The organism is Actinoallomurus sp. CA-142502 (genome assembly GCF_050936355.1).
Classification (GTDB): domain Bacteria; phylum Actinomycetota; class Actinomycetes; order Streptosporangiales; family Streptosporangiaceae; genus Actinoallomurus; species Actinoallomurus iriomotensis.
This window is the reverse complement of sequence record NZ_JBNJMY010000001.1, coordinates 5,749,239-5,861,137: the sequence shown is the minus strand read 5'-3', so window position 1 is coordinate 5,861,137 and position 111,899 is coordinate 5,749,239. Positions and strand designations below refer to the sequence as shown.

At 72.1% G+C, this 111,899-nt stretch carries 108 protein-coding genes, 1 pseudogene and 2 riboswitches (2 of these 111 cut by a window edge); of the genes and pseudogenes, 59 read left to right on the top strand and 50 right to left on the bottom strand.

What is annotated here, in order from left to right:
• Positions 1–751: the start of an ATP-binding protein gene (locus ACQEV1_RS27950; RefSeq protein WP_433397210.1), read on the bottom strand. It extends 1,034 nt beyond the left edge of the window; the window shows 751 of its 1,785 coding nt (coding positions 1–751); its start codon is at positions 749–751; its stop codon lies off the left edge, out of view.
• Between the two features lie 235 nt (positions 752–986).
• Here ACQEV1_RS27950 and ACQEV1_RS27945 point away from each other — a divergent pair, with 235 nt between their 5' ends.
• The 10 genes from ACQEV1_RS27945 (at position 987) to ACQEV1_RS27900 (ending at position 12,186) form a co-directional block, all read left to right on the top strand.
• Positions 987–2,207, top strand: a complete 1,221-nt coding sequence (locus tag ACQEV1_RS27945) for a threonine synthase (RefSeq protein ID WP_433397208.1) — start codon at positions 987–989, stop codon at positions 2,205–2,207.
• Between the two features lie 20 nt (positions 2,208–2,227).
• Positions 2,228–3,751 (top strand): ABC transporter substrate-binding protein, encoded by a 1,524-nt coding sequence (locus tag ACQEV1_RS27940; RefSeq protein WP_433397206.1) that lies wholly within the window; start codon positions 2,228–2,230, stop codon positions 3,749–3,751.
• A 2-nt stretch (positions 3,752–3,753) separates the two neighbouring features.
• Positions 3,754–4,728 (top strand): ABC transporter permease, encoded by a 975-nt coding sequence (locus ACQEV1_RS27935; RefSeq protein WP_285623642.1) that lies wholly within the window; start codon positions 3,754–3,756, stop codon positions 4,726–4,728.
• Positions 4,725–5,588 (top strand): ABC transporter permease, encoded by an 864-nt coding sequence (locus ACQEV1_RS27930; RefSeq protein WP_285623644.1) that lies wholly within the window; start codon positions 4,725–4,727, stop codon positions 5,586–5,588. The genes ACQEV1_RS27935 and ACQEV1_RS27930 overlap by 4 nt, the downstream gene beginning before the upstream one ends.
• Positions 5,589–5,678: 90 nt before the next feature.
• A complete protein-coding gene (locus tag ACQEV1_RS27925) occupies positions 5,679–6,467 on the top strand; it encodes an SDR family NAD(P)-dependent oxidoreductase (RefSeq protein WP_433397203.1) in 789 nt (262 codons plus the stop codon).
• Entirely contained in the window at positions 6,464–7,309 is an 846-nt protein-coding gene (locus tag ACQEV1_RS27920; protein WP_433397201.1) for a polysaccharide deacetylase family protein, read from the top strand. The genes ACQEV1_RS27925 and ACQEV1_RS27920 overlap by 4 nt, the downstream gene beginning before the upstream one ends.
• Positions 7,302–8,276, top strand: coding sequence for an ABC transporter ATP-binding protein (locus ACQEV1_RS27915; RefSeq protein ID WP_285623651.1), 975 nt, complete (start codon positions 7,302–7,304; stop codon positions 8,274–8,276). The genes ACQEV1_RS27920 and ACQEV1_RS27915 overlap by 8 nt, the downstream gene beginning before the upstream one ends.
• A 40-nt stretch (positions 8,277–8,316) precedes the next feature.
• The gene (locus ACQEV1_RS27910) at positions 8,317–9,288 is read left to right on the top strand and encodes an ABC transporter ATP-binding protein (RefSeq protein ID WP_285623653.1); all 972 of its coding nucleotides are present in this window, start codon (positions 8,317–8,319) and stop codon (positions 9,286–9,288) included.
• On the top strand, positions 9,285–11,519 hold the full coding sequence (locus ACQEV1_RS27905) for a penicillin acylase family protein (RefSeq protein ID WP_433397198.1): 2,235 nt from the start codon (positions 9,285–9,287) through the stop codon (positions 11,517–11,519). The genes ACQEV1_RS27910 and ACQEV1_RS27905 overlap by 4 nt, the downstream gene beginning before the upstream one ends.
• Positions 11,512–12,186 (top strand): GntR family transcriptional regulator, encoded by a 675-nt coding sequence (locus tag ACQEV1_RS27900; protein ID WP_433397196.1) that lies wholly within the window; start codon positions 11,512–11,514, stop codon positions 12,184–12,186. The genes ACQEV1_RS27905 and ACQEV1_RS27900 overlap by 8 nt, the downstream gene beginning before the upstream one ends.
• Positions 12,187–12,295: 109 nt before the next feature.
• On the opposite strand, the gene ACQEV1_RS27895 is transcribed toward ACQEV1_RS27900, so the two are convergent.
• Entirely contained in the window at positions 12,296–13,285 is a 990-nt protein-coding gene (locus ACQEV1_RS27895) for an aldo/keto reductase (protein ID WP_285576161.1), read from the bottom strand.
• A gap of 98 nt (positions 13,286–13,383) precedes the next feature.
• Here ACQEV1_RS27895 and ACQEV1_RS27890 point away from each other — a divergent pair, with 98 nt between their 5' ends.
• Both ACQEV1_RS27890 and ACQEV1_RS27885 read left to right on the top strand, forming a co-directional pair.
• Positions 13,384–14,037, top strand: a complete 654-nt coding sequence (locus tag ACQEV1_RS27890) for a TetR/AcrR family transcriptional regulator (RefSeq protein WP_433397193.1) — start codon at positions 13,384–13,386, stop codon at positions 14,035–14,037.
• Positions 14,025–14,342, top strand: a complete 318-nt coding sequence (locus ACQEV1_RS27885) for a DUF6204 family protein (RefSeq protein ID WP_433397191.1) — start codon at positions 14,025–14,027, stop codon at positions 14,340–14,342. Before ACQEV1_RS27890 ends, ACQEV1_RS27885 begins: the two co-directional genes overlap by 13 nt.
• A 28-nt stretch (positions 14,343–14,370) precedes the next feature.
• On the opposite strand, the gene ACQEV1_RS27880 is transcribed toward ACQEV1_RS27885, so the two are convergent.
• Positions 14,371–14,832: an N-acetyltransferase family protein gene (locus ACQEV1_RS27880; protein WP_433397190.1), complete on the bottom strand. Its 462-nt coding sequence runs from the start codon at positions 14,830–14,832 to the stop codon at positions 14,371–14,373.
• 42 nt (positions 14,833–14,874) lie between these two features.
• A complete protein-coding gene (locus ACQEV1_RS27875; protein ID WP_285576153.1) occupies positions 14,875–15,285 on the bottom strand; it encodes a VOC family protein in 411 nt (136 codons plus the stop codon).
• A 115-nt stretch (positions 15,286–15,400) separates the two neighbouring features.
• Between ACQEV1_RS27875 and ACQEV1_RS27870 the strand changes: the two genes are divergently transcribed.
• Positions 15,401–15,991, top strand: a complete 591-nt coding sequence (locus ACQEV1_RS27870; RefSeq protein ID WP_433397188.1) for a dienelactone hydrolase family protein — start codon at positions 15,401–15,403, stop codon at positions 15,989–15,991.
• A gap of 16 nt (positions 15,992–16,007) precedes the next feature.
• Here the strand turns inward: ACQEV1_RS27870 and ligD are convergent, their stop codons facing one another.
• Together ligD and ACQEV1_RS27860 are read right to left on the bottom strand one after the other, a co-directional pair.
• Positions 16,008–16,964 (bottom strand): non-homologous end-joining DNA ligase, encoded by a 957-nt coding sequence (gene ligD / locus ACQEV1_RS27865; protein ID WP_433397186.1) that lies wholly within the window; start codon positions 16,962–16,964, stop codon positions 16,008–16,010.
• 133 nt (positions 16,965–17,097) lie between these two features.
• A complete protein-coding gene (locus tag ACQEV1_RS27860) occupies positions 17,098–17,571 on the bottom strand; it encodes an RrF2 family transcriptional regulator (RefSeq protein ID WP_285623669.1) in 474 nt (157 codons plus the stop codon).
• 85 nt (positions 17,572–17,656) lie between these two features.
• Here ACQEV1_RS27860 and ACQEV1_RS27855 point away from each other — a divergent pair, with 85 nt between their 5' ends.
• Positions 17,657–18,397 carry an SDR family oxidoreductase gene (locus ACQEV1_RS27855; RefSeq protein ID WP_285623671.1) on the top strand — a complete coding sequence of 247 codons (741 nt, stop codon included), beginning with the start codon at positions 17,657–17,659 and terminating at the stop codon, positions 18,395–18,397.
• Positions 18,398–18,632: 235 nt separating this feature from the next.
• Here ACQEV1_RS27855 and ACQEV1_RS27850 read toward each other — a convergent pair whose 3' ends face one another.
• Positions 18,633–19,391 (bottom strand): DeoR/GlpR family DNA-binding transcription regulator, encoded by a 759-nt coding sequence (locus ACQEV1_RS27850; RefSeq protein WP_285623674.1) that lies wholly within the window; start codon positions 19,389–19,391, stop codon positions 18,633–18,635.
• 73 nt (positions 19,392–19,464) lie between these two features.
• Here ACQEV1_RS27850 and ACQEV1_RS27845 point away from each other — a divergent pair, with 73 nt between their 5' ends.
• The gene (locus tag ACQEV1_RS27845; RefSeq protein WP_433397182.1) at positions 19,465–20,652 is read left to right on the top strand and encodes an MFS transporter; all 1,188 of its coding nucleotides are present in this window, start codon (positions 19,465–19,467) and stop codon (positions 20,650–20,652) included.
• Between the two features lie 291 nt (positions 20,653–20,943).
• Positions 20,944–21,102, top strand: coding sequence for a hypothetical protein (locus tag ACQEV1_RS27840; protein ID WP_433397180.1), 159 nt, complete (start codon positions 20,944–20,946; stop codon positions 21,100–21,102).
• A gap of 25 nt (positions 21,103–21,127) precedes the next feature.
• Here ACQEV1_RS27840 and ACQEV1_RS27835 read toward each other — a convergent pair whose 3' ends face one another.
• Positions 21,128–21,916, bottom strand: coding sequence for a putative protein N(5)-glutamine methyltransferase (locus ACQEV1_RS27835; RefSeq protein WP_433397178.1), 789 nt, complete (start codon positions 21,914–21,916; stop codon positions 21,128–21,130).
• A 269-nt stretch (positions 21,917–22,185) separates the two neighbouring features.
• Here ACQEV1_RS27835 and ACQEV1_RS27830 point away from each other — a divergent pair, with 269 nt between their 5' ends.
• A complete protein-coding gene (locus ACQEV1_RS27830) occupies positions 22,186–22,977 on the top strand; it encodes an SAM-dependent methyltransferase (RefSeq protein ID WP_433397176.1) in 792 nt (263 codons plus the stop codon).
• Between the two features lie 60 nt (positions 22,978–23,037).
• Here ACQEV1_RS27830 and ACQEV1_RS27825 read toward each other — a convergent pair whose 3' ends face one another.
• Positions 23,038–25,071, bottom strand: coding sequence for a phosphocholine-specific phospholipase C (locus ACQEV1_RS27825; RefSeq protein ID WP_433397174.1), 2,034 nt, complete (start codon positions 25,069–25,071; stop codon positions 23,038–23,040).
• A 137-nt stretch (positions 25,072–25,208) separates the two neighbouring features.
• On the opposite strand from ACQEV1_RS27825, the gene ACQEV1_RS27820 reads away from it, so the two are divergent.
• Entirely contained in the window at positions 25,209–26,225 is a 1,017-nt protein-coding gene (locus ACQEV1_RS27820) for a class I mannose-6-phosphate isomerase (RefSeq protein ID WP_285623690.1), read from the top strand.
• Between the two features lie 7 nt (positions 26,226–26,232).
• Here the strand turns inward: ACQEV1_RS27820 and ACQEV1_RS27815 are convergent, their stop codons facing one another.
• Together ACQEV1_RS27815 and ACQEV1_RS27810 are read right to left on the bottom strand one after the other, a co-directional pair.
• Positions 26,233–27,798 carry an ArnT family glycosyltransferase gene (locus ACQEV1_RS27815; protein ID WP_433397171.1) on the bottom strand — a complete coding sequence of 522 codons (1,566 nt, stop codon included), beginning with the start codon at positions 27,796–27,798 and terminating at the stop codon, positions 26,233–26,235.
• Entirely contained in the window at positions 27,798–30,458 is a 2,661-nt protein-coding gene (locus tag ACQEV1_RS27810; protein WP_433397169.1) for a methyltransferase domain-containing protein, read from the bottom strand. Before ACQEV1_RS27810 ends, ACQEV1_RS27815 begins: the two co-directional genes overlap by 1 nt.
• 169 nt (positions 30,459–30,627) lie before the next feature.
• Here ACQEV1_RS27810 and ACQEV1_RS27805 point away from each other — a divergent pair, with 169 nt between their 5' ends.
• Positions 30,628–31,512, top strand: coding sequence for a phosphotransferase family protein (locus tag ACQEV1_RS27805; protein WP_285623695.1), 885 nt, complete (start codon positions 30,628–30,630; stop codon positions 31,510–31,512).
• Between the two features lie 11 nt (positions 31,513–31,523).
• On the opposite strand, the gene ACQEV1_RS27800 is transcribed toward ACQEV1_RS27805, so the two are convergent.
• The gene (locus ACQEV1_RS27800; protein WP_285623697.1) at positions 31,524–32,210 is read right to left on the bottom strand and encodes a dienelactone hydrolase family protein; all 687 of its coding nucleotides are present in this window, start codon (positions 32,208–32,210) and stop codon (positions 31,524–31,526) included.
• Positions 32,211–32,338: 128 nt separating this feature from the next.
• Entirely contained in the window at positions 32,339–33,256 is a 918-nt protein-coding gene (locus ACQEV1_RS27795; protein ID WP_433397166.1) for an NAD(P)H-binding protein, read from the bottom strand.
• A gap of 263 nt (positions 33,257–33,519) precedes the next feature.
• On the opposite strand from ACQEV1_RS27795, the gene ACQEV1_RS27790 reads away from it, so the two are divergent.
• From ACQEV1_RS27790 to ACQEV1_RS27770, 5 genes are all read left to right on the top strand, one after another.
• Positions 33,520–35,163, top strand: a complete 1,644-nt coding sequence (locus tag ACQEV1_RS27790) for a beta-N-acetylhexosaminidase (RefSeq protein ID WP_433397164.1) — start codon at positions 33,520–33,522, stop codon at positions 35,161–35,163.
• A gap of 521 nt (positions 35,164–35,684) precedes the next feature.
• Positions 35,685–35,855, top strand: coding sequence for a DUF397 domain-containing protein (locus tag ACQEV1_RS27785; protein ID WP_432705582.1), 171 nt, complete (start codon positions 35,685–35,687; stop codon positions 35,853–35,855).
• A gap of 227 nt (positions 35,856–36,082) precedes the next feature.
• The gene (locus tag ACQEV1_RS27780; RefSeq protein WP_349497979.1) at positions 36,083–36,676 is read left to right on the top strand and encodes a CDP-alcohol phosphatidyltransferase family protein; all 594 of its coding nucleotides are present in this window, start codon (positions 36,083–36,085) and stop codon (positions 36,674–36,676) included.
• 31 nt (positions 36,677–36,707) lie between these two features.
• Entirely contained in the window at positions 36,708–39,206 is a 2,499-nt protein-coding gene (locus ACQEV1_RS27775; RefSeq protein WP_285576116.1) for a mannose-1-phosphate guanyltransferase, read from the top strand.
• The gene (locus ACQEV1_RS27770) at positions 39,203–40,216 is read left to right on the top strand and encodes an alpha/beta fold hydrolase (protein ID WP_433397161.1); all 1,014 of its coding nucleotides are present in this window, start codon (positions 39,203–39,205) and stop codon (positions 40,214–40,216) included. Before ACQEV1_RS27775 ends, ACQEV1_RS27770 begins: the two co-directional genes overlap by 4 nt.
• A 7-nt stretch (positions 40,217–40,223) precedes the next feature.
• Here ACQEV1_RS27770 and ACQEV1_RS27765 read toward each other — a convergent pair whose 3' ends face one another.
• Complete coding sequence (locus tag ACQEV1_RS27765) at positions 40,224–40,634, bottom strand: hypothetical protein (protein ID WP_433406190.1); 411 nt, start codon at positions 40,632–40,634, stop codon at positions 40,224–40,226.
• Positions 40,635–40,801: 167 nt separating this feature from the next.
• A pseudogene (locus ACQEV1_RS27760) lies at positions 40,802–41,266 on the bottom strand (2'-5' RNA ligase family protein); the annotation flags it as partial.
• Positions 41,267–41,374: 108 nt separating this feature from the next.
• Between ACQEV1_RS27760 and ACQEV1_RS27755 the strand changes: the two are divergent.
• The 7 genes from ACQEV1_RS27755 to ACQEV1_RS27725 all read left to right on the top strand — a co-directional run bounded on the left by ACQEV1_RS27755 (position 41,375) and on the right by ACQEV1_RS27725 (position 47,814).
• Positions 41,375–42,235, top strand: coding sequence for a DUF881 domain-containing protein (locus ACQEV1_RS27755; protein ID WP_433397159.1), 861 nt, complete (start codon positions 41,375–41,377; stop codon positions 42,233–42,235).
• Entirely contained in the window at positions 42,232–42,564 is a 333-nt protein-coding gene (locus tag ACQEV1_RS27750) for a small basic family protein (RefSeq protein ID WP_285576105.1), read from the top strand. Before ACQEV1_RS27755 ends, ACQEV1_RS27750 begins: the two co-directional genes overlap by 4 nt.
• Positions 42,561–43,262, top strand: a complete 702-nt coding sequence (locus ACQEV1_RS27745; RefSeq protein ID WP_285623716.1) for a DUF881 domain-containing protein — start codon at positions 42,561–42,563, stop codon at positions 43,260–43,262. Before ACQEV1_RS27750 ends, ACQEV1_RS27745 begins: the two co-directional genes overlap by 4 nt.
• 322 nt (positions 43,263–43,584) lie before the next feature.
• On the top strand, positions 43,585–44,136 hold the full coding sequence (locus ACQEV1_RS27740; RefSeq protein WP_285576100.1) for an FHA domain-containing protein: 552 nt from the start codon (positions 43,585–43,587) through the stop codon (positions 44,134–44,136).
• A gap of 73 nt (positions 44,137–44,209) precedes the next feature.
• Positions 44,210–44,920, top strand: a complete 711-nt coding sequence (gene ftsR, locus ACQEV1_RS27735) for a transcriptional regulator FtsR (RefSeq protein WP_433397156.1) — start codon at positions 44,210–44,212, stop codon at positions 44,918–44,920.
• Between the two features lie 270 nt (positions 44,921–45,190).
• Positions 45,191–45,661 (top strand): bifunctional nuclease family protein, encoded by a 471-nt coding sequence (locus ACQEV1_RS27730; RefSeq protein WP_285576096.1) that lies wholly within the window; start codon positions 45,191–45,193, stop codon positions 45,659–45,661.
• A gap of 1,559 nt (positions 45,662–47,220) precedes the next feature.
• The gene (locus ACQEV1_RS27725; protein ID WP_285576094.1) at positions 47,221–47,814 is read left to right on the top strand and encodes a MerR family transcriptional regulator; all 594 of its coding nucleotides are present in this window, start codon (positions 47,221–47,223) and stop codon (positions 47,812–47,814) included.
• A 30-nt stretch (positions 47,815–47,844) separates the two neighbouring features.
• Here the strand turns inward: ACQEV1_RS27725 and ACQEV1_RS27720 are convergent, their stop codons facing one another.
• Together ACQEV1_RS27720 and ACQEV1_RS27715 are read right to left on the bottom strand one after the other, a co-directional pair.
• Positions 47,845–50,220 carry a lysylphosphatidylglycerol synthase transmembrane domain-containing protein gene (locus ACQEV1_RS27720; protein ID WP_349497980.1) on the bottom strand — a complete coding sequence of 792 codons (2,376 nt, stop codon included), beginning with the start codon at positions 50,218–50,220 and terminating at the stop codon, positions 47,845–47,847.
• A 179-nt stretch (positions 50,221–50,399) separates the two neighbouring features.
• The gene (locus tag ACQEV1_RS27715; RefSeq protein WP_285623722.1) at positions 50,400–51,194 is read right to left on the bottom strand and encodes a TetR/AcrR family transcriptional regulator; all 795 of its coding nucleotides are present in this window, start codon (positions 51,192–51,194) and stop codon (positions 50,400–50,402) included.
• Between the two features lie 109 nt (positions 51,195–51,303).
• Between ACQEV1_RS27715 and ACQEV1_RS27710 the strand changes: the two genes are divergently transcribed.
• The 3 genes from ACQEV1_RS27710 to gcvP all read left to right on the top strand — a co-directional run bounded on the left by ACQEV1_RS27710 (position 51,304) and on the right by gcvP (position 56,276).
• Positions 51,304–52,266: an ATP-binding cassette domain-containing protein gene (locus ACQEV1_RS27710; RefSeq protein WP_433397152.1), complete on the top strand. Its 963-nt coding sequence runs from the start codon at positions 51,304–51,306 to the stop codon at positions 52,264–52,266.
• Complete coding sequence (locus ACQEV1_RS27705) at positions 52,266–53,099, top strand: ABC transporter permease (RefSeq protein WP_433397150.1); 834 nt, start codon at positions 52,266–52,268, stop codon at positions 53,097–53,099. The genes ACQEV1_RS27710 and ACQEV1_RS27705 overlap by 1 nt, the downstream gene beginning before the upstream one ends.
• A 69-nt stretch (positions 53,100–53,168) precedes the next feature.
• Positions 53,169–53,266: riboswitch (glycine riboswitch) on the top strand.
• Between the two features lies 1 nt (position 53,267).
• Positions 53,268–53,378: riboswitch (glycine riboswitch) on the top strand.
• 57 nt (positions 53,379–53,435) lie between these two features.
• Entirely contained in the window at positions 53,436–56,276 is a 2,841-nt protein-coding gene (gcvP, locus tag ACQEV1_RS27700; RefSeq protein WP_433397148.1) for an aminomethyl-transferring glycine dehydrogenase, read from the top strand.
• 38 nt (positions 56,277–56,314) lie between these two features.
• Here the strand turns inward: gcvP and ACQEV1_RS27695 are convergent, their stop codons facing one another.
• Positions 56,315–56,500, bottom strand: coding sequence for a transcriptional regulator (locus tag ACQEV1_RS27695; protein ID WP_433405984.1), 186 nt, complete (start codon positions 56,498–56,500; stop codon positions 56,315–56,317).
• A 156-nt stretch (positions 56,501–56,656) separates the two neighbouring features.
• Between ACQEV1_RS27695 and ACQEV1_RS27690 the strand changes: the two genes are divergently transcribed.
• Positions 56,657–57,790 (top strand): tetratricopeptide repeat protein, encoded by a 1,134-nt coding sequence (locus tag ACQEV1_RS27690; protein WP_433397146.1) that lies wholly within the window; start codon positions 56,657–56,659, stop codon positions 57,788–57,790.
• A 121-nt stretch (positions 57,791–57,911) separates the two neighbouring features.
• Here the strand turns inward: ACQEV1_RS27690 and ACQEV1_RS27685 are convergent, their stop codons facing one another.
• Complete coding sequence (locus tag ACQEV1_RS27685) at positions 57,912–58,340, bottom strand: PPOX class F420-dependent oxidoreductase (protein WP_285623734.1); 429 nt, start codon at positions 58,338–58,340, stop codon at positions 57,912–57,914.
• 75 nt (positions 58,341–58,415) lie between these two features.
• On the opposite strand from ACQEV1_RS27685, the gene ACQEV1_RS27680 reads away from it, so the two are divergent.
• Complete coding sequence (locus tag ACQEV1_RS27680; protein ID WP_285623737.1) at positions 58,416–59,027, top strand: alpha/beta hydrolase family protein; 612 nt, start codon at positions 58,416–58,418, stop codon at positions 59,025–59,027.
• 53 nt (positions 59,028–59,080) lie between these two features.
• Here the strand turns inward: ACQEV1_RS27680 and ACQEV1_RS27675 are convergent, their stop codons facing one another.
• Positions 59,081–59,284, bottom strand: coding sequence for a DUF5999 family protein (locus ACQEV1_RS27675; RefSeq protein ID WP_285623739.1), 204 nt, complete (start codon positions 59,282–59,284; stop codon positions 59,081–59,083).
• 311 nt (positions 59,285–59,595) lie between these two features.
• On the opposite strand from ACQEV1_RS27675, the gene ACQEV1_RS27670 reads away from it, so the two are divergent.
• The 5 genes from ACQEV1_RS27670 to ACQEV1_RS27650 all read left to right on the top strand — a co-directional run bounded on the left by ACQEV1_RS27670 (position 59,596) and on the right by ACQEV1_RS27650 (position 65,381).
• Positions 59,596–60,348, top strand: coding sequence for a (Fe-S)-binding protein (locus tag ACQEV1_RS27670; RefSeq protein ID WP_433397143.1), 753 nt, complete (start codon positions 59,596–59,598; stop codon positions 60,346–60,348).
• Positions 60,345–61,493: a 4Fe-4S dicluster domain-containing protein gene (locus ACQEV1_RS27665; RefSeq protein ID WP_433397141.1), complete on the top strand. Its 1,149-nt coding sequence runs from the start codon at positions 60,345–60,347 to the stop codon at positions 61,491–61,493. Before ACQEV1_RS27670 ends, ACQEV1_RS27665 begins: the two co-directional genes overlap by 4 nt.
• Before the next feature lie 288 nt (positions 61,494–61,781).
• Positions 61,782–62,372 carry a LutC/YkgG family protein gene (locus tag ACQEV1_RS27660; protein WP_433397139.1) on the top strand — a complete coding sequence of 197 codons (591 nt, stop codon included), beginning with the start codon at positions 61,782–61,784 and terminating at the stop codon, positions 62,370–62,372.
• 268 nt (positions 62,373–62,640) lie between these two features.
• Positions 62,641–64,647 (top strand): zinc ribbon domain-containing protein, encoded by a 2,007-nt coding sequence (locus ACQEV1_RS27655; RefSeq protein ID WP_433397137.1) that lies wholly within the window; start codon positions 62,641–62,643, stop codon positions 64,645–64,647.
• A 74-nt stretch (positions 64,648–64,721) separates the two neighbouring features.
• Entirely contained in the window at positions 64,722–65,381 is a 660-nt protein-coding gene (locus ACQEV1_RS27650; protein ID WP_432705587.1) for a DNA alkylation repair protein, read from the top strand.
• Between the two features lie 7 nt (positions 65,382–65,388).
• On the opposite strand, the gene ACQEV1_RS27645 is transcribed toward ACQEV1_RS27650, so the two are convergent.
• Both ACQEV1_RS27645 and ACQEV1_RS27640 read right to left on the bottom strand, forming a co-directional pair.
• Positions 65,389–66,255: an oxygenase MpaB family protein gene (locus tag ACQEV1_RS27645; RefSeq protein ID WP_285576066.1), complete on the bottom strand. Its 867-nt coding sequence runs from the start codon at positions 66,253–66,255 to the stop codon at positions 65,389–65,391.
• A gap of 126 nt (positions 66,256–66,381) precedes the next feature.
• Positions 66,382–66,918 carry a TetR/AcrR family transcriptional regulator gene (locus ACQEV1_RS27640; protein WP_285576064.1) on the bottom strand — a complete coding sequence of 179 codons (537 nt, stop codon included), beginning with the start codon at positions 66,916–66,918 and terminating at the stop codon, positions 66,382–66,384.
• A 179-nt stretch (positions 66,919–67,097) separates the two neighbouring features.
• Here ACQEV1_RS27640 and ACQEV1_RS27635 point away from each other — a divergent pair, with 179 nt between their 5' ends.
• The 4 genes from ACQEV1_RS27635 to ACQEV1_RS27620 all read left to right on the top strand — a co-directional run bounded on the left by ACQEV1_RS27635 (position 67,098) and on the right by ACQEV1_RS27620 (position 71,163).
• On the top strand, positions 67,098–67,508 hold the full coding sequence (locus ACQEV1_RS27635) for a plectin (protein ID WP_285623753.1): 411 nt from the start codon (positions 67,098–67,100) through the stop codon (positions 67,506–67,508).
• A gap of 331 nt (positions 67,509–67,839) precedes the next feature.
• Positions 67,840–68,466, top strand: a complete 627-nt coding sequence (locus tag ACQEV1_RS27630; RefSeq protein ID WP_285576060.1) for a maleylpyruvate isomerase N-terminal domain-containing protein — start codon at positions 67,840–67,842, stop codon at positions 68,464–68,466.
• A gap of 102 nt (positions 68,467–68,568) precedes the next feature.
• Positions 68,569–69,714 (top strand): FAD-dependent monooxygenase, encoded by a 1,146-nt coding sequence (locus ACQEV1_RS27625; protein ID WP_433397133.1) that lies wholly within the window; start codon positions 68,569–68,571, stop codon positions 69,712–69,714.
• An 801-nt stretch (positions 69,715–70,515) separates the two neighbouring features.
• On the top strand, positions 70,516–71,163 hold the full coding sequence (locus ACQEV1_RS27620) for a lysophospholipid acyltransferase family protein (protein ID WP_285576049.1): 648 nt from the start codon (positions 70,516–70,518) through the stop codon (positions 71,161–71,163).
• On the opposite strand, the gene ACQEV1_RS27615 is transcribed toward ACQEV1_RS27620, so the two are convergent.
• Complete coding sequence (locus tag ACQEV1_RS27615; RefSeq protein WP_285623756.1) at positions 71,150–71,797, bottom strand: response regulator transcription factor; 648 nt, start codon at positions 71,795–71,797, stop codon at positions 71,150–71,152. The genes ACQEV1_RS27620 and ACQEV1_RS27615 overlap by 14 nt on opposite strands.
• On the bottom strand, positions 71,794–73,092 hold the full coding sequence (locus ACQEV1_RS27610; protein ID WP_433397131.1) for a sensor histidine kinase: 1,299 nt from the start codon (positions 73,090–73,092) through the stop codon (positions 71,794–71,796). Before ACQEV1_RS27610 ends, ACQEV1_RS27615 begins: the two co-directional genes overlap by 4 nt.
• A 322-nt stretch (positions 73,093–73,414) precedes the next feature.
• Here ACQEV1_RS27610 and rho point away from each other — a divergent pair, with 322 nt between their 5' ends.
• Positions 73,415–74,614, top strand: a complete 1,200-nt coding sequence (gene rho, locus ACQEV1_RS27605) for a transcription termination factor Rho (RefSeq protein ID WP_433405982.1) — start codon at positions 73,415–73,417, stop codon at positions 74,612–74,614.
• Positions 74,615–74,620: 6 nt separating this feature from the next.
• Here rho and ACQEV1_RS27600 read toward each other — a convergent pair whose 3' ends face one another.
• From ACQEV1_RS27600 to ACQEV1_RS27570, 7 genes are all read right to left on the bottom strand, one after another.
• The gene (locus tag ACQEV1_RS27600) at positions 74,621–75,418 is read right to left on the bottom strand and encodes a hypothetical protein (protein ID WP_285623759.1); all 798 of its coding nucleotides are present in this window, start codon (positions 75,416–75,418) and stop codon (positions 74,621–74,623) included.
• 213 nt (positions 75,419–75,631) lie between these two features.
• A complete protein-coding gene (gene glmS / locus ACQEV1_RS27595; protein ID WP_433397129.1) occupies positions 75,632–77,434 on the bottom strand; it encodes a glutamine--fructose-6-phosphate transaminase (isomerizing) in 1,803 nt (600 codons plus the stop codon).
• 12 nt (positions 77,435–77,446) lie between these two features.
• On the bottom strand, positions 77,447–77,716 hold the full coding sequence (locus tag ACQEV1_RS27590; RefSeq protein ID WP_285623763.1) for a hypothetical protein: 270 nt from the start codon (positions 77,714–77,716) through the stop codon (positions 77,447–77,449).
• Positions 77,717–77,819: 103 nt separating this feature from the next.
• Positions 77,820–78,572, bottom strand: a complete 753-nt coding sequence (locus ACQEV1_RS27585; RefSeq protein ID WP_433397127.1) for an SDR family NAD(P)-dependent oxidoreductase — start codon at positions 78,570–78,572, stop codon at positions 77,820–77,822.
• Entirely contained in the window at positions 78,569–79,240 is a 672-nt protein-coding gene (locus ACQEV1_RS27580) for a hypothetical protein (protein WP_433397125.1), read from the bottom strand. The genes ACQEV1_RS27585 and ACQEV1_RS27580 overlap by 4 nt, the downstream gene beginning before the upstream one ends.
• 14 nt (positions 79,241–79,254) lie before the next feature.
• Complete coding sequence (locus ACQEV1_RS27575) at positions 79,255–79,836, bottom strand: TetR/AcrR family transcriptional regulator (protein WP_433397123.1); 582 nt, start codon at positions 79,834–79,836, stop codon at positions 79,255–79,257.
• 33 nt (positions 79,837–79,869) lie between these two features.
• Entirely contained in the window at positions 79,870–81,126 is a 1,257-nt protein-coding gene (locus ACQEV1_RS27570; RefSeq protein WP_433397121.1) for an MFS transporter, read from the bottom strand.
• Between the two features lie 70 nt (positions 81,127–81,196).
• Between ACQEV1_RS27570 and ACQEV1_RS27565 the strand changes: the two genes are divergently transcribed.
• Positions 81,197–81,700, top strand: coding sequence for a MarR family winged helix-turn-helix transcriptional regulator (locus ACQEV1_RS27565; protein ID WP_285576019.1), 504 nt, complete (start codon positions 81,197–81,199; stop codon positions 81,698–81,700).
• A gap of 20 nt (positions 81,701–81,720) precedes the next feature.
• Here the strand turns inward: ACQEV1_RS27565 and ACQEV1_RS27560 are convergent, their stop codons facing one another.
• A complete protein-coding gene (locus tag ACQEV1_RS27560) occupies positions 81,721–82,164 on the bottom strand; it encodes a VOC family protein (protein WP_433397118.1) in 444 nt (147 codons plus the stop codon).
• A 34-nt stretch (positions 82,165–82,198) separates the two neighbouring features.
• Here ACQEV1_RS27560 and ACQEV1_RS27555 point away from each other — a divergent pair, with 34 nt between their 5' ends.
• Entirely contained in the window at positions 82,199–82,978 is a 780-nt protein-coding gene (locus ACQEV1_RS27555) for a helix-turn-helix domain-containing protein (protein WP_433397116.1), read from the top strand.
• 29 nt (positions 82,979–83,007) lie between these two features.
• On the opposite strand, the gene ACQEV1_RS27550 is transcribed toward ACQEV1_RS27555, so the two are convergent.
• Complete coding sequence (locus ACQEV1_RS27550; RefSeq protein ID WP_433397114.1) at positions 83,008–84,504, bottom strand: MFS transporter; 1,497 nt, start codon at positions 84,502–84,504, stop codon at positions 83,008–83,010.
• Positions 84,505–84,590: 86 nt separating this feature from the next.
• Between ACQEV1_RS27550 and ACQEV1_RS27545 the strand changes: the two genes are divergently transcribed.
• Positions 84,591–84,998 carry a MarR family winged helix-turn-helix transcriptional regulator gene (locus ACQEV1_RS27545; RefSeq protein ID WP_285576011.1) on the top strand — a complete coding sequence of 136 codons (408 nt, stop codon included), beginning with the start codon at positions 84,591–84,593 and terminating at the stop codon, positions 84,996–84,998.
• Between the two features lie 96 nt (positions 84,999–85,094).
• Here the strand turns inward: ACQEV1_RS27545 and ACQEV1_RS27540 are convergent, their stop codons facing one another.
• Complete coding sequence (locus tag ACQEV1_RS27540) at positions 85,095–85,577, bottom strand: MarR family winged helix-turn-helix transcriptional regulator (RefSeq protein ID WP_433397112.1); 483 nt, start codon at positions 85,575–85,577, stop codon at positions 85,095–85,097.
• Between the two features lie 113 nt (positions 85,578–85,690).
• On the opposite strand from ACQEV1_RS27540, the gene ACQEV1_RS27535 reads away from it, so the two are divergent.
• On the top strand, positions 85,691–86,014 hold the full coding sequence (locus ACQEV1_RS27535; RefSeq protein ID WP_433397110.1) for a cupin domain-containing protein: 324 nt from the start codon (positions 85,691–85,693) through the stop codon (positions 86,012–86,014).
• 217 nt (positions 86,015–86,231) lie between these two features.
• On the opposite strand, the gene ACQEV1_RS27530 is transcribed toward ACQEV1_RS27535, so the two are convergent.
• Positions 86,232–87,118 (bottom strand): IS5 family transposase gene (locus ACQEV1_RS27530; RefSeq protein WP_433395192.1). Its coding sequence is split into 2 segments (ribosomal slippage): positions 86,232–86,749 and positions 86,749–87,118, totalling 888 coding nucleotides; the frame shifts between segments, so codons are not numbered across the junction.
• A 48-nt stretch (positions 87,119–87,166) separates the two neighbouring features.
• Positions 87,167–88,291 carry an FAD-dependent oxidoreductase gene (locus ACQEV1_RS27525; RefSeq protein WP_433397108.1) on the bottom strand — a complete coding sequence of 375 codons (1,125 nt, stop codon included), beginning with the start codon at positions 88,289–88,291 and terminating at the stop codon, positions 87,167–87,169.
• A 97-nt stretch (positions 88,292–88,388) separates the two neighbouring features.
• On the opposite strand from ACQEV1_RS27525, the gene ACQEV1_RS27520 reads away from it, so the two are divergent.
• Positions 88,389–89,120, top strand: a complete 732-nt coding sequence (locus ACQEV1_RS27520; RefSeq protein WP_433397106.1) for a TetR/AcrR family transcriptional regulator — start codon at positions 88,389–88,391, stop codon at positions 89,118–89,120.
• Between the two features lie 325 nt (positions 89,121–89,445).
• The gene (locus ACQEV1_RS27515; RefSeq protein ID WP_433405980.1) at positions 89,446–90,645 is read left to right on the top strand and encodes a uroporphyrinogen-III synthase; all 1,200 of its coding nucleotides are present in this window, start codon (positions 89,446–89,448) and stop codon (positions 90,643–90,645) included.
• 53 nt (positions 90,646–90,698) lie between these two features.
• Here the strand turns inward: ACQEV1_RS27515 and ACQEV1_RS27510 are convergent, their stop codons facing one another.
• Positions 90,699–90,896, bottom strand: a complete 198-nt coding sequence (locus ACQEV1_RS27510) for a hypothetical protein (protein WP_433397104.1) — start codon at positions 90,894–90,896, stop codon at positions 90,699–90,701.
• 31 nt (positions 90,897–90,927) lie between these two features.
• Here ACQEV1_RS27510 and ACQEV1_RS27505 point away from each other — a divergent pair, with 31 nt between their 5' ends.
• Positions 90,928–91,164 carry a hypothetical protein gene (locus ACQEV1_RS27505; protein WP_433397103.1) on the top strand — a complete coding sequence of 79 codons (237 nt, stop codon included), beginning with the start codon at positions 90,928–90,930 and terminating at the stop codon, positions 91,162–91,164.
• Positions 91,165–92,119: 955 nt separating this feature from the next.
• Here the strand turns inward: ACQEV1_RS27505 and ACQEV1_RS27500 are convergent.
• The 4 genes from ACQEV1_RS27500 to ACQEV1_RS27485 form a co-directional block, all read right to left on the bottom strand.
• Positions 92,120–92,383, bottom strand: a complete 264-nt coding sequence (locus ACQEV1_RS27500) for a hypothetical protein (RefSeq protein ID WP_433397101.1) — start codon at positions 92,381–92,383, stop codon at positions 92,120–92,122.
• Between the two features lie 78 nt (positions 92,384–92,461).
• On the bottom strand, positions 92,462–93,307 hold the full coding sequence (locus ACQEV1_RS27495) for a DUF899 family protein (RefSeq protein WP_433397099.1): 846 nt from the start codon (positions 93,305–93,307) through the stop codon (positions 92,462–92,464).
• A gap of 100 nt (positions 93,308–93,407) precedes the next feature.
• The gene (locus ACQEV1_RS27490; RefSeq protein WP_433397097.1) at positions 93,408–94,019 is read right to left on the bottom strand and encodes a dihydrofolate reductase family protein; all 612 of its coding nucleotides are present in this window, start codon (positions 94,017–94,019) and stop codon (positions 93,408–93,410) included.
• Positions 94,016–94,888, bottom strand: a complete 873-nt coding sequence (locus ACQEV1_RS27485; RefSeq protein ID WP_433397095.1) for an NmrA family NAD(P)-binding protein — start codon at positions 94,886–94,888, stop codon at positions 94,016–94,018. The genes ACQEV1_RS27490 and ACQEV1_RS27485 overlap by 4 nt, the downstream gene beginning before the upstream one ends.
• A gap of 137 nt (positions 94,889–95,025) precedes the next feature.
• On the opposite strand from ACQEV1_RS27485, the gene ACQEV1_RS27480 reads away from it, so the two are divergent.
• The gene (locus ACQEV1_RS27480; RefSeq protein WP_433397093.1) at positions 95,026–95,898 is read left to right on the top strand and encodes a LysR family transcriptional regulator; all 873 of its coding nucleotides are present in this window, start codon (positions 95,026–95,028) and stop codon (positions 95,896–95,898) included.
• A 313-nt stretch (positions 95,899–96,211) separates the two neighbouring features.
• On the opposite strand, the gene ACQEV1_RS27475 is transcribed toward ACQEV1_RS27480, so the two are convergent.
• On the bottom strand, positions 96,212–96,994 hold the full coding sequence (locus ACQEV1_RS27475; RefSeq protein ID WP_433397091.1) for an SDR family NAD(P)-dependent oxidoreductase: 783 nt from the start codon (positions 96,992–96,994) through the stop codon (positions 96,212–96,214).
• An 87-nt stretch (positions 96,995–97,081) separates the two neighbouring features.
• Here ACQEV1_RS27475 and ACQEV1_RS27470 point away from each other — a divergent pair, with 87 nt between their 5' ends.
• Positions 97,082–97,933 (top strand): helix-turn-helix transcriptional regulator, encoded by an 852-nt coding sequence (locus ACQEV1_RS27470; protein WP_433397089.1) that lies wholly within the window; start codon positions 97,082–97,084, stop codon positions 97,931–97,933.
• A gap of 372 nt (positions 97,934–98,305) precedes the next feature.
• Here ACQEV1_RS27470 and ACQEV1_RS27465 read toward each other — a convergent pair whose 3' ends face one another.
• On the bottom strand, positions 98,306–98,686 hold the full coding sequence (locus ACQEV1_RS27465) for a hypothetical protein (RefSeq protein ID WP_433397087.1): 381 nt from the start codon (positions 98,684–98,686) through the stop codon (positions 98,306–98,308).
• A 434-nt stretch (positions 98,687–99,120) separates the two neighbouring features.
• On the opposite strand from ACQEV1_RS27465, the gene ACQEV1_RS27460 reads away from it, so the two are divergent.
• The gene (locus ACQEV1_RS27460) at positions 99,121–100,548 is read left to right on the top strand and encodes an MFS transporter (RefSeq protein ID WP_433397085.1); all 1,428 of its coding nucleotides are present in this window, start codon (positions 99,121–99,123) and stop codon (positions 100,546–100,548) included.
• A gap of 63 nt (positions 100,549–100,611) precedes the next feature.
• On the opposite strand, the gene ACQEV1_RS27455 is transcribed toward ACQEV1_RS27460, so the two are convergent.
• The 5 genes from ACQEV1_RS27455 to ACQEV1_RS27435 all read right to left on the bottom strand — a co-directional run bounded on the left by ACQEV1_RS27455 (position 100,612) and on the right by ACQEV1_RS27435 (position 106,157).
• On the bottom strand, positions 100,612–101,931 hold the full coding sequence (locus ACQEV1_RS27455) for a PQQ-binding-like beta-propeller repeat protein (RefSeq protein WP_433397083.1): 1,320 nt from the start codon (positions 101,929–101,931) through the stop codon (positions 100,612–100,614).
• A 57-nt stretch (positions 101,932–101,988) separates the two neighbouring features.
• Entirely contained in the window at positions 101,989–102,747 is a 759-nt protein-coding gene (locus ACQEV1_RS27450; RefSeq protein WP_285623809.1) for an SDR family oxidoreductase, read from the bottom strand.
• Between the two features lie 140 nt (positions 102,748–102,887).
• A complete protein-coding gene (locus ACQEV1_RS27445) occupies positions 102,888–104,309 on the bottom strand; it encodes an RNA polymerase sigma factor (RefSeq protein WP_433397080.1) in 1,422 nt (473 codons plus the stop codon).
• A gap of 310 nt (positions 104,310–104,619) precedes the next feature.
• Complete coding sequence (locus tag ACQEV1_RS27440; protein ID WP_285623816.1) at positions 104,620–105,012, bottom strand: hypothetical protein; 393 nt, start codon at positions 105,010–105,012, stop codon at positions 104,620–104,622.
• A 14-nt stretch (positions 105,013–105,026) separates the two neighbouring features.
• Entirely contained in the window at positions 105,027–106,157 is a 1,131-nt protein-coding gene (locus ACQEV1_RS27435; RefSeq protein WP_285623819.1) for an AMP-binding protein, read from the bottom strand.
• Between the two features lie 179 nt (positions 106,158–106,336).
• On the opposite strand from ACQEV1_RS27435, the gene ACQEV1_RS27430 reads away from it, so the two are divergent.
• The 3 genes from ACQEV1_RS27430 to menD all read left to right on the top strand — a co-directional run bounded on the left by ACQEV1_RS27430 (position 106,337) and on the right by menD (position 109,910).
• Positions 106,337–107,236 (top strand): 1,4-dihydroxy-2-naphthoyl-CoA synthase, encoded by a 900-nt coding sequence (locus tag ACQEV1_RS27430; RefSeq protein WP_285623822.1) that lies wholly within the window; start codon positions 106,337–106,339, stop codon positions 107,234–107,236.
• 77 nt (positions 107,237–107,313) lie between these two features.
• A complete protein-coding gene (locus tag ACQEV1_RS27425) occupies positions 107,314–108,252 on the top strand; it encodes an o-succinylbenzoate synthase (protein WP_433397077.1) in 939 nt (312 codons plus the stop codon).
• The gene (gene menD, locus ACQEV1_RS27420) at positions 108,249–109,910 is read left to right on the top strand and encodes a 2-succinyl-5-enolpyruvyl-6-hydroxy-3-cyclohexene-1-carboxylic-acid synthase (RefSeq protein WP_285623828.1); all 1,662 of its coding nucleotides are present in this window, start codon (positions 108,249–108,251) and stop codon (positions 109,908–109,910) included. The genes ACQEV1_RS27425 and menD overlap by 4 nt, the downstream gene beginning before the upstream one ends.
• Before the next feature lie 68 nt (positions 109,911–109,978).
• Here menD and ACQEV1_RS27415 read toward each other — a convergent pair whose 3' ends face one another.
• Positions 109,979–110,773 (bottom strand): tyrosine-protein phosphatase, encoded by a 795-nt coding sequence (locus ACQEV1_RS27415; protein WP_433397075.1) that lies wholly within the window; start codon positions 110,771–110,773, stop codon positions 109,979–109,981.
• 157 nt (positions 110,774–110,930) lie between these two features.
• Positions 110,931–111,899, bottom strand: the 3' portion of a protein-coding gene (gene rdmE / locus ACQEV1_RS27410) for an aklavinone 12-hydroxylase RdmE (RefSeq protein WP_433405979.1). 624 nt of this gene lie beyond the right edge of the window; 969 of the gene's 1,593 nt are visible here — the last part of the coding sequence; the start codon falls outside the window, past its right edge — the gene reads right to left on this strand; it ends in the stop codon at positions 110,931–110,933.

Sequence of the window (111,899 nt, the reverse complement as noted above, 5' to 3'; positions counted from 1 at the left end):
CGAAGACCTCCGTCGGCGGGGCGCCGCGCGCCACGAGGGTGGCCAGATGTCGCAGTGAGGTCTGCTCGTCGACGATCCGCTGGAGCTGGTCCCGGCTGACGCGGAGCGCGTCCGCCGCGCGTTCACGCTCGTGCGCGGCCTCCAGGAGCAACTCCAGCGAGGGCACCGCGCGGTCGCGCAGCCGCCGGAGCGTGGGCCTGGTGAGGTCCGCGGGGACGACGAGGGTGGCGAGCGTCCCGTCGCCGCGGAGCGGGAACGTCGTGTGCCCCTCCCGGGGGCGTACGGGGCCGGGCTCGATCGAGGCGGACGGCAGCCCCAGCGTGCGGGCCAGTCCTCGGGCCGCCGTGGGCATCGCGGCCCGCGGGTCGGGGGTCCGCAACAGCAGCCGGGCCAGCGTGGCGGACAGATCGGCGTCGACCCGCGCGTCCACCTCGCCCGCCAGCAGCCGGGTCAGGCCGCAGACGGAGTAGGCCAGCAACGCCACCACGCAGTAGGCCACGAAGTTCGCGAGGAACGCCATCCACATGCCGGGTAGGGGCGGCGTGGACGCGGCGACGTACAGGCCGAAGGTCATGGCGCTGACCGCCGCCGTCACCAGCCCCAGCCGCAGTCCCCAGATCGAGGAGATGAGCACCACGCCGAACAGGTAGATCGCGTCCAGCGACAGGACCGGTGTGACGTCACTGAGCAGGGCCACGACCGCGGTCTCCGCCAGGACGCACACGACCAGCAGCAGAACGCCGACCAGCACTGATGGGTGCGTCCGGCGTCGCGGAAGCGCGAGTGGGCTCCAACGCATAACACATGTTATCGGTCGTACAAAACGCATGGTTACGGACGGCTGATGCCGGGGACGCGGGCCGGCCCGGCGATGATTCACCACAATCCCTGCCGATCTTGTCCGGAATGTGGATGGCCTATTGACGCCCGCCCAATTTTGGATCCAAAATTACGGCTTCGCGCACCCCCACTCGTGAGGAGAGGCCGTGACCTTTTCGTTCCTCAGCCACCTGGAGTGCTCACGGACGGGCGAGCGCTACGACGCCGGCGTCCTCCAGGGCACCTCCGCCGCCGGGGCGCCGCTGCTCGCCCGCTACGACCTCGGCCGCGTACGGGACGCGGTGACCCCGGACGACATCGCGCGCCGGGAGCCGAACCTCTGGCGATACCACGAGGTCCTGCCCGTGCGGGACCCCGAGCACGTGATCAGTCTCGGCGAGGGGATGACGCCCCTGCTGCCCCTGCCCGCGTACGCCCGCCGCGCCGGGCTGAACCGCCTCTTGATGAAGGACGAGGGACTGATCCCCACCGGCACGTTCAAGGCGCGCGGCGCGGCCGTGGGGGTCTCCCGCGCCGCCGAGCTGGGCGTCAAGGGCGTCGCGATGCCGACGAACGGCAACGCCGGCGCGGCCTGGGCGCTGTACGCCGCGCGGGCCGGCCTGGGGAGCCTGATCGCGATGCCCGACGACGCGCCGTCGATCACCATGGCCGAGTGCCAGGTCGCCGGGGCCGAGCTGTACCGGGTCGACGGCCTCATCGGCGACGCCGGGCGGCTCGTCGGCGCCGCGGTGGGGGAGCGGGACGGCTACCAGGAGGTCTCCACCCTCAAGGAGCCGTACCGGCTGGAGGGCAAGAAGACCATGGGCTATGAGATCGCCGAGCAGCTCGGCTGGCGGATGCCCGACGTCATCCTGTACCCGACCGGCGGCGGCGTCGGCATCATCGGCATCCACAAGGCCCTGCTGGAGCTGAAGGAGCTCGGCTGGGTCACCGGCGACCTGCCGCACCTGGTGGCGGTGCAGGCCACCGGCTGCGCGCCGATCGTCGAGGCGTACGAGAACGGAGCGGAGGAGAGCGCGCCGTTCCCCGATGCCCGCACCGTCGCCTTCGGCATCACGGTGCCCAAGGCCCTCGGCGACTTCCTCGTCCTTCGGGCGGTCCGCGAGACCGGCGGCACCGCGGTCGCGGTCACCGACGAGGAGCTCCTCGCCGCCCAGGTCGAACTCGCCGAGCTGGAGGGCGCCTTCATCTGCCCCGAGGGCGCGGCCTGCTTCGCCGCGCTGGGGAGGCTGCGCGACGCCGGGCACCTCGACGCCGACGACGAGGTGGTCGTCCTCAACACCGGCGCGGGCGTGAAGTACCCCGAGACCGTGCGCGTCGACGTGCCGCTGCTGGCCAAGGACGGCCGCATCCCCGCCCGCGGTTGAGCGGATTGGATCCGATCGCCATGCGAGCGAAGCGCCTCCGCGCCGCCGTCGCCGCCGCCCTCGCCGTGGCCGTGCCGACCCTGGCGGCCTGCGGCATCCATCCCGCGACCGCCGAACGCGACCCCGGCACCCTGGTCATCGACACCGCCAACTACCCGTCCACCCTGGACCCCGGCAAGCAGTACGACTCCGACACCTACGCGGTCTACCGCAACATCTTCGACCAGCTCCTGCGCCGGGATCCGCGGACGCACGCGCTCGTGCCGTGGATCGCCACCTCCTGGCGGCAGACCGACGCGACCACCTGGCGCTTCGCGATCCGGCGCGGTGTGCGGTTCAGTGACGGCAGCCCGCTCACCGCGGCGGACGCGGCGTTCAGCGTCAACCGGATCCTGGACAAGAAGTTCGCCAGCCAGCAGTTCGCCAACTTCTCGATGATCAGCAGGGCCACCGCCGACGGCGGTGACCTGGTGATCCACACCGCGCAGCCCGCGCCGACGCTGCTGACCTACCTGACCACCCTGTCCGTCGTGCCCGAGCGGTACGTCCGGAAGGTCGGCGACGAGAAGTTCGCCGCCAGGCCGATCGGCTCCGGCGCGTACGTGTTCGTCTCGGCGACAGCCGGATCCCAGGTCGAGCTGAGGGCCAACCCGCTGTGGTGGCACGGACGGCCGAGTGCGCGCGCCGCGGTCTTCCGCGCGGTGCCGAACGTGGCGAGCCGCGTCGTCGACCTGCAGTCGCGCAAGGCGGACCTGGCCACCGGGCTCACCCCCGACGCCGCCGACCAGATCAAGCGCGACCCCCGGCTCGCCGTCCTGTCCACGCCGACCGAGCGGATCGCCTACCTGGCCTTCAACACGATCAAGGGCGGCCCGGCCAACGATCCGCGCGTGCGGCGGGCCGTCGCCGCCGCGATCGACTACCGGGCCCTCATCGAGAACCTCCAGCGCGGATACGCCAGACCGATCAACTCCCTGCTCACCCCGCTCGCGTTCGGCTACGACACGAAACTGCCGGCCGCCGGGTACGACCCGGCCGCCGCCCGGCGGCTGGTCGCCGAGGCCGGCGCGAAGGGCGCGACCGTCGTGATGGCGACCTCGCCCTCGTTCAACCCGCAGATCGTCCAGGCGATCCAGGCCGACCTCGCCGCGGTGGGACTGAAGGTCCAGATCCGCAGCACCGACCAGCCGACGTACCTCAAGAAGGTGCAGGACCCCGGGCACGACTGGGGATCGATCCGGTTCGGCCGCTGGTCGTGCTCCTGCCTGGACGCCGACGGAGTGATCTACCCGCTCTTCCACACGGGCGGCATCTGGAGCTCCTACACCAGCCCGTCCTTCGACCGGCTCGTCGAGCAGGCCCGGCGGGTGATCGACCCGAAACGGCGCGGCGCCCTCTATGACCAGGCGTTCCAGGTGCTGGCCCGCGACCTGCCCGGCCTCGGCCTCTTCCAGGACTACGCGATCTACGGCGCGAACGCCCGCGTCTCCTGGACGCCGGACGCCCAGGAGAGCTTCTTCCTCGACACGATGAAGGTGCGCTGACCATGACGGCCGTGCTCCCCCGGCGGCGGCTCGCCGCCCTCCCCGCCACACCCCGCTACATCGCCGGACGGATCGGGCAGGCGCTGCTGGCCCTGTTCGGCGTGGTGACGATCGTGTTCTTCGCGCTGCGGCTCTCGGGCGACCCGGCGCGGCTGCTGGTGCCCGAGGGCGCCACGGCCGCCGACATCGCCCGGGTACGCGACCGGCTGGGCCTGAACGACTCGCTCTGGCACCAGTACACGACCTTCCTCGGCGACGCCGTCCACGGGAACCTCGGCTACTCGTACGTGCAGAACCGTCCGGCCACCGACCTGCTCGCCGAGCGGCTGCCCTACACCGCCAACCTCGCGGTCGCCGCGCTGGTGCTCTCGCTGCTCTTCGGCGTCACGGTCGGCACCGTCACCGCGCTGAAACGCGGACGGTGGCAGGAGCGGGTGCTGATGCCGATCGTGCTCGCCGGCCAGGCGATGCCGGCGTTCTGGACCGGTCTGCTCCTCGTGCTGGTGTTCTCGGTCGGCCTGCGCTGGCTGCCCTCGACCGGATACGACGGGCCGCTGTCGCTGCTGCTGCCCAGCGTCACGCTCGCGGCGCTGTCGGCCGCGGCCATCGCCCGCGTGACACGGGGCGCGATGCTGGAACAGCTCGCCCAGGACTACGTGCGCACGGCGCGCGCCAAGGGCGCCGGCACCTGGCGCCTGGTCACCCGCCACCTCGCCCGCAACACCGCGATCCCGGTCCTCACGGTGGCCGCGCTGGAGCTGGCCAACCTGCTCGGCGGCGCGGTCGTCACCGAGGTCATCTTCGCCTGGCCGGGGCTGGGCCAGCTCACCGTCCAGTCCGTCGCGGCGCGCGACTTCCCGGTCGTGCAGGCGATCGTGCTGCTCGCCTCGGCCGTGTACGTCGTGGTCAACCTCGCCACCGACCTGCTGTACGGCGTCATCGACCGGCGCGTGGCCGCCGGAGGAGGTACCGCATGAACGGCCGGTCCCGTCTCACCGTCCCGCTCGTGATCGTCGGACTCTATGTGCTGCTGGCGGCCTTCGCGCCGCTGCTCGCCCCGGACGACCCGAACACCGTCGCGCTGGCCCGGCGGCTGCTGCCGCCCCAGGCCCACCACCTCATGGGCACCGACGCGCTCGGCCGCGACGTGCTGTCGCGCGTCATGTACGGCACGCGGGTCTCGCTGCTCGTCGCCGCTGCGGCGGTGGTCGTCGCGGGCGTCGCCGGCGTCGCGCTCGGCATGGTCGCGGGCTGGCGGGGCGGCTGGCTCGGCGCGCTCGTCATGCGGATCGTCGACGTCGTGCTGTCGGTGCCGTTCTTCCTGCTGGCCGTCCTCGTCGTCGCCGTGCTCGGCCCCAGCCTGGTCAACGTCGTCGTGTGCCTGGCGATCGTGCGCTGGCCGAGGTACGCCCGGGTGGCCTACTCCACCACCTTGCAGACCCGGGGCCGCGGCTTCGTACGCGCGGCGACGGCGACCGGGGCGTCCGGCGGCTGGATCCTGGTCCGGCACGTGCTGCCCGAGGTGCTGCCGGTGGCGATCGTCGTGGGCACGCTGGAGTTCGGGCTGATGGTGGTGTACGAGGCGTCGCTGTCCTTCCTGGGGCTGGGCGTGCAGCCGCCGACGGCCTCCTGGGGATCGATCCTGTCCGACGGGCAGCAGTACATCGCGACGGCCTGGTGGCTCGCCACCTTCCCCGGCCTGGCCCTGTTCGTCCTCGTGCTCGCGGTGAACCTCCTCGGCGATGCCGCGCGGGACCGGCTCGACCCGGCCAAACGCGCCACGGTGACACGCCGCCGCGTCTTCCGGCGCCCCCGTACGGCGGAGGCGGCGGCGTGAGCGATTTCGGATCACAGCGTCAGGAGGCATCGTGAGCGAGGGAACCGAGGACACGGTGCCATGGATCATCTCCCCGACGCAGGAGGCCTCATGATTCCCGACTACGGCCGTGAGTTCGCCGGCAAGCGTGTGCTCATCACCGGGGCGGCGGGAGTGATCGGCCGGTGGACCGCCGAGGCCTTCCACGCCCAGGGCGCCGAGCTGCTGCTGTCCGACGCGCGGGTCGAACCCCTCGCCGAGCTCGGCGAGGCCCTCGGCGCGCACACCGCGGTCGCGGACCTGAGCAGAGCGGACGGCGTCGCCGCGCTGATCGCGGCCCTGGACGAGCGCTGGCGAACGGCCGACATCCTGATCAACAACGCCGGCGTCTACCCCCGTACGCCGCTGGCGACGACCGACCGGGCCGCGGTCGAGCGGATCCTCGACGTCAACGTGATCGCGCCGTACCAGCTCGCCCAGCACGTGATCGGCACCATGACCCGTGCGGGCGTGCGCGGCTGCGTCGTCAACCTCACCTCCGGCGCGGCGAAGCGCCCGACCCGTACCGGCGGGGTCTACGCCGCGAGCAAGGCCGCGCTGGAGATGCTCACCCGCTCGCTCGCCCTGGAGGCAGGCGAGGCGGGCGTCCGGGTCGTCGCCGTCGGCCCCGGCTTCGCGCCGGGCAGCGCGGTGAGCGAGCTGCCCGCCGACCACGTCGCGAAGATGCGGGCGGGCATCCCGCTGGGCCGTACCTCCGGACCACACGACGCGCCCGCGGCGATCCTGTGGCTGTGCTCCGGCGCGGCCTCGTTCGTCACCGGCACCACCCTCGACGTGGACGGCGGCCGTACCGCCGGCGACTTCGCCCCGGCGGCGAGGCAAGACGGGAGTGCGACATGACCTACCCATGGCCGGGCGGCGCGCGGGCCGCCGTGTGCTTCACGCTGGACTTCGACGGTGAGTCGCCGTACCTGTGGCGGACCCGGGACCGGCGCGACGACGCCGTCGGCGAGCTCGAACAGCGCCGGTACGGTCCGCGCCGGGGCGTGGCGAACCTGCTGTCGATGATGGACGACCTGGGCCTGCGGGCGACGGTGTTCGTGCCCGGCTGGATCGCCGCGACCTATCCCGAGCAGGTCGCCGAGGTCCACCGGCGGGGACACGAACTCGCGCTGCACGGCTGGTGCCACGAGCCGCCGACGAGCCTGACCGGCGACGAACTGCACGCCACCCTCGACCGGGCGATCCGCACGCTGGAGGAGGTCTCCGGCGAACGCCCGGTCGGCTACCGGTCGCCGAGCTGGGACATGACCGGCGGCGTCTTCCCGGTCCTGCGGGCGCTGGGCATCGGCTACGACAGCTCGCTGATGGGCGACGACCGCCCGTACGAGGTGGACGGCGTCGTGGAGGTGCCCGTCGACTGGGCCACCGACGACGCGCCGTACTACCGCTACGTGGGCGGCGACCCGCGCCCGCCGACGCCGACCGGCCCGGTGCGCGACGCCTGGGCCGCCGAGATCGCCGCCGCCAAGAGACACGGCACGCTTTGCATGATCACCGTGCATCCGTGGCTGTCCGGCCGTCCCGCACGCGTCGCGGCCCTGGAGGAGCTGCTCGCGCCGGTCGTCGCCGACGCCGAGCTGTGCACCCCGACCGTACGGGACCTGGCCGCGCACCACCGGGCCCAGCACGGCGGGCGCACGGTCACCCTCGACCGGCTCGATCGGCCCGCCCATGACTGAGCCCGCGACGTTCTTGAGGATCCGCGACCTGCGGATCGGCTTCGGCTCCGGGCACGAGGCCGTACGCGGCGTCGACCTGAGCGCCGAGCGCGGCGAGACGGTCGCGCTCGTGGGGGAGTCCGGCTGCGGCAAGAGCCTCACCGCGCTCGCGCTGCTGGGCCTGCTGCCCCCGGGAGCGAGCGCGACCGGCTCGGCGGTGCTGGACGGCACCGAGCTGGTCGGCCGGGACGAGCGCGCGCTGCGGCGGATCCGCGGCGCCCGCGCGGGCATGGTGTTCCAGGACCCGATGAGCTCGCTCAACCCCACCACGCCGGTCGGCGCCCAGATCGCCGAGGTGCTGGCCATCCACACGCGGATGAGCCGGTCGGCGCGGCGCCGGCGGGCGGTCGAGCTGATGGAGTCGGTGGGCATCCCCGACGCCGCCGCGCGGGCGCGGCAGATGCCGCACCAGCTGTCCGGCGGGATGCGCCAGCGGGTGATGATCTCCATCGCGCTGGCCGGCCGCCCGGACCTGCTCATCGCCGACGAGCCCACCACCGCGCTGGACGTGACCGTGCAGGCCCAGGTGCTCGCGCTGCTGCGCGAGCGCGCCCGCGACACGGTCCTGCTGTTCATCACCCATGACATGGGCGTGGTCGCCGAGATCGCCGACCGGGTCGCGGTGATGTACGCGGGCCGGATCGTCGAGACCGGCCCGGTCCGCGCCGTGCTCGACGCTCCGCGCCACCCGTACACCGCGGCGCTGCTGCGGTCCGTGCCCGACCCCGACCGCCCGGTCGCGGGCGAGCTGCCGACCATCCCCGGCCAGGTGCCGGCGGCAGGCGAGCGCATCGAGGGCTGCCCGTTCCGTCCCCGCTGCGCGCGGGCCACCGACCGGTGCCTGACCCCGCCGGACCTGACCCCGGACGAGACGGGCGGCAGCGTCGCCTGCTGGCATCCGCACGAGCTCACGGAGGCGGCGTCATGAGGGAACGCGTCAGAAGGCCCGCACCGAGGAGGGCGCACCAGTGACCGATCATCTCGTGGTGGCCGAGGGCCTGGTCAAGCACTATCCCGTACGCGGACGCGGCACGCTCGCCGCGGTGGACGGCGTCGACCTGCGCGTCGAGCGCGGCACCACGCTGGCGCTCGTCGGCGAGTCCGGCTGCGGCAAGTCCACGACCGGCCGGCTGCTGCTCGCGCTCGAACGTCCCGACGCCGGCCGGGTCACCGTGGCCGGCCAGGAGGTGCACGCGCTGGGCCGGCGTGACCTGCGTGCGCTGCGCCGCACGATGCAGCCGGTCTTCCAGGACCCCTACGACGCGCTCAACGCCCGGATGACCGTCGAGCGGATCGTCGCCGAGCCGCTGCGGGTGCACCACGCCGGCGGCGACGTCCCGGCCCGGGTGCGTGAGCTGCTGGCGACGGTGAGCCTCGACCCGGCGCTCGCGAGCCGGTACCCGCACGAGCTGTCCGGCGGCCAGCGTCAGCGGGTGGCGATCGCCCGCGCCATCGCGCTCGACCCGGCCTTCGTCGTCTGCGACGAGCCGGTGTCCGCGCTCGACGTGTCGGTTCAGGCCCAGGTGGTGAACCTGCTGCGGCGGTTGCAGGACGAGCGCGGCATCACGTACCTGTTCATCAGCCACGACCTGGCGCTCGTACGCCACCTGGCCCAGCGGGTCGCGGTGATGTACCTCGGCCGGATCGTCGAGGAGGGACCGGCCGGCGAGCTGTTCGCCGACCCGCGCCACCCGTACACACGGCTGCTGCTCGCCGCCGCCCCGCGCCCGCGCGTACGGGACCGGGACCCGGCGCCGGTCGCGGTCGCGGGGGAGACGCCGGGCGCGCTGAGCCGGGGCCGCGGCTGCGCGTTCGCGCCGCGCTGCCCGCTCGCCACCGGGCTGTGCCGCACCGACGACCCGCCGCTGCGCGCACTGCCCGGCACGGAGCGCAAGGCGGCCTGCCACTACGCCGAGTCGTCGCGGGCCGGTGCGGCGTGAGCCTTCCGGACGGCCTCACGATCACCCGGGACGCGTACGGGATCCCCTCGATCGACGCGGAGTCCGAGCCGCTCGCCTGGTTCGGTCTGGGCTGGGCGGCGGCGGAGGACCGCCTGTGGCAGCTGGAGTACGACCGGAGGCGGGCGCGCGGGCGGTGGGCCGAGGTGGTGGGGGCGGCGGCGCTGCCGGCCGACCGGCTGGCCCGGCGCCTCCGGCTGACCGACGCGGCGGAACGGGACCTGACCGCCATGGACCCGGGCACCGCCGCGACGTTCGAGCGGTACGCGGACGGGGTCAACGCGTGCGTCCGCGCGTCCGGGCCGCCGCCGGAGTACGCGATCGCCGGGATCGCGTGGAAGGAGTGGACGCCCCGCGACTCGGTGCTGGCGTTCAAGATCCGCCACGTGCTGATGGGCGTCTGGCAGTACAAGGTCGCCCGCGCCGTACTGCGCGCGCGGGCGGGACGCCGGGCGGCCGACGTCCTCGACCCCCGGCCGCTGCCCGGCATGCGGGTGACGGTGCCGCCGCTGGGCCGCATCCCGCGCGAGGACCCGCGGGTGGCACTGGCCGAGCGTGCCCGCGAGGACGTCGAGAGCGCCGCCGCGCACCTCGGCTTCCTGGCGGAGGCCGAAGGGGGGTCCAACGCGTGGGCGATCGGCGCCGGGCGTACGAGGACGGGCCGGCCGCTGCTGGTCAACGACTCCCATCGCGCCCTCGACACGCCGAACGCCTACTGGCAGGCGCACGTGCGCTGCCCGGAGTTCACCGTGTCGGGCGCCACCTTCCCCGGCCTGCCCGGCTTCCCGCACTTCGGGCACAACGGCCGGGTCGGCTGGGCGATCACCAACGCCGCCGGCGACGCGCAGGACCTCTACGTCGAGCACTTCCGCCGTGAGGGTACGGAGGTGCGCACGGCGACCGGCTGGGAACCCGCGCCGGCCCGCGAGGAGCGGATCGCCGTACGGGGCGGCGAGGACCACGTCGAGCCGTGCCGCGTGACGCCGAACGGCCCCGTCGTGCACGGCGACCCGGCGAGCGGCGCCGCGCTCTCGCTGCGCTGGACCGCGACGGACCGGCCGTGCGCCCAGTTCGGCGTGCTCCGGCGGATGCTGGTGGCCGCCGACGTGCGCACGCTGCTGGACGGGCAGGAGGGCTGGGTCGACCCGCTGAACAACCTGGTCGCCGCCGACACCGGCGGGCACATCGGCTACCTGCTGCGCGGCGAACTGCCCGCGCGGGACGGCCTGGCGCCGACCCAGGTCCCGGTGCCCGGCTGGGAGCGGCGACATGCCTGGCGCGGACGCGTGCCGTTCACCGAGATGCCGCGGGTCGAGGACCCGCCCGAGGGCATCATCGTGACCGCGAACAACACCGTGACCGCCACGGAACGCCCGTTCGTGTCCCACTCGATGAACGACTGCTACCGCTCCGAACGAATCCACGAACTCGCCGCGTCGGCGAACTCCGGCCCTGGGCGGCTCGGCGCCGATGACATGGTGGGCTGGCAGGGGGACACGGTCTCGGTCGCGGCGCGGCAGTGGGCGGAGCTGCTCGCCGGGCGCGGGCCGTACGCGGGGGCGGCCGAGCGGGCCCGTGCGCTTCTCGCCGCCGGTGGTGGGGACCTCAGCGCCACGAGTACCGTCGGCCTGGTGCACGCCTGTTTCCGCCGCGCGCTGGCGCGGCGCCTGCTGGATCGCGAGCTCGGCGCGGGCACGCGCTCGTGGCTGATGGACTCCGGTCTGCCCGGAGTGCCGGTGCTGCTGCGCCGCTGGTTCGCCGCGCTCACCTGGCCGCGCCCGGAGGACGGCGCGTGGCCGGCCGCCTCGCTCGGCGACGACCTGCTCACCGAGGCGCTCGACGCGGCCTGGCGGCAGGCGTGCGGGGACGCGGAGTCCCCGAAGCCCTGGGGCGAGGTGCACCGTACGGCCGCCCGGCACACGCTGCACACGGTCGCCGGGCCCGGTCTCGACCCTCCGCCGGCCGGCATCGGCGGTGACAACGAGACCATCCAGAACGGCGCGTACGGCTGGAGAGAGGGCACGCCGTTCCACATCACGAACCTGTCGGTGTACCGGCAGGTGCTCGACCTCGCCGACCTGGACGGGTCCGCCTGGGTGATCCCGGGCGGAGCCTCCGGCCGGCCCGGCGACCGGCACTACGCCGACCAGCTGGAGCCCTGGACGCGGCACCGCCTCGTGCCGATGCGCCCCGCCTGGGGGACCGGTGACTGAAGCGCCCCCGGAGCTGAACAGCCTGGTCCGCTCCGCGTACGAGGCCGTGCGCCAGGCCGTGCTCGAACGCCGGCTGCTGCCCGGCGAGCGCGTCACCGTACGCCCGTTCGCCGAGCGGCTCGGCATCTCGCCGACCCCCGTCAAGGCGGCGCTCGCCATCCTCGAACGCGAGGGGTTCCTCGTCGCGCGCAAGCACTCGGGGTACTTCGTCGCCGAGATGACCGCCGCCGACATGCGCGACATCTACGAGCTGCGGTCGGCGATCGACGCCCTCGCGGCCCGGCACATCGCGCGCACCCGGCCCGCCGGCCTGCTCGACCGGCTCCACGAGCTGATCGAGGGCCAGCGGACCGCGCTGGAGGCCGGCGAGGTGGAGACGTACGCCGAACTGGACCGGGAGTTCCACGCGCTCATCTGGCGCGGCTCGGCCAACCGGCGCCTGACCGCCATCGCCGACCTGCTGACCGCCCAGCTGCGGCTCGGGCACAACCTCACCACCGCCGTGCCGGGGCGTCCGCGGGCGAGCCTGGACGAGCACGTGGAGATCGTGGACGCGCTCCGGTCCGGCGACACCGCCGCCGCCGAGCAGGCCGCCCGACGGCACGTCGCCCAGGTCATCCGTGCTCTGGAGAAGGTACTGCCCGAGCAGGGCACGTCGCCCTTCTGACGGGCCCGTCTCAGCGCCCCACGCCCGGACGACGCCTCGCCACGTCGGCCGGGATCCGGCCGGCCCTCCACCGCTCGCTACGGACGAGGGCTTCGGCCCTCGCCCTCTCTCACCAGGCGAACGCCTCCGGAGAGGGGCCGGGGCCGGGGAAGATCTCGTCCACGCCGTCGAGGAACTCCTGCGGCAGTTCCAGCTCCACCGCCCGCAGCGCCGAGTCGAGCTGCTCCCGCGTACGAGGGCCGACGATCGGCCCGGTCACCGCGGGCCGGGTGAGCAGCCACGCGAGAGTGGCCTCTCCGGGCGCTACGTCGTGCTTGTCGCACAGATCCTCGTACGCCTGAATCCGCGCCCGCTCGTCGGGGTCGGCCAGGGCGTCGGCCGCGCGCCCGGACGTCGAGCGCCGGCCCTCCTGTTCCTTGCGCAGGACGCCGCCGAGCAGGCCGCCGTGCAGCGGGGACCAGGGGATCACTCCCAGGCCGTACGCCTCGGCGGCCGGGATGACCTCCATCTCCGCCCGCCGCTCGGCCGGGTTGTACAGGCACTGCTCGCTGACGAGCCCAAGCGAGCCGCGCCGCGCCGCCGTCTCGTTCGCCCGGGCGATGTTCCAGCCGGGGAAGTTGGAGGAGCCGACGTAGAGGATCTTGCCCTGCTGGACCAGGACGTCCATCGCCTGCCAGATCTCGTCCCAGGGCGTGTTCCGGTCGATGTGGTGGAACTGGTAGAGGTCGATGCGATCGGTGCCGAGCCGCCGGAGGGAGGCGTCGACGGCCCGGCGGATGTTGACCGCGGAGAGCCGGTCGTGGTTCGGCCAGGCGTCGCCGTCCGCGGCCATGTTCCCGTAGACCTTCGTGGCCAGGACCGTCTTGTCACGCCGGCCGCCGCCCTGGGCGAACCAGGTGCCGATGATCTCCTCGGTGCGTCCCTTGTTCTCGCCCCAGCCGTAGACGTTCGCGGTGTCGAAGAAGTTGACGCCCGCGTCGAGCGCCGCGTCCATGATCGCGTGGGCGTCGGGTTCGTCGGTCAGCGGCCCGAAGTTCATCGTGCCGAGCACCAGCCGGCTCACCTTGAGGCCGGTCCGTCCGAGTTGCGTGTAGTCCATGACCGCCCAGCCAATCAGTTCGAGCGGCCATCGGCACACTTGGCCTGCCGGAAAAAATGAAGTGAGCTGAAAGTTTGGAGTCGGTTATAGTTTCGCTCATGGAAGAGGGGCTGCGAGAGCGGAAGAAGCGTCAGACGCGGCAGCGGATCTCCGACGTGGCCACCGGCCTGTTCGTCGAGCGAGGCTTCGAGAACGTCACGATCACCGAGGTCGCCGCCATGGCGGACGTGTCCGTCAACACCGTCTACAACTACTTCGACGCCAAGGAGGAACTCGTTCTGCCTCCGGACGAGGCGTCGCCGCAGCGGCTCGCCGACATCGTGCGGCAGCGGGCACCCGGCGAGTCCGCCGCGCGGGCGGTGCTGGCGCGGCTCCGGGATGAGGTGCGTCGTCGCGACCGCAAGCTGGGGCTGACCGAGGGGTTCGGCCGCGTCTTCCAGATGATGCGGGCCGCGCCCACCCTGCTCGCCCGGCTGGACGAGCTGGGCCGGCAGATGACCGAGGCCCTCGCCGCCGTGCTCGCCGCGGAGACCGCAGCGGCGCCGGACGACCCGCGACCGCGTGTCGTGGCGGCCCAGATCGGCTGGTTCCACGCGCTGGTCTTCGCCGAGATCGGCGAGCGCGTCACCGCCGGGCAGGGCCCCGACGAGATCGCCACGGCGGTGCTCGAACTTCTAGACACCGTCGAGGAACTGCTCGGCCAACGCCTGCTCGCCTACGCCGTACGAGAGGACCGGCCGTGTTCAGAGTGACGATTCGTGGCACGTTCGGCGAACTGAACGACGCCGACGTGCTCACCGGCGGCGACGCCTTCGCGGCCGCCTTCACCGAGGCGGGCACCTTCACCGGTGACCGCGGCCTCTCGGCGTTCACCTTCCGTTGCCAGGTGCCGGCCGGTCCCGAGGACGGCGAGACGGAGGCCACCGAGCGGGCCGTCGCGGCGCTGGACGCGTACGGATACCCCTACCGGATCCTCCGGGTGGCGGTGACCGACATGCGCGACATCAAGATCCGCCGGAAGGGCCGGCGGCGTTACGAGGAGAGGGACGAGGCGTGACCCCGGTCGGCGATCAGGGCCGCCCGCCTCAGGGGAGCGGCAGCTCCCGCTGGAAGACGACGCGGTCGACGGCGGGGCCGTCGTAGTCGGCGACCGGGCCGGTGGCCGTGAAGCCCATCGCCGTGTGGAAGGCGATGGACCGCTGGTTCACGGGGGACGTGATCGCCTTGACCTTCGTACGGCCCTCGGCCACGGCGAGGTCGAAGAACCGCTGGTAGAGGTCCCGGGCCAGCCCGCCACGACGAGCACGCGGCGCGACGCCGACGAAGTGGATGTAGGCCGAGTCGGGCAGCGAGGGAGAGAGCAGTCCGATGAGGAACCCGGCCAGCCCGTCGCCGTCTTCGGCCACCAGGCTGGTGCGGTGGAAGTGGTCCAGGAACAGCCGGGGCAGGCTCGCACTGATCGGCCGGCCCCACCAGTCGTCCACCACCCCGACGATGCGGTCGTAGTCGTCAGGTTCCGCGGGTCGCGGACGCGGGCTCTCGCTCATGACCGGGATCATTCCAGAGGCCGCTCGCGGACGGCGGGACGGTCAGGGGGTCGCCTGCCCGAGCGCCAGCAGGTTCCCCTCGCTGTCGCGGAAGAACGCGCCGCGCTCGCCGCGTCCCTTGCTGGGGTAGTTGCCGGGGACGGTCACGATGTCGCCCTCGACGTTGAAGTGGGGGACATCGACCGCCTCGAACCGCAGTCCGCGCGCCCGTAGCTCGGCGACGACCCGGTCGAGATCGTCCACCTCGAAGCCGATCTGCGTTGAGGTGCCCGAGGCGGAGCCGGACGAGAGGAAGAGGTGGAACTCGGTCGTCCCGCACACGTAGCGGAGACCGCCCTCGCGCTCCTCGACCGCCTCAAGGCCGAGGCGGTCGCGGTAGAACCGCCGCGCTCGGTCGAGATCCTGGACGGGGAGCTTGGTGATGGCATGTGCGGTGTCGAGCGGCCCGGCCATGGCCTGCTCCATTCACAGTAGGCACCGATGAGTGACGGTGGAGATCATCTCGCATCGGCGGTGCGGCGGGGTGTAGAACGTTCCGATGAATATTGGTGCGGGGGGACGCCTCACGGTGGTCCTCTTCCATTCGATGTTCGGGCTGCGGCCGGTGGAGCTGAGCGCGGCTGAGCGCCTGCGCGCCGCCGGTCACCATGTCGTCACACCCGACCTCTTCGCCGGCGAGGTCGCGGGCGGCGTGCCGGCCCTGGAGGACGGGTTCGCGCTCATGGAGCGGATCGGCTGGGAGACGATCGTGGCGCGTGCGCGCGCCGCCGTCCGGGACCTGCCTCCCAGTACGGTTCTCGGCGGGTTCTCGATGGGAGTGGGCGTGGTGGGCACCCTCTGGCCGGACAGGCCCACGGCGGCCGGCGTGTTCCTCCTCCACGCGACCGCTTCCGTGCCCCCGGGCGTTCCCGCCGGCACGCCTGTCGAGGCTCACGTCGCCGACGGCGACCGGTTCGCCCCGCCCGAGCAGATGGCCGCCCTCCGGGCCAGCGCGGAACACGCGGGCGCTGAGCTCTTGCTGCACACCTATCCCGGCGCCGGTCACTTCTACACCGACCCGAGTCTGCCCGACCACGACCCCGTCGCCGCCGACCGCACTTGGCGACACGTGGACGGACTGCTCGAGAAGGCGCGCCACCGCGTGTCAGATCTCGCTTAGCGACCGCGTACTCCCCTCACGTTTCCCGGGTGACCTGCTCTGGTTGCTTGTCCGGGCGGAGGCCGCGCCAGCTGGGATGCCTTAGGTGGCCGTCGCCGGTCCACTCGGTGAAGGCGACCTCGCCGACGAGTTCGGGTTCGGTCCAGTGCGCGGTACGGGCCACCGGGCCCGGCACGGTGGTGTCGAAGGGGCTGTCGGGGTGCTCCAGCGGATGCAGGCGATCGGCGAGTTCGTGGAGGTTCGTCTCGGTGAAGCCGGTGCCGACGTTGCCGACGTACCTGAGGCCGTGGTCGTCGTAGACGCCGAGGATCAAGGATCCGATCATGTCGGCCCGGCGGCCTTCGCCGGGTGTCCAGCCGGCCACGACGACCTCCTGGTGGCGGACGTTCTTGACCTTGATCCAGGGGCCCCGGCGGCCGGGCAGGTAGCGGGAGGTCAGGGGCTTGGCGACGACCCCTTCCAGGCCCTGCTCGATGCTGGCGGCCAGGACGGCATCGCCGCCTCCCCGCCACCACGGCGGTGTGAAGACCGGGTCGGTGTTGAGGTCGAGCTCCTCCAGTGCCCGGCGGCGGGCCGTGTAGGGCTCGGCCAGGAGCGACCGGTCGCCGCGATGGAGCAGGTCGAAGACGTAGTAGGCGACCGGTGTGGAGCGGACCAGACGGTCGGTCGGCCGTTGGACGTGCATCCGGGACTGCAGCAGGCCGAAGTCGGGACGCCCGTCGCGCAGCGCGACGATCTCGCCGTCCAGCACCACCGGCTCGTGGACCATCCCCGTGAGCGCCCGGAGCTCGGGGTAGGACCGGGCCATGTCCTTGTCGTTGCGGGAGATCAGCTCCAGCCCGTCCGCCCGTACGTAGGCGACGGCGCGCACCCCGTCCCACTTCAGCTCGAACGCCCAGTTGTCGTCGTCGTGGGGGAGCGCGGGCCGGAGCGCGGCCATCATCGCCGGTATGCGCCTTGGTAGTTCGCTCATGATCAGACCTCTGAACTGGACCACTACCCAGTTCGCGGGCGCTCCACCGACGTTTTCGCGGAAGGATGCGGGTTCCTCCGAGCGTGACGGTGGTGATCATGCAGCCACGTAGTCGATGGCCTCGCTGCTGAGGCTATGTGGCGCCTGCCATGCGCCGGCGGGTGCGTTCGGGGGCGGACGGGGGCAGGGTGGCGAGGACGTCGGCGAGCGAGGTCGCGGCGAGGCTGCGCCGCCAGGCCTCATGCGCGTCCGCCATCTTCTCGGCGAGGACGCAGGTGTTCCGGCACTCCTCGGGAGACAGCGCCCCGCGTCCCTGTTGGCGGATCTCCCGGCACTCGTACGGCGAGGCGGCGCCGTCGACCGCCTCGACGATGTCCAGAAGCGTGATCTCGGAGGCGGGGCGGGCCAGCCGGAACCCGCCTCGGGGGCCCGTCGTCGCCGCCAGCGCGCCGCTCCTGACCAGCGCCTGGAGTTGCTTGGCCAGATAGGCCGCCGGCAGGTCGTAGTACTGCGCGAGCTGGGCCGCCGACGCGGTGGTGCCCGGGTCGAGCTGGGCCAGCGTCGTGGCGCAGTGCAGAAGCCATTCGGTGCTCACGGGCAACTTCATGATCCTGAGCTTATCGGAGATATTGCGGATCTTTTTAGTCCGAGATAGCGTCAGGTCTCGGACTGAGAGACGAGGAGAGATCATCATGCGAATCGCCGTCGCCGGTGCGACCGGCAACATCGGAGCGCTCACCGTCGCCGCGCTCCAGCGGGCCGGCCACGACGTCGTCCGCGTCAGCCGCTCCCTCGGCGTCGACCTGGTGACCGGTACGGGCCTCGACGCGGCCCTGGCCGGTGTCGAGGCCGTCGTCGACGCGACGAACGCCACGTCGGCCGACCCTGAGGCGACGGTGGACTTCTTCCGTACCGCCACGCGGAACCTGCTCGCCGCCGAGGAACGCGCCGGGGCCCGCCACCACGTGCTGCTGTCGATCGCCGGGATCCACCGGGTCGAGGGCAACGCGCACTACGCCGGCAAGCGAGAGCAGGAGCGCCTGGTCGCCGCGGGTCCGGTGCCGTGGACGATCGTCCCGGCCACACAGTTCCACGACTTCGCCGCGACGGTGGCGAGCTGGACCGAGCGGGACGGCGTGGCCACGATCGCGCCGCTGCTCATCCAGCCGGTCGCGCCCGAGGACGTCGCCGCCATCCTCGCCGAGGTCGCCACCGGCACGCCGCAGGGGCGCCATCCCGACGTCGCGGGACCCGAGCCGCAGGACCTGGTGGACATGGCCCGGCGCACCCACCAGGCGCGCGGCCGCACGGTGAAGCTCGTGCCGACGTGGACGGGCCTGTTCGGCCCGGACATGGCCGGCAACGCGCTCCTGCCCGGCGAGGACGCCCACATCGCCCCGACCACCTTCGACGAGTGGCTCGCGACCCGCTGAAGAGGCCGGCACGGCCGGATCCGGGGCCCCGGCGACGCCCGTCTCGGTGCCCTGCCGGCCGGTACGAGCCCACGTGCGGTGACGGGTGGTGCCCGCCCGGGGAGGCCGTCCCCGGCGGTACGGCGAGACGTGAGCGTTGGCGCCGTACTCGGGGCTACCTCCATCTTGCGGTGCCCTGGGGCCCGCACGGGCCCGCGTGCGGCGGTGGCCGTCGCGGTGCTGTCCTCGGCCGGGGTCAGGCTCGGTGTACGACGGTGCCGGCCGCGGTCAGGCGGGCGGTCTCCTCGTCCGGGGCCGCGGTGTCGGTGACGACCGCGTGCAGGGCGGAGACCGGGGCGACGTGGGCCAGGGCGGTACGGGTCAGCTTGGCGGCCTCGGTCACCGCGATGACACGGCGGGACGAGGCGATCGCGGCGCGCTTGACCGCGGCGTCGTCGAGGTCGTAGGCGGTCAGGCCGTTGGCGGCGTTCAGGCCGCAGCAGCCGATGACCGCCGTGTCGAAGCGCAGGGCGGCCAGTGACGCCTCGGTCAGCGGTCCGGCCAGCGCCAGCTCGGCCGGCCGGGGCCGGCCGCCGGGCACCAGCAGCGTCACCTCGGGGGCGCCGCTCAGGACGTTGACCGCGTGCAGGGACAGTGGCATCACGGTCACGCGCCGTCCTTCGAGGGCCCGCGCCACCTCCAGGCAGGTGGTTCCGCTGTCCAGGACGACGGACTCGCCGTCGGCGATGAGCGCGGCGGCCTCGGCGGCGATGCGCCGCTTGGCCTCCAGGCCCTCCTGGGACCGCAGCGCGAAGGGCGGCCCCTCGCCGCGCAGCACCAGGCTTCGCGCCCCGCCGCGGTACCGCTGGAGCACGCCCTGGGCGGCCAGGACCTCCAGGTCGCGCCGGATGGTCATCTCCGAGGCGCCGGTGAGCCGGGCCAGCTCCGCGACGCCGACGCTGCCCGCCTCGCAGACGGCCTCGGTGATCTGTCTCAGTCGGTCCGTACCGGTCATGACACCCATTGAACACAGTCAGCGCGCGAAAAACAGGCTTACGAACAAAAAAGTTGTTCGTTATGTTCGCAGCATGGAGAGATCGCTGCGAGCCGGCCGGCTGGCCACGTTCGCCTACTTCGTCCTGAACGGCTTCCTGATGGGCATGTGGGTGGTCCACATCCCCAGCGTCGAGCACCGGGTGGGCGTCGACCACGCCGTGCTCGGCTGGCTCCTGCTGGTGCTCGGCGCGGGGGCCTTCGCCGGGATGCAGGTCTCCGGCCCGCTCACCGACCGTTTCGGGGCCCGTGCGGTCGTACCGCTGAGCGCCTGCCTCGCCGCCGCGTCCGTGGTCCTGCCCGGCCTGGCGACGAACGCCGGGACGCTCGCCGCGGCGCTGGTCGTGTACGGCTTCGGCACCGGCGCCATGGACGTCTCCATGAACGCGCACGCCGTCCAGGTCGAGCGCGAGTACCCGCGGCCCGTCATGTCCGCCTTCCACGCCGCCTACTCGGTCGGCGGCGTCTTCGCCTCGCTCGTCGGCGCCCGCACGCTGAGCTGGGGCTGGAGCCCGGCGGCGTCGCTCGGCGCGGTCGCCGTCCTCGGCCTGGCCGTCACCGCGCTCGCGGCCCCGGCGCTGCTGCGGGCCGAACCCCGCGCCCCGGAGGAGGCCGCGCCCGTACGGCCGCGGCGCCGGACGCCGCGGCACATCTGGGCGCTGGCCGCGCTCGCCCTGATGATCATGTTGTGTGAGGGCGTCGCGAACGACTGGAGCGTGCTGCACCTGCGGAACGTGCTGGACGCGCCCGCCTCCACGGCCGCGTTCGCGTACGGCGCCTTCTCCGCGGCCATGACCGCGGGCCGCCTGGTCGCCGACCGGGTGACCGCGCGCATCGGCCCGGCGGCCGTGCTCCGCCGTGGCGCGGCCGTGGCCGCGCTCGGCCTGACCGTCGCGGCGCTCTCGCCCTGGGTCCCGCTGGCCCTGGCGGGCTGGGCGGTGTTCGGGGCCGGGCTGTCCGGCTGCGTCCCCCAGCTCTTCAGCGCCGCCGGCCACGCCGATCAGGACGCCGCCGCCACCAACGTCTCCCGCGTCGCCGGGCTCGGCTACCTCGGCATGCTCGCCGGCCCGGCGGTCATCGGGCCGCTGACGCGCCTCGTGCCGCTCAACGTCACGTTCTTCCTGCCCGTGGCGTTCTGCGTCACCGCCGCCGTCACGGCCGGCGTCCTGCGCCCCCGGCACGAGCCCGCCCCGCACCGCGAGGCCGAGACGGTGAATCCGTGACCGTGCGGTACCCGGATCGTCGGCGGGCGTGCGCTGGGACCGGCCGAGCCGCCGCGCCACGTGGCACGCGTACGTACCGGGTCCCTGGCGCAAGCCTTTGAGTCCGTTCTTCATCGCGAGCATCACCCGGGCGCTCGCGCCGGCGGATCCCGAACCTGAGCGGTGCCACCGCGAGCCGGTCGTCGAGGTCCAGGTCGTCGGCGTGCCGGAGGGCGGATACGGGGTGTTCGGCCGGGTCGTCGGCGAGACGGCGCTCATCGAGATGATCACCGAGGCCAGACCGACACTCCGGTGCCGGACGATCCCGAGGCGCTCATCGACCCGGTGTACGGCATGGTCGCCGGCGACATGGTGGCCACCCTGGAACACGACGGCACGACCCACGGGTTCTGCAGCCTCGGGTGCCGCCGCCACGTCGCCGGCGAACCGGCCGAGGAGGCGGCCCGCTGACGCCCGTCCGGGCCGCGTGAGGTGTTCAGGACGGGCGGGTGCCGGTGACGACGGTGGCGTGCTCCTCCTCCGAGGTGACCACGCGGGGGAGCAGCCCGGCGTCGTCGAAGGCCGCGGCCGCGAGCGGCGCCTGGCGTTCGCTCGTCTCCACCAGCAGGTGGCCGCCGGGGATGAGCCAGGCGGGCGCCTCGGCCGCCGCGCGCCGTACGAGGTCGAGGCCGTCGGCGCCGCCGTCGAGGGCGACCCGCGCCTCGTGCTCGCGTGCCTCCGCGGGCAGCAGCGCCACCTCCCCGGTGGGCACGTACGGGACGTTCGCGGCCAGGACGCCGACGCGCCCTCGCAGCTCGGCGGGCAGCGGCTCGTACAGGTCGCCCTCGTGGACGTGGCCCGTGCCCGCGAGGTTGCGCCGGGCGCAGCGCACCGCGGCCGGATCGACGTCGGCGGCGTGCAGTTCGACCGGTGCCAGCTCTGTCGCCAGCGCGAGGCCCACCGCGCCCGAGCCGCAGCACAGGTCCACCACGACGAGCGGCCGGGACACCTCGCTCGCCAGCGCGACGGCCCGGCGGACGAGGAACTCGGTGCGGCGGCGGGGCACGAAGACCCCGGCGTCGACGGCGACGCGCAGGCCGCAGAACTCCGCCCAGCCGAGTACGTGCTCGAGCGGCAGCCCGGAGGCCCGGCGTTCCACCATGGCGGTGAGGTGATCCGGCGTGCGGGCGGCGGAGACGAGCAGCCGCGCCTCGTCCTCGGCGAAGACGCAGCCGGCGGCGCGCAGCCTGGTGACGACGGAGGCGGGGGACAGGGGTGAAGTCATGAGAACGCCTTTCGATGCTGAGGGCGCCCTCGTGTCACCTATCCGAGGCGAGTCGACGAAGAAGAGAGCGCCCGGCCTGTGATGGCGGTAATGGGGCTCACCTCCTCGGTCGCCGGAGACCGCAACATTACCGGACCCGGCCGTGGAGCGGCACGAGCCGGCTCCGGCGACTAGGCTGGCGCAATTCATGATCTTTACGACATTTCGGAGGAGGGCGTGTGGTGACGGGTGTCGGGGACGGCGGGGGGACGACTCATGCCGAAGGGCGAGTGCCACAGGGGGTCGACATCACCCGGCCGAGCATCGCCCGGGTCTATGACTACCTCCTCGGCGGAAAGGACAACTTCACCCCGGACCGCGAGGTCGGCGACAGGATCAAGAAGGCCCTGCCCGAGGTCCACCTGGGCGTGCGCGCCCAGCGGATGGTGCTGGGCCGGGCGATCCGCTACATGGTCGGTGAGGCCGGCATCCGCCAGTTGGTCGACATCGGCTCCGGGCTGCCCACCGCCGGGAACGTGCACGAGGTCGCCCGGAGCATCGCCCCGGAGACCCGCGTGATCTACGTCGACAACGACCCGATCGTGCTGGCGCACGCCCGCGCGCTGCTGGCCGGCAGCTCCGGCGTGGCCGTGGTCGACCGGGACCTGCGCGAGCCCGAGCGGCTGCTGGAGGCGCCGGAGGTGCGCGTCGAGATCGACTTCGACCGGCCCGTCGGGCTGCTGCTCTGCGGCATCGTCCACTACGTCAGCGACGAGGAGGACCCGGCCGGCCTCATCGCCCGCCTGATCGCCGCGCTCCCGTCCGGCAGCCACGTGTTCCTCCACCACCTGGTCGAGGCCGGCACGCCCGGTGAGAAGGCCGCCGAGACCGCGATGCGCCAGGGCATCGGCCGTGGCTTCTTCCGCACCCCCGACCAGGTCCGCGGGTTCCTCCACGGCCTTGAGCTGGTCGAGCCGGGGCTGGTGCGCGTCCCCGACTGGCGCCCCAACGGCACCGAGGACTCCGCGGAGGAACACCCCGTGCTGCGGCTCGCCGTCGCCGCCGTCGGCCGCAAGCCCTGAGACCAAGCCCTGAGACGACGGCACCGCCCCGCGACCGGGACGGTGCCGCTCACCGATGCCTCAGCGCGCGCCGAGGGCCGGGTCGCTCGTGCTGGGGCGGCCCGTCTCCACGTGACCGGCCAGGCGGCGCAGGAACGTCCGGTCCTGGTCGGAGGTGACCGTCAGGTCGTACCAGCCGTGGCTGACGCGTGTCCGCGCGTCGTGCGTCGCGCTGCCGCCGGGGCGGATCCGGTACTCCGACGCGTGCCCGCCGGCGTCCTCGACCGTCAGCCGGACGATCGTGTTCCCGCCGTTCGTCAGCACGAGCCGCACCCGCTCGCCCGCGCCGTCGTGGCGCGCGGACACCTCCGGGCCCGCCGTGCCGGGTCCGCGCAGCCGTCGCAGGAACCCGTTCGGGCCGTGCACGGCGACGTCGTACGCGCCCGGCACCCACTCGCCGGACAGCCGCCGGCCGGCCCCGGCGGTGAAGGTCCACGGCCCGTCCGCGTGCGTCGCCGACGTCACGTGGAAGCTCGCTCCGGTCGCGCCGCGGCTGGCGAAGTCGATCCGCAGGCCGCCGGAGACGACGCGGCCGTCGGCGGCCAGGTCGTACGGCAGCGGCCGGGCGGGACGCAGGCCGGGCTCCTGTCTCGGCAGCGCCGGCTTCGGCGGGAGCTTGGGCACGTAGTCGTCGTGCCGGTCGCGGTCCGGCGGCGTGTAGCGGCTGGTGTCGGGTAGCCGGGGCACCCGCGTGGCGGTACGCCCGAAGTCGAACGCCGAGGTCAGGTCGCCGCACACCGCACGCCGCCAGGGCGAGATGTTCGGCTCGCGCACACCGAAGCGCCGCTCCATGAACCGGATGATCGACGTGTGGTCGAACACCTCCGAGTCGACCCAGCCGCCCTTGCTCCACGGCGACACGACGAACATCGGCACCCGCTGGCCCAGGCCGTACGGCCCGGCGGCGTCGCCGCCTCCGGCCGGCGGTTCGTACCGCTCCCCGGTGAGGTCCACGGTCGAGCGGGCCGGGTCCGCGGGGGCGTACGGGGGCACGACGTGGTCGAAGAAGCCGTCGTTCTCGTCGTAGCAGATGAACAGCGCGGTCCGGCTCCACACCTCGGGGTCGGCGGTCAGTGTGTCGAGGATCCGCGACAGGTACCAGGCGCCGTAGTTGGCCGGCCAGTTCGGGTGCTCGGTGAACGCCTCGGGCGCGACGATCCAGGAGATCTGCGGGAGCCTCCCGTTCGTCACGTCGGCCTTGAGGATCTCGAAGAGGTCCTGGCCGCCCTTGGCGTTCGTGCCGGTGCGGGCCTTGTCGTACAGCGGGTCGCCCGGCTTCGCGCCGCGGTACTGGTCGAAGTAGAGCAGCGAGTTGTCGCCGTAGTTGCCGATGTAGGCGTCCTGGGTCCAGCCCCACGAGCCCGCGGCGTCGAGGCCGTCGCCGGCGTCCTGGTAGATCTTCCAGGAGATCCCGGCCTGTTCGAGCCGCTCGGGATAGGTCGTCCAGGAGTAGCCCAGCTCGTCGTTGCCCAGGACCGGTCCGCCGCCCCTGCCGTCGTTGCCGGTGTAGCCGCTCCACATGTAGTAGCGGTTCGGGTCGGTCGGCCCGAGCAGCGAGCAGTGGTAGGCGTCGCAGATCGTGAACGCGTCCGCCAGCGCGTAGTGGAACGGGATGTCCTCGCGCGTGAAGTACGCCATCGTCGTGGCGGTCTTGGCCGGGATCCACCGGTCGTAGCGGCCCTGGTTCAGCGCGGCGTGCCCGCCGTTCCAGCTGTGGTCCAGGTCCTGCAGGAACACCATGCCGAGGTCGTCGACCTCAGGGCGGAAGGGCAGCACGTCGCGCGTCCCGTCGGACTGGTACCAGACCGGCCTGCCGCTCGGCAGGGTCACCGGGTGCGGGTCGCCGAAGCCGCGTACGCCGCGGAGCGTGCCGAAGTAGTGGTCGAAGGAGCGGTTCTCCTGCATGAGGACGACGATGTGCTCGACGTCGCGCAGCGTGCCGGTACGGCGGTTCGCGGGAATCTCGGCGGCGCGGGCGATGCTGGTGGAGAGCGCGGACGCCGCGGCGGTGCCGCCCGCCAGTCGCATGAATCTTCGCCGGTTGATGCCGGTCATGGCAGCCTGCCTCAGAAATCGACTCGGTGGGGCGTGTCAGTGCTCTCAGGCGCCCGGCAACGACGCGCGGCAGCCGGGGAAACGGGCGGGAAAGGCTGGACCAACCTTGATCGTGAGGGCATAGGAGGATGGGACCCGTGCGACCTATCACGCTTTCTGGCAACATGCCGCGTTCGTTCTACCGGGGCGCCGGGCGCATCGACCGCTTCCGCGGCGACCCGCCGAAGGCCGACCCGTACCACCCGGAGGACTGGATCGGGTCGGTCACCGCGCGCGCCGGCGCGGCGCCCGCCGGCCTGAGCACGCTGCCGGACGGGCGATCCCTCGCCGAGGCGATCGCCGCGGACCCCGAGCGGTGGCTCGGCCCGGAGCACGTCGCCGCGCACGGGGCCGATCCGGCGATCCTGGTCAAGCTCCTCGACGCGGGCGAGCGGCTGCCGCTGCACGTCCACCCGGACCGCGCGTTCGCGCGCACGCACCTGGCCTCGCCGTACGGCAAGACGGAGGCGTGGATCATCGTCGACGCGGCGCCGGACGCCGCCGTCCACCTCGGGTTCGCGCGGGACGTGGCCCCGGAGGAACTCGCGGGCTGGGTCGGCGGGCAGCGGGTGGCCGAGATGCTGGCCGCGACGAACCGCGTCCCCGTACGGCCCGGCGACGCCGTCGTCTGCCCGGCGGGCGTGCCGCACGCGATCGGCGAGGGCATCCTGCTCGTCGAGGTCCAGGAGCCGACCGACTTCTCGCTCCTGCTGGAGTGGGAGGGCTACGACATCGAGCCCGAGGCGGGTCACCTCGGGCTCGGGTTCGACCAGGCGCTGGGCTGCGTCGACCGCGCCTCCTGGGACACCGGCCGGATCGAGGACCTGCGCCGGACCCGCCGCGCCGGCCGCGGCGTGCGCCCCGGCGTCGACCGGCTGTTCCCCGAGGCCGCGGACGCCTTCTTCGCCGCCGAGCGCCTGCGGCCCGACCCGGTCGGCGTGCTGGACCCGGCCTTCTCGGTCGTCGTGGTCGTCGAGGGCGCGGGCACGCTGGAGTCCGCGCACGCCGAACCGGTCGACGTGCGCGCCGGTCACACGCTGCTGGTCCCGTACGCCTCCGGCGAGTGCGTGCTGCGCGGCGAGGTCACCGCGATCCGCTGCCGCCCGCCGGTGTGACCGCGCCTCAGGCCACCTGCCACACGTGCAGGAGGCGGTCGTGGCTGGTCATGACCGGCCGCCAGGCCGGCGGCACCGTCGGCAGGACGGCGCGCGCGGCGTCGCCGCAGCGCGGGCAGGCGTCGCTGCCGACGCTGTAGACGACCACGTAGTCGCCCGACGGCGGCCGGGCCGAGGCGGTCATCGGACGCATGTTCCCGCGCCAGACCCGGTGCCCCGTCGAGGTCACGAAGTAGATCGGCAGGATCCGGAAGAGCTTGGCGTCCACCCACACCGTCCGCGCCTGCGATCGGGCCAGCCAGGAGCGGAACTCCGGCAGCGCGTCCGAGCGGACCCGGTCCGACCCGGCCCAGCCCGGCATGCCGGGCCGGCCGACGACGGCGAACGCGGCCGTGGCCACCGCGACGCACGAGACGACCGCGCCGGCCGCGAGCGCACCCCGCCGGCCGGCCGGCCGCAGCGCGCGGACGGCGACCCACAGCGCGGCGACGCCGCCCAGCACGAATGCCGGGAAGATCGGATACCAGTAGCGCAGCAGTTGCAGCCGCAGCTTCGGGTGCGCGGGGTTCAGCACCCCGCCCTCCAGCGTGAGCGGCACCCACAGCAGCATCAGCCACAGCGCGAACACCCCCACCCGGCGTTCGGGCAGCGTCGAGGTGCGGCGCACCAGGCGGACGACGACGTACATCCCGGCGGCGAGCGTCAGCGCGAGCAGCAGCAGCATTCCGGGCGCCTCGGCCAGGTGGCCGAGCTGCTGGGGGAGCCGCCACAGGTACACCCACAGCGGCAGGTTGTGGAACGTCCTGGCGACCTCCGGGCGCGAGGGCAGGTCGCCGAGGCCCGACCCCGCGTGCAACCGGGCGAGCGGGTCGCCGTACAGGTGGGCGTTGAGCGCGGTCTCGCCGATCCCGGTGAGGGCCACCGGCACGAGCCCCCACAGCCACTCCCACCGCCCGATCCGCCGCCACAGCAGCGCGGGCACCAGCGGCCAGACGAACACGATGAACTCGCGCGTGAGGTAGCTCCACCCCATCAGCACGCCGATGACGACGAGCCAGAGCCGCCGCCACGGCAGCAGTCCCTCGCGCACCGCGATCGTCAGCGCCACGGCCGCCGTGAACAGCGCCGTCGCGGGCAGGTCCGGCAGCAGCTCGGTGCCCGCCACGACGACGATCCCCACGCAGCCGAGCACGCCCGCCGAGAGGACGCCGACGAGACGCCCGAACAGCATGCAGCCGATCGCGTACACCGAGGCGAACAGCAGCAGCGCCGCCGCCACGGGGAACGCGTGGTAGGTCACTTCGGAGTACCCGAACACCTTCATGACCAGCGCCGTCGGCCCGGTCAGGCCGATGCGCAGGTACTGGTGGTCGAAGATCGGGTCCTTCGGCCGGGACGGGAACGACCGGGCCGCGTCCATGTAGCGGCTGTGGTCGACCGGCTGCGGCACGGACAGGTCGCACAGCAGCAGCACGGCGTAGAGCAGCGTCAGGACGGCGCCGAGGACGACCGCGGGACGCCACGAGGACGTCCCGCGCCGCTCGGTGACCGGCTCGGAGGCGGTGTCGAGCATCAGAACAGCACGTTCTCCCCGGCCGGACCGTGGAACGCCACGCGGCCGTGCCGCATCAGCTCCGCGTCGCTCACCTTCCAGGTGTGCGCCTCACGGTCGCCGCGCACGGACACGAAGTTGAAGCGGTCACCGGAGTAGATCCCGACACCCTCGGCCTGCGCACGCCGCAACAGGTCGCTGTCGACCGCGCGCGGCAGGTCGGAGAAGCGCAGCTTCCGCATCGCGTCGCCGTCGGCCAGGATCGTGCCGCCCTGGATGAGTTCGGCCTCGGTGTGCTCCAGGTGCGGGAAGCGCAGCAGCGTGACGCCGTGCGTGCGCATCTCGCAGTAGTGCGCGCCCTTCCCGACCAGGCCCGCCGTCGTGTAGTCGAAGGCGTACGCCAGGTCGCTCAGGTAGTGACGTCCGTAGAGGTTGTCGTCGTCCATCTTGGCCAGGTACGCGCCGTCGGCGGCGTCGATGCCGAGATTGAGGATCGCGCCGAGCGTCAGCGAGGAGTCGGCGGACAGCACGACGACGTTCTCCAGCCCGGCGGCCCGCGCCCGCGCCTCCACGCCGTCCGCCGGGATGCCGTGCAGCACGAGGACGAGCTGGAGCGGCCGGTGGTCCTGCGCGGCGACCTGGGCGATGGCGTGGTCGATCTGGTCGGGCCGGTTGGTCGGCAGGATCACCGAGATGGAGCGTTCGCGGCGGGGCGCGGACACCCCGGCGGCGGTCAGCACGGTCTCGGCCCGGTGGCCGTACAGGTGCTTGGCGAAGACCTCCCGCATGGCCAGGTGACCGACGCGGTCGCGCAGGTCGGCGTCCTTCATCAGCTCGACCAGCGCCTCGGTGGTCTGCCGGGGCGCGGAGGAGAGCCGTACGAGGTCGCCGAAGACGTTCTCCAGCGCGCGGGAGTGCCCCGACACGACCGGCGTGGCGCACGCGGACAGCTCGAACACCCGGCGGGCGCACATCGTCGGCGACTCGGTCACCGAGTTGACGTTCAGGAAGATCTTGTACGCCTTGTAGGCCGCGAGCATCCGCTCGTACGGGAGCGAGCCGACGATGTGGTCGGCGTACTGCGGCGGGAACGCGAAGTCCGGGTCGTCGGAGATCCGGCTGTAGATGTGCAGGTCGAACTCGCGCGCCGGACCGAGGATCGTGTCCATCTGCGCGGCACGCTCGGGGTACTTCTTCGCGTGGTACGTCCCGGCGAACGCGACCTCGTGCTTGCGCCCGCCCGGCACCGCGACCGGGTTGTGGATGCGCGGCTGGGCGCCGAACGACAGCAGCGCGACGCGGTCGTGACCGACCGCCTCCACGTAGCGCGGGATGCAGTCGGCGTCCACGGTGAACACGTGGTCGAACAGCTTGGCCGTCTCGATGAAACGGTCGAAGTTCGGCGGGTCCTCCTTGTTCCAGAAGACCGTCGGGATGCCCTGCTCCCCGCACCAGGCGACCAGGTCGCGCACCGGCTGTTTGGGCGCGCCGGCCGCGCTCATCATCGTGGCCCACCGGCCGCTGTTGCCGTGCCAGGCCGACTCGGCGAACAGCATCGACGGACGTTCGCGTTCGAGCACCTCCCGCCAGTCGTCCGGGCCGAAGGTGATCTGCTCCCACTCGTACCGGAAGGCGCCGGTGGAGAACACGTCGAGGATGACCGCGACCTTGATGTCGCGCGCCACCGGCCCGTCCGGGACGGCCACCTCGGGGATGTTGATCGCCGAGTAGTGGCCCGACAGGTCCGGTGAGCCCGCCGTCGTCTCCGGCTTGGGCTCGTCCAGGCGCGGCGCGGCCTTCAGGGCGGTGGCGACGCTCCTGGGCAGTTTCAGCGCCTGCGAGGGACGCTTGGCGCTCCACAGCGCCTCGCCGAGCCGCCACCACTTGCGCGACTTGGCCGACTTCAGCTGCCAGGTGACGTACTCGGTGCGGTAGGACTGGTGCGCCAGACGCGCCTCGAGGTTCTTCATCCGCGCGTTGACCTGCTCGTACCGCGCGATGGCGATGTCGTAGCGGCGCATCCGCTCCTTCTCGTCCTGCACCGCCTCCTGGATCGCGACCAGCGCCCGCTCCATGAGGGGCTGGGACTCGACGATCAGCCGGTCCGGGTCGGCCATCGCCCCCGGCCGCGAGACCGTCCGCAGGTACCGGTCGACGATGTCGAGGTCCTCGACGGTGAAGTGCGGCGCGAGCAGGCGCACCAGAGAGGCCACGTAGAACGTGGCGTAGTGGTCGTGGTGGCGGCTCAGCCCGAACGGCGTGGTGAGCACGAGTCGGCCCCGCGGCCGCAGCACGCGGGCCGCCTCGGCGAGCAGGGGGGAGGCGTCGGGGGAGTGTTCGACGATCTCGCCCATGATGACGGTGTCGAATGACGCGTCGGGAAATTCGAGTGCGTTTCCGTCGGCGAGCCGGAAGTCGAGCCTCGCCTGGACGTCCTCGGGTTCGCCGTCGCGTTCCGCCTTCGCGTATTCGACGCGGTCGGCCTGGATGTCCACCCCGATGACGGTCAGCCCCCGCCGGGCGCACAGAATCGAGGCGATGCCCTGCGAACAACCGATGTCCAGGACGTCTCCGGTGGCCTGCCCGACGAGCCAGTCGATACGATCACGAGCGACCTGCTGGGTGCTTTCGGCCCAGATCTCGCCCTTGTAGACCTCGGAGATGCGATCGGAATTAGCCATTGAGCCTCTTGTCGTCGGATGTGGCCCAGCGACGCTAGCCGTGTTCGGCGAACGGACGGTGTCCAGCAGGAGACGCCGGAGTATCGACGGGGAAGAAGGTGGGCACATGGACGTCATCAGGGCGGGCGTACCGGTGATCGCACCCGGCCTTCTCGCCGCCGGCGGCTAGATGGCATCTCCGCATCCGCCGGAGACGGTGCTCGGCTGGGTACGCGACGTGGTCGGCGGGCGTATCTCCTCGATCCGCTCGATGGGCGTCGGCTCGACCACCCTGCACGCCATCGACGCCGGCGAGCCCCCGCGGCGGCTCGTCGTCCGCCGCTTCCACGACACCGGGCGGCTGCGCTCCGACCCCTGGTACGTCCCGGCCAACGAGGCGGCCGTGCTCGAACTGCTCGACGACACCGAGGTGCCCGCGCCGCGCCTGCTCGCCGCCGACCCGTACGGGCGGATCTGCGACGTTCCGGCGTTGCTGACCACGCGGGTGCCCGGCCGCCCCGCCGTACGGCCGTGGGACATGGCGGGCTTCCTCACCGCGATGGCACAGGCGATGGCACGTGTCCACGAGGTGCCGCTCGACACCGCGCTGCCCCCGTACGCCCCGTACCACGACCCCGCCGTACAGGGGGAGCGGCGCCCGCCGGAGTGGTCGGCCAGCCCCGATCTGTGGGAGCGCGTGTTCGCCGCCCTGGCGCAGGCCGCGCCGGAGACGCCGACGGGGTTCATCCACCGCGACTTCCATCCGGGCCAGACGGTGTGGTCCGGCGACCGGCTGACCGGCATCGTCGACTGGACCACCGGCAGCCACGGGCCGTACGGCATCGACCTGGCGCGGATGCGGCTCAACCTGGCGGCCGAGTACGGCGTGGAGGTGGCCGCGCAGTATCAGCAGATCTACCGGGAGGCGTCCGGCCGGGACCTGCGGCACCCGTACTGGGACCTCACCGACGCGGCCGACGCGATCATGGACATGCCGTTGCCGCGCACGCAGGAGGTCGCCGACCGCTACGGGCGCTTCGAGCACTGGGTCGCCATCGCGCTGTCGGAGCTCTGACGGCCCGGGCGTCAGCTCCCTACGACGTGCGCCACGGGCCGCAGGTGCAGCAGGAACCAGTCCCGGGCCAGCGACGACACCTGCTCCAGCGTCCCGGGCTCCTCGAACAGGTGCGACGCGTCCGGGACGATCTCCAGGCGTCCCTCGCCGGGCAGTTCGCGCAGCGCCCGCCGGTTGAGGTCGATGACGCCCGGGTCGTTCCCCCCGACGATCAGCAGCGTGGGCTGGCGGACCAGGTGCAGGTACTCCCCGGCGAGGTCCGGCCGTCCGCCGCGGGAGACGACCGCCTGGACGATCTCGGGCCGCTCCGCCGCCGCGACGAGCGCGGCCGCCGCGCCCGTGCTGGCGCCGAACAGCCCAATGCCCAAACCCTCGGTGAGGGAGAACGCCGAGACCCAGTCGGCCAGCGCCGCGACACGCGCGGCGAGCATGCCGATCGCGAACCGGAGCTCGGCCGTCCAGGCGTCGCGCTGCTCCTCCGCCGGGGTGAGCAGGTCGACCAGGACGGTGGCCAGGCCCGCCTCCCGCAGCACGCCCGCCACGTGGCGGTTGCGGGGGCTGTGCCGGCTGCTGCCGCTGCCGTGCGCGAACAGCACCACCCCACGGGCCTGCGCCGGGACGGCGACCTCGGCCTCCAGGACGACGTCCGCGACCGGGATCTGGCGGCTCTCCTCGACGATCTTCATGTCCGGGTTCATGTCCGGGTTCATATTCGACCTCCGAACTCGCCGTGTCTACGACGCTACGCCTCGTCGCCGCCGACCCGTCATCCGCCTCGCGGCGGGCCGACCACCACCCGGCCAGGCCGGAGCCGTACCTGGCGGCCTCAGGCGTAGAGCGCGGCGTGCCGGGCGACGAACTCCTCGACGGTCGCGGCGGGCCGGCCGGTGACCAGCTCGACGGTGTGGGTGGCCCGGTCGTAGCGGTTCTCGCGGTGCAGGCGGGCCATGGTCACGATGTGCTGCTCGACGTGCGGCGGCAGGCCCGCGGGGCGGAGGACCCGCTCGATCCACTCCTCCAACGGGACGTCCTCGTACGTCACCGGGCGGCCCAGCGCGCGGGAGAACTCCCCGGCGACGCCGTTCATGTCCTGGGACCGCAGGCCGGTCAGCTCCAGGACCTGGCCCAGGTGGGGTTCCGGGTCCTCCAGCACGGCGGTGACGACCCGCGCGACGTCCTCGGCGGAGACCGGGGAGGTACGGCCGTCGCCGAACGGCAGCCGGAGCACGCCGTCCTCGGCCACCGAGCGCGCCACGAGCGTCGTGAACAGCGGGTTGTCCAGGAAGGCGGTGGGACGGACGTGCACGACCGGCAGGCCGGACCAGTTCAGCACCTGCTCGGACAGCCAGTGCAGCCGCTGCTGCCGCGACTCATCGGTGCTGAACGCGTCCATCTGCGACACCGTCATCTGCGACATGGCCACGAGGGCGTCGAGGGAACCGAGCGCGCGCCCGACCGTGGCGACGGTGGCCGCCGCCTCCAGGTAGGCCGGCGACACGCTCAGACTGAAGAACATCCGGGAGACGCCGTCGAGGGCACGCGCCACGTCGGCGGGGTTCGTCAGGTCGCCGACGACCACGTCGGCGCCGACGCCGCGCAGCCGGGTGGCGCGCGGGTCGTCGTGGTGCGCCATCGCGCGCACCGGCCGGCCGTGCGCGGCGAGCGCCTCCACCACCGTGCGCCCCACGCCGCCGATCCCGCCCCCGGCGCCGGTGACCAGGATGAGTCCGGGTTCATCGGCCATGTCCGCCAGCGTACGCACCGCGCCCGCTCGCAGGGAGGAAGCGCGCAGGCGAGAGCGGGCCGGGCGGGCGCGCCCCTGACATCGAACATGACCGATGGTTAGGATGGCCGATGAGGGCCGTCTTGACGTGATCGAAGAGTTTCCCTATCGTGCCTGGATTATAGGAAACCTTCCTAACAAACGTCGGCCGGAGCACCGCCGGACGAGGCGGGGTCCGGGCGCACGCGGCCCGCGCGGGCCGCCCGTTCCCAGCGGAGGTTCGCGTGGCAGGTCCACCACTGGCCCGGTCCGATCGTCCCGGCCGTACCCTCGCCGGGCGCCGCGGACGCCGTGTCCTGGCCGCCGGGGCGACCGCCACGGCCCTCGCCTGCGTTCCCGGCGCTCCCGCGACCGCCCGGCCGTCCGCGGCCTCGCCGCAGGTCGCCGCGCCGCGGCTGGTCCCGGAGCCCTCGTCGGTGCGGACCGTCCCGGGAGTGACGTTCACCCTCACCCGCGCCACCCGGATCGTCGCACGGCCCGGATCGGGCACGGCCGGCCCCTATCTCGCCGGCATCCTGCGCCGCTCCACGGGCTACCGCCTGCCGCTGGTCGCCGGCGGCGCCTCGCGCGACGTCATCTCGCTGAGCCTGTCCGGCCGGGAGAAGGGTGAGGCCTACCGTCTCGACGTGACCAGGACGGCCGTACGCCTGGAGGCCGGCACCGCGGAGGGCCTGTTCCGCGGCGTGCAGACATTGCGCCAGCTCCTGCCGCCGTCCGTGGAGGCCGCGACCGTCCAGCGCGGTCCGTGGACGGTGCCCGGCGTGCGGGTCGAGGACTCCCCGCGGTTCGCCTGGCGCGGCACGATGCTCGACGTCGCCCGGCACTTCTTCACGGTGCGCCAGGTCGAGCGCTACATCGACCTGGCCGCGCTGTACAAGATCAACACCCTCCACCTGCACCTGAGCGACGACCAGGGCTGGCGTATCGCGATCAACGGCTGGCCGCGCCTGGCCACCTACGGCGGGAGCACCGAGGTCGGCGGCGGGAAGGGCGGCTACTACACGCAGGCCGACTACACCCAGATCGTCCGGTACGCCGCCGCGCGCTACGTCACGGTCATGCCGGAGATCGACGGCCCCGGCCACACCAACGCGGCCCTGGCCTCGTATGCCCGGCTCAACTGCGACGACAAGGCGCCGCCGCTCTACACCGGCACCGACGTCGGGTTCAGCTCCTGGTGCATCGGCAAGCCCGTGACGTACCAGCTGCTCGACGACGTGCTCGGCCAGCTCGCCCGGCTGACCCCCGGGCCGTACCTCCACGTCGGCGGCGACGAGGCGCACAGCACGACGGCCGCCGACTACGCGACCTACATCGGCCGGATCGGCCCCATCGTCACCGGGCACGGCAAGAAGATGGTCGGCTGGAACGAGATCGGCGCTGGCAGGCTCCCGGCAGGGTCGGTCGCGCAGTACTGGAACACCGCCACGGGCTCGGAGAGCGGCACGCGGACCGCGCGCGAGGCCGTCGCCCAGGGCGCCAAGGTCGTGATGTCGCCGGCGAACCGCGCCTACCTCGACATGAAGTACGACGAGAACACCCGGCTGGGCCAGGACTGGGCCGGTCTCGTCGAGGTCCGGGACGCTTATGACTGGGACCCGGCCACGCTGGTCGACGGCGTGACCGAAAAGGACGTCCTCGGCGTCGAGGCCCCGCTGTGGTCGGAGACCCTCGTCACCGACGACGACATCGACTACATGGCGTTCCCGCGGCTGCCGGCCATCGCCGAGATCGGCTGGTCGCCGCAGGCGGCGCGGACGTGGAGCGACTTCCGCGTGCGTCTCGCCGCGCAGGGTCCGCGCTGGTCGGCGCTGGCGGTGAACTACTACCGCTCGCCGCAGGTGCCCTGGCCGGTGTCCGCGTCGTGAGCCCCGCCACGCGAATCGCGAACATCCGTCCGCCCGAACCCCTTCCGCCGTCGTCGCACATGGAGTTACGTTCGAAGTGTTCCACCAGGTCAGCGGGTGTGCCGATCCTCTGTGGATCTCCAACGAATCGCACCGCCCAGCCCGTGTGGCCGGCGGAACGGCAAGAAGATGACGGTGTCCCGATCCGCCCCAGAAGGTCCGGCTCCGTCACCGGCCGGCCCTGACGCGCATCCGGGGGCCGGCGATACGGGCGCTGGACGCCGCGACGCCTCAGGCCGCGTGCGCCCGGCGCCCTCGGCGTGGCCGGCGAATCGGCGGCGGACCGGCTCTGGTCGACGTTATTGTGCGATTTGGCCGACAGGATCGATGAATCCGAATGTGCCCGGAATCTGGATAGCCGAAATGCACGTGCATAGGGCATGTGCAGGTTCTATGATGTCCGCAAATAAGATGTGGATGCGCCGGGCCGTGATCTGGGACCGCTTACGGTCCGTGACGGCGTCGGTCAAGAGGGGGCGGGGATGCGTCCTGTCGACAGCGACCCGCGGTCAGGTCTCTCCGATGCGGCGTGGCGAAAAAGCGGCCGGAGCAATCCGAGTGGAAACTGCGTCGAGGTGGCACGGGTCCCCGCGGGGGAGCGGGGCGGAGGCGAGACGGCGCGGTGCGGCCCGCCGACGCGGCCGGATCAATAACATGCGGCGCCTGGTCCGGGCCAGCGCCGCCTTCGTGGCTGGCCGATGCCGGACGGGCCCGGCCCGCGAAGGTCCGATCCGTTCCCGCGACCTGCGGTGGGCATGCCCTATGTCCGGGCAGCGTGCGCCGTCAATGGCCTGTTCCGGTTGTGCCCAGCACCACTTATTCGGCGCGCCAGTACCGACAGGTAAGGTCATGACCAGCGCTGGGGAGCGGGAGGTGGCCGTTGAACGACCGTCTGTGGACGTGGCCGAACGCATTGAGCTTGGCCCGTCTGCTCGGTGTCCCCATTTTCCTGTGGCTCGTGCTGGCCGAACAGGACTGGTGGGCCCTGGGCATCCTGGTGTTCGCCGGGCTCTCGGACTGGCTGGACGGCAAGCTCGCCCGGATGCTCGACCAGACCAGCCGGATCGGCACGATCCTGGATCCCGCGGCGGATCGTCTTTACATCTTCGCCACACTCATCGGCCTGGTCGTGCGCGACATCGTCCCGCTGTGGCTCGCGGTCGTGCTCGTCGCCCGCGAGCTCTACATGGGCATCCCCCTCTACGTGCTCAGGCGGCACGGCTACGCGGCGCTCCCGGTCCACTTCGTGGGCAAGGCCGCCACCCTCTGCCTGCTCTACGCCTTCCCGCTCCTGCTGCTGGGCGCCCACTCGGGCGCCTGGGCCACGGTCGCGAAGGTCGTCGGCTGGGCGTTCACGTTGTGGGGGACCGGCCTGTACTGGTGGGCGGCGGCCCTCTACACCGCCCAGACCCGGCAGCTCGTCCGGGTCGGCGTCAGCCACGGCGAACTGAAGGGAGCGGAACCCAGACCATGATCGGCGTACCCATCGCAAAGGAGTGGCTCCCGTGAAAGCGGTTGTGATGGCGGGTGGGGAAGGGACGCGGCTGCGGCCCATGACGGCCAACCAGCCGAAGCCACTGCTTCCGGTGGTCAACAAGCCGATCATGGAACACGTGCTGCGCCTGCTGAAGCGGCACGGCTTCACCGAGACCGTCGTGACGGTGCAGTTCCTCGCCGCGCTCGTGCGCAACTACTTCGGCGACGGCGAAGAGATCGGCATGAGCCTCAGCTACGCGACCGAGGAGATGCCGCTCGGCACCGCCGGCAGCGTCAAGAACGCCCAGGACGCCCTGCGCGACGAGCGCTTCCTGGTGATCTCCGGCGACGCGCTCACCGACATCGACCTGACCGACCTGGTGCGCTTCCACAAGGAGAACGGGGCGCTCGTCACCATCGCGCTCAAGCGGGTGCCCAACCCGCTGGAGTTCGGGATCATCATCATCGATGACGACGGCCGGGTGCAGCGGTTCCTGGAGAAGCCGACGTGGGGGCAGGTCTTCTCCGACACCGCCAACACCGGCATCTACGTCATGGAGCCCGAGGTCCTCGACCACGTCGCGGCGGGCGAGTCGGTCGACTGGTCGGGCGACGTGTTCCCCAAGCTCCTCGCCGAGGGCGCCCCGCTGTACGGCTACGTCGCCGACGGCTACTGGGAGGACGTCGGCACCCACGAGAGCTACCTCAAGGCCCAGGCCGACATGCTGTCGGGCAAGATCGACATCGAGCCCGACGGCTTCGAGGTCTCCCCGGGCGTCTGGGTCGCCGAGGGGGCGGAGGTCGACTCCGAGGCGGTGCTGAAGGGCCCGCTCTACATCGGCGACTACGCCAAGGTCGAGGCGGGCGCCGAGCTGCGGGAGTACACCGTGCTCGGCAGCAACGTCGTGGTCAAGGAGGGCGCGTTCCTGCACCGCGCCGTCGTGCACGACAACGTCTTCATCGGGCCGTCCACGAACCTCCGCGGCTGCGTCGTCGGCAAGAACACCGACGTCATGGCCGGCGCCCGCATCGAAGAGGGCGCGGTCATCGGCGACGAGTGCGTGATCGAGTCCGAGGCGTACGTCTCCAGTGACGTCAAGGTGTACCCGTTCAAGACGATCGAGGCCGGGGCGGTCGTCAACACGAGCGTCATCTGGGAGTCGCGTGGCCAGCGCACGCTGTTCGGCCCGCGCGGCGTCTCCGGCCTGATCAACGTGGAGATCACCCCGGAGCTCGCGGTACGGCTCGCCAGCGCGTACGCCACGACCCTGAAGAAGGGCGCCGGCGTCACCGCCTCCCGCGACGCCTCCCGCGCGGCCCGCACGCTCAACCGGGCCGTGCAGAGCGCGCTCACGGCCAGCGCGATCAACGTACGGGACCTGGAGGCGTGCCCGATCCCGGTCGCGCGGTACGAGACGGCGCGTGAGGACTGCGCCGGCGGCATCGTGATCCGCACGACGCCCGGCGACTCCCAGGGCGTCGACATCGTCTTCCTCGACGAGCACGGTGCCGACCTGTCCCAGGCGGCCCAGCGGAAGCTGGAGCGGGTGTTCGGGCGGCAGGAGTACCGCCGCGCGTTCCCCGGCGAGATCGCCGAGCTGACCTACCCCTCCCGCGTCGTGGAGACCTACGTCCGCGACCTGCAGCGCTGCATCGACATGCGCGGCGTCCGCGAGGCCGAGCTCAAGATCGTCATCGACTGCGCGGGCGGCACCGCGTCGCTCGTCCTGCCGCAGCTCCTCGGCCGCCTCGGCGTCGAGGTCCTCACCGTCAACAACCGGCTCGACGAGGTGTCGCCCACCGAGACCCTCGCCGAGCGCATGCGCGACCTGCAGCGCCTCGGCGAGCTCGTGTCGTCCTCCCGCGCGGCGTTCGGCGTGCGGTTCGACCCGGTCGGGGAGCGCATCACCCTCGTCAACGAGAACGGCGAGCTGATCAGCGACGACCGCGGCCTCCTGGTCGTGCTCGACCTGGTCGCCTCCGAGCGCCGGGCCGGCCGCGTCGCCCTCCCGGTCACCACGACGCGGGTCGCCGAGCAGGTGTGCCGCTTCCACGGCGTGCAGGTCGAGTGGACCTCCACCTCGCAGGACGTGCTGACCAAGGCCGCCGCCGCGGAGGACAACATCTTCGCCGGTGACGGGCGCGGAGGGTTCATCATCCCGGAGTTCAGCCCGACCGTGGACGGCATCGCCGCGTTCATCCGGATGCTCGGGCTGGTCGCCCGCACCCGCCTGACCCTGTCCCAGATCGACCACCGGATCCCCGAGGCGCACCTGCTCAAGCGGTCCGTGCCCACGCCGTGGGCGGCCAAGGGCAGCGTGATGCGTCACGTCGTGGAGGCCGCCGGCACCCGGCGGGTCGACACCACCGACGGCGTACGCGTCATCGAGGACGACACGAGCTGGATCCTGGTGCTGCCGGACCCGGCGGAGGCCGTCACGCACCTGTGGGCCGAGGGCGCCGACCGGGACACCGCCCAGGACCTCCTGCAGGACTGGGCGCGCGTGGTCGAGAGCGCCGGTAGTTGATCAGCGCGGAAGAGACCGCCGGCGCACCGGCGGCCGGCACGCACGCCCCGCCGGGGCGGTCCCGTGCCCGGCGGTGGCTGCGGCGCCTGGCGGCGGCCGCCGCGGTGCTCGTCGTCGCCGTCACGGTCTTCTCGTTCGCCTACAACGCGGCGACGGCCGGCCGTGCGCGTCCCCCGGCCGGGCTGACGTACGTGCGGACCGGCGACCTGATGACCCGGTACCGCGTGTGGGGGAGCGGCGGCTCGCCGATCGTGCTCGTGCACGGCGCCGCGGAGTCCGCCGACACCTGGGCGCGTCTCGCGCCGCTCCTCGCCCGCGACCACCGCGTGTACGCCATCGACCTGGACGGCGCCGGCTACACGACCCGCCGCGGACCGTACACGGTGGACCACCAGACGCGGCAGCTGCTGGCGTTCCTGGACGCGATGCGGCTGGACCGCCCGGTGCTGGCCGGCCACTCGGCCGGCGCCGCGATCGTGGCCGAGGCGGTGCTGCGCGCTCCCACGCGTGCCGGCGGGCTGCTGCTCCTCGACGGCGACGCGCTGGCCGGTGGCGCCGGCCCTCCGTCGTTCGTCCACCACCTGGTCATCCCGCCGTACCGCACCACGCTCCTGCGGATGGTCGTGCGCTCGGACCGGCTGATTCGAACGATCTACTCCAGCCAGTGCGGGCCGGCGTGCCCGTCCCTGGACGCCGCCGGGCTCGACGTGTGGCGCCGTCCGTACGAGGTCGCCGGAGCGGAGGCGGGAGTCTGGGGCATGCTGCGGTACGGCGTCGCGGGCCTGCCGGCGAGCCGGCTGGGGCTGCTGCGCGGGGTGAACCTGCCCAAGGCGGTCGTGTACGGCGCGGAGGACCACGTCTTCAGCAAGACGTCGGCGGCCGACACGGCCCGGCGGATCGGAGCCCCGCCGCCCACCCTCATCCCGGGCGCTCGCCACCTGACCATGATCTCCTCGCCGGACCAGGTGGCCCGCGCCGTCGAGGCCCTCGCGGCGCAGCGCCGCCCCTGAGGGCCTCTCAGCGAGCGCGTACGCGGCGGAGGCGGCCGCTGACCAGGACCGGGCCCGCGTGCACGGTCACGCCGGCGAAGCCGCCCGCGGCCTCGGCCACCCAGTAGATGCCCTCGATGACGACCCCTGGGATCCGCCGCACCGCCGGCCTGAGCCCGCCGGTGGTGAACCCCGCGGTGACCGACGTCGTCCCGGCGGGGAGCTGACCCCAGGCGAGGGCCCAGGGCGCGCCGCCGCGCGGGCTGCGCCACGCCCCGCGCAGGACCGAGACCGACACGGGCGTGGCGACGCAGACGTCCGCCATGCGGGAGCCCTCGTACACCTCCAGGGCCGCCCGGTCGGCGGTGCTCCGGCCCACCCGGACCGTCCAGCCGCTGATCGGCAGCCGCAGGAGCGGAACCTCCCCCGTGTGTCCCATCGATGACCCCCACCGTCGGAGTGTGTCGGGGTCCAGTCCACCGGCGGGTCCTGGGGAACACGTGCGAACATGCTCAGAGTTCCCTGTGAGTTCGCCCCGGACGCGCGCCGTCTCCCAGCGGGAACCCGGCGACGGCGTGCCAGGAGTCCGCCTCCGGCGACCCTCACGACGAGAGAGACCGCGTCGACGGAGGTCCGGATCGGCAGGTGCGCCGCGACGGCCTCGGCGGCCCGCTCCAGCAGGTGGCGGGGCGCGTCGTGCCCGATCGTCAGGTGCGGTGCCGAGTCGGGATGCGCGCCACCGTACGGGGGAGTCTCGGGGAACCGCTCCCAGACCGCCGCGGTGAGCGCCCGGAACGGTTCGGCGGGCTCGGGCGCCAGCCATACGACCGCGTCGCCGAACCAGCGGACGCTCCGCAGTGTCATCGCGAACCGCGGCACGCGGGCGACCGCGCCGGCGACACGGGCGAGCACCTCGTCGTCGATCCGGCCGGGCGGCAGGAACGGGTAGAGCACCGTGACGTGCGCGAGCACGCCCCAGGAGGCGGCGGTGTCGAGCGATGCCCGGTGCGGGCCGACCGCCTCATCGGCCTCGGGCACCGGCACGATCAGCGCGCTCTGCGTCGGGGGCATGACGGAAGTGTCCGGCGGCCTCGCGCACCCGTCCACCCGATACTCTTCGCGTCTCGCGTCGGCGGACCCCGGTCCGACCGGTGGCGCGACCTTGCCACAATAAGGCGGATGAGCGAACCGGGAGTGAAGAGGCGGTGGGACCGGCCGGACGCCTCCATGTCGCTGCTCGCCGACCTGCTGTCCGGTTCCGGCCTCGACCCCGGGTACGAGGAGGCCGCCGCACGGCGGGCCGCCGCGGGTGGCGGCGGCCGGTCCGGGCGCGCCGGGCGGACGTCGCGGCTGCTGGCCGCGACCCTGCTCCTCGGGCTGCTCGGCGCCATGGCGGTCATCCAGGTACGCCGGGGAGCGCCGGTCGCCGAACGCCAGCGCGACGCCCTGATCGCGCAGATCCGCCAGCGCACCGACGAGACCGCCTCCCTCCAGCGGCAGGCCGAAGCCCTGCAACGGCAGACCGAGAGCCTCCGCCGGTCGGCGCTGGCGAGCAGCGACGCCGGCCAGAACGCCCGCCAGTCGCTCGACCGGGCCGCCGGCCAGGCCGCGGCGGCGCCCGCCACCGGCACCGCGGCGGTCGTCACGGTGGACGACTCCCACACCGCGCGCGGCGCGACCGCCCAGCAGGACGGCCACATCTACGACCAGGACCTGCAGCGGCTCGTCAACGGGCTCTGGGCGGCCGGCGCGACGGCGATCGCCATCAACGGCCAGCGGATGACCGCCACGACCGCGATCCGCTCCGCCGGCGACGCCATCCTGGTCGACTACCAGCCGCTCTCACCCCCGTACGTCGTGACCGCCCTCGGCGACGGCCTGGACAAGACCTTCGCCGGTTCCGCGGCGGGCCGCGCCTTCCGTACCCTCAAGGCCACGTTCGGCATACGCTTCGACATTCGCCAGGAGGACGACGTGCGGCTCCCCGCGGCACCCGCCCCGCGCCTCCGCTACGCCCAGCCGGAGGAGACCCCCAAGTGATCGCCCTCATCGGCCTCGCGGCCGGAGTCGTGCTCGGCTTCGTCTTCCACCCCGGGGTGCCGCTGTGGCTGCAGCCGTACCTGCCGATCGCGATCGTGGCCGCGCTCGACGCCATGTTCGGCGGCCTGCGGGCCCGGCTCGACGGCGTTTTCGACGACAAGGTGTTCGTCGTGTCGTTCCTCAGCAACACGATCATCGCGGCGCTCATCGTGTTCTTCGGCGACCAGCTCGGCGTGGGCTCGCAGCTGTCCACGGGCGTCGTGGTCGTCCTCGGCATCCGCATCTTCTCCAACGTCGCCGCGATCCGGCGGAAGCTCTTCCAGGCATGAGCGAGCAGAGCGGCGAGAACGACGCCGGCGGGCGGAAGGGGTTGCTGCGCCCGCGCCTCAACCGCGGACAGCTGATCGTCGCGGTGCTGTGCGCGGTGCTCGGCTTCGCCGTCGCCGCCCAGGTGCGCTCCAACGACAAGGACACCAAGTTCGCCACCGCGCGCCAGGACGAGCTCGTCGGCATCCTCGGCGACCTGTCGCAGCGCTCGGACCGGCTGCGCTCCGACATCCGCGACCTGGACGCCACCAAGTCCGGACTCCAGCACGACGCCCAGGGGCAGGCCGCGCTCGAGGACGCCCGCCGCCGCGCCACGACGTACGGCATCCTCGCGGGCACGCTGCCCGCCACCGGCCCGGGGATCGAGCTGACCATCAACGACCCGCAGGGCCGGGTGCGCGCCGCCTCCCTCCTCGACACGCTGGAGGAGCTGCGCGACGCGGGCGCCGAGGTCGTCCAGGTCGGCGACGTACGCGTGGGCGTGAGCACCTACTTCACCGACCCGTCCGGGGGCGGGGTGATGGCCGACGGGCACCTGCTCACGCCGCCGTACCGGTTCCTGGTCATCGGCGACCCGCACACGCTCGCGACCGCGATGAACATCCCCGGGGGCGTCCTGCGGACGCTGCACAACAGCGGCGCCGACGGGGTGGTCGCACAGCGTGAGAAAATCACCGTTCAGGCGGTAAGATCACCGTAGGCGGTCGCCTGATCCACTACTTTCGGTAGCGAGAGGTACGCCTGGTTCTTCCCCCGGCGCGGCGGCATGGACCGGCGATCACTACCGGCGGTAGCTTGAGGACAGACCACGCCTGTCGTGGTTGACCCCTCGGGCGTTGCCGCGTAAGTTGCGGCAACCGTCGTCGTGGCGGGTGAGGAACGAAACGGGCGTCATCGCCGACGGCGCTCGGAGGGGGATGGTGTGCTGGGGACCGAGCGGACCACGGTGCCGAGCGCTCGTCCTCCGCGCCGTACGGTGCCACTGGCACACCGAGGCCATAGGTAGGAGGCCGAGCCGATAAATGCCGAGCGTCTACTGCACGCAGTGTGGTCACGCCAACCCGGATGATGCGCGCTTCTGCTCGAACTGCGGCACGCCGCTGACGCGTAGCGTTCCTCCGCCGGTGATGGGCGAGCCGAACGACTCCACGTCGACGATATCGCTGGGCGCCGTCGACGTCGCGGAGCCGGACGCGGGCGACGAACTGCCCGCCGATCAGACCGGGGTCGAGGCCCTCCCGCCGAACACCGCGCTCCTCGTCGTCAAGCGAGGGCCGAACGCCGGGAGCCGCTTCCTCCTCGACAGCGACAGCACCACCGCGGGCCGTCACCCCGACAGCGACATCTTCCTCGACGACGTGACGGTGTCCCGCCGGCACGCCGAGTTCTACCGTCGCGGTCCTCAGTTCTCCGTGCGCGACGTGGGCAGCCTCAACGGCACCTACGTCAACCGCGAGCGGATCGACGAGGCGGGCCTGTCCGGCGGTGACGAGGTCCAGATCGGCAAGTTCCGGCTGGTGTTCCTCACCAACCCGCAGCATGCCGCCGACGGGCGGCATCCAGGAGGGCTGTGAGGGCGCTGGAGGCCTGGCCGCCCGGGGCGCGCGAGGGCCGCGCCACCGGGCCCGTTGAGCTTCGGGGGCGCGCATGAGCGGTTCGGCCGCACGCGCGACGATGACGATCGGTGAGGTGCTGGGGCTCCTGTCCGCGGAGTTCCCCGACGTCACCGTCTCGAAGATCCGCTTCCTCGAGTCGGAGGGGCTGATCGAGCCCGAGCGCAGCCCGTCCGGCTACCGCAAGTTCGCCCCGGCCGACGTGGAACGCCTGCGGTTCATCCTGGCCGCGCAGCGTGACCACTACCTGCCGCTGCGGGTCATCAAGGAACACCTCGACGCCGTCGACCGCGGGCAGAACCCTCCGCCGCTGGGCGAACACCGTCGCGCGCCGCGCGGCCTCGTCGCCACGGACAGCGTCCACGAGGACACCGGCGACGTACGGCTCACGCGCCGGCAGCTCCTCGACGCCACCGGGGTCGACCCCGAGGTGCTCGGGGAGCTGGAGGAGTTCGGGCTGGTCAGCCGGGTGAGCGGCCAGTACGACGGCGACGCGCTGACCGTCGCGCGCGCGGCCGCGGCGCTGCGTTCCTTCGGCTTCGAACCGCGCCACCTGCGGGCCGTCAAGGCGGCCGCCGACCGCGAGGTCGGCCTGATCGAGGCGGCCGTCGCCCCGACGCTGCGCCAGCGCAGCCCGGGCGCCCACGCACGCGCCGCGGAGACCGCGAAGGAGATCGCGTCGCTGTCGCTGAAGCTGCACGCGGCCCTCGTCTCCACCGGCCTGCGGGCCACGCTCGAGCCCTGAGGCATCCGGCGTCGTTCGACCGGCCCGCGTCGGCTACTCGGCGCGTTCCTCTGGACACCCTCTGTGGCGGCACGCCCGGAGTCCACACGGGTGCGAGGAAGATCACGACGCTGCCGGCCGCCCGTCTCGCCGGGTGCGCGTGGCCCCGATCAGGCTCGTACGCCCGGTGAAGCGGGCGGATCCGGCCGTCCACGGCGCTCCGGCCCGGCCCGGCCGGGGTGTACGTTGGGCTAAAGGGTTTCGGGTAAGCCGTCTCAGCAGGGAGCCGCAGTGAAGCAGATGGAGGTCGTCGGCGTACGGGTCGAGATGCCCTCCAACCAGCCCATCGTGCTGCTGAAGGAGACGGATGGGGACCGTTACCTGCCCATCTGGATCGGCGCGGTGGAGGCCACCGCGATCGCCTTCGCCCAGCAGGGTGTGCTGCCCGCGCGTCCGCTCACTCATGATCTGTTCCGTGACGTCTTGGACGCCTTCGAGGTCCAGCTCCGCACCGTGAACATCACCGCCCTGCGGGAGGGCATCTTCTTCGCCGACCTGGTCTTCTCCAACGGCGTCGAGGTCAGCGCCCGCCCCTCGGACTCGATCGCCCTGGCACTGCGCACCGGCGCGTCGATCTTCGCCAGCGAGGACGTGCTGGAGGAGGCCGGCGTCGCGATCCCGGACGAGCAGGAGGACGAGGTCGAGAAGTTCCGCGAGTTCCTCGACACGATCTCTCCCGAGGACTTCGGCCGCGCCACCTGAGCCACCCGCGCTGTCCCGGCCGCCGTCTTGAGGGGTTCGGTGCGTTGCCACGGGTGGAGTTCCTGCGTTCCGCCCGCTGAGCGTGGAACCAGCAGGGATCAACGCTCCCCGCGAGCTGAACCAGCCGCGCCCCTTTTCCGCCAATGACCGTCCGCCCGTCCCTGGCCGGGCGCCGGGGGTGGCGGTGGCGCTGCGGGCGGGGCGGCCCGCTGCCGCACGGGACGAGCGGACGTTCACGTCGTTCCGGGCAGGAGCCTGCGAACCGGGAACCACCAGGGCGCCGAGCCGGCGCGAGCCGAGCCGCCTGTGCGACCTTGATCCGTCATCGCTCACGCGCTGGTCGTGTCCGGTGGACGGGCGGCGCGGGGCGCCAGGGGAGCGGAGGCGCCCGTGCAGGCCCGCCGTCGTGGGGAAGAGGCGGACGGTCGTCCTCCGGGCGGAAGCTCCCGTGCTGCCCGCCGACACCTGGAACCAGGCGGTGCCTGGGCTTCGTGCGGGTTGAACCGGACGTGCGACCTTGATCCGTCATCGGTCATGTTCTGGTCGTAGCCGGTGAGCGGGCGTGTACGGGTCGCCACGAGTCCCGAGGCGAGCGGCAGCGATAAGGGCCGAGGCGTCCGTCTTGGCCCGCTGCCGCCCGAGATCAGCAGACACCCGCACCGCGGGCGGAGGCCTCCTGCCCCCCCCGTTCACGCGTCAAGCCATGCGGCGTCGACCGCCGCCTGGTCGGCAACGGCGGCGGCGAGGGGCTTGGACGGCGCGGGTCGCCGCGGACACCGTGGCGCCGCGTCGGTGTCCGTCCCGCCTCGCCATTGAGGGGGGGCCAGCGAACGTTCGCGCCGCAGGCGGAAGCCTCCCGCACCGGCCACTGACGCGTGAAGCCGGCAGGGGCCCGTACTCGGCGCGACCTCGATCCGTCCATCGGTCCGTAACCCCTGGACGGGCGGCAGCGGCCGCCGCGCTGCGGGCGGAGGTCTCCGTCCTCACCGGCCTTCCGCGCGGGACCGGCAGACGGCCGGGCCCCGGTCAAAAGCCTCCGTGCCGCCCGCCGACGCCCGGAACCCCGCCGAGGCTCACGCTCCGAGCGCTCGATGCCTCAGCCTCCGCCAGGTGATACACCCGCCCTCCCTGGGGGTTCCATCCCACTCCGATTGTCCAGCGCCCGATTCCGCCGGGGCAAGGCGCTCCGGCGGCTGTGGACAACCGACCGCACCGGCCTGCTCCGGTCACGCTGGACGCCTCGGCTCGGCGATTACCCGGCTGACCTGGGGTGAGTTCCGGTCACGGCTGTGGAAAGCGCCGATGCCGGAGGGTTTCCTTTCCGCGGTCCAGGGGCATAGCCTCGTCACCAAGGCCGGTGGTACGTGGTCAGATGCCCCAAAGACAGCGACTGCGGTGATTTGGAGACGTCGTAACGGTTTGCAGTCGCGTGCGACGCGCCGAGGGCGAACGTTGACCCTCGTCTGGCCGCGACCTACCGTGCTGCTTGAACACCTGCGGTGTAATTCCGTCAAACCCCCTTGGTGGATCACTGCGGGATGATAGAGCCGGAGGTCCGCGTGGCGGCAAGCAGCGGCGAGGGCAAGGCGGCCCGCGACAGGCGTGATGCCTCTCAACGCGCCGGAGAGCAGGGACTCCTGTTCGGTGGTGCGGTGTCGCCTCTTCCCGATGACGTCGGATACCGCGGTCCGACCGCGTGCGCCGCCGCGGGCATCACCTATCGTCAGCTCGACTACTGGGCGCGCACGGAGCTCGTGGAGCCGAGCGTACGGTCCGCGCACGGGTCGGGTTCGCAGCGTCTCTACAGCTTCCGCGACATCCTGGTGCTCAAAGTCGTCAAGCGGCTGCTCGACACCGGAGTGTCACTCCAGCAGATACGCACGGCCGTCGAGCACCTGCGAAACCGCGGCGTCGAGGACCTCGCGCAGATCACGTTGATGAGCGACGGCGTCAGCGTCTACGAGTGCACCTCGCCCGACGAGGTCGTCGATCTCCTCCAGGGCGGCCAAGGGGTCTTCGGCATCGCCCTGGGCCGCGTCTGGCAGGAGGTGGAGGCCGGCCTGGCGGAGCTCCCCGCCGAACGGGCCCACAGCGACCACGACGCGCCGGGCGACGAGCTGGCGCACCGCCGCCGCGTCCGCCGCACAGGCTGACCCGCGCGAAAGCCGTACGCGCCGACCCCCTCAGATCGCCTCGGCGCGCTGCAGATGGGTGAAGGCGGCCCACCCGGGCAGCACCGGCAGCCAGAAGGTCAGCAGCCGGAACATCAGCACCGCGGACGTCGCCGTACCCGCCGGCAGACCGGCCAGCGTCAGGCCCAGTGACAGCGCACCCTCCACCGCCCCCAGCCCGCCCGGCGTCGGCGCCGCCGAGCCCAGCGCGTTGCCCGTCAGGAACACCACGGCGACCGTCGTGAAACCCATCGACCCGCCGAACGCCCGGATCGAGGCGTCCAGACACACGACGAACGCCACGGTCAGCAGCAGCGTGCCGCCCATGCCGGTGGCGATCTTCTTCGGCGACTGCAGCACGTCCAGGAGCCGTGGCACGACCCCGGAGAACAGCGACCGCGTCCGGGACGTCACGAGGCGGCGCAGCGGACCGATCGAGAAGACGACGACCGCCAGGACGGCCGCCGCGAGCAGCGCGATGATGATCGCCCGGGAGGGCGGAAGCGAGGGCCCGGTGCCGCCGCTGCCCGTGACGTACCCGAACAGCAGGATCAGCAGCACGTGACAGGCCATCCCGGTGAGCTGGGAGGCGCCGACGCTGGCCGCCGCCTGTCCCGCCGGGACGCCGGACTTCTGCAGGTAACGCGTGTTCACCGCGATGCCGCCGACCGCGGCGGGCGCCACCAGCTTGACGAATGAGGCCGCGAGCTGGACCAGCACCGTGCGCCACAGCCGCAGCCGCTCCGGCACGAACCCGAGCAGCATGAACGCCGCCGCGAGGTAGCTGAGCGCCGAGGCCGCCAGCCCGACGCCGAACCAGCGCCAGTCCGCGTTCGAGAGCAGCCCCGGGACGTCGACGTTGCCGAGCTGGGACAGCAGGATGTACGCGCCGACCATCCCGGCGATCACGCTGATCAGCGTGCGAGGGCTGAACCGGTCGAGCTGCGCCGGCTCGGCGGCGATCTCCGGGCGGAGCACGCGGATCTGTTCCCGCAGGGCGCTGAGCGACAGCTTGTCGCGGCGCAGGGCGGTCCGCGTGCTCCGAGCGAGCACCACCTTCTGCAGCAGCGGCACCACGGCGGCCAGGGATTCGGGGCCGAGCACCGCCGCCGCCGTACGGACCGCGCGCTCCGGGCCGACGCGCAGGGCCACGTCGGTGAGGAGCTGGGCCAGGTCGAGCCGCAGCGCCAGGTCACCGGCGGCCGTCTCCCCGGCGCGCAGGTCGATGAGGTGGGGGCGGCCGTCCGCGGCGACGAGAACGCTCGCGGCGACCAGCCGGCGGTGGGCGAGCCGGTGCCGCTGGAGCACGCCCAGCAGCCGCCAGACGTCACCGAGCAGCGCGTCGGTCAACTCGTCGTCGGGCACCTCCGCCAGGGTGCGCCCGGGCACGTGCTCGTACGCCAGCAGGGCCGCCTCGCTGCCCACCTCCGAGGTGGCCAGGAGCCGCGGCGTGGCCGCGCCGGCCGCCGCCGTGGCGTACGCCATCAGCGACTCCTGTTCCAGCGACCGGCGCAGCGAGCGGATCGTCCGGCGCGGAGTGCCGCCGCGCAGCCGTGCGCGGCGCCACAGCCGGTAGAGCAGCCCGGCGGTCTGCTGGTCGCGGTCGAGCACGGTCACATCGACGCTGCGGCCGTCGGCGAGCGTGACGCCGTAGCGGCGGAACTCGTCGTGGTCGTCGGAGGCCCGCGCGGCGCGGACCGGCTCCAGGCCCACCCGTCGCAGCGCCGTCATCACCGCGCGGCCCGGCGGCCGCGTGTTGGGCGAACCGGCCGCGTACAGGGTGCCGTACCCGACGGCGCGCCCGATGAGGTACGTCGTGACGAGGGCGAGCGGCGTGATGGCGCCGGCGGTGAGCGAGGCGATGGCGTCCAGGCCGACGACCGTCCAGGTCACGGCCTGCCAGCGCGTACGGCCGGACAGCCGTACGGCGGTGACGTAGGCGATGACCGGCGTGATGTCGATGTGGGCGGGGCCGGGGAACCAACCGCCGTGCCGCTTCCACGTGAGGTACCAGGCGAGGTCGCGCATGCCGGCGGCGGTGACCCAGGAGTCGATCGTCAGCGACACGCCGAGCGCCAGGACCGCGGCGAGCACGCCGATCGCGACGCGCAGGCCGTCGCGGTGGATGACGCGCTCGACGCCGAAGGCGACCGGGACGGCGAGCACGACGATGCCGGAGGCGAGCCCGGCGAGCGTGAGCAGCAGATGCGGCGCCTGCTCGGTGCCGTGCGTGATGTCGGAGGACAGGCCGCTGGTCGTCTCGCGGGCCACGTGGGCGAGCCCGAGGATCAACGCGATGGCGCCGACGGACACCAGGAACCGGAAGGCGTCGGCGGGCCGCCGGAGGCGCGCCGGCAGCGAGGGCTCCTCGACGGGGGGATCGGTCACCGCGCCGCCCGGGCCTCGGGGGCGCGTCAGCATGTCACCGCCATGTGGCCGGTCGGGGGATTCGTTAGCGGGCACGAGGTGAATCTTCCCAGCCCGGCAGCTCGGTTATCGGCGGGACGTCCCCCTGTGCCGCCCCCGGGGTACGGAAGGGTGCCCTCGCGAGACACGGCGGCAACGGCTCAGATGCCGAGCCGGGCGGAGATACCGTCGAGTACGCAGGTGAGGCCGAACTCGAACTGCCAGTCGGCGTCGTCCTGGTTCGACCCTTCGAGGATGTAGCGGCCCAGCGCCGGATAGCGGCCCGAATCCAGCATCCACCGCACCCACGGCGCGTACGCCAGCCGTACGTCGTCCTCGGACTCCCACCCCTTGCGCTCCAGGACCTCCCGCTGCGCCACCTCGGCGAAGACCGCGCCGCGCGCGAAGGAGGTCACCGCGCCGAACGCCGCCATCATCGTGTCCACGTCGAGGCCGAGACCCTCGATGGAGGTCAGGGCCCGCTCGGTGAGCGCGACGCTGTTGGGGGACAGGGAGGCCGGGACGCGGGCGAAGGCCTGGATCGTCCATGGGTGGCGCAGGCTGAGCGCGCGGAACTGGCGGGCGTACCCGTCGGCGACCTCGCGCCAGCCCCCGTCCGGCAGGTCGATCTCGGCCAGCACCGCGTCGAGCATCAGCTCGTAGACCTCGTCCTTGCCGGTGACGTAGCGGTACAGGCCCATGGTGGCGACGCCCAGGCGTTCGGCGAGGCGCCGCATGGACACGGCGCTCAGCCCCTCGGCGTCGGCGATCTCGACGGCGGCGCGCGCGATCTGCTCATGCGTCAGCGCCGGGCGCGGACCGCGGCCGGGGCCCTCGATGCGCTCCCAGAGCGTCGGCTTCCGGCGGCCCTGCGCCCGCTCCTCCTCGAACTCCGCGATCTTTTCGCGGAAGCGCCGCATCCGCTCGTCGTCCGCGGGGTTCGCCGCGTCAGTCATGCCGCCCTCTCACATCGGCCAACCTATCAGGGCTTGTACGGCGTACGCGGTTACGCGTACGGTGTACCCAGTGAGCGTACGAGGTACGCAGTAGAAGGGAAACGATGAGATGACGAGTTCGGAGCCGGCCATCTGGGCCGAGGGGCTGCGCAAGCGGTTCGGTCCGACCGAGGCCGTACGCGGGGTCGACCTGGAGGTGCCCGAGGGCGGCGTCTTCGGCCTGCTCGGCCCGAACGGCGCCGGCAAGACCACGACCGTGCGGATCCTGTCGACGCTCACGCTGCCCGACGCCGGGCGGGCGCGGGTCGCGGGGTACGACGTGGTCCGCGACGCCGACCAGGTGCGGTACCGCATCGGCCTGGCGGGCCAGCACGCCTCGATGGACGAGAAGCTGAGCGGCCGCGACAACCTGCGGCTCTTCGGGCGCCTGTACCACCTGCCGCCCAGGGTCGCCCGGCGGCGCGCGGACGAGCTGCTGGAGCGGTTCGGCCTCGCCGGGGCCGGCGACCGCCTGGTCAAGACCTACTCCGGCGGAATGCGCCGCCGGATCGACCTGATCTCCAGCCTGATCACCGCGCCGCCGGTGCTCTTCCTGGACGAGCCGACGACCGGCCTGGACCCGCGCAGTCGCGGCGAGATCTGGGACACGATCCGCGAGCTGGTCGCCGACGGCGTGACCGTGCTGCTGACCACGCAGTACCTCGACGAGGCCGATCAGCTCGCCGACCGGGTCGCCGTGGTCGACCGGGGACAGGTGATCGCCTCGGGCACGCCGGACGAGCTGAAGGCCGAGATCGGCAGCCGCATCGACGTCGTCGTCTCCGCCGCGGACGCGTTCGCCGACGCCACCGCCGTGCTCTCCCGGATCGGCGAGCCGGACACCGATCCGGAGTCCCGCCGGGTGAGCGTCCCCGTCTCCGCCGGCTCCGTCACTCTGCCCGCCGTCGTGCGCGAGCTGGACCGCGCTGGCGTCGAGGTCGAGGACGTCGCGCTGAGGCGTCCCACCCTCGACGAGGTGTTCCTCCGCCTGACCGGCCGGGCCGAAGAGACCGCGGAGAAGGTGAGCGCCTGATGGTCCTCCATGCCCCCGTCGCGCCCACCGGACGCCTGGACCGGCTCCGCTGGACCCTCACCGACGGCGTCACCCTGGTGTGGCGCAACCTCGTCCAGCTCAAGAACCAGCCCGGGGAACTCGTCGGCGCGCTGGTCTTCCCGGCCGTCATGGTCGTGCTGTTCGGCTACGTCTTCGGCAGCGCGATCAAGGTTCCCGGCGGCGGGAACTACCGGGAGTACCTCATGCCCGGCCTGTTCGCGATGACATCGATCACCAGCTTCATGACCACGATGCTCGCGGTGGCCACCGACGCCTCCAAGGGCGTCATGGACCGGTTCCGCTCGATGCCGATGGCCCGGTCGGCAGTGCCGTTCGGGCAGGTCGGCGGCGACATCCTGGTCGGTGCCCTCGGCATGGTCATCATGGTCGGCTGCGGCCTGGCCGTCGGCTGGCGCATCCACGACGGGCTGCCGAAGGCGCTCGCGGCGTTCGGCCTGCTGATCCTCCTGCGCTACGCGATCTCCTGGGCGGGAGTGCTCTGCGGCCTGCTGGTGAAGAACGAGGAGACCGCCGACCAGATGGTGCCGCTGGTCTTCCCGGTGTCGATGCTGTCGAACTCCTTCGTGCCGACCGCCGGCATGCCGGCCTGGCTGCGGGTGATCGCCGACTGGAACCCGGTCAGCGCGGCGGTCGCGGCCTGCCGTGGGCTGTTCGGCAACCCCGGCGCTCCGGCCGGCGACGTCGCGCTGCCGCTGCGGCATCCGGTGGCGGCGACGCTGCTCTGGTCCGGCGTGCTACTCGTGATCTTCGTTCCGCTGAGCGTCCGCCGCTTCCGCACCCTGAACCGCTGACCTTTACGGCCCGCACGCCCCATGCTTAACGTCGGGGAAACAACCCTCCGGTAGGGTGGAGATCGCCGTCGAACCCGCGCGGGAGAGATCCCGGTGCAGCCAGTGCCGGGGCGCCGAAGGAGCAAACCTCCCCGGAACCTCTCAGGCAAAAGGACCGCGTGGGCGAGGCACCTCTGGAAAGCGGGAGACCGCGGCCGTTCCATCGGCCGCCGATCCTCACCGAAGGTGCAAGCCGCGTCCGTCGCGGCGAAGCTCTCAGGTCCAGGTGACAGAGGGGGAGACCGGCCACCGGCGTGCCCGGTGGCGTTCGCGCCCCGACTCGCCTGGAGGCTCCCCATGACCGAGGTTCCGTTCGCCGCTCGCCACATCGGACCCTCCCCGGCCGAACGCGCCGCGATGGCCGAGACCGCCGGGTACGACGGCGTCGGCGCGCTCGTCGACGCGGCCGTGCCCGCCCGGATCCGCACCGACCGCCCGCTCGACCTGCCGCCCGCGCTCAGCGAGGTGGAGGCGCTGGCGCGGCTGCGTGAGCTGGCCGCCCGCAACCAGGTGCTCACCTCGATGATCGGCCTCGGCTACCACGGGACGATCACCCCGGGCGTGATCCTGCGCAACGTCCTGGAGAATCCCGGCTGGTACACCGCCTACACGCCGTACCAGCCGGAGATCTCCCAGGGGCGGCTCGAGGCGCTGCTGAACTTCCAGACCATGGTGAGCGACCTGACCGGGCTGCCGGTGGCGAACGCCTCGCTGCTGGACGAGGGCACCGCCGCCGCGGAGGCGATGACGCTGGCGCACCGCGTCGCGCCGCGGGGGAGCGGCGACACCTTCCTCGTCGACGCCGACGTGCTGCCGCAGACCGTCGAGGTGATCCGCACCCGCGCGGTGCCGCTGGGCATCGAGGTCGTCGTCGCCGACACGTCCGGGGGACTGCCGGAGGGCGACTTCTTCGGCGTGCTGCTGCAGTACCCGGGCGCGAGCGGCGCCGTACGCGACCTGTCGGGGCTGACCGAGGCGGCGCACGGGCGCGGCGCCCAGGTCGTGGTCGCCGCCGACCTCCTCGCCCTGACACTGCTCCGGCCGCCGGGGGAGTTCGGCGCCGACATCGCGGTCGGCACGACGCAGCGCTTCGGCGTGCCGTACGGCTTCGGCGGCCCGCACGCCGGCTACATGTCGGTGCGTGACGGCATCCAGCGCCAGCTCCCCGGCCGGCTCGTCGGCGTCTCGCTGGACGCCGACGGCGGGCCGGCGTACCGGCTCGCGCTGCAGACCCGGGAGCAGCACATCCGCCGGGAGAAGGCCACCAGCAACATCTGCACCGCCCAGGTGCTGCTCGCCGTGATGGCGAGCATGTACGCCGTCTACCACGGTCCCGAGGGGCTCACCGCCATCGCCGAGCGGGTGCACGAGCGCGCGACGCTGCTGCGCGGCGGCCTGGGCGCGGTGGGCGTCGAGGTCGTCCACGACGCCTTCTTCGACACCGTGCTCGCCCGGGTTCCCGGCCGCGCCCGCGAGATCGTACGGGCCGCGGCGGAGGACGGCGTCAACCTGCGTCTGGTCGACGACGACCACGTCGGCGTCTCCTGCGACGAGACGACCACCGAGGCCCACGTCGCGACGGTGCTGGGGGCGTTCGGGCGGACGGAGGAGCACACCGGCCTCACCCGGCAGGAGGCGATCCCGCGGGGGCTGCGGCGGGAGAGCGAGTTCCTCACGCACCCGGTGTTCCACGCGCACCGGTCGGAGACGGCGATGCTGCGCTACCTGCGCCGGCTCCAGGACAAGGACATCGCGCTGGACCGCTCGATGATCCCGCTCGGCTCCTGCACGATGAAGCTGAACGCCACCGCCGAGATGGAGCCGATCACCTGGCCGGAGTTCGCGCAGATCCACCCCTTCGCGCCGCTGGAGCAGGCGCGGGGGTACGTCGAGCTGATCGGTGAGCTCGAGTCCTGGCTCGCCGAGATCACCGGGTACGCCAAGGTGTCGGTGCAGCCCAACGCCGGTTCGCAGGGGGAGCTGGCCGGCCTGCTCGCCGTGCACGGCTACCACGCCGCACGCGGAGAGAGCCACCGGAACGTCTGCCTGATCCCGTCCTCGGCGCACGGCACGAACGCCGCCAGCGCGGTGATGGCCGGGATGCGGGTGGTCGTGGTCAAGAGCACCGAGAGCGGCGACATCGACCTCGACGACCTGCACGCCAAGATCGACAAGCACCGCGACGACCTCGCCGCGATCATGGTGACCTACCCCTCGACGCACGGCATCTACGAGGAGACGATCACCGAGGTCTGTGAGAGCGTGCACGCGGCCGGCGGCCAGGTCTACGTCGACGGCGCCAACCTCAACGCCCTCGTCGGGCTGGCGCGCCTCGGGGAGTTCGGCGCCGACGTGTCGCACCTGAACCTCCACAAGACCTTCTGCATCCCGCACGGCGGCGGCGGGCCGGGCGTCGGCCCGGTGGGCGTGCGCGAGCACCTCGTGCCGTTCCTGCCCAACCACCCGCTGCGGCCCGAGGCCGGTCCGGAGACCGGCAGCGGCCCGATCTCGGCGGCTCCGTGGGGCTCGGCGGGCATCCTGCCGATCTCGTGGGCCTACATCGCGATGATGGGCGCCGACGGGCTGCGCGAGGCGACCGAGGCGGCGGTGCTGGCCGCCAACTACGTCGCCAAGCGGCTCGACGGCCACTACCCGGTGCTGTTCACCGGCCGGGGCGGCCTCGTCGCCCACGAGTGCATCATCGACATCCGGAAGATCACCAAGGAGACGAAGGTCAGCGCCGAGGACGTCGCCAAGCGGCTCATCGACTACGGCCTCCACGCCCCGACCCTCGCCTTCCCGGTGGCCGGCACGCTGATGATCGAGCCGACCGAGAGCGAGGACCGCGCCGAGCTCGACCGCTTCTGCGACGCGATGATCGAGATCCGGCGGGAGATCGAGCGGGTGGCGGCCGGCGAGTACGACGCCGACGACAACCCGCTCAAGAACGCCCCGCACACGGCGGCGTCGCTGCTGACCACCGAGTGGAAGCACTCCTACACCCGCGAGGAGGCGGCCTACCCGGTCCCGTCGCTGCGGGAGAACAAGTACTGGTCGCCGGTGCGCCGCATCGACCAGGCCTACGGCGACCGCAACCTGGTCTGCGCCTGCCCGCCGCCGGAGGCCTTCGAGTCCTGACCCGTACGCGCGTGCGGGCCGGGCCCCGGCCCGCACGCTCAGCGGCGCCGCGACTCGCGGAATGAGTCCTCGTCGTCGGCGTGGAGGACCTCCTCCACGGTTCCGCCGAAACAAGGGCCGGGCGGATCGCGAGCGGAAGCGCGGCCCTGCTCGATCGCGTTGATCGTCTGGCGCGACACGCGCTCCGGTGTCGAGGACGCTTTCCATTGGCCCGAGCCGGACATCGCGGTCACGCTGCGGGACGAGGCGGCCCGAATCCCGTTAGGCTCATGCCACACGCCGCCTACCCCCAAGGGCACGGAGATGAGTGCGAGCGACGCCTGTGAGGCGCCGATGAGGACGTCCGGCGACGGGACCGCCCGTGGCCGCCGGAGCGCGTCATGACGACCCCGCCGGAGGAGGCGGCCACGGATCCGTCGACCCGGCTCGACGAGGCACGCAGACACGCCGAGGGCGGCCGGCTCGACGAGGCCGCCACACTGTTCCGCCAGGTGATGGAGGCCGGCGCGACGGCCGAGCGCGCACAGGCGGCCCTCGGGCTCGCGGTGGTGCTCGAGAGCGGCGGCGACCTCGACGGCGCCCGCGAGGCCGACCGGGCCGCGATCGCCACCAAGGACCCGGAGTACGGCGCGCGCGCCGCGTACCACCTGGCGTTGTCCTGGGAGCGCTCCGGCGACCGCGACCGGGCGCGCGAGGCCTGGCGGACCGTGGTGGACTTCGCCAACCCGGCGTACCTGCCGCCCGCCTGCCTGGCGCTGGCGCAGCTCGCCGACGAGGAGGGCGACGCCGCGCAGGCCTGCGAGTGGTGGGAACGCGTCATCGCCACCGGCGACCCGCGCTACGGCCCGGCCGCCGCCCACGACCTCGCGCTGCGGCTGCTCGACTGGGGCGAGCCCGCCCGCGCCCAGCGCGCGCTCGACGCGGCGCTGGACGTCGTCGACCGCAGGCGCGACCGGCAGACGCACGCGCGCCTCGCGGTGAGCCTCGGCATCGCCCACCTCGAACAGGCGATCGCGGCGTTCGGCAGCGTCACCCCGACCGAGGACTCCGACCCCGAGGTCGTACCACTCGCGATCGAACTCCTGGCCCGCACCCTCCCGCTGCGCGGCCGCGACGAGACGGCCCAGGAGGTGTGGCGCCGCGGGCTGGACGATCCGGCGCTGGGCGAGCACGTACGCGCCCGGCTGCGGCGCACGTTCGGCACCGACGGCGGCGAGCACCTGTGGTGGGAGGACGACATCGAGGCCGCGCTGCGGGCCGGCGCGCTGCCGCTGCTGACCGGTGAGGCGTTCGGCGCGCTCGACCACATGTACGCGGTCGCCGCCATGCGCTACGCCGAGGGCCCCGAGGGGCTGCCCGCCGAGCTGTACGACCTGCTCGGGCAGCTCGTGCGGGTGCCGGAGGACTACGCCTGGGGCGAGGCGCTGAAGGAGAGCTTCGCCGAACGCCTGCGACAGGTCATGGGCGGCTCGGACGCACCGGTCCCACCACCGAGGTGGCCCGCCGACGAGTGAGCCGGCGAGCGCGTCCGCCGGTCGCGCTCGGGTTTGCCGGTCGCGCTCGCCTTCTCACTCACTCCGCGGACGGCTCGTTCCTCACCGTCCACTCCGCTCGCTCGTCGGCTCGCCGCTCGGGTCAGTCGGCGATGTCTCGTACGGCGACCGCCTTCTCGATGCGGACGCGGACGAGGTACTCGCCGGGCACGCCGTTGCGTTCGCCGTACTCCTCGGCGCGGTCGCCGCCCATGTAACGGCCGCCGAGCCGGGTCGCCCACCGGCGTACCTCGTCCAGGTCGGTGGACAGCGTCGCCCGTCCCCACAGCGACACGAACGAGAACGGCGGCGCGTCCTCGTCCACGCACACGCAGATGCGCGGGTCGCGGCGCAGCGCGCGGCCCTTGACGCTCGACTCGTGGGTGGTGAAGACCAGGTCGTCGCCGTCGAGCAGGAACCAGATGGGCGTAACGTGCGGTGTTCCGTCGGCACTGGTCACCGCGGCCTTCCCGGTACGGGTGCCGCTCGAGACGAACTCCCGCCACTCGGCCGTGCTCATCGTCTTCGCCATGATCAGATCATCTCCCATGCCGCCCGCGCCACACCGGCCAGGGGGAGTCGACGCAGGCGGAGTACGGTGCGTGCCATGGAGCCGACGTGGGAGGTGGCGACGCCGGCGGGGCCGGCCGAGGTCACGCTGGACGAGGTGGCCGACCCGGCGTTCCTGCTGGCGCTGACGCACGGGTCGAACGGCGGGCTGGACGCGCCGGACCTGCGGGCGGTGCGCGCCGAGGCGATCCGGCTGGGCGGGGCCGTGGCCGGGATCCGGCAGCCGTTCCGCGTGGCGGGAAGGCGGGCGCCCGGGGCGCCGGACCGCCAGGACGAGGCCTGGCTGACGGTCATCGAGGCGCTGCGGGAGCGGTACGGCGACGTGCCGCTGATTCAGTGCGGGCGGAGCAACGGCGCCCGCGTGGCGTGCCGTACGGCGCTGAAGGCCGGGGCGCGCGGAGTGCTCGCGCTGGCGTTCCCGCTGCACCCGCCGTCGAACCCGGCCAAGTCGCGCGCCGGGGAGCTGCGCGACGCGGGGGTGGAGGTGGTGGTCGTCAACGGCGACCGTGATCCGTTCGGGGTGCCGGATCCGGCCGACGCGACGGAGGTGCGCATCGTGCCGGGCGAACGGCATGATCTTTCCCGGACCCCGTCGGCGGTCGGCGAGGTGGCGGCCGAATGGCTCGGCCGATGGAGCGGTCGAAGCTGAATCCCCCTGAGGATGATCACTCGAAAGAACTAGTCCCCCGTGTGAGGAACGTGTCAGGCCGCCGACGGAGCAGGAAGGTCCGTCGGACGGTGCGGAGCGATGATCTCCCCGTCGGGAAGCAGCTCACCGGTGTCCTCGAACAGCACGATGCCGTTGCACAGGAGACTCCACCCCTGCTCGGGGTGGCACGTGACGGTGCGGGCGGCCTCGCGGTCGCGCGCCGTCGCTTCGGGACAGGGCGGCTGGTGTTGGCACATGGTTCGTGCCTCCGGTCTCAACTACTGGGGTGGTCTGTCTGTGTGTCTCTATCCAGTGAGACGTTGTCAAGTGTGCTGTGGTTCACCCTCACGGCGACATAGCACGGCCGGGCGGTTTTCCAGTTGGCCTGATCGCCTCCCAGTACTCACCGGTGACACAGATCACTTTACGGCTTATCGGCCCACACTCGCATCAATAACGGCCAAAGAACAACTCTTGGGGCAGAGCGCGACTCTGTTCGAGTTTCCATGATCAGCCTTGAATCTCCGTCCTAGGATGCTGTAGTGCGTCGGAGGGAAGGGGAGCCCACGTGCGCATCGCCGTGTTCGTCACGTGCTGGGGGGATGCGCTTTTTCCCGCCACTGGACGGGCCGTCGTACGGCTGCTCGAGCATCTCGGGCACGAGGTCGTCTTCGAGCCGGCCCAGACCTGCTGCGGGCACATGCACTGGACGGCCGGATACCATCCGGAAGCCATCGCGCTGGCCCGCCGCCTCACCGAGGTCTTCGCCGGTCATGACGTGATCGTGACCCCGTCCGCCTCGTGCGCCGCGACCGTCCGCACCGCCTACCCGCGGATGGACCCGGCGCTCGCCGGCTTACCCGTCTACGAGCTGTCCGAGCTGCTCGTCGACGTGCTGGGCGTCACCGACGTCGGCGCGCGCTACTCGCACCGGGTGACCTACCAGCCGACGTGTCACTCGTTGCGGGCCCTCGGTCTCGGAGACCGGCCGCTCCGGCTGCTGCGCGCGGTCCGCGACCTGGAGCTGGCCGACCTGCCCGAGGCGGGGGAGTGCTGCGGCTTCGGCGGGGCCTTCGCCGTGAAGAACGCCGACACCTCGGTCGCGATGGTCGCCGACAAGATCGCGCGGATCCACGAGACCGGCGCCGACGTGGTCTGCGCCACCGACGACTCCTGCCTCACCCACCTCGGCGGCGCCCTGTCGCGGCTGCGCCGCGGGGTGCGCGCAGTGCACCTCGCCGAGATCCTCGCCTCCGGGCTCGGGGCGGCCGGGCCCGCGCCGGTTCCCGGTGGCGTGGCGCGGCGAGCGGACGCGCCGTGAGGTTCTCCGACGCGGCGCGCCCCGAGCTCGGCGACCCCGCCGCGCGCCGCGGGCGACGACGGGCCGCCGCCGAGGCACGGGGGCGCCGCGCGGACGCGGTCGGCGGCTTCCCCGGCTGGGAGGCGCTCCGCGAGGCCGGCGCCGCGATCCGCGAGCGCACGCTCCACGAGCTCGGCACCCACCTCGAGACGCTGGAGGCCGCCGTCGAGGAGGAGGGCGGGCACGTCCACTGGGCGCGCGACGCCGCCGAGGCCCGCCGGATCATCGACTCCCTGCTTCCGGACGACGTCCCGGCCGCCCTGGTCCGCTCCGACGTCACCGACGAGATCGGGCTCGACGGCGCGGAGCCCGGCCCGCACAGCAAGGCCGCGGTCGTCGGCGCCGGCTTCCTGGTGGCCGAGACCGGCACGCTCGTCGTCGCCGAGAGAGGCGACGGCCTGAGCTTCCCCGGCACGCTCGTGGCCGTGGCGGGCATCGAGGACGTCGTTCCCGGCTGGACCGACCTGGAGGTGCTGCTCCAGCTCGTGTCCCGCGCGGGCGCGGGCGTGCCGATGCGGCCCGCGATCAGCACCCGCACCGGCGACTTCGCGCTCGTGCTGCTCGACAACGGCCGTACCACCGTGCTCGCCGATCCGGACGGGCGGGCGGCCCTGCGGTGCGTCCACTGCTCGGCCTGCAGCGACGTCTGCCCCGTCTTCCAGCGCACCGGCCCGCGGCCGTACGGTCCGGGCCGTGCGGGGCCGATCGGGGCCGTGCTCACGCCGCAGGTACGCGGCGTCGAGGCGCCGCTGGGCGCGTCACTGCCGTTCGCCTCGACGCTGTGCGGCGCGTGCGCCGACGTCTGCCCGGTGAAGATCGACATCCCGGCGATGCTCGTGCACCTGCGGGGCCGGGTCGTCGACGCGCGCCGCGGCCGTCCGGTGCCGCCACCGGAGATGCTCCTGATGCGCGGCCTCGCCTGGAGCATGGGCGACGAGCGCCGCTACGAGCACACGCTCGTACGCCGGGCGCGGTGGGCGCGCCTGCTCGCCCGCGACGGGCGGATCCGCCGGCTGCCCGGCCTGTTCGGCAAGTGGACCGACGCCCGCGACCTGCCCGCCCCGCCCCGGCAGAGCTTCCGCGCCTGGTGGCGGCGCCGACGATGAGCGAACGCGGCGAGCGAATCGGTGAGCATGGTCCGCCTGCGGTCACTCCCTCCGACGAAGGAGGATCCAGTGAGTGAGCGCGGCGAGCGAATCAGTGAGCATGGTCCGCCTGCGGTCACCCCCTCCGGCGAAGGAGGATCCAGTGAGTGAGCGCGGCGAGCGAATCAGTGAGCATGGTCCGCCTGCGGTCACCCCCTCCGGCGAAGGAGGATCCAGTGAGTGAGCGCGGCGAGCGAATCAGTGAGCATGGTCCGCCTGCGGTCACCCCCTCCGACGAAGGAGGATCCAGTGACCGCTCGTGAGGAGATCCTGGGGCGGGTACGGGCGGCGTTCCCCGGTGGGGACGGCGGGGGCGGGACCGTGCCGCGCGGCTACCGGCGGCGCGCCCCGGTGCCGCGCGGAGACGTGATCGCGCTGTTCGGTGAGCGTCTCGCGGACCGGCGGGCCGCCGTGCGCCACGTGGCGCTCGACGAGCTGGCGGTGGCGATGGCGGCGATGCTCTGGGCGCGTGAGGCCAAGCGCGTCGCGGTCCCCGCCGACCTGCCACGGGCCTGGCTGCCGGGCCTCGACGGCGTGCGCCCGCTCACCGACGACCCGCCGCTCGACCCGGCGGCGCTCGCCGAGGCGGACGGCGTGGTCACCGGCTGCGCGCTCGCCATCGCCGAGACCGGCACCGTGGTCCTCGACGGCGGACGCGCCCAGGGACGCCCGGAGCTGACGCTCGTCCCGCGTCACCACCTGTGCGTGGTGCACGCCGACCAGATCGTGCACACCGTCCCCGAGGCCGTCGGCCGTCTCGACCCGTACCTCCCGCTGAGCTGGATCAGCGGTCCCTCCGCCGGACGCACGCTGGAGATCCTCGTAGTGGAGGACTGGTAACTGACAGGGCTGTGTGGTCGTCTCCCGTCGTAGGCTCACGGGTTCTCTTAAGGGTCCGTGATGTTTCGTGGCTGGTCGCTCGAGGGCGTCGAGTTGCGGTGGTTGGTCACGATGGCGAAAGCGGGTGTGCTCGATGGTGTTTCGCCGGTGGGCGGGTGAGGCCCTGACGGTGCTGGCCTCGCTCGAATTTTCGAATGACCGAGCGGATTGCGGATACGGGTCGTTACCGTGCGTGCATGCTTGGTTGCGTGTCATCCGGTCGTGTCGTATGAGCCGGAAACTTCCGTTGGCTGAGGGTCAGGTGGCCCGGACCGCGACCGCCCGGATGCTGCTGCGTGGCGGGGTCGATGAGAAGACCGGTGAGGCTCTGACGGCGCGGATGGTGGCTGAGCGGGTGGGCTGGGCCGCGGATCTGGTCGCGGGGATGACCGCCGGCCTGCTGGCCGAGCATTGGAATGCCGGTGATGTGGCGGTGCTGGCCGGTGGGGTGGATGGCGCGGGTCGGGTGTTGCCTGCGAATGCGTGGATGGCGTTGCGACGTTTGGGATGGGGCGCGACCCCCTCTGAGGGGATCAAGGTCAATGACCGGATCGTGCGGATGGCGCAGGAACAGGCCGGGCGGATCCTGCGTGGTGCGCAGCACCGCGTCCAGCTGACCGCCGGAATCTTGGCGACCTGGCCCGCCGAGGCGGGAAAACGCACGCCGGCTGAGTGGGACGCCGTCCGTGAGGCGATCCCCGGCGGCCGATCCCTGCCCGGCAGCGTGATCAAAGCACGCACACGGCAGATCATGGCCTTCGCCGAGAAGTATGGGCGGTTTCCGGTCGATGTGTTCGAGCTGGAAGAGGTGCCGGGTGCGGCGCGGATGCTGGTGCTGGCGGCGGTGGACCGCCAGCAGGCCACCTTGGAACGTGCCGACGAGGACCCGGCCAGGGTGCTGGTGCGGCTGCAACTGCCCCTTCGCCCGGATCCGCGTTCCTACGCCGACTGGACCTGGGTGGCCTGCCCGCTCACGTTGCCGCCCACCGTCCCGCCTGATGCGGTGCCGCACCTGCCCACACTCCGCCCCCAAGACCAGAAAGTAAGCGTGGACCTGGCGTTCTCCCACCCCGTCCCCAAGGCTGAGGGGAAGGGCCACACGACGGCGCTGGGGGTGGACTGGGGCCTGAACACTCTGCTGGCGGCAGGCGCGGTGCACCGCCGCAATGACGGCACCATCACCACACTCGGGGCCGGAGCGATGTTCCGGGCCGCCGGGGTGATGGCCCGTCAGCACAGGCTACGCCGCCACGGCGAACGCCTGCACGCCAAAACCGACACCTACGCCCGCCTCATCGGTGATCGGGAGGGCCACTACCTGGCCGCCAAACACGCCGTCCTGACGGCCGAACGCCGACACGTGGCCGATCGCCGGTCCGGTTTGAACGACGCACTGGCCTGGTCGGCCGCGCGGTGGACGGTGGATCAGGCGATCGCTGCGGGCGCGAGCGTGATCTATGTGGAGGATCTGCGGTCGATGGAGGTCAAGGGCATGGGCCGCACCCTCAACACCCGCCTGTCCCAAACGGTGCGTGGGCAGATCGCCGAAGACATGCGGCACCTGGCCGCCGAGACCGGCATCGCTGTGGTCACCGTCCCCGCTCCCAACACTTCCAAGCACTGCCCGCAGTGCCTGGTCCCTTTGCGGCACTGCAAGGCACCCGACCGGCCCACCACACCCGGATGGAAATGGGCGATCTGCCCCGACCCGCAATGCGGCTGGCAAGGCGACCGCGACCAGAGCGCCTGGCGGCGTATCGCCGCCCGAGGCCTCACCCACCAGCACACCACCACCATCGACCGCGCCACCGGCCACATGACCATCCCCCGCGTCATCGACACACTCGAAACCAGCGCGGTCATCGCGTCGACCGTGCCTTCTCCAGCCGGCGGGGGTGACCGGTCCAAGACCGGACCCACCCCGCACCGATCCCCACGCCCCGTGCCCAGGCGACGCGGGGCACCCTCCACCCCCAGCCCCCGCAGGCCGGCAGGTCAGCGTCCGGAGGGACACGCTCACACGGACCCCAGACCGCCCCGAGCGGCCTGCCGGTACCAGGGCGTGCGCACACCCGTGCACACGATCAGCTCAAGCACCCCCACCAGTCGGAACCGTCCACGGCACCGACCCAAGGGAGCGGCACTGGGCGCAGGCTTCCACCTGCACGCCCACGCCACCCCACCACGATGGGCAGATCCCCCGATCACAACACTTAATGTGACTACGGATCCCTAAGCTGATCAGAGACGCTGCATCCTTCACGTGATGGACAGGAGGCCGGGGTGGCCGAGACGACGGTGGCCGAGGTGATGGCCGAACTGGCCGCCCTGGAGGACCCGAAGACACGCGAAGTGAACGAGAGGCACGGTGACGATCACGGGGTGAACCTCGGCAGGCTGCGGGCGTTCGCGAAGCGGCTGAAGACCCAGCCGGAACTCGCGCGCCGGCTCTGGGAGACCGAGGACACCGCGGCGAGGCTGCTGGCGCTCCTCATCTGCCGTCCCAAGGCGTTCGAGCGTGACGAGTTGGACGCCATGGTGCGCGACGCGCGTACCCCGAAGGTGCACGACTGGCTCGTGAACTACGTGGTGAAGAAGAACCCGCACGCCGAAGAGCTGCGCGTGGCCTGGTCCGCCGATCCGGATCCCGTCGTCGCGAGCGCCGGCTGGGCGCTGACCACCGAACGCGTGGCGAAGAGGCCCGAGGGCCTCGCCCTCGCAGGCCTGCTCGACGTCATCGAGGCGGAGATGAAGGACGCCCCGGATCGCCTGCAGTGGGCGATGAACCACTGCCTGGCTCAGATCGGGATCGAGCACGCCGAGCACCGCGCCCGTGCGATCGACATCGGCGAGCGCCTGGAGGTGCTCAAGGACTACCCGACCCCTCCGAACTGCACGTCTCCGTTCGCGCCCGTCTGGATCAGCGAGATGGTGCGCCGACGGCAGGACGACCAGGGCGTTCGCGCGTGAGCTCCGCTCAGCCCGTGCGCGCGGCGCGCTCGCGGATCCAGCCGGGGCCGATCTCCTCCAGCGTGTAGCCGTTCCGGTACGTGCGCGGGCGCGGTGTCTTCGGCATCGACGCCGGGCGCGCCGGCATCAGCCGGACCAGCAGCGCGCGGGCCCGCAGCGCGCGGTCGGCGGCGACCTCCAGCGCGCGCGGCGCGCCGCGCAGGCCCAGCGCCTCCCGCAGCGGCGCGTCGGTCATCGCGATCACGCCGCTGCGCGCGAGCGGCCGCGCGAAGCGGGGGAACCAGCCCTGGAAGATGGCGATCGTCGCATCGGCCACGCGGCGGCTCGGCTCGTTGAAGGCGAAGTGCTCGCGCTCGTAGCCATCGAGCAGGGCGGCGAACTCCTCGTAGGTCTCCGGGATGTTCTTCAGGCCCATGAGGCGGCCCATGTGCCGGAAGGTGTTGACCGTCGCCCGCACCTCGTGCCGGCTGTACGGCCGCCAGCCGTACCGCGAGATCCACCGCACCGGCACGACCACGAAGGTCGCCAGGACGTAGAGGAAGTCGTCGTTGCTGATCGGGTACCTGCCGTGGATCCGGTTCATGTGCCGGATCGCCGCCCGTCCCCGCGGGGAGTCCATGCCGCCGTCGCGCGTCGTCTCGTACAGCAGGACGACGGTGTCGTCGTAGCGCTTCTGACCGTGGTCGGCGAACTCGCGCGTCCGGTCGAGCAGTCCGCCGATGGAGGGGACGGCGTAGGTGCGGAAGAGCGCGAGTTCGAGCGCGCGGGTCACGTCCCAGGGGAACTCGTACTCGGTGCTGATCCGGTAGATCTCCTGGTAGTCGCTCTCGGGGTCGAGCCGCTGGATCTGCCGGAGCCGGGAGTAGCGGGCCATGCGAGCCCTCCGGGGGTAAGAGTTCGCTTACAGGGGATCGGCGCGAGCATCGTACGGGACGATCCGCCCCGGTGCTGTGGCAGGGCTCACAGTCACCGGGCGGCCGCACATCGTGGCGGACGCCGATCAGGCGATCGCGGCCAGCACCCCGTCCAGGCCCGCGCGGAACCGGCCGTCGCGGTCCAGATCCGGCGCCGTCTCGGCGGCCTGCTCCCGCGCGTCGAGTGCGACCACGCCCAGGAGGTAGCCGAGGAGGGTGTGCGCGCCGACCGCCGCCTCGGCCTCCGTGCGCCCGGCGGTGCGCAGCAGGTCCTGGACCGACTGGGTGGTGGCCATGAGCGCTCCGGGGTTGCGCCGGGTCACGATGAGCGGCATGACGCCGACGTGATCGAGCAGCCGGTCGCGGTAGCCGCCGGCCCACGCGCGCAGCCGGTCGCGCACGTCACCGGCGCCGGGCGGCACCGGGTGCGCGGCCACGTGCGCGATCAGCTGCTCCAGCAGTTGTTCCTTGCCGTGGGGGAGATGGTGGTAGATCGCCATCGCCTCGACCTCCAGGGCATCGCCCAGCCGGCGCATGGTGAGGCGGCCGAGCCCCTGGCCGTCGATGAGGTGGAGCGCGGTCTCGATGATGCGCTCACGGGTGAGCGGCGGTCGCTGCGACATGATCGCACCTTACTATGTAAAGGCGGCGGCCGGGAAGTGTCCCCGCCGCGTGTCACCCCGCGTCACCCTCTACCCTTGGCTCGGGACAGCAACGAAGGAAGGAGCGCCGTCATGAGCGAACGCAGTGAGCGAATCGAAGACACAGCGCTCATGGTCACTGCTCCGACGAAGGAGGGCTCATGAGCCTGGGTCGTAAACCGAGCCCGGAGGTCGCCGAGCGCTACGCCGCCGACAAGGAGCTCGCCGCCGGCCTGCGTGACAGGCTCGCCGACGCGCAGGAGGCCGAGAGCCGCCTCCGCTCCGCCCAGGCCGAGCACCGGCCGTACGAGGACGTGCGCGAGCTCGCCATCGCCTACGACCGCGCGCTGTTCGACGCGCTGGCCGCCGCGAACGCCGCCGAGCGCGTGGCGATGGGGACCAAGACCTACGAGTCCGGCGACGCCAAGCAGCGCCGGGGCGCGCAGATCGCCGCTCGTCGCGCGCGGGCCAAGCCGTCGGTGCGGCCGTACACCGACGAGGCCGACCGGCTGCGGTCGCTGCGCGAGGCGCACAAGCTGAGCTTCCGCACCAGCCCGTCCATCGCGAGCTGAGCCGGCCGTCTCGTAGATCGTTCGCTTGCATCCGGTCATCAGCACGGTGACCTGACGGCGGGGTCGCGGTCCCGCTGGGCACACTGGGCGCAGACGTTGATCGTCTCGTGCGCTCGTGCCCGTGGAGCCGCGGCCGGCCGTAGCCATCGAACGTAGCCATCGAACGCTTGCGCGTGGGGGTGACGCGACCAGCGTGAACACGGCGTACCGAAGTGACACGGGCCGTCCGACTCTGAGAATCTACCGACTCAGAGAATCGTCGTGGGCCACAGCGCCCGGTCCGCTCGCGGCGAAGCGAGTCAGTGGGAAGTGCTCTGTCCGGGGGGATCACGTGGAGCGCACGCCGCCAGATCGGCGCGACCTTCTGCGCGCGTGCAGAGAGGGCGTCGTCGCGATCTGTGAGCTGGCCGCGCACTTCTCCGACTGGTCCGTGCCCACGCCGTGCCGGGAGTGGGAGGCCATCGACCTGGCCGGTCACCTTCGCTGCGTGGCGGAGAACTTCCACGAGTACCTCAACGACGCCCCGTCCAGCCGGCTGTCCCGGCTGTTCGCCCAGGACGCCCCCGCCGCCCTTCTCGTACGCCAGCTCTCCCGGCAGAACGCCGCGGAGCTGGCCGTGCTGCCGCCCGCGACGGGCCGCGAGCACATCGTCGCGTTCGCCGTCTCGGCGGAGGCGTACGCCGACCGGCTGCCGGACGTGTGGGACGAGGCGTACCTGTCCTACCGCGGCACCAAGCTGACGGCGGGCGACTACGCCGGCGCGGTGTGCGTCGAGTGGCACCTGCACGCCTGGGACCTCGCCCGCGCCCTCGACAAGGACCACCGCCCGAGCCGGCCCGACGTCATCGAGGCCGCCTGGCGCACGGGCGTGCCGCATCTGCCCGCACCGGCCGGGGGAGACCGCTGGGAGGCCGTCCTGCGCGCCTCCGGCCGGGCTCCCGACTGGCAGCCCACCTGACGCCTTCTGTCAGCGCGGCGTAGGCACACCGCAGCCATCGATCAGCGCCCTGTCAGCACACCCGGCGACGCTCCGGGTGATCGAGACGACAGGGAGAGTGTCATGCGGAAGGTTCTCATCGTCGGTGCGAGCATCGGCGGGCCGGCGGTGGCCCACTGGCTGGGGCGGTACGGGTTCGAGGTCACGGTCGTGGAGCGGGCGGCCGGTCTGCGGCCCGGTGGCCAGGCGATCGACGTCCGGGGCCCGGCGGTCGAGGTGGTCCGGCGCATGGGGGTGCTGGAGGAGGTCCGCCGCCGGAGCACGGACCTGCGCGGCATGTCGATGGTCGGCGAGAACGGCGAGGAGCTGTTCCGCACGACCGATCGGACCGCGAGCGGCGGCGACGTGGACGGTCCGGACGTGGAGATCCTGCGCGACGACCTGGCGGCGATCCTCGCCGGCGCCGGTGAGGCCGAGTACCTCTTCGGCGACGCGGTCGTCGCGCTCGACCAGGACGCCGACGAGGTACGGGTCGGCTTCCAGAGCGGTACGCGGCGGACCTTCGACCTGGTCGTCGGCGCGGACGGGGTGCACTCCTCGACGAGGCGGCTGGTGTTCGGGCCGGAGGAGGACCATCTGCGGCACCTCGGCAGCTACCTCGCCGTCTGGACGGTGCCGAACTACCTCGGCCTGGACCGCTGGGAGGTGGTGTACCCGATGAGCGGCGACCTCTGGGGCGCGATGGTGATGAGCGTCCGCGGCAACCGGGAGGCGAGGGTCTACGTGGGCTTCGACACGGATGTGCCGCCCGCGACGTTCCTGCCCTCGGACGTGGGCGAGCAGAAACGCCTGGTGGCCGAGTGGTTCGCCCACGCGGGCTGGGAACTGCCGCGGCTGCTGAAGCACATGGAGGACGCACCGGACTTCCACTTCGACGCCATGGCGCAGATCCACCTGGACACGTGGTCGCGCGGCCGGGTCGCGCTCGTCGGCGACGCAGGGTACTGCGGATCGCCCGCCTCGGGCCAGGGCACGAGCATGGCGCTGGTCGGCGCGTACGTCCTCGCGGGCGAACTCGCGCGGGCCGGCGGCGACCACGCGGCGGCCTTCGCGGCGTACGAGCGTGAGTTGCGCGACTACGTCGCCGGCAACCAGGCCCTCGCACTGGAGAACCAGGCCCGGCGGCGGGAACAGGCGAAGACCGGCGATCACGCGCTTCCGGAGAACCCGCGAGAGGTCGTCGACGCGTACCCGCTGAAGGACTACTGACCGGCGGCGGAGACGACCTCGCCCCCGGCGTCGCGGCCCGGCCGTGACCGCGGACGGCATAGGCGGCTCGAGCCGCCGGCCGACAGGCACTTCGCCTCCCGGGCCACGCTGGGTGACGACGTGCTCATGGCGGAGCGGCGTCCCCTGGTACGGACGCCGCTGCAGGGCCTCCAGGCGCGCGGCGAGCACCGCGCGGGGTACGTCGAGGTGGGCGGGAGGTCGCGGTCCGGCGCGCCCGGAACCTTTCTGTGCGCGGTCGCGTGGCGGCCCTGTCGGCGACGCTGGGGGAGCCGAGGGCCGAGAACCGACGTCTTCTGGCAACTCGTCGATCGCGACCGAGAATGACTGCCTGATGGGCTGCGAGCCCGGCCGGCCGCGCTGCTCGGCGCGATCACGGGTGGCCGGAGGTGGTCGGCCTGCTCGTGGCCACCTCGTCCTGCCGGCCACGAGTACCTCACCGGCGAGGAGTCTCCTTCCTGGTCTCCCTGCCGGTACGACGGCTCACCACCTCGTCGCGAGCGATCCCCTCTCTCGGCCGCCCTGGCGACGACACCGCGCGCTTCGGGGGCGGGGCTGGAGGCATCCTCGGCTGGACCGGTCCAGGTCGCGCACGCCGCACTCGTCGTCTTTGTGAGTCCCGCACCAGTCGGCGCGATCGCCGCTACGCTCATCGGTAGAAGTTCGTGCGTCAAGTGAGGGTGTGGTACAAGAACCGTCGGTTATTTCTTGTAACGCCCCCGCACCGACGCGCCGGGAGGTGAGGCGTCAGACTGTCGGGCACCCCTCGGTGGAAGGCTGACCGTGTTCTTCTGGTTGCTCAAGCACATCCTGCTCGGCCCCTGGCTGCGTCTGTTGTTCCGGCCCAAGGTCGTCGGCACGATGCCCAAGCGTGGGCCGGCCATCATCGCCTCGAACCACCTGTCGTTCTGCGACTCGCTGTTCCTGCCGCTCATGGCGCCGGGGCAGCTGGTCTTCATCGGCAAGGACGACTACTTCGTCCGCAAGGGCATCAAGGGCCGGCTCATGGCCGCCTTCTTCCGCGGCGTCGGCACGATCCCGGTGGACCGTCGCGGGGGCAGTGAGGCGGCCGACGCCCTCAGCACGGCGCTGCGCGTCCTGCAGGAGGGCCGGCTGTTCGGCATCTATCCCGAGGGCACGCGTTCGCCGGACGGCCGGCTGTACCGCGGCAAGACCGGCGTCGCGCGGCTCGCGGTGGAGTCCGGTGCGCCGGTGTACCCCTGCGCGCTCATCGGCACCGACGACATCCAGCCCACCGGTTACCGCATGCCTCGCAAGATCATGCAGCCGGTGATCAAGCTCGGCGAGCCGCTCCGGTACGGCAAGGACGCCGATCTGCGCAAGGCCACCGACGAGATCATCGCGGCGATCCAGGCGCTATCCGGCCAGGAGTACGTCGACGTGTACGCCTCCACGATCAAGAAGGGCTGACGAAGCCGGACTCGTAGGCCGCGATCACCGCCTGTGTACGGTCGCGGGCCCGCAGCTTGGCCAGCACGTTGCCGACGTGTGTCTTGACCGTCTCCACGCTGACCACCAGCTCGCCCGCGATCTCGGCGTTGGACAGCCCGCGGGCCATGAGCGTGAGCACCTCACCCTCGCGGTCGGTGAGGCGCGCCGTGCGTACCCGGTCGGCGTCGCGGCCGCTCGCGTGCCGGGCGGCCAGCCCGCGGATCGCGGCGGGGAACAGCAGCGAGTCGCTCAGCGCCACGGTGCGCAAGGCCTGGATGATCTCCTCGGTCCGGGCGCGCTTGAGCAGGAAGCCGCTCGCGCCCGCCCGCAGCGCCTCGTACACGTAGTCGTCGTTCTCGAACGTGGTGATGACGAGGATGCGAGGCGGCTCCGGCACCGTGGACAGGATGGTCCGCGTCGCCTGGATGCCGTCCACCCTGGGCATCCGGACGTCCATCAGCACCACGTCGGGGCGCAGGGAGCGCACCAGGGGGAGTACCTCCGCGCCGTCGCCGGCCTCGCCCACGACGGCGAACCCGGGCTCCGCGTCGATGATGGCCCGCAGGCCGGTGCGGATCAGCACCTCGTCGTCCACGATCAGAACGTCGGTCACTGGCCCCTCACACTCTCCCGCTCCACGCCGTCGCCGGCCGCCTCTCGGTCCTCCACCGTCTCGCCGGACCAGGGCACGACCGGGAGCGTGACGGCGACCCGCCAGTGCCCGTCGTCCGCGCCGGCGGTCATCCGGCCGCCCAGGACCGCGACGCGCTCGCGGATGCCCCGCAGCCCGTGCCCGCCGCCCGTACGGGGCGGGGCGGACGCGTGGAGCGGATTGGTCAGCTCCAGTACGAGCCGCGAGGCGCGCACCGCCAGGCGTACCGTCACGGGCACCTTGCCGGCGTGCCGCAGGGCGTTGGTGAGCCCCTCCTGCACGATCCGGTACGCCTCGCGGGACACCACCGGCGGAACCTCCTCGACGCGGCCGAGGTCCGCGTGCACCTCGACGCCCGCTGACCGGGTCTGCTCGAACAGCGCGGGAAGGTCCGTGAGGGTCCGCTGGGGCGTCTTCGCGCTCATGTCCTCGCGCAGCAGTCCGAGGACGTGGTCGAGGTCCTCCAGGGCGGTGCGTCCGGTCTCCTCGATCGCGGTGAGCGCACGCCGGGCGAACTCGGGGTCGCTGTCGAGCAGGCGTGCCGCCGCGGCCGCCTGCAGCGTGGTGACGGTGAGCGCGTGGCCGACGGAGTCGTGCAGCTCCCGTGCCAGCCGGTTGCGTTCCAGCAGCGACTCGGCGCGCCGTTCCAGATGGGCCAGCCGGTCGGCGGCGGAGGGGCCGAGCAGCAGGGGCGCGAGCCGTGCGAACAGGGCGCCGGCCCCGGCGCCGAGGTAGGCGATCGCGGGCAGCGTCAGCAGCGCCGCGGGCACCGACCAGGACGGCGCGAACACCAACGTGTGGCCGAGGAACCGGCGGGTGGCCGCATGGTCGAGGAACGGCGTCTCCAGCAGGAACAGCATCATCGGCACGCCGAACACCACGGCGAAACCGATGGTGCCGCCGACACCGATGTGCAGCAGCCACCAGACGGCGGTGCGGCGGCGCGAGCGCCATGACCGCAGGCCCTCGGGCGTCTCCTCGGGCAGCCGCACGCCCAGCAGCGTCTCGGCGGCGGTCCGGCACAGGACCCGTACGGCCGGGATGAAGGCGACGGCGCCGGAGATGACGATGAAGGAGACCAGCATGCCCAGCGCGCCGATGAAGCCGCGCGTCGGCTGGTCGCTGACGTGCCGCATGATCTGCACGAGCGCGGCGTAGATCAGCACGTACGGCACGAGCAGCGCGGTGCCGCCGAGGAGGAAGGTCCAGCGCCGGTAGGTGGTGACGCTCACGAGCGGGCGGACCACGGATCTCATGTCGTCGATCCTGACAGAGCGTGCCGTCCGCCGCCTCCCCCGTGCGAGCGAGGCCGAGTCCCCTTCGCGCGCCGGTGTGGCGGAATAACGACGGGTTGGTATACGCTAACGATGTTGCCGAGGATTCCGGTTCATCCGGATAGGCGCTCTTCCCAGCCGATATGGCTGCGTCTTTCTCGCCCCCTTCTTGCTCCGGGCGACCGAACCTCCTCCGCGAGATCGATGTTTCTCTCGTCGGTTTCCGGCGTGCCTGTGGCGCGCCTCCAGGCCGCGTGTCCTTTTCCGCGTGCCCTTTCTCTGATCTTCCCGCCGAAAGGATCCCCTGATGAGCACGATGATCGAATCCGCCGCCGCGACCCGGCCGGCGGACTCCAGGCCCCCCGAGGAGAACCCGCCCGCCCCGGTGTCGGGCATCCTCGACGTGGGGGACAAGAATGCCTTCGTCCGGGTCACCGGCTACCTGCCGGGCCCCGGCGACACCTACCTGTCCGCCGCCCAGGTCGCGCGGTACGGGCTGCGCCCCGGCGACCACGTCGAAGGCGCCGCGCGCTCTCCCCGGCCGGGCGACCGGCGCGAGAAGTTCCGCAACCTCGTCCGCCTGGACACCGTCAACGGCCGCCCTGCGAACGATCCGAACAACACCGACAAGAGGCCGGAATTCGCCGACCTGACGCCGTTGTACCCACAGGAACGCCTGCGCCTGGAAACGGGCCGCGACGACCTGACCGGACGCATCACCGACCTGATCGCCCCGATCGGGAAAGGCCAGCGCGGGCTCATCGTCGCACCGCCGAAGGCGGGCAAGACGATGGTGCTCAAAGCCCTCGCCAAGGCCGTGCGCGCCGCCGACCCCGAATGCCACCTGATGGTCGTCCTGGTGGACGAACGGCCTGAGGAGGTCACCGACATGCGGCGGTCGGTGGACGCCGAGGTCGTGCACTCCACCTTCGACCGGCCGGCGAGCGACCACGTCGCGGTCGCCGAGCTGGCGATCGAGCGAGCCAAACGGCTCGTCGAACTCGGCCGTGACGTGGTCGTCATCCTCGACTCGATCACCCGCCTCGGCCGGGCGTACAACCTCGGGGCGCCCTCGAACAGCCGGATCCTCGCCGGTGGCGTCGCGACGAGCGCGATCCACCCGCCGCGCCGGTTCCTCGGCGCCGCCCGCAACATCGAGGACGGCGGCTCGCTGACCATCCTCGCGTCGGTGCTCGTGGAGACCGGCTCGCGCATGGACGAGGTGTTCTTCGAGGAGTTCAAGGGCACCGGGAACATGGAGCTGCGGCTCCGCCGTGACCTCGCCGACCGGAGGATCTTCCCGGCCGTGGACATCGCCCCCTCCGGCACGCGCCGCGACGACCTGCTGATGTCACCGGCGGAGCTGGAGGCGGTCAACCGCCTGCGCCAGGTCCTGACCGCCCTGGGCCCCCAGGAGGCCCTCGAACTCCTCATCGGCAAGCTCCGCGACACCTCGTCCAACGCGGAGTTCCTCACCCAGATCCTGCGCGAAGCCGCGCGCTGACCCGCATCACCACCACTCGACGGCCGGCCCGCTCCGTATGAAATAGGCGTAGGGAAATTCGCCGATCATGTCGTTGAGAGGTGCGGCCCACCCGTCCCGGCCGTTCACGGCATAGACGTCGTCCAGGTGCACGGCGTTCATGTAGCGAGGAAACCTCGATGAGTGGTCCGCCAGGTAGAGGAACCCTCGGGAGCCCGGCACGTAGCTCATCTGCTCCAGGATCTTCGCCGTCCCGGTGACATTTTCGAACTGGTAAGGGCGGCCGGGGTCCCATCGTCTGCTCGCCAGTCCTTCAACGAAGGTGTCGAAGTCCATCTCGTATGCTGGTTTGCCGGCGACCGACACCTTCTTCGTGGTGAGGAAGTCGTCTATCGCGAGCGCACTCGACCAGGAAGGCTCTTGCTGCAGAACGCCCCCGACGAGCTTTGTGTTCTGGCCTCTGAGGGGATTCACGTTCCTGGCGACGAAGTTCATCACCTCGCCCGTGCAGTTGTTCCACTTCGACCTTCGCATGTACGCCGCGACATCGCTGATCCTCTGGTGGCCGAGACGCAACCACTCCTCTTCTTCGCGGGTGACGTTCTCAAAAGGATTCTCTCCGCGGAGGGTGCCGTCGACGAAACGACCCCTGACGCCCTCGGTGTCCCGAGGTAGGAGGTGGTTCACGTTATCGGTGACGTCCTTGTAGGCGTGAGAGATTCCTCTTGCCGCGTTAGAGGCCCCCTTCGCGCCCGTGTGGAAAAAATCTCCGGTTGCACGGAAAATCGTTTTCGCGAGGTTCTTTCCTTCTGCGCCACCGACCATGCGAATCTCCTGTGGGGGCATACGGGAGGTCGGCCGAAATCCCGTACGCGCCATCGTGCTGATCGCACGACATCGCAGCCCCCGGCCAGGTGCCGGCTTGGCGGCGGAGCCGACCGGGGGAGGGCGTTGACGACGGCCGACGCATGGTCGGCATCATACAGACATCAGTGTCTCTTCGACGGGCGAAGCGTGCCGCCTCCGCCCGGCCGGGTTCTAGTCGACGGTGACGCTCTTGGCCAGGTTGCGCGGTTTGTCGACGTCGTGGTCGAGCGCGACCGCGGCGTGGTACGCGAGCAGCTGCAGCGGGATCGGCAGCAGGATCGCGTCGAGTTCCGGCTCGTTCTTGGGCACGACGACGGAGTCCTCACCCGCGTCGGTGTGGCCGATCGTGATGACCCGGCCGTGCCGGGCGCGGATCTCCCCGAGCGTCGAGCGGTTCTTGTCCAGCAGTTCGTCGTCCGGCACGATCGCGACGGCCGGCAGGTCGGGGCTGATGAGAGCGAGAGGCCCGTGCTTGAGCTCGCTCGCCGGGTACGCCTCCGCGTGGATGTAGGAGACCTCCTTGAGCTTCTGCGCCCCCTCCCGCGCGACCGGCCAGCCGCGCACCCGGCCGACGAACAGCATGCTGCGGTACTTCGCCAGGTCCGCGGCGAGGGCGGCGATCCGGTCCTCCTGCCGCAGGATCTCCTCGATCTGGCCCGGCAGCGCCCGCAGGCCCTCGGCGATCCGCCGCCCGTCGGCGGGGGACAGGTCGTGGATGCGGCCCAGATGCAGGGCGAGCAGCGCGAACACCACGGCCGTCGAGGTGTAGGCCTTGGTGGAGGCCACCGCGATCTCCGGTCCGGCGTGCAGGTAGATCCCGCCGTCGCACTCGCGGGCGATCGCGCTGCCGACCGCGTTGACCACTCCGAGGACCCGGCCGCCCTTGCGCCGGAGCTCCTGGACGGCCGCGAGCGTGTCGTACGTCTCGCCGGACTGGCTCACCGCGATGTACAGCGTGTCCGCCTCGACGACCGGGTTGCGATAGCGGAACTCCGAGGCGGGTTCGGCGTCGGCCGGGATGCGGGCCAGCTCCTCGATGAGCTGCGCGCCGACCTGCCCGGCGTAGTACGCCGAGCCGCAGCCGAGGATCTTGACCCGGCGGATCGCCCGCGCCTCGCGCGGGTCCAGCTCCAGCCCGCCCAGGTGCGCGGTGTGGAACCGGCCGTCGAGCCGCCCGCGCAAGGCGCGCTCGACCGCGGCGGGCTGCTCGTGGATCTCCTTGCGCATGAAGTGCGTGTAGCCCTCGGCGTCGTAGGCGGCGTCCTCGGTCTCGATGACCGACGGCTCCTTGCGGGTCGCGCGGGCGTCGAGCGTGGACGTGCGGAACCCGTCCGGGCGGATCGTGGCGAGCTCGCCGTCGTCCAGGTGCACCACCTGGCGCGTGTAGCGGACCAGCGCGGCGACGTCGGAGGCCGCGTACATCTCCTTCTCGCCGATGCCGAGCACGACCGGGCTGCCGTTGCGGGCGACGACGAGCACGCCGGGGTGGCGCGTGTCCACGACGGCGATGCCGTACGTGCCGACGATCTGCGACAGCGCCTCGCGTACGGCGTCCTCCAGCTCGGCGGCGGCCGAGCGCGCGATCAGGTGCGGCAGGACCTCGCTGTCGGTCTCGGAGGCGAGGACGACGCCGTCGGCCCGCAGCTTGGCGCGCAGCTCGTCGGCGTTCTCGATGATGCCGTTGTGCACGACGGCCACGGTGCCGGCGACGTGCGGGTGGGCGTTGTCGTCGCTCGGCTCACCGTGCGTCGCCCACCGGGTGTGGCCGATGCCCGTACCGCCCTTGAACCGGGCGGGCAGGCTCGCCGCGAGGGCGGCGACGCGGCCTGCGGCCTTGCGCACCCGCAGGTCGCCCGAGCGGCCGACGACCGCGAGCCCGGCCGAGTCGTACCCGCGGTACTCCAGGCGTGCCAGCCCCTCGGTCAGGATGGGGACGGCGTCCCCGGGCCCGGTGTAGGCGACGATTCCGCACATGAGTCCTGCCTCTCAGCCGTAGACGATCCGCCGGAGCTGGCGCAGCGACAGCTCCGGCGGAGCCACGCGGCGCTGCGGCAGCTCGGCCGCGACGCGTTCGAAGATCTGGTCGTTGGTGAGCCCGGCCGCCTTCAGCTCGGCGTGCCGCCGGCGGACGAAGTCCTCGGCCGGCTCGGCGAAGTAGGCCAGCACGTCGGCCACCACGCGCGCGGCCTCACCCGCGCTCAGCGACGTCGTACGGGCGAGGTGGACGAGAAGGTCGTCGTACGCGTGGCTGGGCATGTGGCAGGATCTAACCCCATGTGGCGAGAGAAAGCCAAGAATCCTGCCCGATATCGGGCAGGAAACGGGCCTTAGGTCCCTGTAATGGTCCTTCCGTAAAGAGTCAGGCGGTCGCGCCGCCGTCGACGGTGAGCTCGTGTCCGACGACGAACGCCGCCTCGGGCGAGGCCAGCCACAGGACCGCGGCGGCCACCTCCTCGGCCGCGCCGATCCGTCCCGCCGGGACGCGCGCCCCGACCCGTGCCGCGCGGTCCGCTTCGCTCTCGCCGGGGCGCATCGACATCGCGGTGGCGACCGGTCCGGGGCTGACCACGTTGATCCGTACGCCGTCGGCGACGGCCTCGCGGGCGGCGGCCTTGGACAGCGCGACGACTCCGGCCTTGGTCGCGCCGTACGCGCCGAGGCCCGGCACGGCGGTGACTCCGATCGACGCGGTGTTCACGATCGCGCCGCCGCCGTGCGCGCGCATGTGCGCGATCTCGTGCCGGAGCGCCAGCCACACGCCGGTCAGGTTGGTGCCGACCATGGCCGTCCAGTCGTCCTCGGCGATCCCGGTCACCGGCCCGCCCGCCAGGACGGCGGCGTTGTTGAACGCGACGTGCAGGCCGCCGTGACGCTCGACCGTGGTGGCCACGAGCCGGGCGACATCCTCCGATCTCGAGACGTCGGCGGTAACGGCGCTCGCGGTGCCGCCCTCCTCCTTGATGAGCCGCACGGTCGCCTCCAGCGGCCCGGCGCCGCGGCCGGCCACGACGACGGTCGCGCCCTCGCGGGCGAACGCCAGCGCGGTGGCCCGGCCGATGCCGGAGCCGCCGCCCGTCACGAGCGCGACCTGTCCGGGAAAGCGTGCGGTCATGTCCTTCTCTCCTGTTCATCGAGTCCGGCGCCGAAGCGGCGCCAGGGGTGCGGTGAGGGCGAGGGCGGACGCGGCGCCCCGCGGCGCGACCGCGTACCCGCTTCCGGCCTCGCCCGAGTGGGCGTTCGCGATCGCGACCAGGACGGTGAGCCCGACCGGCGGCCCGACCTCCATGGCGCGCCACCGGCCAGCCCCAGATGTCCGGCCGGGACGTTCTCGGTGGCCGCGACCGTCGCGGCGGCGAACGTCACGCCCGCGCCCAGCGGGAAGACGAGCAGCCCGGCGTAGGGCGCGCCGAGACGGGCGAGCAGCAGCGGCCCGGCGGCCGGCAGGCGGCGAACCCCGAGCCGGGGGAGCAGCCGGCCGGCGAGCACACCCGCGGCGGCCAGGGCCGGGGCGGCCACGAACACGGCGCGCGGCCGGAGCAGGTCCGTGAGACGGCCGCCGAGCAGCAGCAGCCCGCCGAAGGACGATCCGTACGCGGATGCGGCGGGCACCAGGTCGCGGGGGCCGGTCCGCAGGTCACGCTGGATCGCGGGGAGCGCGACGGTGATGACGGGGATGCTCGCGATGACCGTGACCTGGATCGTCGCGAGCAGGGCGAAGGCCGCTCTATCGAGACCGATCGTTCTGTTATCGAGGCGTGCGGAGGTGTTGGTCGAGGTCACGGTGAGTCTCCCGGTCAGTCCAGGAGCGACAGGGCCTGGGCGGCCGCGTCGCGAATGCGGGCGGGCTCCGGCGCCGTCCGGCCGAGGACCCGGATGCCCTGGAGCAGCACGAGCAGGAACCGCGCCAGGGCCTGCGGGTCCTTCTCCGCGGCGAGCTCGCCCTGGGCGCGGGCGCGGATGAGCGCCGAGGTCAGCGCGGTCTCCACGGTGTCCCAGCTGGCGGCCACGTGCCGGGCCGCGTGCGGGTCGCGGGGGGCCAGCTCGACCGCGGTGTTCACCACGAGGCAGCCGCGCCGGCGCTCGTCGGTGAGGGACTCCTCGGCGTAGGCGTTCACCAGGGCGCGTACGGCCGGTAGCGCCGGGCCCGGCTGGGACAGCAACTCCACGACGTTCGGGTCGCGGACCTGGACGTACCGCTCGTACGCCTTGAGGTAGAGCTCGTGCTTGCCGCCGAAGGTGGCGTAGATGCTCGCGCGCGCGATGCCGAGGTGCTCCACGAGGTCGGCCATCGAGGTGGCCTCGTAACCGCGTTCCCAGAACAGCTCCATGGCCTTCTGGAGCGCCGAGTCCGGGTCGAACTCCTTGGTGCGTGCCACGAATGGAACCGTAGCCCTATCGAGACCGATCGGTCAATTAAAGGAGCCCGGTCGGTGACACGCGGCCATCGCCTCCCGCTCGCGCCGGCGTGGCCTGCCGGGCGACACGCCCCGGTAGCCCCGGACGTCGGCGAGCGCCAGCACGGCCAGGTTCGCCCCGGCGACCAGGACCGCCAGGGTCAGCAACGGCGCGGCGGCCCCGGTCACCGCGGCGACCGGGGCCGCCACCGCCATCCCGAGCGGCCGGCTGGCGAAGGAGATCAGTGCGTCGAACGAGCCGACCCGGCCCAGCGACTCCTGTGGGATCCGGTGCTGCAGGCTCGTCTCCCACAGCGGGCTGAGCACCCCGAGGCCGAACATCGCCGCGAAATAGGTCGGCGCGACGACCGCCAGCAGCGCGCCGGAGGGGACGAGCGCGGCAACCCCGAGCGCGGCCAGCGGCAGCCCGTACACCGCGCCGCCGAACGCGACCGCCACCAGTGGGCGGCGGATCCGCAGCCGGCTCGCGCAATACACCCCGATCAGCATGCCCGCGGTGCCGGCCTGGGCGATGACCACCCAGGCGGCGTCCCCGCCCAGACGCCGGACCGCGATGACCGGGGCGAGCGTCAGCAGGAACCCCGCCGCCAGATGCCAGACGCCGTGCCCGGTCACGATGGCGAGGAACCACGAGTGCCGCCGCGTCTCCCGCCAGCCCTCGCGCAGCTCCGCGGTGAACCGCTCCCGCTCGATGTGCGGCGTGGCGCGGCGTGGGGCGAGCCCGCCGAGCGTCGCCGCTGAGACCGCGAAGAGCCCGGCGGTGAGCAGCGATGACCAGCCGGGTCCCGCGGCCAGCACCAGCCCGCCGGCGGCGGCCGGGGCGGCCATCTGGGCCAGCCCCTCGGCGACGCCGAGCCGGGCGTTCGCCCGGAGCCGGTCGGCGCCCTCGATGACGCCCGCCACCAGCCGCCGTACGGCCGGGGTCCCGAACGCCACTCCGGCGCCGGTGACGGCCGAGAGGGCGGCCAGCTCCGGGATCCGGGCCGGGCCGCGCAGCAGCTCCACGCCGATCGCGGACTGCGCTGCGCCGCGCAGCAGGTCGGCGGCGAACACCACCCGCTGGGCCGGGAGCCGGTCGGCGACCACCCCGGCGACCGGCAGCAGCAACAGCATCGGGAGCAGCTCACAGGCCAGGACGACGCCGAGCACGGCGGCCGAGCCGGTGGCCCGCACCACGGCGAGCGTCAGGGTCGTCGGGATGAGCGCGGTGGCGAGGGCGGCGTTGGTCCGGCCGAAGATCAGTCGACGCATGCACCGGAAAGTAGTTCGCCGACATATGATTCGTCAACGAACTATTTGCCGACGTAGCATAATGGCCCGTGTGGAGGACTCCGTCGATCACCACCTGGCCCGGTGGCGCGGCAAGGCACCCTACGACGAGCGCACTGAGGCGATCATCACCCGGATGCAGTTCCTGGTGAAGCACGTCCACCAGGCCAAGGACCGCGCCCTGGCCGAGATCGGGCTGCAAGAGTTCGAGTTCGAGACCCTGCACCGGCTGGTCTCTCACGGCGGGTCGATGACGCCCTCCGAGCTGGCGCAGGAGCTGCTGCTGTCACCCGCCGGAATGACCGGGCGGCTGGACACGCTGGAGCAGGCCGGGCTGGTACGGCGGCTGCGCGGCACCGGCGACCGGCGCCGGGTCGAGGTGGAGCTCACCGACGCCGGCCACGCGAAGTGGCTGGCCGCGATGGAAGTGCGCGCCGTGGTCGAAGGCGACATGGTCGCCGCGCTGGACCCGGCCGCCCAGGAGACGCTGGACGCGTTGCTCAGGCAGATGCTCGCCAAGGTGGAGACCGACCGGAACGCCGCCTCCACCCGCTGAACACCGGAGCCCGCGCGGTTTCAGGCGTCGTCGACGAGGCCGAGGTGCACCCGGCCGTCCGCGTCGACCCGCCAGGCGGGGTTGTGGCAGATCTCCCAGACGAGGCCGTTCGGGTCGGCGACGTGACCGTGGTAGCCGCCGAACGCGGCCCGCTGAGGCGACTTCACCGTCCGCGCGCCGGCCTCGACCATCCGCCGTACGGTGACGTCGACGGCGTCGGGGGAGTCCACGTTGTGCGACAGGGTGAGACCGCCGAGCCGGCCGTCCGCCGGAGTGCCCTCCATGTCGGCGACGAACTTGTCCGCGGCGAACAGGCCGAGCACCGTTCCGGGCGCCACCTGGAAGAAGATGATCTCACCGGGCACGTCCAGCAGGGGCCGCCAGCCGAGCCCGTCGCGGTAGAAGGCGCGGGCGGCGTCGAGGTCGGGCGTGGACAAGGTGATGAAATGGGCTCGTTGTTCCATGCCCTCAGCATGGCCGGACCAGGGGATGGCTGTCTTGAACGGATCGGACGCGGGCCTGCCGTCGTGCTACCGCGAGCGGCGTGCGGCCGTGCCGCATCCGTTCGTCGCGTGCTGGTGGGAACAGCGGGTCGGCGACGACCGGGACGGCTACGTCCAGCGGGTGGTGCCGGACGCGTGCGCGGACGTCATCGTCTCCTCGGCCGGTACGGCGTACGTCGTCGGCCCGGCCACGAGCGTGCAGTTGCCGCGCCTGGCGGGCGGTGAGCGTCTGCGGGGGCTGCGCCTCCGTACGGCGGCGATCGGCGCGGCGCTCGGGCTGCCCGCACGGGACCTGCGCGACCTGCAGGTGCCGCTCGCCGAGCTGTTCCCGCACCGGGAGGCGGCGCGGATCGCCGACGACGTACGGGGCGGGCGCCTGCCGTCCGTCCTGGACACCGGCGCCCGGGACCGCCGGGTGGAACACGCGGTGGGCCGCCTGCTGCGGCCCGCGTCGCGGGTCGCCGCCGTCGCGGACGACCTGGGGATCTCCGAACGCCACCTGCGGCGGCTGGTCGCCGACCACGCCGGGCTGGAGCCGTCGACACTCCAGCGGGTCGCGCGCTTCCAGCGGTTCCTGGCACTGTCGGACGGCGGCGGGCGCGAGGCCGGCCTGGCGGAGCTGGCCGGGCGGACCGGGTACGCCGACCAGGCCCACCTCAGCCGTGAGGTGCGGGCCCTGGCCGGCCTGACACCGTCGGCCCTCCTCGCCGAGCGGAAACGTGCCGCTCGGCGAGGAGACGGCCCGATGACGGGACCGCCTCCTCGTTCCGTCTGACGGACGGCGCGGACCGGCGGCCGTGCGGATCAGGCGGCCTCGGCCTCTTCCACCTCGGCCGGCACGATCCCGGCGCGGTGCGCTCCGCCCTGCCGGGCGCGGCGGCGTACGACGAGGGGCAGGAGGGCCATCGCCAGGCCGGCGACGGCCACGAAGGTCACGAAGACCAGGCCGGGCCGGTACGCGTCGAGGACGCTGGCGGCCGTACGGGCCGGGGGACCGGCGGAGATGACGGCGGTGGTGATGGCCAGCACCAGGGCCGCGCCGACCTGCGCGGCCGTCTGCACGAGCCCGGCCGCCAGGCCCTGCTCGTCGTCGTGGATCCCCGCCGTCGCCTGGACGTTGATCGAGGGGAACCCGAGCGCGAAGCCGACGCCGAGCAGGATGGCGGTCGGCAGGATCGCCGTGACGTACACCGGGTGCGTGCCGATCGGCAGGAACAGCACGTAACCGGCGGACATCGCCGCCAGGCCGCCGACGATGAACCGCGCCGTGCCGAACCGGTCGATCATCGTGCCGGCGAACGGCGCGCTGAGCGCGACGAGCAGTCCGGCGGGCAGCAGCGCGAGCGCCATCTTCAACGGGGCCCAGCCGAGCACGTCCTGCAGGTAGAGAGTGATGATGAACTGGAACGACGTGTAGGAGCCGAACAGCGCGACGATGGCGAGGTTGGCCCGCACGAGCGTGCCCTTGCGCAGGATGCCGAGCCGGACCAGCGGGTGCCGCACCCGGCGCTCGACGTACACGAACGCGGCGAGCAGCACGATCACCCCGGCGAACAGGGCGAGCGTCACGGGTGAGGTCCAGCCCCGGGCCGGAGCCGACACCAGGTCGTAGACGAGCAGGAGCATCGCGCCGGTGGAGGTGAGCGCGCCGAGGACGTCGTGACCGCCGGAGGAGGCGGGCGTGTCGCGGGGGATCAGGGTCAGTCCGGCGGTGAGCGCGACGATCGCGATCGGCACCGGCATGAGGAACGTCCACCGCCAGCCGAAGCCGGTCATCAGGCCGCCGAAGATCAGGCCGGAGGAGTAGCCGCTGGCGCCGAAGACCGTGTAGATCGACAGCGCCTTGTTGCGCATGCGGCCCTCGGCGAAGGTCGTGGTGATGATCGACAGTCCGGTCGGGGCGGTGAACGCCGCGCTGACGCCCTTGATGAAGCGTGTGGCGATCAGCAGGGGACCGGAGTCGACGAGGCCGCCGAGCAGCGACGCGACGGCGAACACCGCCAGGGCTATCAGGAAGACCCGGCGCCGGCCGAGGAGGTCCGCGGTGCGGCCGCCCAGGAGGAGCAGGCCGCCGTAGCCGAGGACGTATCCGCTGACGATCCACTGCAGGCTCGAGGTCGCCAGGTGCAGTTCGGTGCCGATCGACGGCAGTGCGACGCCGACCATCGACACGTCGAGACCGTCGAGGAACAGCACGAGGGAGAGCACGGCGAGGACGCCCCACAGGCGTGCGGGCCAGCGCTGCCGTCGGGGCAGGTCGTTATCGGACAGAAGGGAATCAGGTGTCACGGTCGTGGTCACCGGACCGAAGTTACATGCACATGCATTGGATGTCCACGCATTTAATGTGTTTGCATTGAAGCGGGGATGGGTGGTATGTTCCGCCCATGAGCGATGCCGGTGAAGAGGCGGTCGTCCGGCGCTGGCGCGACCTGCTCGCCTGCTACAGCACGGTTTCGTGCGCGCTGGACCGCGCACTGCAGGACGCGCACGGCATCGGCATGAGCGAGTTCGAGGCGCTCGACCGGCTCGTCGACGCGACGTGCGAGCAGCGCCGCATGCACGACCTGGCGGGCGACATGTACCTCAGCCAGAGCGCGCTGTCCCGTACGGTGGCCCGCCTGGAGCGGGCCGGTCTCGTCGGGCGCACCATGTGCGCCGACGACCGCCGCGCGATCTTCGTAACGCTCACCGAGGCCGGCCGCGAACGCCACGCGCAGGCCCGCCGCACGCAGCGCGCCGTCCTCGCCGAGCACCTCGCGCCCGAGCCGGAGCCCGCGCGAGCGGGCGCCTGAGCGGGACCGGTCGCACACGCCGGTTCGGCGCGTGTGGTGCCATCGGCGCGTCGCTCCGCGAGGCGCCCTAGCCGGATGCCCTGCCCGAAGGGCTCGTTACGGTGCGTTGAACCACTGTGGGGTGTCGAGCTGGAACGCGTCGGGTGGCGTGACCCTGCGCAGGTCCTCCACCATGGCCCGCAGCCGGTCCTCGCCGATGGTCTCGGCCCACTGGCCACGCAGGTCCTCGAAGATCTGCTCCGACCGCTCGAGCGCGTCGTAGGCGTGCGGGGTCAGCGTGTAGGTCTTACGGCGCGCATCGCCGGGATCGTGCCCGGGTCGCACATAGCCGAGCCCCTCCAGCGTGTCGATGGTCTTGCCCGCCGCCTGCTTGGAGACGCCCAGCGCCCGGCCCAGGTCGGCGGCCGTGGTCCCGTACCGGCCGCCGGCCCGCATGATGGCCTGGAAGACGAACCCGTGCATGGGTCGCATCCGCGGATGGCCCTGCCGGGCGAGCTCCTCGTGCAGCTCGTCGATGAGCACCCGGAACCCCAGTAGCAGCCGCAGCGGCAGTTCGAAGCCCCGCAGTTTACTTGACACGATGGACAACCTCATTAACCATATAGACAACGACCTTGTCTATATTAGGGATGTGAACCGTGACGCTCGTCCGTCATGCCGAAAGCCGTCGATCCGAGACCCCGAACGCCGTCATGACCACCTTCGCCTCGCCGACCCTGGGCGGTGCGCGATCCTCTGTCTGGCGTACCGAGGTCGAGCCCGGCGTGAAGGGCCCCGTCCACGTCTTCGACGCCGAACAGATCTGGACCTTCCTCGATGGGGAGGCGACCATCGAACTCGACGGCGAAACCTCCACGGCGGGCCCCGGCGACACGGCCGTCCTGCCCGCCCACACCACCCGCCGGCTCACCGCCGGCCCCCAGGGGTACACCGCCATCGTCACGGCTCCCGCCGGCGCTCACGCCTGGACCCTCGGCGACGCCGACAACAAGATCACACCCCCCTGGATCGCCTGACCGGCAGCCCTCGAGATCACGGCCGGTACGCGACTTCTCCGTGGAACCGTGCGGCCCTGATCCGCCGCTCGTGGCAGCCGCGCCGCGGGCCGGGCCGCCGCGGCGGTCGGTTCGTTTCGCAGGTCGCGCCGGAACTGCCCGACGGCGGCGATCACGTTGATGACCAGGGTGGTGGTGGCGGCGTCGGCGGCGGCCAGGTCGTGGGGTGAATTTCGGCCTAGGGCCTGTTTTGTGGATCTTGGTTGAGCCACAAGATGAGGCTGGCGATGGTCACCACACTCCGATAATGAGCAGCGAGTTTTTCATAGCGGGTGGCGAGTCCGCGGAAGCGTTTGAGCTGGTTGAAGCAGCGTTCGACGACGTTACGGCGCCGGTAGATCTCCTTGTCGAAGCCGCAGCGGCGCCATCCGCGGCGGGCACGGGCGGCGAGCTGGTCACGGCGTTCGGGGATGGTGTGGGCGATCCGGCGGCGGCGCAGGTAGAGGCGGATCTTGTTGGTGGAATAGCCCTTGTCGGCGATGAGGTGCAACGGCCGGATGCGAGGCCGCCCCACGTGCTTACGGGGAATCCGGATCGCTTCGATGACCTCGATCAGACGGGTGCAATCGTTGATGTTGCCCCCCGTGATCACGAATGACAGTGGCAGGCCGCGGCCATCGCAGGCCAGGTGGATCTTGGTGGTCAGCCCACCGCGGGATCGTCCGAGCGCCCGGTCCGTTTGGTGATCTTGCTGCCCGTTCGTCCCGGCGGTGTCCCCTTTTTGCGGGCGCCGGCGGCGTGCTGGTGAGCGCGCACGATGGTCGAGTCCACGCAAACGCCCGTCATGTCCACTTCACCGATCGCGTCGTCGTGGACCTGGACATGTTCCAACAGGCGATCCCATGTCCCATCGGCTGACCAGCGGCGGAACCGTTGATAGACCGTCTGCCAGGGCCCGTACCGCTCCGGGATGTCCCGCCAATCAGCGCCCGTGCGGATCTTCCACACGATCCCGTTGACCACCTGCCGGTGATCCCGCCACCGTCCGCCCTGACGCGGATGAGCAGGCAACAACGGCTCAATCCGCGCCCACGCGGCATCACTCAGCTCATGACGACGCACCATGACACGCCATCAACCCACACTCCTCGCCCAAGATCCACAAAACACGCCCTAGGACGGTTTCGCTTCGGGGAAGAAGGCGGGCAGCTTCTCGAGACTGCCGCGCACGGCCTCGGCGCCGTACTCGAACATCTGCCGCTCGTAGTCGTCGACCGCGCTGAGCAGATCCTGGCGGCCTTCGTCGACCTCGATCAGGCGGCGGCGCAGCAGGTCGGCATCGCGCAGCGCGGTGTTCGCGCCGTTGCCGCCGGTCGGGGAGGTGGCGTGGATCGCGTCGCCGAGCAGCGTGACCGGGCCGGACGCCCAGCGCTCACCGGGCTTGACCACCCGGATGGACAGCAGCGTGCTGTTGTCCGGATCGGCCTGCTCGATCAGCGCGCGCAGCTCCGGGTGCCAACCTTCCATCCTGGACAGCACGGCGTCCTTCGCGGTCAGGTCCTCCAGCGAGCCGTTCGGCGGCAGGATCATGGCCCAGCGCACGTAGTCGCCGATGTCGGGCAGCATGACTTCGGGGGCCAGTTGCTCGGCGGCCTGCCTCGGCGGGGTGCGGAAGCGCATCGCGCCGAGCAGCAGGCTGACGCCGTCGCCCGTGATCTTTGAGCCGTAGGCCTTGGACAGGCCGGCGAACTCGTCGGTCAGCGGGGTGCGGCCGATGACGAACCGGACGCCGGTGTCGGTCGGGGCGGTCTGCGGCGACAACACTCCGCGGACCGCGGAGGTGACGCCGTCCGCGCCGACGAGCAGGTCGGCGGTGGCCGGGTCACGGCGGGCGAACCGGGCTTGGACGTTGCCGTCGGCCAGCACGTCGTAGCCGGTCAGCGTGGCATCGGTGTGCACGGTCAGGCCGGTCAGCAACAGGTGCCGCAGCACCTGCCGGTCGACCACGATGCCGGTCCGGCCCGCGCCGAGCTTGCCGATCTCGTTCAGCTGCGGGTCCAGGATCAGCTGCTCGGCGGAGGCGTCCATGACGATCTCGTCCAGCAGCGGGTGCCAGCGCGTCGGCAGGCAGTCGCGCACCGCCTGGAAACCGATCAGGTTCAGCACGAGCCGGTAGCCCTGGAACCGTGCGACGATCCCCGGGTCGCGCTCGAACACGTCGGCCTCGATCCCGGCACCACGGAGACCCTGCGCGAGAGCCAGACCTCCCAGACCGGCTCCGACAACCGAAACTCGCATCACACACCCCCGGGACATTGATACGAACTTAGTTCGTTCAGGACGATCTAAGTTCTACCTCAACGAACTTAGATCGTGTCAAGCTATAGTGGCCGGCATGTCCGCCGATCCCCGCCAACGCCGCGCGGCTCGCCACGCCCAACCCGCGGCGGAGGCCGCCGCGTCGGCACCACGCAAGAAGCCGATCACCGTCGAACGGATCACCGACGCCGCCCTCGAGGTCGTCGCCACCGAGGGGTATGACGCGCTGACCATCCGCCGGGTCGCCGCCATGCTCGGCACCGGTCCGTCGTCGCTGTACGCGCACATCGTCAACAAGGCTGACATCGACGACCTGCTGATCGGGCGGCTGTGCTCGGAGCTGGTGCTGCCCAAGCCCGATCCAGCGCGGTGGCGTGAGCAGATCCGAGACGTGTGCGCCCAGATCCGCGACCAGTACCTGAGGTACCCGGGTATCTCCCGGGCCGCGCTCGCGATGGTCCCCACCAACCTGGAAACCTTGCGGGTGAACGAGGGGATGCTCGCGATCCTGCTCGCCGGGGGTGTCCAGCCGCAGACCGCGGCCTGGGCCATCGACGCCCTCTCGCTCTACGTCGCCGGCTACGCGCTGGAGACCTCCATGATCCAGCAGCGGCGGAAGGACCCGGAGGCGACCTGGGTCCTGACCCGGGACCAACTGGTCGATCGCTTCCAAGCCCTGCCCGAGGCCGCCTTCCCCAACACCAGGCAGTACGCGACCGAACTCACCTCCGGCACCGGACATGAGCGCTTCGACTTCGCCCTGGCGCTGCTCATCGACAACCTCGCCCCGCGGACACCACCCGCCTGACCCCCTTCCGACGCTTCCGCCCCGTCGACGTGCCGTACCCGGCCAGGTCAGGGGGTAGGTGAGCGGCTTGTAGCACAGCGGTAACAAGTGAGACCCAGACCCGAAACGCCCCGTCGTAAAGATCGTGGTCAAGTCGTCTCCGGGGAGAGGGTGAGCGGATGGCCGGCCGCTGCGTCATGGTGGGGTACGGGAGGGCGGCTCGTCGTCCGGCGGAAGCGTGGCCCGGTCGCGCGGGGCCGTACGAACCTTACTATGTAAAGGCGGCGGGTCGTGACACGCCACCCGGGTCGTCCACGATGACCCGGCGCCGGGTCGAGGCGGCCGGATCGTGAACGCCGAGCCGCTGGCCGGGTTCACCGTCGGCGTCACGGCCGCCCGTCGCCACGAGGAGCTGTCCGGCCTGCTGGAACGCAAGGGCGCGCGGGTCGTGTACGCCCCGGCGATCCGCCTGGTGCCGCTCGCGGACGACACCGAACTGCTCGACGCCACCCGCGACCTGCTGGCCGAGCCGGTCGACGACGTCATCGTCACCACGGGGGTGGGCTTCCGCGCGTGGCTGGAGGCGGCGGAGGGCTGGGGCCTGCGGAGTGACCTGGTCAAGCTGCTGGCCGACGCCCGGATTCTCACCCGCGGGCCGCGGGCGAGGGGCGCGGTCCGCGCGGCCGGGGTGACCGAGACGTGGTCGCCGCAGACGGAGCGCTGGGAGGAGGTCCTGCGGCACCTGCTGGAGGAGGACCTCGGCGGGCGCCGCATCGCGGTGCAGCTGTACGGCGAGCCCACCCCGCAGCTGACCGGCATGCTCCGTCGCGCGGGTGCGCGGGTCGTGGAGATCCCGGTGTACCGGTGGGCGCGCAGCGACGATCCGACGCCCCTTCGCCGCCTGGTCGGGCAGGCGGTGGCCGGCACGGTCGACGCGATCACCTTCACGAGCGCGCCCGCGGTCGCCGCCACCCTGGCCGTCGCGGCCGACGACAACCTCGAAGGCCTGCTCCTGGGCGCGCTGCGGACCAATGTCCTGGCCGCCTGCGTCGGGCCGGTCACGGCCGCGCCGCTGGAGGAGAGGGGAGTGGTCCCGATCAGCCCGGAGCGCGCCCGGCTGAGCGCGCTGGTCCAGGTCCTGTCCGTGGAGCTGCCGGCCCGGCGGGCTAGCCGGCTGGCCGTCCACGGGCACGCGCTGGAGCTTCGCGGGCACGCGGTCGTCCTCGACGGCCAGCTCAAGCCGATCGCCCCGGCGCCGATGGCGATCCTGCGCGCGCTGGCCCGCCGTCCCGGGCACGTCGTCTCGCGCGCGGAACTGTGCGGGGTGCTGCCCAGCCGCGCGCTGCCCGGCGGGGCGTACGGCCGGCCGCAGGCGGACGAGCACGCGGTGGAGATGGCGGTGGCGCGGCTGCGGCGGGGTCTCGGCGGAGGCGGGCTGGTGGAGACGGTGGTCAAACGCGGATACCGGCTGGCCTGCGATCCGATCTTCACCGGTGACCGTCCGCTGCCGACCGGGACCTCCGGCTCGCAAGAATCTACAATGTAAAGGCGGGCGGCGGGTCGTCACCATTTTCTTGCGGGAGAGCCCACATCCGGCTGCTACGAGGTCGCCGTCGACTCGACGGTCGCCAGCATGTCGGTGAGCCACGCGCGTTCGGCCGATGAGGTCACCCGGGCGATGTGCTGGATGCCCGCCTGGAAGGGGGAGCGGAGTTCGTCCTGGCGCAGCACCCGGTCGTCGTCGACGAAGAACCCCCGTCGCGGGTCCTGGAGGAACTCCAGGCGCTGCCGGAGCACCCGGGCCTGAGCGTCCGCCGACCGGCAGCAGGTGCAGGAAGGCCGGCAGCACGAAGTACTTGTTACGGTCGCTGATCTCCAGCTCGTCCGGTCGCTCGAGGCGTCGCCGCAGCTCGGCGCGGCCGGCGTCGGTCAGCTCGAAGACGCGGCCCTCCACCACGACAACCAGGCGCTATGCGAGCACCTGGACAGCCGCACCGGCAAGATCGTAGACCTGACCACCCGCAGAGAAGAACGACGCGACGGGCCGGTCATCGGGCCCTGCTGACTCGCTGATCCTTCGGGGGCATCACGTCGATGGCGCGGTTTGGTCGTTGAGAGCTGCGGTGTACCGGTCTTCAGTTGCGAGTGCGCGCAGGAGCGGTCCGGCTAGCCGCCGTGTGACGGCCCCTGGGGCTTGGGTAAGTTCGGCCCAGGTGGCGGTGGTTGTTTCGGCGTAGGTGTCTTCGTCGTAGCGTGCTGGGTTGCCGAAGCCCAGGCTCCTGTGAGTCACACAACTCCAGACCTCGCCATCCGACCTGGGCCTGGGAGGGCCACGTCGCACGCCTCGCCCGCAGGCACCGCCTGGTGCCATATCAGCCCAGCGGGCCAGTCACCGTCGGCGCCGACGGCGTCCATCCGGCGGTCTGCTGGTCACTAGGCCGCGGGCGACCACGCACCCACCTTGACAGTCCGACTGCTGGAACAAATCAACGCAGCACAAGGGGATCCTGCCGAGTGCGTGACCAGCACACGCGCTCTTGCCGCGTCCCTCGGATCGTCACGGCGCCGCATCCAGCGCATCATCGGCAAATTGGAAGAACGCGGCATGGTTAAACGACTACGGAGACCGGACGGCCGATCGCGACTCGATTGCGCCGCATCACTCCGGTCGATGTACGGTGAGCGCCTAGCTGTACGAACCTTTGTGGGAAGGGTGGGCTACTTCGAGTTGCCGAGCCCGCGCTGACGGTCAGGGGCGTCATGCCCATCATCCCTACTTCTTCGGCTCCGGGCCTAGCGGAAACTCCGGGACCTTGTTCCACGACAGCTTCTGCCCGATCTCCTCGGCGACCCGGCCCGCGAGGTGAACGGCCCCGGCCACCGCTCAGTGCTCCAGCCACTCGTCAGGCCATGGCTTAGGCAATGCCTGACCTGGATCCAGGCCTGCGACTCTTCGAGCAGTTGCTCCCAGCCGATCGGCTCCGCCTTCCACCAGCTTTTCGCTCCAACGGCGGGCGGCCTCAGTCGTTCCTCGGCTTGCAACCCGTAGGGGCGCTGGTGGGCGCGGCCGGGGTGTCCGTGCTGATCCTCGCCGCCCAGTACGCCCGCAAACGGGAACTGACCACCAGGATCGCCAGCGCGCCGCGGCCCGGACCGAGGAAGACCAGCGGCAGCGTCGACAGCGCGACGACGGCCGGCCCGGCGGCCAGCACCGTGCGGCTCCCGAGGCGTCCGATGAACCGGCCGGCGGTCACTCCCGCGGCCACGGAGGCCAGGCTCGGCACACCGAAGATCAGACCGGCGGCGACGGCCTCGCTCCCGGCGATTCGATCGTCATCGGGAGCGAGGCCGGCCGGTCCGCGTCAGTGGCAACGGTGGGGTCCGTCCGGTCGCGGCCGTACGGCGCCGAGCTCGTCGGAGTGCCCGGCCTCCAGGCGCGGCCACTGGGCGATGGGGCGTCCGCCCGGCCACGCCGACGCGGGCTGCCAGCGGGGCGAGCCGGCGTCGGACCTGGTGTCGGTGCACTCCTGCGGCCAGGCGGGCGGTGAGTCCTCCCAGGACTCCTGGCGTCCGTACACGGTGAGGTCCATGAGCGCGTAGGCGTAGTCCATCGCCTCGACGCCGCGCCGGGTCGTCCAGTAGGTCTCGAAGACGCGGTCGCCGTCCCGCAGGTAGCAGACCAGGTGGAACAGGCCGGCCTCGCGCCCGGTGAGCAGGCCGCCGAGGGACGGTTGCGCCGAGTACCAGGGCATCCGCCAGCCCATGAAGTCGCGGTAGCGCAGGCTCTCCTCGTAGGAGGTCCGGGGGTCGGCGCCGCCGACGGCGACGTTGCGGCCCTGGCTGAAGACCGCGTAGGTGATGTCGCGCGAGTGCAGGTGGGACAGCTCGGCGACCTGGCCGGCGGAGAAGGTGCAGCCTTCGCACTGCTCGGCCGCGGACCGGGCGGGGTTCCACATGAAGTAGTAGGCGATGAGCTGTCGGCGTCCTTCGAACGTCTCCAGCAGGGTGAGCGGCCCATCCGGGCCGATCAGCTCCTGGTCGGCGTCCACCTCCACCATGGGAAGCCGCCGCCGGGCCGCGGCGATCGCGTCGCCTTCCCGGGTGTGCGCCTTCTCCCGTACGCGCAGCCGGTCCAGTTCGGCCTGGAAGGCGTCCCGGTCGACGACGGGCGGCAGAGCGGAGGGGCGAGGGTCGGGCGCATTGCTCATCGGGACTCCTCAGCGGGTCGGGTCTGGACGGAGTCGCGGTCAGCGCGAGGCGGCCACAAGCGGTTCGCTCCGCAGCGCCGGCCGCGCGTCCGGACGCGGTTCACGGGTTGACCTGTCCCGCCGACGTGTACGTGTTCACGACGATGCCGCACGCGTACGACTTGGAGCGTACGAGCGTAAGCCGGAGACCACCGGCGACGGACCGGAACAGGGACTCGCCGCGACCGACCGCCGTTGGATTGACGTACAACTGATACTCGTCGACCAGGCCCGCGCTGGCGAGAGCGGCGACGAATCCCGTGCCGCCGAAGGCGATCATGTCGGCGCCCGGCCCTGCCTTGAGGCGCGCGATGGTCGCAGCGAGCCCGCCTGCCGCCCATCGGGTGCGCGGCCATCGGAGATGACCGCCTTCGGGGGTAGTGGAGAAAACGATCTTCTCCGCGTCGCCGACCTTACGGGCGAAGGCGAAGTCGGGCTCGTCGGGATGACTTTCAGCGATTCGTGTCCAGTGATCGATGTAGCCTTCCTCGACCATTTTGCGACTGAGGAGTATCCGGTCGACCGCGCGGAACGTCTCGTTGAAGTCTCGCTTGAGCTCGTCGTCCCATGGCCAGTTCTGCCCCCAGTCCCAGACCTGCCACTGCACCGCCGGGTCGGCCGCTTCGACATAGCCGTCGGCGGACGTCTGCATCTGCACGACGAGTCTGCTCATGTGGTGACCCCGGCCAGCGCGGAGTGCGCCCAGTCCCGAAGCGACGTGGATGTCGTGGTCTCGTCGTCGCGAGGTGCCAGTGCCCACGGCTGGGCGTCGTTGAAGCTGCGGGCGGTCTCGAGGACAGCGTCAGCGAAGGACGGCGGCATGCCTGATGCGAGCATGCTCGCTCTCGCCGCCTCGTAGCCGACTTGTTCGTACGCCACGTCGAGGAGTCCGGCGGCCTCCGCCAGGATCGCTGTCGCCTCCGTCATCGTGAGGTCGGCGTGGCCGTGCAGCTCGTGGACGCCGAGTCGCGGATGGCGCTGCGTCAGCAGTTCGGCGGCCCGCTGCCCGACGTCGCGCGCGGCCACTGTCGGCATCGGCCGATGGGCGGTGAAGGGGGTGCGGAACACGCCGGTGTTCTCTGCCTGTGCCCTGAAACCGAGCCCGTCGGTGAAGTTCTCCATGAACCAGCCCGCACGCAGCACGATCGGCTCGGGGACCGAGCAGGCGCGCAGCCGCTCCTCCATCAGGGCCGCGCCGAGGGATGTACCACGGCGCAGGTGCGCGTTCAGCCCGCTGAGCAGCACCACGCGAGGCACGCCGCTGCGGCGGATGGCGTGTTCGAGCCGTTCCGCGATCGCATCGTCGCGAGCATGCAGGTCCGCACTGGCAAGGTCGAAAGGAACGAGCACGAACGCCCCGTCGGCGTGCTCGAAGGCACGCTCAAGCGCCACGGCGTCATCAACGCCGACCCCACGGCTGCGGGCAACGGCCCGTACGTCGTGGCCATGGCCGGTGAGGTGTCGCTCGACCTCACGCCCGGTCTTGCCCGTCGCACCGACGACGACGTACGTGCGGCGCTCACTCAACTGGTAGTTCTTCACCCCTGGTGCACCGTATGCACCAGGGCCACGATCGCGAGTCATCATCGTTGTCTCCTTCGCTCGGTGACGACGATGCCGGGTGACGATCGATAGGTCTAATGCCAGTTCTCGCCTGGACGCATGCCTAGAATTTATGGATGGTGACTCTGGTGCAGCTTCGCGTCATCGACGCCGTGCGGCGGCACGGCTCGGTGACCGCGGCCGCGAAGGAGCTGCGGTACACCCAGCCGTCGATCAGCCACCAGCTGTCCAGGCTGGAGGCGCAGGTCGGTGCCCGCCTGGTCCAGCGGGTGGGCCGCGGGATCCGGCTCACCGCGGCCGGCCACCTGCTGGCCGACCGGGCGGCCGAAATCATCGGCCGGGTGGAATCGGCGACCGCGGAACTGGCCGCGCTGGTCGGGTTGAACGCCGGCAGGGTCAGGCTGGCCGGCTTCAACTCCGTCATGAGTTCACTGGTCCCGCAGGCGGCGACCGTCCTCGCCGGGCAGCATCCCGGCCTGGAGCTGGGCCTGACCGACAGCCACCCCGAGGATGCGCTGGAGCTGCTCCGGGCCGGCCAGGTCGACGTCGCCGTCATCTTCCGGTACGACGACACCGTCCCCGAGGACGGCTCCGTCCGCCTGACCCACCTGCTCGACGACCCGCTCTACCTGCTCACCACCGGCGGCGGAACCCTCCTCGCCGACCACGCGAACAAGCCCTGGATCGCGGGCTGCGAACGCTGCCGTCGCCACCTCGTCGAGATGTGCGAACGCGCCGGCTTCTCCCCGCGCCTGGCCTACACCACCGACGACATGGTCGTCATGCAAAGCCTTGTCGCCGCGGGGATGGGCGTCACCACCATTCCCGGGCTGGCCCTGCGCGCCCATCAACACCCCGCGATCACCGCCACCCCGCTACCGACACCATCCCGCCGGATCTACGCGGCCACCTACGGCGAACCACCCGATCCCCCCGCCACCGCCGCACTCCTCGACGCCCTCACCCACGCCGCGACCATGCTGCGGTAGGGCGGTGAGCCGCTGTCGCTGCCTCCGTCGGGTTGCGGCGCCCGCGAAGACGGCGAGGTACGCCAACAACGGCAAGGCGAGCGTCTCGGCCACTATGGTGAGCGCAGCCGGCCATGGCGTGAACACTCCGCCGCCGCTGGTCAGCAGGGCCGCGGAGCACAAGCCCACGAAGAGCACCTCGGCGGGCCGGTCCCTCAGCCGCCCGCCGACCGCGGTGACCGCACGCGGCAGGCCGTCACGCGGAGGGCACTACCTCGATTCGAGGTCGCCGGTCGATGCTCATTCGCGGTGCTTCCAGGCCGGGCTCTCCCGTTCAGGCGCCGGCGCCGCCGTCCACCGGTACGATCGCGCCCGTCACCATCGAGGCGCGGTCGCTGAGCAGCCACGCGGCCACCTCGGCGACCTCGCGCGGCTCGGCCATCCGTCCGAGCGGCACCGATGCCTTCACCTGCTCGACGATGCCGGGAGTCGCCGCCTCCCACGCGTCGATCATCTCCGTGGCGGTGCCGCCGGGAGTGATGCCGTTCACCCGGATGCCATCGCCGGCCCAGCTCACCGCGGCGGTCTCGGTGATGCTGTTGAGCGCGCGCTTCATGGCGCCGTACGCGGGGAGGGCGGGGTTCGCGCGACGGCTGCCGATGCTCGACGTGTTGACGATCGCCCCGCCGCCGTTCCGCCGCATGAGCGCGGCCTCGGCGGTCATGGCGGTCCAGTGCGCCCGGAAGTTCACCGCGAACTGCTCCTCGACGTCCTCGTCGCTCGTGGTGTCGAGCGGACCGGGCCGCTGGATCGTCGCGCCGTTGTTGAAGGCGCCGTCGAGCCGGCCGTGCACCTCCTCGACGCGGTCGAGTGCCGCGCGGATGCTCGTACGGTCGGCGAGATCCACTGTCACGGCGTCCGCGACGCCGCCGTCGGCGCGGATCTCGGTGACGATCCGCTGGAGGGCGTCGGTGCCGCGGGCCGCGAGCACGACGGCGGCACCTTCGGCGGCGAAGAGGCGGGCCGCGGCCGCGCCGATGCCGCGGCTGGCGCCGGTGATGAACACGACCTTGCCGGTGAGCAGGCCGACGGGTGCGATGTCGATGTCGTTCGTCATGGCGACAGTGTCCGGCCGGCCTCCAGACCGGATGCAGGCACAGGTGGTACCAGGATCCGTCGCCGCGCCGCGTGCAGACTTTGGGGTATGGACAAGCAGGAACTCGGGGCGTTCCTCCGCAGCCGGCGCGAACGGCTCCGGCCGGAGGACGTCGGCCTCCCCTCGGGCCCGCGACGCCGGACGCCGGGTCTTCGCCGCGAGGAGGTGGCGGTCCTCGCGCACATCTCCACGGAGTACTACGTCCGGCTCGAGCAGGGCCGGGCGCCGCGACCGTCCGGCGAGGTCCTCGCCGGGATCGCCGGTGCGCTGCGGCTCACGGACGCCGAGTCCGATCACCTCCACGTCCTCGCGGGCACCGCGCCGAGCCGTACCGGGCTGCATCGGCGAGACGTCCGCACGAGCATCCTCGCGCTCCTCGAACGGCTGCCGCAGACGGCCGCTTTCGTGATCTCCGCCGCGTTCGAGGTGCTCGCGTGGAACGACCTCGCGGCCGCGCTCATGGAGGACTTCGCCGAACTCGCCCCGGAGCACCGCAATCTCGCGCGCCGGGCGTTCCTCGGGCACGCCGAGGCGATGCTGTACGGGGTCTCCGACGCCGCGGAGTTCCGGCACCACGTCGTCATGGAGCTCCGAGCCACCCAGGCCCGGTACCCGTCCGACCCCGCGGTGACCGGACTCGTCGAGGAGCTCCGCGACGCCAGCCCGGAGTTCGCCCGGCTCTGGGAGCGGCACGACGTGCAGGCCGCGTCGATGCTCACGAAGACCTTCCGTCACCCGGTCGTCGGGGAGATCACCGTCGACTGCGACACGTTCGCGCTGACGGACCGCGACCAGCACCTCGTGCTCTACAGCGCGCCGCCGGGATCCCGTGACGCCGAGGCTCTGGCGCTTCTGAACGTACTTGGAGCCCGGTGCGTCAACGAGAGCAGACCGCTCTGACGGGCCGCCGCGACTGGTTCGGCTGGCGCGAAAGGCGACCGATTCGCTCGCACGGAAGGCCATCCGGGACTGGGAGGTGAGTGCGGCGCCGGTGCGCCGGGCCTCGCCCGGTCCGATGCCGTGCATGGTGCGGAACGCCCGCGCGAACGCCTCACCGGAGCTGTAGCCGTAGCGCACCGCGATCTCCAGCAGCGTCTCGCGCCCCGCATCGTGAAGCACGTCTACCCGGCGCTGCGGTCGGTGCCGTCTCCGTCCGGACCGGGGGTGTCCTGTCCCAGACCTCGGCGGATCGCAATCTCCACGGGTGAGTACGTGCCGTCGGCCCGTTCCAGTTCGTACGGTGCGGCCGGCATCAGCGGCGGGCTCGCCCCGTCATTCCGTACTTCTCCAGCACCTTTGGCACGTCGAGGTGCGAGCCGACCCGGATCCGGGTCGGGGCGTCCTCCTCACCGACCTCGCTGAACAGGAACAGAACGTGCCCAGCGAGTAGCGCGGCTCCCAGCGTCCCGCGCCGACGAGCAGGTCGTACGCGTGGTGCAGCGGCGGGGAGTTGGGTGCGGCGGCGAACGGCCCCTGCGCCATGCCGCCCACCCAGTGCACGGGCCGCGTCCACGTCGACGGGTCGTCCGGGTCGCAGCCCGTCTCCCGCCACAGCAGCCGCGCGCAGTCCGCGGCCACACGCGGCGCGACAGTGCCCTCCGACTTCACGAAGCCGTCGCGGAGGAAACGGGATACCAAGGTCGTGTCATCCATGCCCTCATCGTGCGGCGACACCGGCCCCGCTCACCCGACATTCTCCGCACCGCCTTTGTCGGGTGATCACCGGAGCGCGTCAGGCGGCGTCCGGATCACGAGCGCGCCGAAATGGTCCTCCATCCCGTCCCGGTAGGCCTGGTGGATGGTGTCGCACTTGCCGCGGTAGGTGTCGTCCACCGGGTCGACCCGAGAACAGAACAAACGCGACGACGAACACAAAGCGGCTCACAGGGTTACGACAACGCCCCACCCGAGCCTGCCTGACGTGGGCGACCTGGAGAGCGCCGCGACATCTCCAGCCGTCGCACGCGCCGGAAGATCTCGACGGAATCTTCCTGCGGGCGGTGTCGGATCGGGTCGGGGGTCTTCGTGGTGGTGGTGAGAGGCCGCCCACGAGGGGCGCCCTGACGGAATCGAGAAGGACGTTCCTCATGACCACCTTGACGGAGCCGGGCACGGTCACCGCACGCCGCTCCAGCCGCCTGATGTGGGCGATCCTCGGGTTGGTGCTGCTCGCCGACGCCCTCGACGTGATCGACGGAACGGTCACGAACATCGCCGCGCCCACGATCGCCCGTGATCTCAACGGCGGTGAGAGTTTGATCAAGTGGCTGGGACCGGCGTACATGCTCGCCATGGGGGTCCTGCTCGTGGTCGGCGGGCGGCTGGGTGACAAGTTCGGCCAGCGCAGGCTTTTCCTGATCGGCATGGGCGGGTTCACCCTGGCCTCGGCGGTCGCCGGGTTCTCACCCGACCCGGCCCTGCTCATCGTCGCCCGGGTCGCTCAGGGAGCGTTCGGGGCCCTGCTCATCCCGCAAGGCATGGCGATCATGACGAAGGCGTTCACCCCCGCCATGCTCGCCAAGGCGTTCGGGCTGTTCGGCCCGGTCCTGGGCCTGTCCAGTGTCGGCGGCCCGGTCCTGGCCGGATTCGTCATCAGCGCCGACGTGTTCGGTCTGTCCTGGCGCCCGATCTTCCTCATCAACATCGTCCTCGGCGTCATCGGGCTGGTCATGGCCGCCAAGATCCTGCCGCGTGACGACGGCGACCGGTCCGCCGTCGTCGACGGCTGGGCCTCCGGCCTGCTCGCGGTCACCATGCTCGGCCTGCTGTACGGCCTGATCGAGGGCTCGACCAACGGCTGGAGCGCCCTCCCGATCGTCTCGATCGTCGTCGGCGTCCTGTTCTTCGCCGCCTTCGCCTACCGTCAGCGCACCGCGACCCACCCGCTCATCACGCCCTCGCTCATGAAGAACCGGGGTTTCACCTCCGGACTGCTCGTGTGCCTGGTCGCCGTCGCCGCCGGCACCGGCCTGCTCTTCGTGCTGTCGCTGTTCCTGCAGGAAGGGCTGCACGTCAGCCCGCGGGACGCCTCGCTCGCTCTGGTGCCGCTCACCCTGGGGCTCGTCGCCTCCGGGTTCGCCGCCATGGGCGGCCTGGTCGCCAAGCTCGGCCGACGGCTCATCTTCATCGGCCTCACCGTCGACCTCGCCGGTTGCGGTTGGGTCCTGGCCCTCGTCCATCACTCCGGGACGAACGCCGGCCTCTGGGCGCCGGCCCCGGCGTTCTTCGTCATCGGCGTCGGCCTCGGCCTCAGCTTCGCCACGATCCCCACCGTCGCTCTCGGCGACGCCAAACCCGACGAAGCCGGCAGCGCCAGCGGCGCGTTCAGCTCCATCCAGCAACTCGCCTCAGCGATCGGCTCGGCCGCCGTCACCTCGATCTTCTTCCAAGCCGCGAGCTCCGGACCCGCCCACGCGATGAAGGTCAGCCTCATCGTCGTCCTGGCCGTCACCGCTCTCAGCCTCCCGGTCGTCGCCCTGATGCCCCGCACGGCACCATCAGAACCCCAGCAGTGAGCGACCGGCGATGGTCGGCCGGCGGGGTGCCTCCCAACCCGTCGGCCGGCCAGACCGCTTCGGTCATGACGGGAGTCTGCGTGGGCTCCGGATGTCGGGGCGCTCGGCGTACAGGTCGGTGTAGAAGCCGCCGCCGACGGCGATGACGCCGTCCGTGACCGGTCCGTAGACGTAGTCCGCCTCGCCGGTGATCGGGCTGCGGCCGAGGACCCTGCCGGTCCGGCCGTCGAAGACGGCGAGTTCGCGGACGGCCGTGCCGTTCCTGCTGACCTCGGACACGACGTAGACCCGGCCGTCGGCCACGGCAAGGCTCTCGCCGAGCTGGGGGATGTGGCCGGATGGGCTGCGCCACAGCTCGGCGCCGGTGACGGGATCGTATCCGCAGATGGCCTCGTCCTTCTTGTCCATGCAGACGTTGATCTGGAGCCCTCCGGCGAAGGCGACCGGCTGGTCCTTCCACCGCCGCTCGGCCATGACCCGGCCGGTCGCCGGGTCGAGAAGGCTGGTGGTGTCATCGTTCGCCACGGCCAGCCGGCCGCCGACCAGCCCGAGGGTGTCGACCATGTCACTGGGGCGTGACGCCCCGGCGGACAGCTGTGAGACGCGCAGCACCCACCGTGTGGTGCCGGTCGCCGGGTCGAAGCCGACCACGGCGTTGTTCCGCGAGCCATAGTCGTTACAGGCGATGGCGAGGGTGCCCGGCACCACGGTCACATGGGAGAAGTCGCTGTCGTACGGACAGGTGCCGGGCCACTTCGTCGTCCAGCGGACCTTGCCGGTCGTACGGGAGATCCCGGACATTCCGTCGCTGCCGATGAACGCCAGCGTCGCCGCGTCGGCGTCCGGCACGACGGAGCGGTCGGTTCCGATGCCGGGCACCTTCCGGGACCATCGGATGCGGCCCGAGCGGATGTCGACCCTCACGAGCTCACCGCTCGTCGATTCGAGGAAGACGTCGCCCGCCGAGCGATCGACGCCGCCCACCGGCAGCCCCTTGCCCTTCGGGTAGCGCCAGTAGACCCGGCCCGTGACGATGTCGACGGCCCGCACACCATCACGGGCGGGCATGATCGCGAGCCCGCCGTAGATCACCGTGGACCGGGGGACGGAGGCCACCGGTCGCGCCGAGCGCACGGGTGGTTGCGCCGCCACCGGCTGAGGGAACCGCCCGTACGGCCCCCGCATCCCGTCGGCGAACACCGCCCAGAGACGAGGCGCACCCCAGAACGCCAGGACGACCGCGATCAGAGCCGCCACGACCACGCCCAGTCGCCACCACGGCCCCTGCCTGACCGCCGGTTCGTCGACCGTCCACGACATGACGGTCTCCACGCGCGGCGTGGTGGAGGACGGGCGGGGCCGCGGTTCGCTGTCGTCGGTCATCGGTGATCCAGTCTCAGTCGGCGGAAGTCAGGTTCAGGCCGGAAGGCCCCTGGACTTCTACCACGGCACCGGGCCGTCCTCGCTGAAGAAGCCGGCGGTCGGGCCGTCCGGGCCGAGGGTGGCCAGGCGTACCAGGACCGCGGCGCCCTCGGCGGGGGTGAGGTGGCCGGTGTGGTTGTTGGCGTCCGTGGCGACGTAGCCGGGCGCGACGGCGTTGACGAGGAATCCGTCCTTCCGTAGCTCATTGGCGTACTGCACGGTCAGGGCGGTCAGCGCCGTCTTGGAGGGCGTGTACGCGGCCGAGGGGAGCAGTGCCGTGAAGGGGCCGTCCGGGTCGCTGTTGATGGTCAGCGACGAGGCGTGGCTGCTGACGTTGACGATGCGCGGTGCCGCTGAGCGCCGCAGCAGCGGCAGCATGGCGTTGGTCACCGTGATCACCCCGAACACGTTGGTCTCGAACACCGTCCGCACCATGTCCAGGTCGACGGAGCTGGGGATCTGGTCGCGGGCGTCGGCGGGGTCGACCCGCCCGGAGCCGCTGATGCCGGCGTTGTTGATCAGTACGTCGAGGTGGCCGAAGCGCTCCTCGACCAGTTCGGCGGCCGCCTGCACGGTGGCCGGGTCGGTGACGTCCAGGGTGACCGCGTGCACGTCGCCGCCGGCCTCGCGCAGCGCCGCGGCGGCCTCCTCACCGCGCTGTGGATCTCTGGCGCCGATCAGCACCGTCATGCCCAGCGCGGCGAGTTGTTCGGCGGCCGCCCGGCCGATTCCCTTGTTCGCCCCGGTGACCAGCGCGACCTTCTGCTGTGCGCTCATATCCCGCTCCTCGTCATGGGAGGGTGCGTTCTGCTCGGCACCCGTCTTCGCAAACGGAGACGAGGCAGCGCGCCGCTCTGTGACATCCGGCGAAAAGAAAGGACCCCGCCGGTCGGGCGGGGTCCTTGACGGTGCGGTGCTCAGCTGGCGAAGTCGAGCAGCGGCCGGGCGTTGCTCGGGTGCCGCAGCTTCGACAGCGACTCCTTCTCCAGCTGACGGATTCGCTCGCGGGTCAGGCCGAGGTGCTTGCCGATCTCGTCCAGCGTGCGCGGCGTTCCGTCGTACAGGCCGAAGCGCATCGCCATGATCTTCTCCTCGCGGGCCGACAGCACGCCGAGGGCGCGCCGCAGCTGGTCGGCCATGAGCTGGCGGTCGACCAGTTCGGAGGCCTCGGGAGTGTCGGTGTCCTCGATGAGGTCGCCGATGCGGGTCTCGCCGTCCTCGCCGATCGTGGAGTCCAGGCTGATCGGCTGGCGGCTGGTGCGGAGCAGCTCCTGGACCTGGGCGGGGCTCTTGTCGAGCTCCACGGCCAGCTCCTCCGGAGTGGGCTCGCGGCCGAGACGCTGGTGCATCTCGCGCTCGACCCGGCTCAGCTTGCTCAGCATCTCCAGGACGTGCACGGGCAGCCGGATCGTCCGGGCCGAGTCGGCGAAGCCGCGCTGGATGGCCTGCCGGATCCACCACATGGCGTACGTGGAGAACTTGTAGCCCTTGGTGTAGTCGAACTTCTCGACGGCGCGGATCAGGCCGAGGTTGCCCTCCTGCACGACGTCGAGCAGCGACAGGCCGCGGTCGGCGTACTTCTTGGCGACCGACACCACGAGCCGCAGGTTGGCCTCCAGCATGTGGGCCTTGGCCCGCTGGCCGTCCTCGGCGACGAGCCGCAGCTCTTCGCGGGCCCGTGCGGACAGCTTGGCGCCGCTCTCCAGCTTGTGCTCGGCGTAGAGCCCGGCCTCGATGCGCTTGGCGAGGTCGACCTCCTGGGCGGCGGTCAGCAGCTGCCGGCGGCCGATCGCCTTGAGGTAGGTGTGCACCGAGTCGCCCATGACCGAGGACTGGTCGTCCAGGTCGGTCGGGGCGTCCACCTCGAAGTCGTCCGTCTCGGCGGTGGTGACCGGCGTCTCGACGGGAGCGTCGGCGGCCAGGACCTCCTCGGCCGGGCCGTGCTCCTGCTCGACGGGCTCGGTGACCTCGGTGTTCTTGGCCTTGGCCGAGCGGGCGGTCCGGGTCGTCTTGGTCCGGGTCGCCTTCGCCTTCGGCTTCGCCGTGGCGCGGGCGGGCTTGGCCGGTGGGGCCTTCTTGACAGTGCCCGTACCCTTTTTCTTGGTGGACGAAGTCTTCGGCTCACCAGCGGCCTTGTCCTGACTGGCCAGTCGCACTCCGGCGTCGGTCAGCTCACGGATGATGGAACGGCCCTGCGCGGGGGTGATACCGGCTTCCTGAAAGGCGTTCCGCACCTCGTCAAGCGAGAGGTGCCCCTGAGAACGGCCACGGTCGAGAAGCTCCTCGAGAGGCGTCGTGGTCGGCGCTGCGTGCGCGGCGGTAGCAGCGGTTCGCGGCATGAGGACACCTCCCTCCCTTCGTACGTATCTTGGCGGCATGGGACGTGCGTCTCTGGCATATGCGCGCACTATCCGAAACGCGCAGTTGTGTCTGGGTTGTTCCCGCAGGGCGGAAACTTTCACCTGCCCGAGGTGGGCTCCACCGTAAAGCCTGACGCTCGCGGGCGTCGTCTCCGCGGCCGTTCGGGCCGGTCGGACCACGGTACGCCCCTTCCGAGGCGGACTCCAGCCGCACTGGTCACGCCGATTCGGCGGCCGCTCCGTGTGACAAGTAACACTATGGGACGCGGCGGCCCCGGGAGTCCCATGGTCAGCCGCGCGCCTGGATCGTCGTGGCCCTCAGCGTGCAGGTGGCGACCCTCAGGCGGGTCGAGCAGGTCCAGCGGTCGATCACGGCCAGACCGGCGCTGCCCTCGGCCGGAGTGGTGGGGTCGTAGTACTTACGGAACACCCGCAGCGCCGTGACGCAGGTCGTGCGTCCCTTCACGACGACGACCCGGGCCGGATACCCGCCGAGCGCGTCGACCCTGCCGCAGACGGCGCCGGCGAGGGCCGGGCGCGGCGGGCCGGTCGGCGTGCGGGCCGGTTTGGGGATCACCAGCGGAGGGCCGGAGGGCTGCTGTCGCTTTCCGGAGTGTCCTCCGGTCGAGCATCCGGCGAGCGCGACAAGCGCCACCAGAGCGAGTACGCGGGGTACGACCACGGGCAGCGATTCTCTCAGAGCGGGCGGCGCAGGCGTACCCGATCCGGCTTCCCCGACGCCAGCAGGGGAATCTCGGGGACCAGCTCGACGGCGCGTGGCGCGGCGTGCGCGGGCAGGGTCGCACGGACGTGGTCGCGCAGCTGCTCCAGGGTGGCGGATCCGACGACGACGGCGGTGACCCGCTCGCCCCATTCGGGGTCGGGCCGGCCGACCACGACGACGTCCTCGACGCCGGGGTGGGTGCGCAGGAGGTGCTCGACCTCGCCGGCGACGACCTTCTCGCCGCCGGTGATGATGACGTCGTCGGCGCGGCCGCGTACGCGCAGCTCCCCGTTCTCGATCACACCGAGGTCGCTGGTGACGAACCAGTCCCCGTCCAGGACCGCGGCGGTCAGGTCGGGCCGCAGCCGGTAGCCGTCGAACAGGACCGGGCCAGCGAGGCGGATCCGCCCGTCGTCGCCGACGGCCGCCGAGACGCCGTCGAGCGGCACGCCGTCGTAGACGCAGCCGCCGCAGGTCTCGCTCATGCCGTAGGTGGTCAGGACCCGGCCGCCGGCCGCGCGGGCGGCCGCCAGGAGATCGGGGGGAGTGGCGGCCCCGCCGAGCAGGATCGAGGAGAACACCGACAGGTCGTGGTCGAGCATGCGGCGCAGCTGGGTCGGCACCACCGAGATGTGCTGGGCACCGCTGGCCACCGCGTCGGCGGGGGAGAACCGCTCGTGCACGATCGGGGTGGTGCCCGTGACGATGGAGCGGGTCAGCACCTGGACGCCGGCGATGTGGTCGGTGGGCAGGCAGCACAGCCAGCGGTCGCCGGGGGCGGCGCCGATCCGGTCGAGCGTCGCGGTGGCCGAGCGGGTCATCGCCTCGGCGGACAGCTCGACGATCTTGGGTCGGCCGGTGGAGCCGGAGGTCGCGATGAGGACGGCCGCGTCGGTGGGCTGCCCGCCGTCGCGGCCCGCGATGCCGTCGGGGGTCTCGACCGCGGCGGGGGAGAGCGCGTCCAGGATCGAGCGCAGCGCGGGGTCGGGCAGCGCGGGGGAGAGGGGACAGATCGCGGGGCCGCTGCCGTCGAGGGCGGCTTCGAGCCGCTGGGCGATGGCGGGTCCCGGCGGGAGGATCACGGCGTGGAGGGGTCGGCTCATGGCGCCGTTCAGGCTATCGAGCGTCGCCGCTCCGGGCACGCCGGGGACGCATGAAACTTACTATGTAAAGGCGCCGGGTTTGAAGATCCTCCTTTTTGAACGAACACCAGACCCCGATCCACGACACAGGCGGCGGACCGCTTGAATGGCAGGGCGCCGATCGCCACGAAAGGACACGCATGGTCTCCGAGCTGTTCGACCCGGACGCCTGGAAGGCGGTGGAGGGCTTCGACCTCACCGACATCACCTACCACCGGGCCGTCGATCACGGCACCGTACGGATCGCGTTCAACCGGCCCGAGGTGCGCAACGCGTTCCGTCCTCACACCGTGGACGAGCTGTACCGCACGCTGGATCACGCGCGGATGTCCAGCGACGTCGGGTGCGTGCTGCTCACAGGCAACGGCCCGTCGCCGAAGGACGGCGGGTGGGCGTTCTGTTCGGGCGGTGACCAGCGGATCCGTGGCCGGGACGGCTACCGGTACGCCGAGGGGGAGACGGCCGAGACGATCGATCCGGCGCGGTCGGGGCGGCTGCACATCCTTGAGGTACAGCGGCTGATCCGGTTCATGCCCAAGGTCGTCGTCTGCGTGGTGCCGGGCTGGGCCGCCGGCGGCGGGCACAGCCTGCACGTGGTGGCCGACCTGACACTGGCGAGCCGGGAGCACGCGCGGTTCAAGCAGACCGACGCGGACGTGGCGAGCTTCGACGGCGGCTTCGGGTCGGCGTACCTGGCGCGGCAGGTGGGCCAGAAGTTCGCCCGGGAGATCTTCTTCCTGGGCGAGACCTATGACGCCGAGGCGGCGCACCGCATGGGCATGGTCAACGCCGTGGTGCCGCACGCGGAGCTGGAGCGGACGGCGCTGGAGTGGGCCCGCAAGATCAACGGCAAGAGCCCGACGGCGCAGCGGATGCTGAAGTTCGCCTTCAACATGATCGACGATGGGCTGGTGGGACAGCAGGTCTTCGCCGGTGAGGCGACCCGCCTGGCGTACATGACGGACGAGGCCGCCGAGGGCCGCGACGCCTTCCTCGGCAAGCGTGAGCCCGACTGGTCTCGTTTCCCCTGGTACTACTGACCTCCGATGTACGTGCCGGGGACGAGCGGTCGTAGGGTTGGGCGAACGCGAGAGTGACAGGATGAGGGGTCGGGCCATTGCGGGTGTTCGCCATCCCGATGCGCACGCGGTTCCGCGGCGTGACGCGAAGAGAAGGGGCGCTCGTGCGCGGCCGGGCGGGATGGGGAGAGTTCTCCCCGTTTCCGGAGTACGGTCCGGCGGAGTGCGCCCGCTGGCTGGCGGCGGCGTACGAGGCGGCCGATGAGGGCTGGCCCGAGCCTCGGCGCACGCGGATCCCGGTCAACGTGACGGTGCCGGCGGTCGGCCCGGAGGCCGCGCACGCGATCGTCCGCTCCTCCGGGTGCCGTACGGCCAAGGTGAAGGTGGCCGAGCCCGGGCAGGACGAGCGTGAGGACATCGCGCGGGTCGAGGCGGTGCGTGACGCGCTCGGGCCCGGTGGCCGGGTGCGGGTGGACGCCAACGGCGCGTGGGATCCCGACACCGCTGTTCGCATGCTGCGGGCGCTGGGTGAGCTGGAGTACGCCGAGCAGCCGTGCGCGACCCTGGAGGAGCTGGCGGCCGTACGGGCGCGGGTGGACACGCCGGTGGCGGCGGATGAGTCGATCCGCCGGGCCGAGGACCCGTTGCGGGTACGCGCGGCGGACGCCGCGGACATCGTGGTGTTGAAGGTGCAGCCGCTGGGCGGGGTACGGGCCGCGCTGGCCGTGGCCGAGGCGTGCGGCCTGCCGGTGGTGGTCTCCAGCGCGGTGGAGACGTCGGTGGGGCTCGCGGCGGGTCTGGCGCTGGCGGCGGCGCTGCCGGAGCTGCCGTACGCCTGCGGGCTGGGCACCCTGTCGCTGCTGGAGAGCGACGTCGTCGCCGATCCGCTGGCGGCGGTGGACGGCGTGATCGAGGTGCGGCGGCCGCGGGTCGATGAAGAGATGCTGGCGCGGTACGAGATCGACGGTGACGGCTGGCGGCGGCGCGCGGACGAGGCGCGTGCGGTGCTGGACGAGCGGCGGGGAGCGGCACTGTGAACCCGGCGACCGCCCTGGCGACCGTCCTGGTGGACGAGCTGACGCGCTGCGGGCTGACCGATGTGGTGCTGGCGCCGGGGTCGCGGTCGGCCGCGCTGGCGCTGGCGCTGTTCGAGCAGTCGAAGGTGCGGCTGCATGTGCGGATCGACGAGCGTTCGGCGTCGTTCCTGGCGCTGGGGCTGGCCAAGCGGAGCGGCCGGCCGGTGGCGGTGGTGTGCACGTCGGGTACTGCGGCGGCGAACTTCCACCCGGCGGTGGTGGAGGCGCACGAGTCGGGGGTGCCGCTGCTGGTGCTGACCGCGGACCGGCCGCCGGAGCTGCGGGGGACGGGCGCGAACCAGACGATCGACCAGGTGAAGCTGTACGGTTCGGCGACGCGGTGGAACTGCGAGGTCGGCGTGCCGGAGGAGCGGCCGGGCATGATCGCCTATTGGCGGTCGCTGGCGAGCCGCGCCTGGCACGTGGCGCTGGAGCCGGATCCGGGTCCGGTGCATCTCAACCTGGCGTTCCGTGAGCCGCTGATCCCCGACGGCGACGAGTCGTGGTGTGAGCCGCTGGACGGTGACGCGACGGGGCCGTGGACGAAGGTGCGGGCGGCGACGCCGGGGTCGGTGCTGCATGTGCCGCCGACGCGGCGGGGTGTGCTGGTGGTCGGCGACGGCGCGGTGAACGTCAAGCGGTACGTCGCGGCGGCGTCGATGGCGGGCTGGCCGGTGCTGGCGGAGCCCAACGGCAACGCGCGGTATGGCGATCACGCGCTGTCCTCGCATCACTTCCTGCTGGGGGTGCCGGAGTTCGTCGAGCGGCATCGTCCGGAGGTGGTGGTGACGCTCGGCAAGCCGGGGTTGTCGCGTCCGCTGCTGTCGTACCTGCGGCGTGCGGAGGAGCACGTGGTGGTGACGCCGTCGCTGGCGCGGTGGCCGGATCCGGTGCGGTCGGCGACGCAGGTGGCGCAGGAGGCGGAGATCCCGGTCGTGTCGGGCGACGACGCGTGGCTGAAGGGGTGGCGGACGGCCGACCTGGTGGCGCGGAACGCGGTGGACGCGGTGCTGGATGAGTCCGGTGAGCTGTCGGAGCCGCGGCTGGCGCGTGATCTGGTGTCGGCGATGCCGGGCGGGTCGCTGTTGCTGGCGGCGGCGAGCATGCCGATCCGGGATCTGGATCAGACGATGCATCCGCGGCGGGGGATCCGCATCCTGGCGAACCGGGGTGCGAGTGGCATCGACGGTCTGGTGTCGACGGCGGTCGGTGCGGCGTTGGCGCACGGTAACCGGGCGTTCGCGCTGCTGGGGGATCTGGCGTTCCTGCACGACCAGAACGGTCTGGTGATCGGGCCGCAGGATCATCGTCCGGATCTGGCGCTGGTGGTGGTGAACAACGCCGGCGGGGGGATCTTCTCGCTGTTGCCGCAGGCGGCGTTCCCCGAGCCGTTCGAGCGGGTCTTCGGCACACCGCATCAGGTCGATCTGGCCTCGGTCGCGGCGGCGCATGGGCTGCCGTACACGCGGCTGGAGGCGATGGACGGCCTGACGAAGGTCATGACCGGTGAGGGGCTGCGGATCGTGGAGGCGCGTACGGACCGGGCGGCGAACGCCGCGTTGCACGCGCGGATGCGCGACGCCGCGCAGGAGGCGGTCCGGGCGTTCATCGGCGCCTGACCGCCCGCGCCCCGCGCTCCTGCGATCGAGGCCGGGTCGTGGGCCGCTGGTGTCCGAGCGTCCGGTGGTCAGGCCCGTAGGGCGGCGCGGAGGGCGGCGGTGTCGTCGTCGGTCCAGCCGTGGTGGTGGAGCCAGCCGAGCGGGCCGCCGTGGCGTTCGTCGAGGATGGTGAGGAACTTCTCCATCGTGGCGGCGTGCGGCCGGTGGGAGTCGGCGGGCCGGGAGTCGAGGTCCTGGGCGTAGGTCGTGCTGCCGCGCAGGCGGCCGAGGATGGCCTCGAGGCGGTCGCCGGTCGCGGCGTAGTCGGCGACGATGTGGTCGCGGGGGACGCCGAGGACGTCCAGGGCGAGGGCGATGACGACGCCGGTGCGGTCCTTGCCGGCGGCGCAGTGGACGATCGAGGGTCCCTGGGCCATGACGCGGAGCGCGTCCACGACGGAGTCGGGACGGTCGGCGAGGTAGGCGAGGTAGTGGTTGACGCTGCGTTCGCTCTCGGGGCCGTCCTCGTCGGGGCGGTTCTGCCAGGGGAGGATCTTGTCGGTGTCGACGGTGGGAGCGGTGTCGGCTTCGACGTCGGTGAGGCCGCCGCCTTCGGCGAACAGGGACAGGTGGTGGATCGTCACGCGGGGTTCGCGGGTGAGCGGGCCGGGGCCTTCGGCCACGACTTCGGTGTCGCTGCGCAGGTCGATGACGTGGCGGACGCCGATGTGGGTCACGAGGCGGTCGACGTCGGCGGGGGTGAGGCCCTGGAGGTTGTCCGAGCGGAGCAGCCGGCCCGTACGGAGTGCGCCGCCGTCGGTGGTGGTGAGTCCGCCCATGTCACGGACGTTGACCGCGCCGTCGAGTTCGATCCATCGAGTCATGCTGACGACCTTAGCCGGGGGAGATGTCACCTTCTGGGCGAGTTCGTCCCGTCGGGGTGGCGGGGCCGAGGCGCGTCGAGCGGGTGACGAGATTCCCGGGCGATGCCATCGCCGCAAAGTGGCGAACTAACCGCAGGTCAGCGATTTCGTCGCGTGCCTATCTCGCCAACGCCGTTGTGAGCGCTCCAAGCAGGACCTGCGCCGGATCGCTCGGCGCCTCGGCGGTGCGCCAGGCGACGACGCCATCCGGCCGGACCAGGCTCACACCCGACGCGCCGATCCCGTACCGGGCAAGGAACTCGCCCTCAGTGTCGGCCAGGTCGTCGCCGATCGTGTGGGTTCGCACGGTGATACCGAGGCGGGCGGCGACACCGTCGGCAACGCCGGTCCAGAATCCACCCTCAGCTCCAGACAACAGCACGAAACCGTGGCCGAAGAGGTCCACGGTGGACAGTCTCTCGCCGTTACAGCGCAGCCACACATGCGGTGCCCGGAATCCGGGCCGGCCGGTCGGCCGGTACGGATCCTCGGTGTCCGCGGGATCGTCATCCGTTGCGAGGACCGACGCAGAGCGGTAGCGGAACCCGAGCGTAAGCTCGACCGCGCGCTTCTGGTCGGAGATCTGTTCGTCGGCCGGGTCCTCGGAGTCTTCGGTGGCCGACGCGGGCCCGCGGCTGCCCGCCAGCCGCAACGCCTCGGCGACGACCCGCTCGGCGACCGGGCGCCGCTCGGCGTCATAGGTATCCAACAGCGCGGTTCCGGCTGTGGAGCCGAGCACAGCGGCGAGCTTCCACGCCAGGTCGTAGGCATCACCGATCGCGGTGTTGCCGCCGAACCCGCCGCTGGGCGGGGTGACCTTGGCGGCGTCGCCGGCCAGCAGTACCCGTCCCACCCGGAACCGGTCCGCCACCGAGGCTGCCATTTCCCACGGTCGCACGGCCCTGATCTCCGGTCGGAGGTCTGGCAACTCGGTGATCAGCCGGATCAGCTCGGTGCACCGTTCGGTGGTGAAGTCCTCCAGGGACTGTCCGGCGGCCGGGTCGTAACCGACGCTGTACAGGTGGCGGTCGATCGCATGGTCGACGGTGATGAACACGCCGTTGGCCTGCTCGTTGTGGAGCACGTG

Coding starts and splice junctions, on each gene's coding strand:
- ACQEV1_RS27940 (WP_433397206.1), top strand. CDS start 2,228: ATGCGAGCGAAGCGCCTCCGCGCCGCCGTCGCCGCCGCCCTCGCCGTG.
- ACQEV1_RS27935 (WP_285623642.1), top strand. CDS start 3,754: ATGACGGCCGTGCTCCCCCGGCGGCGGCTCGCCGCCCTCCCCGCCACA.
- ACQEV1_RS27930 (WP_285623644.1), top strand. CDS start 4,725: ATGAACGGCCGGTCCCGTCTCACCGTCCCGCTCGTGATCGTCGGACTC.
- ACQEV1_RS27925 (WP_433397203.1), top strand. CDS start 5,679: ATGATTCCCGACTACGGCCGTGAGTTCGCCGGCAAGCGTGTGCTCATC.
- ACQEV1_RS27920 (WP_433397201.1), top strand. CDS start 6,464: ATGACCTACCCATGGCCGGGCGGCGCGCGGGCCGCCGTGTGCTTCACG.
- ACQEV1_RS27915 (WP_285623651.1), top strand. CDS start 7,302: ATGACTGAGCCCGCGACGTTCTTGAGGATCCGCGACCTGCGGATCGGC.
- ACQEV1_RS27895 (WP_285576161.1), bottom strand. CDS start 13,285: ATGGACTACACGCAACTCGGACGGACCGGCCTCAAGGTGAGCCGGCTG.
- ACQEV1_RS27890 (WP_433397193.1), top strand. CDS start 13,384: ATGGAAGAGGGGCTGCGAGAGCGGAAGAAGCGTCAGACGCGGCAGCGG.
- ACQEV1_RS27880 (WP_433397190.1), bottom strand. CDS start 14,832: ATGAGCGAGAGCCCGCGTCCGCGACCCGCGGAACCTGACGACTACGAC.
- ACQEV1_RS27875 (WP_285576153.1), bottom strand. CDS start 15,285: ATGGCCGGGCCGCTCGACACCGCACATGCCATCACCAAGCTCCCCGTC.
- ligD (WP_433397186.1), bottom strand. CDS start 16,964: ATGAGCGAACTACCAAGGCGCATACCGGCGATGATGGCCGCGCTCCGG.
- ACQEV1_RS27860 (WP_285623669.1), bottom strand. CDS start 17,571: ATGAAGTTGCCCGTGAGCACCGAATGGCTTCTGCACTGCGCCACGACG.
- ACQEV1_RS27855 (WP_285623671.1), top strand. CDS start 17,657: ATGCGAATCGCCGTCGCCGGTGCGACCGGCAACATCGGAGCGCTCACC.
- ACQEV1_RS27850 (WP_285623674.1), bottom strand. CDS start 19,391: ATGACCGGTACGGACCGACTGAGACAGATCACCGAGGCCGTCTGCGAG.
- ACQEV1_RS27845 (WP_433397182.1), top strand. CDS start 19,465: ATGGAGAGATCGCTGCGAGCCGGCCGGCTGGCCACGTTCGCCTACTTC.
- ACQEV1_RS27835 (WP_433397178.1), bottom strand. CDS start 21,916: ATGACTTCACCCCTGTCCCCCGCCTCCGTCGTCACCAGGCTGCGCGCC.
- ACQEV1_RS27825 (WP_433397174.1), bottom strand. CDS start 25,071: ATGACCGGCATCAACCGGCGAAGATTCATGCGACTGGCGGGCGGCACC.
- ACQEV1_RS27815 (WP_433397171.1), bottom strand. CDS start 27,798: ATGCTCGACACCGCCTCCGAGCCGGTCACCGAGCGGCGCGGGACGTCC.
- ACQEV1_RS27810 (WP_433397169.1), bottom strand. CDS start 30,458: ATGGCTAATTCCGATCGCATCTCCGAGGTCTACAAGGGCGAGATCTGG.
- ACQEV1_RS27805 (WP_285623695.1), top strand. CDS start 30,628: ATGGCATCTCCGCATCCGCCGGAGACGGTGCTCGGCTGGGTACGCGAC.
- ACQEV1_RS27800 (WP_285623697.1), bottom strand. CDS start 32,210: ATGAACCCGGACATGAAGATCGTCGAGGAGAGCCGCCAGATCCCGGTC.
- ACQEV1_RS27795 (WP_433397166.1), bottom strand. CDS start 33,256: ATGGCCGATGAACCCGGACTCATCCTGGTCACCGGCGCCGGGGGCGGG.
- ACQEV1_RS27785 (WP_432705582.1), top strand. CDS start 35,685: ATGCGTCCTGTCGACAGCGACCCGCGGTCAGGTCTCTCCGATGCGGCG.
- ACQEV1_RS27765 (WP_433406190.1), bottom strand. CDS start 40,634: ATGGGACACACGGGGGAGGTTCCGCTCCTGCGGCTGCCGATCAGCGGC.
- ACQEV1_RS27755 (WP_433397159.1), top strand. CDS start 41,375: ATGAGCGAACCGGGAGTGAAGAGGCGGTGGGACCGGCCGGACGCCTCC.
- ACQEV1_RS27745 (WP_285623716.1), top strand. CDS start 42,561: ATGAGCGAGCAGAGCGGCGAGAACGACGCCGGCGGGCGGAAGGGGTTG.
- ACQEV1_RS27740 (WP_285576100.1), top strand. CDS start 43,585: ATGCCGAGCGTCTACTGCACGCAGTGTGGTCACGCCAACCCGGATGAT.
- ftsR (WP_433397156.1), top strand. CDS start 44,210: ATGAGCGGTTCGGCCGCACGCGCGACGATGACGATCGGTGAGGTGCTG.
- ACQEV1_RS27715 (WP_285623722.1), bottom strand. CDS start 51,194: ATGACTGACGCGGCGAACCCCGCGGACGACGAGCGGATGCGGCGCTTC.
- ACQEV1_RS27710 (WP_433397152.1), top strand. CDS start 51,304: ATGACGAGTTCGGAGCCGGCCATCTGGGCCGAGGGGCTGCGCAAGCGG.
- ACQEV1_RS27705 (WP_433397150.1), top strand. CDS start 52,266: ATGGTCCTCCATGCCCCCGTCGCGCCCACCGGACGCCTGGACCGGCTC.
- gcvP (WP_433397148.1), top strand. CDS start 53,436: ATGACCGAGGTTCCGTTCGCCGCTCGCCACATCGGACCCTCCCCGGCC.
- ACQEV1_RS27695 (WP_433405984.1), bottom strand. CDS start 56,500: ATGTCCGGCTCGGGCCAATGGAAAGCGTCCTCGACACCGGAGCGCGTG.
- ACQEV1_RS27690 (WP_433397146.1), top strand. CDS start 56,657: ATGACGACCCCGCCGGAGGAGGCGGCCACGGATCCGTCGACCCGGCTC.
- ACQEV1_RS27685 (WP_285623734.1), bottom strand. CDS start 58,340: ATGGCGAAGACGATGAGCACGGCCGAGTGGCGGGAGTTCGTCTCGAGC.
- ACQEV1_RS27680 (WP_285623737.1), top strand. CDS start 58,416: ATGGAGCCGACGTGGGAGGTGGCGACGCCGGCGGGGCCGGCCGAGGTC.
- ACQEV1_RS27675 (WP_285623739.1), bottom strand. CDS start 59,284: ATGTGCCAACACCAGCCGCCCTGTCCCGAAGCGACGGCGCGCGACCGC.
- ACQEV1_RS27655 (WP_433397137.1), top strand. CDS start 62,641: ATGAGCCGGAAACTTCCGTTGGCTGAGGGTCAGGTGGCCCGGACCGCG.
- ACQEV1_RS27650 (WP_432705587.1), top strand. CDS start 64,722: ATGGCCGAACTGGCCGCCCTGGAGGACCCGAAGACACGCGAAGTGAAC.
- ACQEV1_RS27645 (WP_285576066.1), bottom strand. CDS start 66,255: ATGGCCCGCTACTCCCGGCTCCGGCAGATCCAGCGGCTCGACCCCGAG.
- ACQEV1_RS27640 (WP_285576064.1), bottom strand. CDS start 66,918: ATGTCGCAGCGACCGCCGCTCACCCGTGAGCGCATCATCGAGACCGCG.
- ACQEV1_RS27635 (WP_285623753.1), top strand. CDS start 67,098: ATGAGCCTGGGTCGTAAACCGAGCCCGGAGGTCGCCGAGCGCTACGCC.
- ACQEV1_RS27625 (WP_433397133.1), top strand. CDS start 68,569: ATGCGGAAGGTTCTCATCGTCGGTGCGAGCATCGGCGGGCCGGCGGTG.
- ACQEV1_RS27610 (WP_433397131.1), bottom strand. CDS start 73,092: ATGAGATCCGTGGTCCGCCCGCTCGTGAGCGTCACCACCTACCGGCGC.
- ACQEV1_RS27600 (WP_285623759.1), bottom strand. CDS start 75,418: ATGGTCGGTGGCGCAGAAGGAAAGAACCTCGCGAAAACGATTTTCCGT.
- glmS (WP_433397129.1), bottom strand. CDS start 77,434: ATGTGCGGAATCGTCGCCTACACCGGGCCCGGGGACGCCGTCCCCATC.
- ACQEV1_RS27590 (WP_285623763.1), bottom strand. CDS start 77,716: ATGCCCAGCCACGCGTACGACGACCTTCTCGTCCACCTCGCCCGTACG.
- ACQEV1_RS27585 (WP_433397127.1), bottom strand. CDS start 78,572: ATGACCGCACGCTTTCCCGGACAGGTCGCGCTCGTGACGGGCGGCGGC.
- ACQEV1_RS27570 (WP_433397121.1), bottom strand. CDS start 81,126: ATGCGTCGACTGATCTTCGGCCGGACCAACGCCGCCCTCGCCACCGCG.
- ACQEV1_RS27560 (WP_433397118.1), bottom strand. CDS start 82,164: ATGGAACAACGAGCCCATTTCATCACCTTGTCCACGCCCGACCTCGAC.
- ACQEV1_RS27545 (WP_285576011.1), top strand. CDS start 84,591: ATGAGCGATGCCGGTGAAGAGGCGGTCGTCCGGCGCTGGCGCGACCTG.
- ACQEV1_RS27535 (WP_433397110.1), top strand. CDS start 85,691: ATGACCACCTTCGCCTCGCCGACCCTGGGCGGTGCGCGATCCTCTGTC.
- ACQEV1_RS27525 (WP_433397108.1), bottom strand. CDS start 88,291: ATGCGAGTTTCGGTTGTCGGAGCCGGTCTGGGAGGTCTGGCTCTCGCG.
- ACQEV1_RS27520 (WP_433397106.1), top strand. CDS start 88,389: ATGTCCGCCGATCCCCGCCAACGCCGCGCGGCTCGCCACGCCCAACCC.
- ACQEV1_RS27495 (WP_433397099.1), bottom strand. CDS start 93,307: ATGAGCAATGCGCCCGACCCTCGCCCCTCCGCTCTGCCGCCCGTCGTC.
- ACQEV1_RS27490 (WP_433397097.1), bottom strand. CDS start 94,019: ATGAGCAGACTCGTCGTGCAGATGCAGACGTCCGCCGACGGCTATGTC.
- ACQEV1_RS27480 (WP_433397093.1), top strand. CDS start 95,026: ATGGTGACTCTGGTGCAGCTTCGCGTCATCGACGCCGTGCGGCGGCAC.
- ACQEV1_RS27475 (WP_433397091.1), bottom strand. CDS start 96,994: ATGACGAACGACATCGACATCGCACCCGTCGGCCTGCTCACCGGCAAG.
- ACQEV1_RS27470 (WP_433397089.1), top strand. CDS start 97,082: ATGGACAAGCAGGAACTCGGGGCGTTCCTCCGCAGCCGGCGCGAACGG.
- ACQEV1_RS27465 (WP_433397087.1), bottom strand. CDS start 98,686: ATGGATGACACGACCTTGGTATCCCGTTTCCTCCGCGACGGCTTCGTG.
- ACQEV1_RS27460 (WP_433397085.1), top strand. CDS start 99,121: ATGACCACCTTGACGGAGCCGGGCACGGTCACCGCACGCCGCTCCAGC.
- ACQEV1_RS27455 (WP_433397083.1), bottom strand. CDS start 101,931: ATGACCGACGACAGCGAACCGCGGCCCCGCCCGTCCTCCACCACGCCG.
- ACQEV1_RS27450 (WP_285623809.1), bottom strand. CDS start 102,747: ATGAGCGCACAGCAGAAGGTCGCGCTGGTCACCGGGGCGAACAAGGGA.
- ACQEV1_RS27445 (WP_433397080.1), bottom strand. CDS start 104,309: ATGCCGCGAACCGCTGCTACCGCCGCGCACGCAGCGCCGACCACGACG.
- ACQEV1_RS27435 (WP_285623819.1), bottom strand. CDS start 106,157: ATGAGCCGACCCCTCCACGCCGTGATCCTCCCGCCGGGACCCGCCATC.
- ACQEV1_RS27430 (WP_285623822.1), top strand. CDS start 106,337: ATGGTCTCCGAGCTGTTCGACCCGGACGCCTGGAAGGCGGTGGAGGGC.
- ACQEV1_RS27415 (WP_433397075.1), bottom strand. CDS start 110,773: ATGACTCGATGGATCGAACTCGACGGCGCGGTCAACGTCCGTGACATG.